General features: G+C 41.1%; 112 protein-coding genes, 2 tRNA genes and 2 other annotated features (1 of these 116 running past the window's edge). Of the genes, 19 read left to right on the forward strand and 95 right to left on the reverse strand.

The features are described 5' to 3' along the window. Positions 1 to 227: 227 nt before the first annotated feature. Positions 228 to 318: transfer RNA gene (locus CLNEO_RS09765), tRNA-Ser, on the reverse strand. Positions 319 to 360: 42 nt separating this feature from the next. Beyond that, positions 361 to 446: transfer RNA gene (locus CLNEO_RS09770), tRNA-Ser, on the reverse strand. A 420-nt stretch (positions 447 to 866) separates the two neighbouring features. Between CLNEO_RS09770 and pepT the strand changes: the two genes are divergently transcribed. From pepT to CLNEO_RS16430, 4 genes are all read left to right on the forward strand, one after another. Next, positions 867 to 2096 (forward strand): peptidase T, encoded by a 1230-nt coding sequence (pepT, locus tag CLNEO_RS09775; RefSeq protein ID WP_066088075.1) that lies wholly within the window; start codon positions 867 to 869, stop codon positions 2094 to 2096. Positions 2097 to 2116: 20 nt separating this feature from the next. Continuing rightward, positions 2117 to 2338 (forward strand) — a binding site (T-box leader). A gap of 78 nt (positions 2339 to 2416) precedes the next feature. After that, positions 2417 to 3646 (forward strand): tyrosine--tRNA ligase, encoded by a 1230-nt coding sequence (gene tyrS / locus CLNEO_RS09780; RefSeq protein WP_066088080.1) that lies wholly within the window; start codon positions 2417 to 2419, stop codon positions 3644 to 3646. 464 nt (positions 3647 to 4110) lie between these two features. Continuing rightward, complete coding sequence (locus tag CLNEO_RS09785) at positions 4111 to 4689, forward strand: DJ-1/PfpI family protein (protein ID WP_066088082.1); 579 nt, start codon at positions 4111 to 4113, stop codon at positions 4687 to 4689. Between the two features lie 40 nt (positions 4690 to 4729). Further along, positions 4730 to 4864 carry a hypothetical protein gene (locus CLNEO_RS16430; RefSeq protein ID WP_278276626.1) on the forward strand — a complete coding sequence of 45 codons (135 nt, stop codon included), beginning with the start codon at positions 4730 to 4732 and terminating at the stop codon, positions 4862 to 4864. Positions 4865 to 5052: 188 nt separating this feature from the next. Here CLNEO_RS16430 and xerD read toward each other — a convergent pair whose 3' ends face one another. The 7 genes from xerD to spoIVB form a co-directional block, all read right to left on the reverse strand. Then, positions 5053 to 5937, reverse strand: coding sequence for a site-specific tyrosine recombinase XerD (gene xerD, locus CLNEO_RS09790; RefSeq protein WP_066088083.1), 885 nt, complete (start codon positions 5935 to 5937; stop codon positions 5053 to 5055). Between the two features lie 156 nt (positions 5938 to 6093). After that, positions 6094 to 6669 carry a stage II sporulation protein M gene (locus tag CLNEO_RS09795; RefSeq protein ID WP_066088085.1) on the reverse strand — a complete coding sequence of 192 codons (576 nt, stop codon included), beginning with the start codon at positions 6667 to 6669 and terminating at the stop codon, positions 6094 to 6096. Positions 6670 to 6722: 53 nt separating this feature from the next. Next, entirely contained in the window at positions 6723 to 7253 is a 531-nt protein-coding gene (locus CLNEO_RS09800; RefSeq protein WP_083531969.1) for an NUDIX hydrolase, read from the reverse strand. A 57-nt stretch (positions 7254 to 7310) separates the two neighbouring features. Further along, a complete protein-coding gene (locus CLNEO_RS09805) occupies positions 7311 to 8507 on the reverse strand; it encodes a pyridoxal phosphate-dependent aminotransferase (RefSeq protein WP_066088089.1) in 1197 nt (398 codons plus the stop codon). Positions 8508 to 9043: 536 nt separating this feature from the next. Beyond that, a complete protein-coding gene (locus tag CLNEO_RS09810) occupies positions 9044 to 9976 on the reverse strand; it encodes a dipeptidase (RefSeq protein ID WP_066088090.1) in 933 nt (310 codons plus the stop codon). Positions 9977 to 10160: 184 nt separating this feature from the next. Continuing rightward, positions 10161 to 10973 (reverse strand): sporulation transcription factor Spo0A, encoded by an 813-nt coding sequence (gene spo0A / locus CLNEO_RS09815; RefSeq protein ID WP_066088092.1) that lies wholly within the window; start codon positions 10971 to 10973, stop codon positions 10161 to 10163. Positions 10974 to 11404: 431 nt separating this feature from the next. Continuing rightward, positions 11405 to 12667, reverse strand: a complete 1263-nt coding sequence (gene spoIVB, locus CLNEO_RS09820) for a SpoIVB peptidase (RefSeq protein ID WP_066088093.1) — start codon at positions 12665 to 12667, stop codon at positions 11405 to 11407. Positions 12668 to 12944: 277 nt separating this feature from the next. On the opposite strand from spoIVB, the gene CLNEO_RS09825 reads away from it, so the two are divergent. Next, positions 12945 to 13664, forward strand: coding sequence for a GntR family transcriptional regulator (locus CLNEO_RS09825; RefSeq protein ID WP_066088095.1), 720 nt, complete (start codon positions 12945 to 12947; stop codon positions 13662 to 13664). A 356-nt stretch (positions 13665 to 14020) separates the two neighbouring features. On the opposite strand, the gene eno is transcribed toward CLNEO_RS09825, so the two are convergent. The 12 genes from eno to CLNEO_RS09885 all read right to left on the reverse strand — a co-directional run bounded on the left by eno (position 14021) and on the right by CLNEO_RS09885 (position 27130). Then, on the reverse strand, positions 14021 to 15334 hold the full coding sequence (gene eno, locus CLNEO_RS09830) for a phosphopyruvate hydratase (protein WP_066088097.1): 1314 nt from the start codon (positions 15332 to 15334) through the stop codon (positions 14021 to 14023). Positions 15335 to 15616: 282 nt separating this feature from the next. After that, entirely contained in the window at positions 15617 to 17164 is a 1548-nt protein-coding gene (gene gpmI, locus CLNEO_RS09835) for a 2,3-bisphosphoglycerate-independent phosphoglycerate mutase (RefSeq protein ID WP_066088100.1), read from the reverse strand. Positions 17165 to 17191: 27 nt separating this feature from the next. Further along, positions 17192 to 17941, reverse strand: coding sequence for a triose-phosphate isomerase (gene tpiA / locus CLNEO_RS09840; RefSeq protein ID WP_066088103.1), 750 nt, complete (start codon positions 17939 to 17941; stop codon positions 17192 to 17194). Further along, positions 17938 to 18861 carry a polysaccharide deacetylase family protein gene (locus CLNEO_RS09845; RefSeq protein ID WP_083531956.1) on the reverse strand — a complete coding sequence of 308 codons (924 nt, stop codon included), beginning with the start codon at positions 18859 to 18861 and terminating at the stop codon, positions 17938 to 17940. The genes tpiA and CLNEO_RS09845 overlap by 4 nt, the downstream gene beginning before the upstream one ends. An 8-nt stretch (positions 18862 to 18869) precedes the next feature. Continuing rightward, a complete protein-coding gene (locus CLNEO_RS09850) occupies positions 18870 to 20063 on the reverse strand; it encodes a phosphoglycerate kinase (RefSeq protein ID WP_066088109.1) in 1194 nt (397 codons plus the stop codon). Between the two features lie 142 nt (positions 20064 to 20205). Then, a complete protein-coding gene (locus tag CLNEO_RS09855; RefSeq protein WP_066088543.1) occupies positions 20206 to 21234 on the reverse strand; it encodes a sugar-binding transcriptional regulator in 1029 nt (342 codons plus the stop codon). A gap of 125 nt (positions 21235 to 21359) precedes the next feature. After that, positions 21360 to 21656 (reverse strand): hypothetical protein, encoded by a 297-nt coding sequence (locus CLNEO_RS09860; protein WP_066088112.1) that lies wholly within the window; start codon positions 21654 to 21656, stop codon positions 21360 to 21362. 14 nt (positions 21657 to 21670) lie between these two features. Continuing rightward, a complete protein-coding gene (locus tag CLNEO_RS09865; RefSeq protein ID WP_066088117.1) occupies positions 21671 to 22135 on the reverse strand; it encodes an NUDIX hydrolase in 465 nt (154 codons plus the stop codon). Positions 22136 to 22240: 105 nt separating this feature from the next. After that, on the reverse strand, positions 22241 to 22897 hold the full coding sequence (locus CLNEO_RS09870; RefSeq protein ID WP_083531958.1) for a PrsW family glutamic-type intramembrane protease: 657 nt from the start codon (positions 22895 to 22897) through the stop codon (positions 22241 to 22243). 140 nt (positions 22898 to 23037) lie between these two features. Next, entirely contained in the window at positions 23038 to 24369 is a 1332-nt protein-coding gene (locus CLNEO_RS09875) for an ABC transporter permease (RefSeq protein ID WP_066088120.1), read from the reverse strand. After that, complete coding sequence (locus CLNEO_RS09880) at positions 24366 to 26468, reverse strand: COG1361 S-layer family protein (RefSeq protein WP_066088123.1); 2103 nt, start codon at positions 26466 to 26468, stop codon at positions 24366 to 24368. The genes CLNEO_RS09875 and CLNEO_RS09880 overlap by 4 nt, the downstream gene beginning before the upstream one ends. Next, complete coding sequence (locus CLNEO_RS09885) at positions 26465 to 27130, reverse strand: ABC transporter ATP-binding protein (protein WP_066088549.1); 666 nt, start codon at positions 27128 to 27130, stop codon at positions 26465 to 26467. Before CLNEO_RS09885 ends, CLNEO_RS09880 begins: the two co-directional genes overlap by 4 nt. Before the next feature lie 245 nt (positions 27131 to 27375). On the opposite strand from CLNEO_RS09885, the gene CLNEO_RS09890 reads away from it, so the two are divergent. Then, positions 27376 to 27624 carry a hypothetical protein gene (locus CLNEO_RS09890; RefSeq protein WP_066088126.1) on the forward strand — a complete coding sequence of 83 codons (249 nt, stop codon included), beginning with the start codon at positions 27376 to 27378 and terminating at the stop codon, positions 27622 to 27624. Between the two features lie 70 nt (positions 27625 to 27694). Here CLNEO_RS09890 and hflX read toward each other — a convergent pair whose 3' ends face one another. The 30 genes from hflX to CLNEO_RS10045 all read right to left on the reverse strand — a co-directional run bounded on the left by hflX (position 27695) and on the right by CLNEO_RS10045 (position 56709). Beyond that, on the reverse strand, positions 27695 to 28972 hold the full coding sequence (gene hflX / locus CLNEO_RS09895) for a GTPase HflX (RefSeq protein WP_066088129.1): 1278 nt from the start codon (positions 28970 to 28972) through the stop codon (positions 27695 to 27697). A 31-nt stretch (positions 28973 to 29003) separates the two neighbouring features. Then, positions 29004 to 29843 carry a diaminopimelate epimerase gene (gene dapF, locus CLNEO_RS09900; RefSeq protein WP_066088132.1) on the reverse strand — a complete coding sequence of 280 codons (840 nt, stop codon included), beginning with the start codon at positions 29841 to 29843 and terminating at the stop codon, positions 29004 to 29006. A 48-nt stretch (positions 29844 to 29891) separates the two neighbouring features. Next, positions 29892 to 30119, reverse strand: a complete 228-nt coding sequence (locus tag CLNEO_RS09905) for a DUF378 domain-containing protein (RefSeq protein WP_066088136.1) — start codon at positions 30117 to 30119, stop codon at positions 29892 to 29894. A 63-nt stretch (positions 30120 to 30182) separates the two neighbouring features. Next, positions 30183 to 31451 (reverse strand): M16 family metallopeptidase, encoded by a 1269-nt coding sequence (locus CLNEO_RS09910; protein WP_066088139.1) that lies wholly within the window; start codon positions 31449 to 31451, stop codon positions 30183 to 30185. Between the two features lie 131 nt (positions 31452 to 31582). Further along, the gene (locus CLNEO_RS09915) at positions 31583 to 33730 is read right to left on the reverse strand and encodes a polyribonucleotide nucleotidyltransferase (RefSeq protein WP_066088141.1); all 2148 of its coding nucleotides are present in this window, start codon (positions 33728 to 33730) and stop codon (positions 31583 to 31585) included. A 411-nt stretch (positions 33731 to 34141) separates the two neighbouring features. Beyond that, positions 34142 to 34405, reverse strand: a complete 264-nt coding sequence (gene rpsO / locus CLNEO_RS09925; RefSeq protein WP_066088147.1) for a 30S ribosomal protein S15 — start codon at positions 34403 to 34405, stop codon at positions 34142 to 34144. Between the two features lie 137 nt (positions 34406 to 34542). After that, positions 34543 to 35442, reverse strand: coding sequence for a DMT family transporter (locus CLNEO_RS09930; RefSeq protein ID WP_066088150.1), 900 nt, complete (start codon positions 35440 to 35442; stop codon positions 34543 to 34545). 18 nt (positions 35443 to 35460) lie between these two features. Continuing rightward, entirely contained in the window at positions 35461 to 36417 is a 957-nt protein-coding gene (locus tag CLNEO_RS09935; protein ID WP_066088153.1) for a bifunctional riboflavin kinase/FAD synthetase, read from the reverse strand. 11 nt (positions 36418 to 36428) lie between these two features. Next, positions 36429 to 37331, reverse strand: coding sequence for a tRNA pseudouridine(55) synthase TruB (gene truB / locus CLNEO_RS09940; RefSeq protein ID WP_066088155.1), 903 nt, complete (start codon positions 37329 to 37331; stop codon positions 36429 to 36431). Between the two features lie 12 nt (positions 37332 to 37343). Next, a complete protein-coding gene (locus tag CLNEO_RS09945) occupies positions 37344 to 38306 on the reverse strand; it encodes a DHH family phosphoesterase (protein ID WP_066088157.1) in 963 nt (320 codons plus the stop codon). Further along, positions 38290 to 38673, reverse strand: a complete 384-nt coding sequence (rbfA, locus tag CLNEO_RS15580) for a 30S ribosome-binding factor RbfA (protein ID WP_066088159.1) — start codon at positions 38671 to 38673, stop codon at positions 38290 to 38292. The genes CLNEO_RS09945 and rbfA overlap by 17 nt, the downstream gene beginning before the upstream one ends. Before the next feature lie 12 nt (positions 38674 to 38685). Then, complete coding sequence (gene infB, locus CLNEO_RS09955; protein ID WP_066088164.1) at positions 38686 to 40986, reverse strand: translation initiation factor IF-2; 2301 nt, start codon at positions 40984 to 40986, stop codon at positions 38686 to 38688. Positions 40987 to 41042: 56 nt separating this feature from the next. Continuing rightward, positions 41043 to 41345, reverse strand: coding sequence for a L7Ae/L30e/S12e/Gadd45 family ribosomal protein (locus CLNEO_RS09960; RefSeq protein WP_066088167.1), 303 nt, complete (start codon positions 41343 to 41345; stop codon positions 41043 to 41045). Further along, entirely contained in the window at positions 41338 to 41613 is a 276-nt protein-coding gene (rnpM, locus tag CLNEO_RS09965) for an RNase P modulator RnpM (RefSeq protein WP_066088169.1), read from the reverse strand. Before rnpM ends, CLNEO_RS09960 begins: the two co-directional genes overlap by 8 nt. 18 nt (positions 41614 to 41631) lie before the next feature. After that, a complete protein-coding gene (gene nusA / locus CLNEO_RS09970; protein ID WP_066088172.1) occupies positions 41632 to 42744 on the reverse strand; it encodes a transcription termination factor NusA in 1113 nt (370 codons plus the stop codon). A 23-nt stretch (positions 42745 to 42767) separates the two neighbouring features. Then, entirely contained in the window at positions 42768 to 43235 is a 468-nt protein-coding gene (locus tag CLNEO_RS09975; protein WP_066088175.1) for a ribosome maturation factor RimP, read from the reverse strand. 272 nt (positions 43236 to 43507) lie between these two features. Beyond that, positions 43508 to 44200 carry a DUF554 domain-containing protein gene (locus CLNEO_RS09980; protein WP_066088552.1) on the reverse strand — a complete coding sequence of 231 codons (693 nt, stop codon included), beginning with the start codon at positions 44198 to 44200 and terminating at the stop codon, positions 43508 to 43510. A gap of 223 nt (positions 44201 to 44423) precedes the next feature. After that, positions 44424 to 45236: a transporter substrate-binding domain-containing protein gene (locus CLNEO_RS09985; RefSeq protein WP_066088178.1), complete on the reverse strand. Its 813-nt coding sequence runs from the start codon at positions 45234 to 45236 to the stop codon at positions 44424 to 44426. A gap of 61 nt (positions 45237 to 45297) precedes the next feature. Continuing rightward, positions 45298 to 45945 (reverse strand): deoxyribose-phosphate aldolase, encoded by a 648-nt coding sequence (gene deoC, locus CLNEO_RS09990; protein ID WP_066088179.1) that lies wholly within the window; start codon positions 45943 to 45945, stop codon positions 45298 to 45300. Positions 45946 to 46426: 481 nt separating this feature from the next. Beyond that, positions 46427 to 48412: a bifunctional 4-hydroxy-3-methylbut-2-enyl diphosphate reductase/30S ribosomal protein S1 gene (locus tag CLNEO_RS09995; RefSeq protein WP_066088181.1), complete on the reverse strand. Its 1986-nt coding sequence runs from the start codon at positions 48410 to 48412 to the stop codon at positions 46427 to 46429. Beyond that, complete coding sequence (locus tag CLNEO_RS10000; protein WP_066088184.1) at positions 48409 to 48999, reverse strand: lysophospholipid acyltransferase family protein; 591 nt, start codon at positions 48997 to 48999, stop codon at positions 48409 to 48411. Before CLNEO_RS10000 ends, CLNEO_RS09995 begins: the two co-directional genes overlap by 4 nt. Before the next feature lie 2 nt (positions 49000 to 49001). Next, a complete protein-coding gene (gene cmk, locus CLNEO_RS10005; protein ID WP_066088187.1) occupies positions 49002 to 49679 on the reverse strand; it encodes a (d)CMP kinase in 678 nt (225 codons plus the stop codon). Between the two features lie 14 nt (positions 49680 to 49693). Further along, a complete protein-coding gene (locus CLNEO_RS10010; RefSeq protein WP_066088192.1) occupies positions 49694 to 50929 on the reverse strand; it encodes a BaiN/RdsA family NAD(P)/FAD-dependent oxidoreductase in 1236 nt (411 codons plus the stop codon). A gap of 4 nt (positions 50930 to 50933) precedes the next feature. Next, complete coding sequence (locus tag CLNEO_RS10015) at positions 50934 to 51578, reverse strand: histidine phosphatase family protein (RefSeq protein WP_066088194.1); 645 nt, start codon at positions 51576 to 51578, stop codon at positions 50934 to 50936. Positions 51579 to 52229: 651 nt separating this feature from the next. After that, positions 52230 to 52946, reverse strand: a complete 717-nt coding sequence (locus CLNEO_RS10020) for a pseudouridine synthase (RefSeq protein WP_066088197.1) — start codon at positions 52944 to 52946, stop codon at positions 52230 to 52232. Positions 52947 to 53187: 241 nt separating this feature from the next. Then, positions 53188 to 54342 carry a D-alanyl-D-alanine carboxypeptidase family protein gene (locus CLNEO_RS10025; protein WP_066088200.1) on the reverse strand — a complete coding sequence of 385 codons (1155 nt, stop codon included), beginning with the start codon at positions 54340 to 54342 and terminating at the stop codon, positions 53188 to 53190. A 97-nt stretch (positions 54343 to 54439) separates the two neighbouring features. After that, positions 54440 to 54796: a hypothetical protein gene (locus tag CLNEO_RS10030; protein WP_066088202.1), complete on the reverse strand. Its 357-nt coding sequence runs from the start codon at positions 54794 to 54796 to the stop codon at positions 54440 to 54442. Beyond that, positions 54771 to 55325 carry an SMC-Scp complex subunit ScpB gene (gene scpB, locus CLNEO_RS10035; protein WP_066088203.1) on the reverse strand — a complete coding sequence of 185 codons (555 nt, stop codon included), beginning with the start codon at positions 55323 to 55325 and terminating at the stop codon, positions 54771 to 54773. The genes CLNEO_RS10030 and scpB overlap by 26 nt, the downstream gene beginning before the upstream one ends. Next, on the reverse strand, positions 55322 to 56083 hold the full coding sequence (locus CLNEO_RS10040) for a segregation and condensation protein A (RefSeq protein ID WP_157723545.1): 762 nt from the start codon (positions 56081 to 56083) through the stop codon (positions 55322 to 55324). Before CLNEO_RS10040 ends, scpB begins: the two co-directional genes overlap by 4 nt. Positions 56084 to 56100: 17 nt before the next feature. Further along, positions 56101 to 56709 carry a site-2 protease family protein gene (locus CLNEO_RS10045; protein WP_066088205.1) on the reverse strand — a complete coding sequence of 203 codons (609 nt, stop codon included), beginning with the start codon at positions 56707 to 56709 and terminating at the stop codon, positions 56101 to 56103. A gap of 191 nt (positions 56710 to 56900) precedes the next feature. Here CLNEO_RS10045 and CLNEO_RS10050 point away from each other — a divergent pair, with 191 nt between their 5' ends. After that, positions 56901 to 57107, forward strand: coding sequence for a helix-turn-helix transcriptional regulator (locus tag CLNEO_RS10050; RefSeq protein WP_066088208.1), 207 nt, complete (start codon positions 56901 to 56903; stop codon positions 57105 to 57107). Then, positions 57104 to 57535: a hypothetical protein gene (locus tag CLNEO_RS10055; RefSeq protein ID WP_066088212.1), complete on the forward strand. Its 432-nt coding sequence runs from the start codon at positions 57104 to 57106 to the stop codon at positions 57533 to 57535. Before CLNEO_RS10050 ends, CLNEO_RS10055 begins: the two co-directional genes overlap by 4 nt. Before the next feature lie 210 nt (positions 57536 to 57745). On the opposite strand, the gene CLNEO_RS10065 is transcribed toward CLNEO_RS10055, so the two are convergent. From CLNEO_RS10065 to CLNEO_RS10100, 8 genes are all read right to left on the reverse strand, one after another. Further along, a complete protein-coding gene (locus CLNEO_RS10065; protein ID WP_066088218.1) occupies positions 57746 to 58663 on the reverse strand; it encodes a ketopantoate reductase family protein in 918 nt (305 codons plus the stop codon). 24 nt (positions 58664 to 58687) lie between these two features. Next, positions 58688 to 59626, reverse strand: a complete 939-nt coding sequence (locus tag CLNEO_RS10070) for a DUF2971 domain-containing protein (RefSeq protein ID WP_408605475.1) — start codon at positions 59624 to 59626, stop codon at positions 58688 to 58690. A 21-nt stretch (positions 59627 to 59647) separates the two neighbouring features. After that, on the reverse strand, positions 59648 to 60895 hold the full coding sequence (locus CLNEO_RS10075) for a glutamate-5-semialdehyde dehydrogenase (protein WP_066088226.1): 1248 nt from the start codon (positions 60893 to 60895) through the stop codon (positions 59648 to 59650). Next, positions 60879 to 61460 carry a 5-formyltetrahydrofolate cyclo-ligase gene (locus tag CLNEO_RS10080; RefSeq protein WP_066088230.1) on the reverse strand — a complete coding sequence of 194 codons (582 nt, stop codon included), beginning with the start codon at positions 61458 to 61460 and terminating at the stop codon, positions 60879 to 60881. Before CLNEO_RS10080 ends, CLNEO_RS10075 begins: the two co-directional genes overlap by 17 nt. Next, positions 61457 to 62122 (reverse strand): DUF2085 domain-containing protein, encoded by a 666-nt coding sequence (locus CLNEO_RS10085; RefSeq protein WP_162266472.1) that lies wholly within the window; start codon positions 62120 to 62122, stop codon positions 61457 to 61459. The genes CLNEO_RS10080 and CLNEO_RS10085 overlap by 4 nt, the downstream gene beginning before the upstream one ends. Next, positions 62082 to 62561 carry a hypothetical protein gene (locus CLNEO_RS10090; protein WP_066088236.1) on the reverse strand — a complete coding sequence of 160 codons (480 nt, stop codon included), beginning with the start codon at positions 62559 to 62561 and terminating at the stop codon, positions 62082 to 62084. Before CLNEO_RS10090 ends, CLNEO_RS10085 begins: the two co-directional genes overlap by 41 nt. A 23-nt stretch (positions 62562 to 62584) precedes the next feature. Then, positions 62585 to 63379: a glutamate 5-kinase gene (gene proB / locus CLNEO_RS10095; protein ID WP_083531960.1), complete on the reverse strand. Its 795-nt coding sequence runs from the start codon at positions 63377 to 63379 to the stop codon at positions 62585 to 62587. A 286-nt stretch (positions 63380 to 63665) separates the two neighbouring features. Then, positions 63666 to 65345, reverse strand: a complete 1680-nt coding sequence (locus CLNEO_RS10100) for a glutamine--tRNA ligase/YqeY domain fusion protein (protein ID WP_330382588.1) — start codon at positions 65343 to 65345, stop codon at positions 63666 to 63668. A gap of 524 nt (positions 65346 to 65869) precedes the next feature. On the opposite strand from CLNEO_RS10100, the gene CLNEO_RS10110 reads away from it, so the two are divergent. From CLNEO_RS10110 to CLNEO_RS10125, 4 genes are all read left to right on the forward strand, one after another. Further along, complete coding sequence (locus CLNEO_RS10110) at positions 65870 to 66325, forward strand: DUF5721 family protein (protein ID WP_066088241.1); 456 nt, start codon at positions 65870 to 65872, stop codon at positions 66323 to 66325. A gap of 126 nt (positions 66326 to 66451) precedes the next feature. Continuing rightward, the gene (htpG, locus tag CLNEO_RS10115; protein ID WP_066088245.1) at positions 66452 to 68470 is read left to right on the forward strand and encodes a molecular chaperone HtpG; all 2019 of its coding nucleotides are present in this window, start codon (positions 66452 to 66454) and stop codon (positions 68468 to 68470) included. Between the two features lie 433 nt (positions 68471 to 68903). Further along, positions 68904 to 69404 carry a hypothetical protein gene (locus tag CLNEO_RS10120; RefSeq protein ID WP_066088247.1) on the forward strand — a complete coding sequence of 167 codons (501 nt, stop codon included), beginning with the start codon at positions 68904 to 68906 and terminating at the stop codon, positions 69402 to 69404. Positions 69405 to 69452: 48 nt separating this feature from the next. After that, complete coding sequence (locus CLNEO_RS10125) at positions 69453 to 71135, forward strand: carbon starvation CstA family protein (protein WP_066088249.1); 1683 nt, start codon at positions 69453 to 69455, stop codon at positions 71133 to 71135. Positions 71136 to 71437: 302 nt separating this feature from the next. Here CLNEO_RS10125 and CLNEO_RS10130 read toward each other — a convergent pair whose 3' ends face one another. Beyond that, positions 71438 to 72193, reverse strand: coding sequence for an exodeoxyribonuclease III (locus tag CLNEO_RS10130; RefSeq protein ID WP_066088254.1), 756 nt, complete (start codon positions 72191 to 72193; stop codon positions 71438 to 71440). A gap of 299 nt (positions 72194 to 72492) precedes the next feature. Here CLNEO_RS10130 and CLNEO_RS10135 point away from each other — a divergent pair, with 299 nt between their 5' ends. Genes CLNEO_RS10135 through CLNEO_RS10145 form a run of 3 tightly spaced genes read left to right on the forward strand, consistent with a single transcriptional unit; the run spans position 72493 to position 74133 of the window. Further along, on the forward strand, positions 72493 to 72837 hold the full coding sequence (locus tag CLNEO_RS10135) for an arsenate reductase family protein (RefSeq protein ID WP_334292153.1): 345 nt from the start codon (positions 72493 to 72495) through the stop codon (positions 72835 to 72837). Positions 72838 to 72853: 16 nt separating this feature from the next. After that, on the forward strand, positions 72854 to 73663 hold the full coding sequence (locus CLNEO_RS10140) for a nitrilase-related carbon-nitrogen hydrolase (protein ID WP_066088260.1): 810 nt from the start codon (positions 72854 to 72856) through the stop codon (positions 73661 to 73663). After that, positions 73660 to 74133, forward strand: a complete 474-nt coding sequence (locus CLNEO_RS10145; RefSeq protein ID WP_066088263.1) for a low molecular weight protein-tyrosine-phosphatase — start codon at positions 73660 to 73662, stop codon at positions 74131 to 74133. Before CLNEO_RS10140 ends, CLNEO_RS10145 begins: the two co-directional genes overlap by 4 nt. Before the next feature lie 121 nt (positions 74134 to 74254). Here the strand turns inward: CLNEO_RS10145 and trpA are convergent, their stop codons facing one another. From trpA to CLNEO_RS10185, 8 genes are all read right to left on the reverse strand, one after another. Continuing rightward, positions 74255 to 75049 carry a tryptophan synthase subunit alpha gene (trpA, locus tag CLNEO_RS10150; RefSeq protein ID WP_066088266.1) on the reverse strand — a complete coding sequence of 265 codons (795 nt, stop codon included), beginning with the start codon at positions 75047 to 75049 and terminating at the stop codon, positions 74255 to 74257. Further along, positions 75042 to 76232: a tryptophan synthase subunit beta gene (trpB, locus tag CLNEO_RS10155; protein WP_066088270.1), complete on the reverse strand. Its 1191-nt coding sequence runs from the start codon at positions 76230 to 76232 to the stop codon at positions 75042 to 75044. The genes trpA and trpB overlap by 8 nt, the downstream gene beginning before the upstream one ends. Before the next feature lie 17 nt (positions 76233 to 76249). Further along, a complete protein-coding gene (locus CLNEO_RS10160) occupies positions 76250 to 76861 on the reverse strand; it encodes a phosphoribosylanthranilate isomerase (protein WP_066088273.1) in 612 nt (203 codons plus the stop codon). After that, a complete protein-coding gene (trpC, locus tag CLNEO_RS10165; protein ID WP_066088276.1) occupies positions 76858 to 77640 on the reverse strand; it encodes an indole-3-glycerol phosphate synthase TrpC in 783 nt (260 codons plus the stop codon). Before trpC ends, CLNEO_RS10160 begins: the two co-directional genes overlap by 4 nt. Positions 77641 to 77657: 17 nt before the next feature. Then, positions 77658 to 78668 carry an anthranilate phosphoribosyltransferase gene (trpD, locus tag CLNEO_RS10170; protein WP_066088279.1) on the reverse strand — a complete coding sequence of 337 codons (1011 nt, stop codon included), beginning with the start codon at positions 78666 to 78668 and terminating at the stop codon, positions 77658 to 77660. A 14-nt stretch (positions 78669 to 78682) separates the two neighbouring features. Continuing rightward, a complete protein-coding gene (locus tag CLNEO_RS10175; RefSeq protein ID WP_066088281.1) occupies positions 78683 to 79246 on the reverse strand; it encodes an anthranilate synthase component II in 564 nt (187 codons plus the stop codon). After that, on the reverse strand, positions 79243 to 80706 hold the full coding sequence (trpE, locus tag CLNEO_RS10180; RefSeq protein WP_066088565.1) for an anthranilate synthase component I: 1464 nt from the start codon (positions 80704 to 80706) through the stop codon (positions 79243 to 79245). The genes CLNEO_RS10175 and trpE overlap by 4 nt, the downstream gene beginning before the upstream one ends. Positions 80707 to 80756: 50 nt before the next feature. Beyond that, positions 80757 to 81014 (reverse strand) — a binding site (T-box leader). A gap of 78 nt (positions 81015 to 81092) precedes the next feature. Beyond that, a complete protein-coding gene (locus CLNEO_RS10185) occupies positions 81093 to 81872 on the reverse strand; it encodes a PhzF family phenazine biosynthesis protein (RefSeq protein WP_066088284.1) in 780 nt (259 codons plus the stop codon). 117 nt (positions 81873 to 81989) lie between these two features. On the opposite strand from CLNEO_RS10185, the gene CLNEO_RS10190 reads away from it, so the two are divergent. Continuing rightward, complete coding sequence (locus CLNEO_RS10190; RefSeq protein ID WP_066088287.1) at positions 81990 to 83402, forward strand: aminotransferase-like domain-containing protein; 1413 nt, start codon at positions 81990 to 81992, stop codon at positions 83400 to 83402. Between the two features lie 42 nt (positions 83403 to 83444). Here CLNEO_RS10190 and CLNEO_RS10195 read toward each other — a convergent pair whose 3' ends face one another. The 6 genes from CLNEO_RS10195 to hemW form a co-directional block, all read right to left on the reverse strand. Then, the gene (locus CLNEO_RS10195) at positions 83445 to 84317 is read right to left on the reverse strand and encodes a cation diffusion facilitator family transporter (RefSeq protein WP_066088568.1); all 873 of its coding nucleotides are present in this window, start codon (positions 84315 to 84317) and stop codon (positions 83445 to 83447) included. A gap of 410 nt (positions 84318 to 84727) precedes the next feature. Continuing rightward, the gene (gene dnaJ / locus CLNEO_RS10200; protein ID WP_066088289.1) at positions 84728 to 85888 is read right to left on the reverse strand and encodes a molecular chaperone DnaJ; all 1161 of its coding nucleotides are present in this window, start codon (positions 85886 to 85888) and stop codon (positions 84728 to 84730) included. Positions 85889 to 85976: 88 nt separating this feature from the next. Next, positions 85977 to 87809, reverse strand: a complete 1833-nt coding sequence (dnaK, locus tag CLNEO_RS10205; RefSeq protein ID WP_066088292.1) for a molecular chaperone DnaK — start codon at positions 87807 to 87809, stop codon at positions 85977 to 85979. A gap of 37 nt (positions 87810 to 87846) precedes the next feature. Continuing rightward, positions 87847 to 88428 (reverse strand): nucleotide exchange factor GrpE, encoded by a 582-nt coding sequence (gene grpE, locus CLNEO_RS10210; RefSeq protein ID WP_066088295.1) that lies wholly within the window; start codon positions 88426 to 88428, stop codon positions 87847 to 87849. A 17-nt stretch (positions 88429 to 88445) separates the two neighbouring features. Continuing rightward, positions 88446 to 89492 (reverse strand): heat-inducible transcriptional repressor HrcA, encoded by a 1047-nt coding sequence (gene hrcA, locus CLNEO_RS10215; RefSeq protein ID WP_066088298.1) that lies wholly within the window; start codon positions 89490 to 89492, stop codon positions 88446 to 88448. Between the two features lie 146 nt (positions 89493 to 89638). Then, on the reverse strand, positions 89639 to 90784 hold the full coding sequence (gene hemW / locus CLNEO_RS10220) for a radical SAM family heme chaperone HemW (protein WP_066088301.1): 1146 nt from the start codon (positions 90782 to 90784) through the stop codon (positions 89639 to 89641). A 130-nt stretch (positions 90785 to 90914) separates the two neighbouring features. Between hemW and CLNEO_RS10225 the strand changes: the two genes are divergently transcribed. Further along, a complete protein-coding gene (locus CLNEO_RS10225) occupies positions 90915 to 92789 on the forward strand; it encodes an LTA synthase family protein (protein WP_066088304.1) in 1875 nt (624 codons plus the stop codon). 308 nt (positions 92790 to 93097) lie between these two features. Here the strand turns inward: CLNEO_RS10225 and dpaL are convergent, their stop codons facing one another. Continuing rightward, positions 93098 to 94297, reverse strand: coding sequence for a diaminopropionate ammonia-lyase (dpaL, locus tag CLNEO_RS10230; RefSeq protein ID WP_066088306.1), 1200 nt, complete (start codon positions 94295 to 94297; stop codon positions 93098 to 93100). A gap of 150 nt (positions 94298 to 94447) precedes the next feature. Further along, on the reverse strand, positions 94448 to 95740 hold the full coding sequence (locus CLNEO_RS10235) for a hypothetical protein (protein WP_066088309.1): 1293 nt from the start codon (positions 95738 to 95740) through the stop codon (positions 94448 to 94450). Positions 95741 to 96086: 346 nt separating this feature from the next. Here CLNEO_RS10235 and CLNEO_RS10240 point away from each other — a divergent pair, with 346 nt between their 5' ends. Together CLNEO_RS10240 and CLNEO_RS10245 are read left to right on the forward strand one after the other, a co-directional pair. After that, positions 96087 to 96308 carry a helix-turn-helix transcriptional regulator gene (locus CLNEO_RS10240; protein ID WP_066088312.1) on the forward strand — a complete coding sequence of 74 codons (222 nt, stop codon included), beginning with the start codon at positions 96087 to 96089 and terminating at the stop codon, positions 96306 to 96308. After that, positions 96289 to 96750 (forward strand): DUF6773 family protein, encoded by a 462-nt coding sequence (locus tag CLNEO_RS10245; protein ID WP_066088315.1) that lies wholly within the window; start codon positions 96289 to 96291, stop codon positions 96748 to 96750. The genes CLNEO_RS10240 and CLNEO_RS10245 overlap by 20 nt, the downstream gene beginning before the upstream one ends. Positions 96751 to 97275: 525 nt before the next feature. Here the strand turns inward: CLNEO_RS10245 and CLNEO_RS10250 are convergent. From CLNEO_RS10250 to rpoC, 19 genes are all read right to left on the reverse strand, one after another. After that, positions 97276 to 97596 (reverse strand): putative heavy metal-binding protein, encoded by a 321-nt coding sequence (locus tag CLNEO_RS10250; RefSeq protein WP_066088318.1) that lies wholly within the window; start codon positions 97594 to 97596, stop codon positions 97276 to 97278. Between the two features lie 26 nt (positions 97597 to 97622). Next, positions 97623 to 97997 carry a YccF domain-containing protein gene (locus CLNEO_RS10255; protein WP_066088321.1) on the reverse strand — a complete coding sequence of 125 codons (375 nt, stop codon included), beginning with the start codon at positions 97995 to 97997 and terminating at the stop codon, positions 97623 to 97625. Beyond that, complete coding sequence (locus tag CLNEO_RS10260) at positions 97994 to 98710, reverse strand: DUF2161 domain-containing phosphodiesterase (RefSeq protein WP_066088324.1); 717 nt, start codon at positions 98708 to 98710, stop codon at positions 97994 to 97996. Before CLNEO_RS10260 ends, CLNEO_RS10255 begins: the two co-directional genes overlap by 4 nt. Then, positions 98707 to 99957, reverse strand: coding sequence for an aminopeptidase P family protein (locus tag CLNEO_RS10265; RefSeq protein WP_066088571.1), 1251 nt, complete (start codon positions 99955 to 99957; stop codon positions 98707 to 98709). The genes CLNEO_RS10260 and CLNEO_RS10265 overlap by 4 nt, the downstream gene beginning before the upstream one ends. Next, positions 99929 to 100063, reverse strand: a complete 135-nt coding sequence (locus tag CLNEO_RS16435) for a hypothetical protein (protein ID WP_278276627.1) — start codon at positions 100061 to 100063, stop codon at positions 99929 to 99931. The genes CLNEO_RS10265 and CLNEO_RS16435 overlap by 29 nt, the downstream gene beginning before the upstream one ends. A gap of 87 nt (positions 100064 to 100150) precedes the next feature. Next, complete coding sequence (locus CLNEO_RS10270; RefSeq protein WP_066088573.1) at positions 100151 to 101320, reverse strand: alanyl-tRNA editing protein; 1170 nt, start codon at positions 101318 to 101320, stop codon at positions 100151 to 100153. A 153-nt stretch (positions 101321 to 101473) separates the two neighbouring features. After that, positions 101474 to 102313: a DegV family protein gene (locus tag CLNEO_RS10275; protein WP_066088327.1), complete on the reverse strand. Its 840-nt coding sequence runs from the start codon at positions 102311 to 102313 to the stop codon at positions 101474 to 101476. Between the two features lie 231 nt (positions 102314 to 102544). Continuing rightward, entirely contained in the window at positions 102545 to 103072 is a 528-nt protein-coding gene (locus CLNEO_RS10280; RefSeq protein ID WP_066088330.1) for a hypothetical protein, read from the reverse strand. Positions 103073 to 103218: 146 nt separating this feature from the next. Continuing rightward, complete coding sequence (gene yihA, locus CLNEO_RS10285; RefSeq protein ID WP_066088332.1) at positions 103219 to 103803, reverse strand: ribosome biogenesis GTP-binding protein YihA/YsxC; 585 nt, start codon at positions 103801 to 103803, stop codon at positions 103219 to 103221. Further along, the gene (lon, locus tag CLNEO_RS10290) at positions 103794 to 106136 is read right to left on the reverse strand and encodes an endopeptidase La (RefSeq protein WP_066088335.1); all 2343 of its coding nucleotides are present in this window, start codon (positions 106134 to 106136) and stop codon (positions 103794 to 103796) included. The genes yihA and lon overlap by 10 nt, the downstream gene beginning before the upstream one ends. A gap of 296 nt (positions 106137 to 106432) precedes the next feature. Beyond that, positions 106433 to 108097 (reverse strand): ATP-dependent protease LonB, encoded by a 1665-nt coding sequence (gene lonB / locus CLNEO_RS10295; RefSeq protein ID WP_066088338.1) that lies wholly within the window; start codon positions 108095 to 108097, stop codon positions 106433 to 106435. Between the two features lie 175 nt (positions 108098 to 108272). After that, the gene (gene tuf, locus CLNEO_RS10300) at positions 108273 to 109466 is read right to left on the reverse strand and encodes an elongation factor Tu (protein ID WP_066088341.1); all 1194 of its coding nucleotides are present in this window, start codon (positions 109464 to 109466) and stop codon (positions 108273 to 108275) included. Between the two features lie 177 nt (positions 109467 to 109643). Then, positions 109644 to 111728: an elongation factor G gene (fusA, locus tag CLNEO_RS10305; RefSeq protein ID WP_066088345.1), complete on the reverse strand. Its 2085-nt coding sequence runs from the start codon at positions 111726 to 111728 to the stop codon at positions 109644 to 109646. Between the two features lie 120 nt (positions 111729 to 111848). Further along, the gene (gene rpsG / locus CLNEO_RS10310) at positions 111849 to 112319 is read right to left on the reverse strand and encodes a 30S ribosomal protein S7 (protein WP_066088347.1); all 471 of its coding nucleotides are present in this window, start codon (positions 112317 to 112319) and stop codon (positions 111849 to 111851) included. Between the two features lie 148 nt (positions 112320 to 112467). Next, positions 112468 to 112896, reverse strand: coding sequence for a 30S ribosomal protein S12 (gene rpsL, locus CLNEO_RS10315; RefSeq protein ID WP_066088350.1), 429 nt, complete (start codon positions 112894 to 112896; stop codon positions 112468 to 112470). 292 nt (positions 112897 to 113188) lie between these two features. Next, on the reverse strand, positions 113189 to 113575 hold the full coding sequence (locus CLNEO_RS10320) for a hypothetical protein (protein WP_066088353.1): 387 nt from the start codon (positions 113573 to 113575) through the stop codon (positions 113189 to 113191). Positions 113576 to 114238: 663 nt separating this feature from the next. After that, positions 114239 to 114541: a hypothetical protein gene (locus tag CLNEO_RS10330; RefSeq protein WP_066088359.1), complete on the reverse strand. Its 303-nt coding sequence runs from the start codon at positions 114539 to 114541 to the stop codon at positions 114239 to 114241. 14 nt (positions 114542 to 114555) lie between these two features. Next, on the reverse strand, positions 114556 to 114873 hold the full coding sequence (locus CLNEO_RS10335; protein ID WP_066088362.1) for a hypothetical protein: 318 nt from the start codon (positions 114871 to 114873) through the stop codon (positions 114556 to 114558). 251 nt (positions 114874 to 115124) lie between these two features. Continuing rightward, positions 115125 to 115343: the 3' end of a DNA-directed RNA polymerase subunit beta' gene (gene rpoC, locus CLNEO_RS10340; RefSeq protein WP_066088365.1), read on the reverse strand. It continues 3423 nt past the right edge of the window; the window shows 219 of its 3642 coding nt (coding positions 3424-3642); the start codon falls outside the window, past its right edge; it ends in the stop codon at positions 115125 to 115127.

Raw genomic sequence — 115343 nt, forward strand, 5'->3', positions numbered from 1 at the left:
AGATAATCTGGCTACTTTCCGATTTTTTCGAAATCGGCAAACTCTTTTGTCTTTTCGCACCTTGCGGTGCTTTGAATTGACTATGGGTTGTGTGTTTGTATTCTACTGTTTAGTTTTCAAGGATCAATCCACTTTTTTCAGCGGCGAAGATTATCTTACCAAATTCTCTTCGTATTGTCAAGCACTTTTTTAACTTTTTTTCGAAATATTTTTTCTTAGAGTTAAAATGGCGGAGAAGGAGGGATTTGAACCCTCGCGCCGCGTTAACGACCTATCCGCTTTCCAGGCGAACCCCTTCAACCACTTGGGTACTTCTCCATAATGATCTCTAGTCAAAAAATGCTTATTCAGTTGTAACAACGGAGAGAGTGGGATTCGAACCCACGGCCCCTTTCGGAGTCACTGGTTTTCAAGACCAGCTCCTTAAACCACTCGGACATCTCTCCATATGGGTTTTCTATCGCTTTTCTTGAGCAGCGAAACCTTTAATATTATATCCAAGCAACCACCATATTGTCAAGGACTTTTTTCACTCTTTTTTTACTTTTTCGCCTTCTTTTCTCACGCAAGAGGCGCAGGAATTAATATAACTCAATTTCGTCTTTCTGTCAACCATTTTTTTATGTTTTTTTGTTTTTACGACTTTTTTCACTATATTTTATCTTTTTAAGAATTATTTGCCGACTTACATAAATTTTAGGTTGGCTTTTATATTTTAGGGTGGCTTTTATAATAAATGAATGCTACAATAGTTAAAGTCTACTTATAAATAATTTGGATATAATAGTTTAAACCAATTTCGCTTATATTAATCATAAAAATATTTAACTCAGCTTTAAGTATTTCTGCAAAGGAGAATAAAATCCATGAAAACAGTTACCGAACGCTTTCTTACCTATGTAAAGCACAATACAACTTCCGATTATAATTCCTATACCTTCCCCAGCACACGCACACAGCTTCATTTTGCCGATTATCTTGCAAAGGAATGCAGAGAGATCGGCCTTCTTGATGTTAGTGTAGATCAAAACGGCTATGTAACGGCAACCTTACCAGCAACCGTCGAAAAAGCGCCGGTCATTGGCTTTATTGCCCATATGGATACCAGCCCTGATGCAAAAGGAGAGAATATCATGCCAAATATTGTTGAACAGTATGATGGCGGAAATATCCCTTTAAATAATGTAAGCATTTCCCCCGATGAATTCCCAGTTTTGCAAAACTACATTGGAGATACTTTAATCACTTCCGACGGAACCACCCTTTTGGGTGCTGATGACAAAGCGGGGATTGCAGAAATTCTTGCCGCTATGGATTATCTTAAAAACCATCCCGAAATTCCTCACGGCAAAATTCGAATTGCATTTACTCCCGATGAAGAAATCGGTCACGGCGTTGATCACTTTAATGTAGAAAGCTTTGGCGCAGATTTTGCGTATACAGTAGACGGAGGCGAATTGGGTGAGCTACAGTATGAAAATTTTAATGCTGCCCGCGCTGTCATCCATATTAAAGGAAGAAACGTTCACCCTGGCACTGCAAAAAATGTCATGGTAAATGCTGCTCTTTTAGGAACAGAAATTGTCACCTTGCTTCCTGAAAAAGAAATTCCTTCAAAAACAGAGGGCTACGAAGGCTTTTTTCATCTTTGCTCTTTTGAAGGCACAGTTTCTTCCGCAAACCTTACCTATATAATAAGAGATTTTGACAGCAGTGCATTTGAGCACCGCAAAAATATGCTGCAAATGATTGTTGACCGAAAGAAAAATCAATATCCAAATGCAATTTCTTTGGATATTCATGACGAATATTATAATATGTTTTCTTGCATATCAAAGCATACATCCATTATTGATTTGGCAAAGCAAGCGATGGAAGCCAGCGCAGTCATCCCCATTACCAGACCAATTCGCGGCGGCACGGATGGCGCAAGGCTGTCCTATATGTCCCTGCCATGCCCCAATTTATTTACAGGGGGACATAACTTCCACGGCCCCTATGAATTTATTCCCGTTTCCTCCATGAATAAAGCCGTAAAAACAATTGTTAAAATTGCGGAGCTTGGACGAACTCTTGACTTTAAAAAAAAGATGTGATAGAATATCGCCATATTTAAATATTAGCGTTGAATGAGTTATATGGGCAAAGCTGGTTACAGCCGCAGAGAGCAGTTTGTTTGGTGAAAAAACTGCAGTACAGTGTTTGTAAATTACGCCTCATGAGCTTTGTGCAGGAAATGGCACAGCGGTTGCTCACCGTTATTTGAGCCGAAAGATGTTTGTCTTTTTGTATGATAAACATAAATTAAGGTGGTACCACGGGTTCTCTCGTCCTTTTGACGATAGAACCCTTTTGTTTTGTCTATAATAATTTAACCAATACGAGAAAAAATGAAAAAAGGACAAGGAGAATGAAAATGAATGCTTATGAAGTTTTAAAAGAGCGCGGTTTTATTGAGCAATTGACTCATGAAGATGAAATTAAAGCCCTTTTTGAAAAAGGTGGTGTTACATTCTATATCGGCATTGATCCTACCGCAGACAGCCTCCATGTAGGGCATTTCCTAACCGTAATGGCAATGGCACATATGCAGCAATGCGGCAATCGCCCCATCTGCTTAATGGGCGGCGGCACAGGGATGATTGGAGATCCTTCGGGGAAAGCTGATATGCGAAAAATGATGACTGTGGAAACCATTGACCAAAATGTAGCTTGTATTAAAAACCAGCTCTCTCGTTTTATTAATTTTGACGATGGCAGCGCAATCATTGTGAATAATGCTGACTGGCTGAGAAATTTGAATTACATCGAATTCCTTCGTGATGTCGGCGTTCATTTTACTGTAAATCGTATGCTGGCAGCAGATTGCTTCAAAACCCGTATGGATAAGGAAGCAGGTCTTTCATTTTTAGAATTTAACTATATGATTATGCAGGGCTATGATTTCTTAGAGCTATACAACCGTCATAATTGCATCATGCAGCTAGGCGGCAGCGATCAATGGTCCAATATTCTTGCAGGTGTTAGACTAATTCGTAGCAAATTAGGTAAATCCGCATACGGTATGACCTTCAAGCTTCTCACAAACAGCGATGGCGTGAAAATGGGCAAAACCGTTGGCGGTGCCGTTTGGTTAGATCCCAAAAAAACAACTCCCTACGATTTTTACCAATACTGGAGAAATGTAGGCGATAAAGATGTTGAGAAATGCTTGGCTTTACTCACCTTCCTCCCCATGGATGAAGTACGCCGTTTGGGCGCATTACAAGATAGTGAAATCAATCAGGCAAAGGAAGTTCTGGCATTTGAATTAACAAAAATCGTTCACGGTGAAGTCGAAGCAACAAAGGCGCAGGAAGCTGCACGGGCTCTTTTTGGAAAAGGAGCAATTGCCGGCTCCGTACCCACAACTGAATTGCCAGCCGCAGATCTTGCCGATGGTATGGATATTCTAACCCTTCTTACCACAATCGGCGTTGTCCCTTCTCGTTCTGAAGGAAGACGGGCTGTACAGCAAGGCGGTGTAAAAATAGGGGAACAGCCCGTAAGTGACGCTGAATTTAAAATCACTGCGAATCTGTTTACCGATGGCAAGCTTTTAGTGCAGAAGGGTAAAAAAACCTTCCATAATGTTGTTTTAAAATAATTATCACATTTGTCGTTTTCAGCATTGCACATTATTATCAATATTTGCAATGCGTCAGAACCAACACGCAGACTAAAAATTTTATTAACCTTCCATGTATTGTCTAAACAATATTTAAGGAGTTGTCTTCGGCAACTCCTTTTTCTCTCCTCAACCGTTCCTCTTTATTAAATAAGCTTCAAAGCTTAATCCACCATATCAATTTAGCCAATGAGTTTTTAAAAATTACTTACTCAATATTACTCCCATAAGAAACACTTCTTTTCCTTCTTGGATTTTTTTAGAAAACCCCTATGCCGGACGTAAATTGTCCCACTATTTTCAGTAATTTGTCACAAAAAAACTATGGAATTATCTTGATTTTCCCAACAAATGGCATTATACTTTTAAGTATACATTATAATTTTTCCCAAAGGTAAGTACAGCGATTATGCTGTTCAAATAAAACAAAGGAGGAATTTATTATGGCAAAAAAAGTATTAATGTTAGTAGGCGACTTTACTGAGGATTATGAAACCATGGTACCCTTTCAGACCTTGCAGGTTTTAGGCTATCAGGTCGATGCTGTATGCCCCGAAAAAAAAGCAGGTGATATCATTCGCACAGCAGTCCATGATTTTGAAGGCGATCAAACTTATTCTGAAAAAAGAGGTCATAACTTCGCAATAAATGCAGATTTTGACGCAGTAGATACATCCGATTATGCAGGGTTATTTATCACAGGCGGTCGTTCTCCCGAATACTTGAGATTATATCCTCGCGTAATTGAAATTGTTCAGGAATTTTTTGCAGCAAATAAACCCGTAGCAGCAATTTGCCATGGTCCTCAACTGTTGACAACAGCCAATGTGTTAAAAGGCAAAAAAGCCACTGCATATCCCGCTGTTGGCCCAGATATTAATTTAGCAGGTGGCGAATACATCGCAGTTGATGTTGATAAAGCCGTTGTTGATGGCAATCTGGTAACCTCCCCCGCTTGGCCTGGGGATACAGCAATTTTAATTGAATTTGCTAAACTGTTGGGCGCAAAAATAGAAATTTAATCTTTCCTTGCAAAAAATTACCCTCCATGGTTCTTAAGCCATGGGGGGATTTTTTTCTCAAGGAGAAGCTAAAACAAAAAACCGCCTTTTGGCGGCCTCAGACTGTCGAAAAACCTTGGGTGATGACCTCTCACTGCCCAAGATCGGGCAGACAGCGAAGCTGGCTTTTGCGTAGCAAAAGTGATGACCCAAACCCACTTGCTTTTTGAAAAAAGCAAGTCCAAAAGCTTCTATGGAACCCACATTTTACGCGGGCTCAGGTGGGTCAAGGGTGAAACCCTTGTGGGTGTTTGAGGGCAAAGCCCTCAAGGTTTTGCCTTTGTCTACGTTCTGAAACCGCCTTTCGGCGGCCTATCATTCTTCTTAAGCTCTGGGATGAGCCTTTGCATATACATTTTTTAATTTTTGATTTGTCAGTTTAATATAAATTTGAGTTGTAGAAATATCCGAATGCCCCAGCATCTCCTGCACCGACTTCAAATCAGCACCGTTTTCAATCAGATGCGCAGCAAAAGAATGCCTAAGCATATGGGGCGTAATGTCTTCATTGATTCCCGCTTTTTTTGCGTAACATTTTATGATTTTCCAAAGCCCCTGTCTGGTCATAGGTCTTCCGTTGCAATTGACAAAAAGCATTTGCTCATCCTCTGCCAAAATCAAGTCATTACGGCCCTTCTCAATATATTTTTTCACCGCTGTTTTCGCTTGGCTTCCAATGGGAATAATCCGATTCTTCCGCTCTGATCCACAATGAATATATTCCAATGTCAGGTTTACATCGGAAACCTTTAAAGAGATCAATTCAGAAACTCGAATCCCCGTGGCATACAATAATTCCAGCATCGCCCTATCTCTTATTCCTTTTGGATCCATAGTTTGCGGTTGTTCCAGCAAACGTTCCACCTTGTCCAAAGAAAGAATCCCCGGCATTTTCTTCTCAATCTTTGGTGATTCCAAATTTAAAGCCGGATTTTCCAAAACTGCTCCCTCTTTCATGAGGAAATTATAGAAAGCCCGTATTGAGGCAATATTCCTGGATACTGTTGCCCCTGCTTTCTTTTGATTTTGCAACTCATAAATATATGCCACAATGTTAGTATAATTGACTTTCACTGCATCACTTACACCACAAGTCTGTAAATATCGGTTAAATCCTTTTAAATCTCTCATATAAGAAAGCACCGTATTTTCAGATGAATGTTTATCATTTCGAAGGTAGCTTACAAATTCATTAACCGCTCTTTCCATACCAAAGACCCCTTTTTTTCATGTATATTTAATTATACTTAGTTTCCCAAGGGTTGTCACTATTTTTTGTAAAAAAAACCAATTATCGTCATTTTGAATGCCTGTAATTCAATTTAACCCCTAAAAAACAAGAAAAATAGTAATTTCGCCGAATCTTTATAATGGGTATAAAGCCACCTCAATCCCCGCCCCAATTGCAACAAAAACAATGGAAGCCAGAAATATAATGCAGTATTCCGTTTGTTTCCGCCTGCGTTCTCGCTTTAGCCCTCGTTTTCCATTCCCATCATTCCAAGTCAAAAGATAATAAATTGCCGCACACATTATAAATATATACGCAGGAATCAAAATAATGTTTTGTGGTAAAATTCCGAACATAGCACCCCATACACCCTTAACACCATAAGTAACCATCATCATAGCTGAAGCGAATCCCAAAGAGATGCTTCTAAGTAGAAACGCCATGCCGGAAAGAAATAACCCAAGCTGTAGCCAACCTCCCAGCCAAATTATAATATCATACTTCAGATATTTCCAAAAAATCGCTGTAAAGCTGCCTGACTGCTGTGCTTGTGCGCCGCTCTTCATCCATAAAATCAATTCCGATTTGGCATTTGGTCCCATCAAATTCGCCGCAATCGCGCCCCCCATCACACCGACCAAAAAAGAAAGACAAACGATAATAATTATCTTTTGTCCTCTTTTATCCAACCATTTATTCCGTTTTACCATAATAGCCATCCCCCTTTCGCAATCCTCTGCTAACAGGATATGGCTCGTCTTGCTTAAATATGCTTGCTTTTATACGCAAACAACGCAGCAATTGTCTTTCCGTCTTTAATTTCACCCTTAGAAATCATTTCCAATGCCTCATCCAAGGTATAGCTTTCCAGTTCAATAAATTCATCTGCATCAAGCTTTTGACAGCCTTCAGATAATTCAAAAGCAAAATAAATCGAAATCTTTTCTGTGCAAAAACCAACGGAAGGATACATCTCACAAAGAAATTCCAGCCGCCCGGCTTTTTTGCCCGTTTCTTCTTCTAATTCTCTTTTCACGCATGCCTCGCATAACTCTGCATTATCTAAAACGCCCGCAGGAATTTCCAATAACATTTCACCAAAAGCATGGCGATACTGACGAACAAAAAGTATCTTCCCGTCGTCCAAAACCGGCAATACAGCAGCTGCATCTTTTTCTCTGATTACAGTTTCACGGAATGCAACCTTGCCATCTGGCATCTCTATCTGATCAACCGTAGCTCGCACAATTTTACCCTTATACGTTTCCTTGCTTTCCAACACCCTATAGCTCACAAAAATCACCTCTTTGTGCAAAAAGAGGCCGATGAAAACCGCCTCCTTCGCAAAATCTTATACCAATTCGTTCACCATTTCCTCAATGCGATCCATACCCTTTTTAATCAGCTCCATGCTCGTTGCATAGGAAAGTCTGATATAATCAGACATTCCAAAGTCCGCACAAGGAACAGCCGCAACAAATTTTTTCTCTAACAAAATTGTTGCAAAATCAGCAGCAGACTGAATCTCTACGCCGTCATGCTTCTTTCCATAGATTCCCGAAACATCTACAAATAGGTAAAACGCACCTTCGGGCTTAAGGGCATGAATGAAAGGAATTGCTTCTTCTCTCTCAAAAATATAATCTCTTCTTTTCTTAAATTCCACGCACATTTCATCAACGCAAGCCTGAGAACCATTAAGTGCCGTTAATGCTGCCATCTGCGCAATCGTATTTGGATTTGATGCCATATGAGATTGTAAGGATGCCATCAATTTGGCAATTTCCAAGGGAGCAGCAGCAAAACCAATTCGCCATCCGGTCATAGCATAGCTTTTGGAAACACCGTTTATTACAATGGTTCTTTTGTATATTTCCTCACCCAAAGCGGCAATGCTGATATGTTTTTTGTCATCCTCATAAATCAGCTTTTCATAAATTTCATCCGAAATTACAAAAATATCTTTTTCCACCGCAAAATCAGCAATCATTTTCAAGTCCTCATAGGAGGTTACCATACCCGTAGGGTTAGAAGGGCTGGTTAAGACTACCGCCTTCGTTTTTTCAGAATACGCCTGCTCCAATTCCTCTTGAGTCAGCATAAACTGATTCACTTTTTTTGTTTTAACAACAACAGGAACACCACCGGCAATCTTCACCATTTCTGAATAGCTTAGCCAGTAAGGCGCAGGAATAATGACTTCATCGCCTTCATTTAAAATAGCCATAAATGCATTCATCAAGGAATGCTTTGCACCATTACTAATAATTACCTGTGCTGTTTCGTAATCCAACCCATTATCTCTTTTTAGTTTATCACAAACCGCCTGCCGTAAAGATAAAATCCCTGCTGCAGCAGTATATCTTGTTTCACCGTTTTCAATGGCTGCCATTCCTGCCTTGCGAATGTGCTCCGGTGTATCAAAATCAGGCTCGCCCACACCAAATGTTACAATATCCTTTCCTTGCGCCTTTAACTGCGCAGCTTTGGAGGAAATCGCCATCGTGCTGGAAGGCTTAATTTGCAATGCTCTTTTTGATAGTTCCATAAATTCCACACCTCTTAATGTATTTTATTAAATAGGAAAGCCTACTTTTTTCAATAAGTAAAATAACAAATTTCCAAAATATATTAGTTTCTCTACTTAAACATATTAACAAAAAGCATTAGCAAACGCAAGCAATATCATCCTTTTGTATTTCAAATATGGCTTAAAAATATTTTATATTCCATCTAAATATTTTTATTCCTGCTGTATCGCTTTGGCTTACAATGCTGCTTTTCCATCCGAAACAATAACAAGTAAAATCCTTAGGTCATAAACGCCTAACTATATCCCAAGCTTTTAGAAATACCTAAGGAAACGCTGATTAATTCCGTGTGCATAGCTAATCGGTAAATTTTTAACTTGGACAGTCTCAAAAAACCTTGAAATAGCGCCCTATTGCTGTGTTTTTTTTCTTGCTAATTGAAAAATTTCCCAGACTATCTTCACACCCTCCATTAAATCACCGCTTACCTAACAAACATTACTTTTTCAACTCTTCAATTAATTGTTAGGTTTGTCATTTTTTAAAATCTTTTTTAGAGAACTTGATTTATAACCCGTAATAAATTCTCCGAAGCAAATTTTTGTGCCACTCGTATACCAAATTCCTTTTCCACTCTCTCAAAAATTCGCTTCACATCCAGCACATTGCTAATTCCTATTGGAAGGTGGTCAGTCCCGTCTAAATCGCTTCCCATAGCAATCCCATCCTCTCCCACAATAGAAATTATGTGATAAATATGCCGCAATATATCCTCTATATCAGCCTCCCTGTCGGCTGCTAAAAAGGGGGCATATAAGTTTATTCCAACAACCCCACCATTTTGGGCTATGGCGCGCAGCTGCTCATCACTAAGGTTTCTGGGGACATCGCAAATTGTCTTTGCATTGGAATGACTGGCAATAAAAGGCTTAACTGCAATTTCAGCAACGTCCCAAAATCCGGTTTCAGATAGGTGGGAAACATCAACAATCATACCCAACCTCTCCATTTCCCGAATCACTTGCCGTCCAAAATTTGTAAGGCCTCCTCTGCCCCCTGTTTCCGCCACTCCATCCGCCAATTGATTTCTGTGATTCCATGTAAGTGTGATTAACCTAACCCCTAAGCGATGATAGATATGAAGGGCAGATATTTCTCCCTCAAGGGCTTCTCCTCCCTCAAGGGCCAGTAACGCACTAATTTTTTTTTCTCGTCTGTTTTGTAATATGTCCGCAAAACTATTTACATGACCAATGAACTCAGAATTCCCCTCAATCTCACTATAATAAAACTTAATATACTTCATTGTTTGGCGCATTGCGCTGGAATAGTATTTGGGATCCAGCCAAATTGCAAAAACCTGCACCGGCGCAGCATATGTTTGCATTTTTTCAATATCAAGTTGTTCATCATTACGAAAAAGCCTTTTTTTTTCCTCTAACAGCTTCACTATGGTATCACAATGCCCATCCGCATATCCCCACATTTTTTCACCTCATTCTTTTTTTATATGGTTATGAGAAAACCAATACAAAATGACCACGAATTTCCAACCAGAATTTTTATCACTAAAAAAGCATTTATTTAGACAAATTTTTATCCAAATAAAAAACCCTCCTTGCATTTTGCAAAAAGGGTTATTGTTTATTTTAAGGACCAATTCAAAATCGTCAGCTGATTTTTTTTGAGATCTCATTTTGGCGAATTCGGAAATATTCTGTTAAAGCAGCGACAAATTGTCCATTTGTAGGCTTGTCCGGTGTTAAATACCCAACCACTTCAAAATATACCTGCTGTCCATTCTTCTTCCAAGCGCTCTCTATTGCATGACGAATTGCTCTTTCTACTTTACTTGCCGAGGTTTTAAAAATTTTACCGATATCAGGGTACAATCCTTTTGTAATACCAATCAATACCTCTTCATTATCAACGGCCATCAAAATTGCTCTTCGAATAAAATGATAACCCTTGATACTGGCTGATATCCCCATTCTGCTTAATGTTGCTGAAATATCTGCCTCCAAATTTTGATATCCTTCCTCTGCTGTAAAATTCAAAGTCTCTTCCTTTGTAATTTTCAAAGGCTGATGAATCTCATCACTTTCACCATCGACCAACTGGTGAATACGTTCCAATAAAAGTTCTCCTTGAATGGGCTTTGCCATATAATAATCGGCACCCAATCCAATTGCTCTACGCACCAGCTTGTCACTGTCAATTGCTGAAATCATAATACAAATACATTTGTTGTCCAACTTTTTGAGGCTTTCTAAAACCCAAAAACCATCGCGATCTCCTAAAAGAATATCCAAAAGTACAACATCCGCATTAAGTTTTCGAATCATCTCAAGCACTGCTGGTCCATTGTCGGTCATTCCAACGACAGTCATGTCACCCTTTCGTTCCAAGCAACGTTTTAGCTTTTGTAAATAAAAACCATCCCTGTCTGCCAGAACAACCTTTAATTTTTCAGAATTGTTCAATTTCGACTCCCCCATTCTTAACTTTATTTTTGGGAGAAAAGGCTTCCCTTCCTTTCCCCACAAAAACTATTATAGCATGCAAATAACTTTTCGTCAGTATTCGAGAACATCTCGCAAATTTTTTTCCTTTCTTTGTTTTTCCCTTAACTTATATTCCAAACACTCCCTATAAATTACAAATCAGCACACTTTAATAAATTTATTTTGTATAATAAAAAAAATTATTAATTTTTTTTTCAAATTCTTTCAAGTTTTCTATTTATTTATTTATTTTGACGAATATATTATTTTTTTTTTTATTTTTTTGTTGATTTTTCGTTTTGCTGTACTAAATACCTCCTAAATAATTATTGCATTTCACACAATTAAAGGGGATATTTCTTCCTTAAAGAAATATCCCCTTTCATTTTTAACCTTTACTTATTTTTGAATTATTTGCGCATTTCATGCAGCATAGTTTCAATAAATGTTCCATAGCCTCGTTCAGGGTCATTTACTAGCACGTGGGTCACCGCACCAATCAGCTGCCCATTTTGAATAATGGGGCTTCCGCTCATCCCTTGAACAATCCCACCTGTTTTCTCCAATAGTCGCTTGTCTGTAACATGAATCATCATATCTTTTCCGTTGCCTTTGCCTAAGCTTTCTATTTCAATTTCATATTTTTTTACCTCTTGGCCTTCAATGTTTGATAAAATTTCCGCCTTACCAATTTTAACTTCTTGTTTTAAACCAATGGGCAACGGGTCACCAAAAAAATCATTTGATTGATTTAAAGTTCCGTAGATACCGACGTCCGTATTCTTTTTTACCTCGCCCAAAATATTTTCTCGTTGAATCGTCCCTGTTAATTCGCCCGGTTCGCCTTTTTTACCCTTCACAATATCTGTTAGCTGAGAAACATTTAACGAACCATTTTTTATTATCATTAGTTCTCCGGTATCCACATCATAAACTCCATGCCCTAACGCGCCAAATTGATTGGAACTTGGGTCATAATAGGTTATTGTTCCGATGCCTTGAATACTGTCTCTTACCCATATACCTAATTTATACGCCTGCTCTACATTGCTGAAAACCGGTGTCAATATAACATGCTTTTGCTCTCCCTTTCTCTCCAGCAGTATATCAATCTTTTTTCCATTACATTGCGTAACCACATCAATCAACGTTTCTTTATTGATTAATTTTTTTCCGTCTGCCTCCAATAAAAGATCACCTGTTTTCAAAACGCCTTTGCTTGGTTCTGCAGTATCATTTTCCTCCATATACACTTGGCCCGTTCCTAAAACCAAAAGCCCCTTTGTATCCAAGCTTACACCCACTGTTTTTCCTACGGGCACTAAGGTTGTTTTAGGAATCACCGTAGCATCTATGGTTTTAATTGGCACTGCATTACATAAATAAAAAGTGATTTTTGTTGTTCCTGCCTGAATAGGATTTGCCAAAATAGAAGACCCTAATTCCAAATGAAAAGCATCTGCCAATGGTTTTGTGGTAACACCCAAAACACCAACGCTTTCCTCTGTTTTTGCTGAAATAGGAAGCTGCGTTGCAATCTCCGTTTTTTCGCCTTCTACCAATGTCAAATCATTCGGTAGAAGCCAGCTTACACTGCACCAGAGCAGTGTTGGGATTAGAACCGCCGAAATGGCTGCAACAAAACGGCGTTTTTTTTCCTGATTTAACCACATATGCCCCACTCCCCACTGCTGCCTATTTTGAAACAAAAAAAATTTTGTTTCACATTTAATGTGACCAAACAAAAACCAAGCTATACAACCTATAAAATACAAAAAAATATAAAGCTTGATTTCTAAGTATTTTCAGCATTCTGCCACATTTTTCGCTAACATGATTGACCAGGGTTTACAATGTTAATTTCAGGCATTATAATAAAAAAGAATCGTTTTGAATTTTATTTTTTAGTTTTTAAATTAAAAAATGAGAAAAAAGAAAGAGGTACACTATATGGAACAAGAAGAATCTCTGTTAGACTATGCATTCCGCGAAATTCGAACACGCATACAAAACGGCACCTATCCACCAGGGTCAAAATTATCAACCCAAGAAATCTCCGATTCTTTAGGAATCAGCAGAACCCCAGTTGTTTCTGCGATTAACCGTCTTGTGGCCCAAGGTCTGGCAATTGCCTTGCCTCGACGGGGCGTCATTGTTGCGGATTTTTCACCGCAGCAGCTAAAGGAAATTATTGAAGTACGTGAAATGTTTGAGCTTTACGCCGTAAAAGGAGCTATTAAAAATGCGGACTTTTCGCAAGAAATTTTAGATGAAATGGAGCAGGTAGCTGCTGAGCTCGCCAGTATCGACAGTCAAAACTATAACCTCGCTACGGAGCTGGAAATTCGTTTCCATACATTATTTGTTTCCCTTGCCGGAAATTCTCAATTAACAAAATTGTATATTAATAATTGGAATATTGGCTCAATGTTTCAAATCTTTATGCTCTCTAAAATGCCTCTCTCTAGGCATCAACCATCCTTTGATCAGCATATTGAAATGCTTCAGCTGTTAAAAGATAAAAACGAAACAGCCCTTTTAGCGTTTATTCCCTATCATTTAACACCGGTTTATGGTGCAATTGAATGGATTATGCGAAACGGCAACATGGATATGCAAGACCTGTTTAAAATAATGGCTGCAAAAGCAGAAGAAAAGAAAATTCATTGAATCATAAATAGAATCTTCCAATTTATCTCATTCGATAATAATAGGCATCTTTGATTTTAACAAAGATGCCTATTATTTCTAAAAGCCAATATATTTTATAAATTACCCATAATTTACGTGCCCATTTTTACAAAGAAATACGCAAGGATTTTCTTCGACTACTGACGGTCACGCCCTATCTAAGGGTGATTCCTGCAATCCAATGAAATATCTCCTGCCTCGATTGAGAAAGACGGCACCAATATGGGAGGCTATCCTCCTTATCAAATATAAATTAAATCTAAATTCCCACTTTCTCTTTAAAAAAATAAGGCTTTTCATGCATATTAAACACAAAAAGCCTTAAGCACTAAATTTTATTTAATATTAAAGAACGCATCCATTCCCAAATATTCCGCTGCATCGTCCAATTCTTCTTCAATTCTAAGAAGCTGATTGTATTTTGCAACACGGTCTGTTCTTGCAGGAGCGCCGGTCTTAATTTGCCCTGCATTTGCCGCTACTACAATATCCGCAATGATTGTATCCTCTGTTTCGCCACTTCTGTGGGAAACAACAGCGGTCATTTTGTTTCTGTTGGCCATCTGGATGGCGTTAAATGTTTCTGTCAAGGTACCAATCTGGTTCACTTTAATTAAAATAGAATTACATGCTTTCATTTCTATGCCTTTTTGTAAGCGTTCTGTGTTCGTAACAAAAAGGTCATCGCCAACCAACTGAATCTTCTCGCCCAATTCCTTCGTCAATAACTGCCAACCAGCCCAATCTTCCTCTGCCAAGCCGTCCTCAAGGGAAACGATAGGATATTTTGCAATAAGAACCTTCCAAAATTCCACCATCTCCTCGGAGGTTCTAACGATTTCCTTGCCGGCCATTTTGCTTTCACCAGGGAAATGATATTTTCCGTCCTTTTCGTCGAACAACTCTGTCATAGCAGGGTCTAAAGCAATTTTAATATCCTCGCCCCATTTGTAGCCTGTCGCATCAACAGCTTCTTTAATCAGATCAATCACAGCATCTGCTGTAGGCAGGTCAGGTGCAAAGCCGCCTTCGTCACCAACTGCTGTGGAAAGGCCTTTGTTTTTCAATACCTTTTTCAACATATGATAAATTTCTGCACACATACGAAGTGCTTCTTTAAAGGAAGGCGCACCAACAGGCATAATCATGAATTCCTGAATGTCTACGGTGTTGTCCGCATGCTTGCCACCATTCATAATGTTCATCATAGGAACAGGCACTGTTTTTGCATTAAAACCACCTAAATACTGATACAATGGCATATCCACTGCCTCAGCAGCCGCCTTTGCAACCGCCATGGAAACACCAAGAATTGCATTTGCCCCCAATTTCCCTTTGTTGGGTGTTCCGTCCAAAGCGATCATTGCTTTATCCACGGAAACCTGATCCAAAGCGTTCATTCCTATAATCTCTTCCGCAATAATATCGTTTACATTATCTACAGCATTCTGTACACCTGCGCCGTTATATCTATCGCCACCATCGCGCATTTCCACCGCCTCAAAAGCACCCGTGGATGCGCCACTTGGAACAGCCGCACGGCCTAAAATGCTGTCATCTACTATAACTTCAACCTCAATTGTAGGGTTTCCTCTGGAATCCAAAACCTCTCTTGCATAAACGTCTGTAATTTCAAAAAATCCTTTCATTTGTAATATCCTCCTTTTATTTATTCATTCGCCATATAAAAAACAAGTTCTCGGGACTCCCTCAAGCCCTGAAAAGTGGTCATCACTTTTGCTCCGCAAAACCTGCAAGTTTGCAGCCGCCCTATCTTGGGGGTGCAGTTTTGTAAAGGTTTAAGCGAAACATTATTAACAACATTAATTCAATCATTTACAACTCAAATACTACTTTTTAATGCAATATTTATCTCCGCCACTTCCAATTTTGTAAAAACTAATGAAGTAAACCATTTCGTCTTCACTGATTTACTTGCCTGTCAACAAGCTTTTTCCCGTCATTTCTTCGGGAATAGATAAGCCCATCATTTCCAAAAGGGTGGGTGCAATATCCGCAAGCCTTCCGCCTTCCCTTAAGCCAACACCATCGGTATAGTTAATCAACACAAACGGTACAGGGTTTGTAGTATGGGCAGTAAAGGGTTCATGTGTTACATAATCTTCCATCTGGTCACTATTTCCATGGTCTGCACATAAGAACATATTTGCACCTGTTTCCAATAATGCCTCCATTACCTTGCCGACACATGTATCCACTGCCTCCACGGCCTGAATAGCTGCCTCCATGATACCTGAATGTCCTACCATATCGGAATTTGCGTAATTGATAATAATCAGGTCATACTCTTTGGAGCGAATTGCCTTAACCAAGCCCTCCGTTACCTTATATGCGCTCATTTCTGGCTGCAAGTCGTAAGTTGCAACCTTTGGCGACGGCACCAGCCAGCGATCCTCATTGGGATTTGGCTCCTCCACGCCACCGTTAAAAAAGAAGGTAACATGGGCATATTTTTCTGTTTCTGCTGTTCTTAATTGCTTCAAACCTAAAGAAGAGATATAACTGCCTAATGTATTCGTCAATTTCTGGGGTTTAAAGGCTACCTCTTTGTTGGGAATGGTAACGTCATATTCCGTAAAACAAACAAACTTCAAATCCTGTAATACCTTTTCCCTGTTGAACCCGTCAAAAGCGGAATCGCAGATTGCCCTAGTAATCTCCCTTGCACGATCAGGGCGGAAATTAAAGAAAACAACTGCATCGCCATCAGAAATTTTCCCCTTTGCCATCCCTTTTTCATCCACAATTACAGTAGGCGGTACAAACTCGTCGGTCTTGCCTTTTTCATAGGCCTGCCTAATTCCGTCGTTTGCATCCGCTGCAGTTACGCCCTTGCCTAAAACCATGGCATCATAGGCTTCTTGCACCCTCTCCCATCGTTTGTCACGATCCATGGCATAATAGCGTCCCATTACCGTAGCAAACTGGCCAATTTCCATTTCACGCATTTTTTCCGCCAATTCTGCCACAAAACCTTTTCCGGAGGAAGGCGGTGTATCTCTGCCATCCAAAAAGGCATGGATATAAACCTTTTCCAACTCATGCTTTTTTGCCAACCTCAACAGCGCATACAAATGGGTGTTATGGCTATGCACGCCACCATTGGAAACCAAGCCGAATAAATGCAAAGCGGAAGATTTCTTTTTGCAGTGCTCCACTGCGTGAAGCAACTCCGAATTCTCGTAAAAATCTCCATCCTCAATCGCCTTTGTAATACGGGTTAATTCCTGATATACAATGCGCCCTGCGCCAATATTTAAGTGCCCTACCTCGGAATTACCCATCTGGCCTTCGGGCAAACCTACATCACGCCCGCTGGCATACCCCTTCACAAAGGGATACTTTTTAAAAATACTGTCCAAAACAGGTGTCTTCGCCTGTTGAATTGCATTGCCTTCGGCCTTTTCATTTATCCCAAAGCCATCCAGTATCATTAAAACCGTTGTTTTCTTTCCCATAGTTTCACCTTGCTTTCAATAACTGCCTTATTTTTGATAGTGAACAATTTGCTGAAATTCCTCTTTCAAGCTGGCTCCGCCAACCAATCCACCATCAATATCCTCCATAGCAAACAATTCCGCTGCATTTTTTCCACTTACACTGCCGCCATATTGAATTCTAACCTTCTCGGCAACAGCATCGCCGTAAACCTGACCAACCACCTGACGAATTGCCCTGCAAACCTCCTGCGCTTGTTCTGAAGTTGCCGTCCTTCCCGTACCTATTGCCCAAATAGGCTCGTAGGCAATTACCACCTTTTCAACCTCGTCGCCTGTCAATCCAAGCAATCCGCATTTAATTTGAATGCGAATCCATTCAATTGTAATGCCGGCCTCTCTTTGCTCCAAGGTTTCTCCGCAGCACATAATGGGTGTAATACCCACATCCAAAGCTTTTTTCACTTTTTTATTCACCATTTCATCGGTTTCGTTAAAGTACTGGCGACGTTCAGAATGTCCTAAAACAACATAAGTAACACCCATTTCCTTTAGCATCAAGGGAGAAATTTCCCCTGTATAGGCACCGCTGTCCTCAAAATGCATATTTTCAGCACCAACACCGATATCTGTTCCTTTCAGTTGCTCCAGCACAGGAAATAAGTCCACAAAAGGTACACAAAAAACAACGTCAACCTGGGTAGAAGAAACTTTGTCCTTCATCATTTTACAAAATTCCGCCGCTTCCTTTGGCGTTTTGTTCATTTTCCAGTTACCCGCAATAATTTTCCTTCTCATAAATTCCCGCTCCTCCCTTTCGATAAAAAGCTTTTTCTGGCAACCCTCTCTATGTTTTGCACTAAATCCTGACCGTTCCAGCCCGATTCAACATTAATTCTTGGAATTTCATAAGGAGATGTTTCCCTTGTAATGACCTCCTGTTCCACTGTAAACAGCAAGTCAAAGCCCATTTCCTTAAGTTCTTCCCGAATATTTTCTGTAAACCGTCCGTTTGGAAATGCCAACGCCCTGCAGCCATCCTGATTCAATTTTTTTTGCAATGCAAGCTGGGCTTTTTCTACTTGGGTCAGAAATTCATCTTCTGTTTCCAAATCCACCGACACATGGTTCGCCGTATGGTTATAAATTTTTACCAATCGGCTGTTAACCATTTTCTGCCCTTGTCCCCATGTGAATTTTTTTAACCCCGTTTGTTCGGTTATACTATCCGTCACGGCAAAGACAGATGCAGGGACACGATATTTTTGAAAGATCGGGAAAGCCAATTCATAATTACTAAAATATCCATCATCCATGGTGATGCAAATATATTTTTTGTCTAGTCCAAGGCTCAGCTCGTCTTTCCCCTTTTTTCTATATTGAACCTTCTCTTTTTCCACCCTCTGAAGAATTTGATTCAAGGTTTCTAGGGAAATAAACTCATACCCCGCCTCCTTCAAATAACGAATCTGCTCCTCCAGTTCGGCTTGGGTGGTAACAACATCGTTTCCCTGCCCCATATCTCGTATGGCAAAATGATGATACAACAAAACCGGAATATAATCTGTCGGCGGAATGATTGTTAATTCCACCGGTTTTATCAACTCTTGTTCTTCAATGTTATCCATAGCAACAACCGTTTTCCCCCAAGCAATTTGTTGAAAAAGCAAGCTCCCCAGCAAAGCCATTGCTATGAATACTTTTCCCCTTCGTTTCATGCCAAACCTTATTTATCTTGCACTGCTACAACGCCCGGCAAGTCCTTTCCTTCCAAAAATTCCAAAGATGCGCCGCCGCCCGTAGAAATATGGGTCATCTTATCTCCAAAGCCTAGCTGATTTACCGCTGCCGCTGAGTCACCGCCGCCAATAATTGTTGTTGCGTCAATATCAGCCATTGCCTGTGCCACAGCTTTTGTACCACCTGCAAAGTTTTCAAACTCAAATACGCCCATAGGGCCATTCCAAATGACGGTCTTTGCCTCTTTGATTGCAGAAGCAAACAGCTCTCTGGATTTTTCGCCAATATCTAAGCCCATCCATCCGTCTGGAATTTCCAAAGCGGAAACAGTTTTAAATTCCGTATCGTTTTTAAATTCCTTTGTGATAATAGTATCCGCAGGAAGCAGTAGCTTAACACCCTTTTTCTCTGCCTTTTCCATCATTTCCTTGGCATAATCCACCTTGTCTGCTTCCAACAAAGATTCTCCAACCTTGCCGCCCTTGGCAACTGCAAAAGTATATGCCATACCGCCGCCAATAATCAGTGTATCCACCTTTTCCAATAAATTGTTAATTACATTGATTTTATCGGAAACCTTGGAGCCGCCTAAAATTGCCACAAATGGATGCTCAGGATTATTGACTGCATTGCCTAAAAATTCAATTTCTTTTTCCATCAAATACCCAACAGCGGATTCCTTTACAAAATCTGTTACTCCTACGGTAGAGCAATGGGCTCTGTGACTACTGCCAAAGGCATCGTTAACAAACACCTCTGCCAGAGAAGCCAATTCCTTACTAAAAGCTTCCTCATTTTTTGTTTCTTCTTTGCGATAGCGTGTATTTTCCAACAAAACAACGTCGCCGTCATTCATACCCTCAACAGCCCTTTTTGCATTTTCTCCAACCACCGTATCATCTTTTGCAAAAACGATCTCTTTTTTCAACAATTCAGAAAGCCTTTTTGCAACTGGAGCCAAGGAAAGCTCCGGCTTTGGCTCACCCTTAGGCTTTCCCATATGGGAGCAAAGAATAACTTTCCCTCCATTCTCCACAAGCTTTTTAATTGTGGGGAGCGCTGCAGTAATTCTGTTTTCGTCGGTAATTTCCCCATCCTTCAAAGGAACATTAAAATCACATCTGACCAACACCCTTTTTCCCTTTACCTGTAAATCGTCAACTGATTTTTTGTTCAGCATTCTCAATTCTCCTTTCTGCTTGACGTGATAAGCACGGCTTTCATTTTGCAATAATCCTACTTTTCCCAATATTATCTCTTTTATTTGAATCCACAAAATTAATTCTTATTGTAGAAAAGAAATGCCTTAACACCTTCCAATTTTATGCTTGCAGCAATTGCAGCATTTTTAAGGCTGCGCCTTCATCCGTAACAAATACGCCGCCCGAAATGCTTCGGCTTACAGCCAAAATGCTTTCTGCTTTTTTCTGACCGCCGGCAACAACAATAACCTCATTCATTTTTTCTATTTCATTAAAATCGATGGCAATAGAGCGTGTTCGATATAGCACCTCTCCACTTCGGTTAAAATAGTACCCGCAAGCCTCTGCAACGGCATTTTGTTGGGCTAAGTATGTTCTTACTTCTTCATCCAGTCTGCGCTTTTCCGCCATATCCAACGCATTGCCTACACCCAATAACAAAACATTTGCCTTGTCCATTTCCTGTATTGTTTCTAAAATTTCCGGCTGCTTTTTCATCTCTTCCAAAGCAGTTTCGCTTAGATTATCCGGCAAATGTAATAAGCGATATTCCGCCTGCAACTTTTCAGCCAGCTGCACCGCCAAAGTATCAGCCTGCAATTCCATTTTTCTGCCGATACTGCCTCTTGCAGGCACAATGGTTTTGGCCATTGGCTTTGGCATCTCTGGTGCAGCAAATACCAAATCCTGCATAGCTGTACCGCCGGTAATTGCAATACAGCTTTCTTCGTTTATCTTCTCCAAAAGGTGGCGCATTGCCAGTTGTCCCATTTCCTTACGGCTGCGTTCACTATGATCCGCATCACCTTGGGCAATGAGCACTCTTTTTACACCTAAAAGCATGGCCAGCTTTTCTTCCAAATCAGACAATCCAGTCATTACAGAGAAAATTTTATCAAGCCCCTCCAAAACCTCAATGCCTTCTTCCGTAACGGTCATTCCCGTTTTAGAAACCTGTACCAATTTTTGCACGCTAAAGCGTTCAATCTCACTGCGAACAGTTCTTTCCGTCATGCCCAAGGCAAGCACAACCATTCTTCTCCCGCAGGGCTGCAAAAGACGAACTGTTTTTAAAACACGGTACCTTTTAATCATTTCCTCAGTTAAATCAGGTGCAATTTTACGAATTAATAGCAGTTTATCCTCCATGTTCCACCTTCCTTTGGTCTTTTTATGTCCTGTTTGTTTTTTTTTGTCCCAACCAAAAGAAAAAAAGGGAGGTGGCGCGCAGTCAGTAGTGAAAACCACACCGGCCACCTGCCGCCCCATCTTCTTTAAATCTGTTCAACCTTTACGGAAGCATCCACATCTTTATCAGTGCAGCAGCAATCACTTTCATTGGAAAACTCATCTTCTAAATCGTCCCAGTCATAATCCCAATCTTCATCATATTCGTCGTCCATTTTTGTTTTCAGCAAATAAACAACACCCAAAGCAACCACTGCCAAAACAGCAGCAATCACAGCCAATACAATCAACAAAGTTTTCTTTTCATCATCTTCTTTGTGTAAAACTACGATTCGATCTTTAAAATCTTCAAAACTAGGCTTAAGCTCAAAATACTTTCTCATATCACATAACCCCTTTATAGTTTTTTTTCGGAAAATTTCCGCTTCAGAAACTCCTTATTCTTACGCATTTCACTATACTCGTAATATGCTTTTTTCAAAATTTGGCGTTCATCATTAAACTTCAACAGATGATAGGCTTCATGGAATTTATAAAAACCGGCATCGGCGAAGTATTCTTCGCTCTGAGGCTTGCAAAAAAAGGAATTGGCGCTCATCAAATACCAATGCACCGTTTTGCTTACGGTATCCTCGCTGCCTTTAAAGGTATATTGGGTTTTTCCCACATATTTAATAATCTCACCCGACGCGCCGGATTCTTCCTTTACCTCACGCAAAGCGGTCTGCCGATAGGTTTCGCCTTCTTCCACAGTGCCCTTGGGCAATACCCAGCCCATATATCTGCCATTTTGGTTTTTATATAAGAGAAGAATCTTCCACTTATAAATCACAACGCCTCCACAGCTCACCGCTTCTACCACTGCTTGACCTCCATAATAATTCTATTTTCTGCCAGGTATTCTATTTTTATTAGTATAACGCTTTTTCGTGTCTATTTCAAGAGCAACAATAAAAACGAGTCTATTTTATTCTCGAAAAGGTGAAATTCGGACCAATTCCTTAATATGTCTAAGGGCTGACCACCACAGCCAGGCCTCCAATATCCAAAACGGGATCCAGTAAAACGAGAACTTCTCTAGTAGAAAATAATTATATAAGGCATGCGCCAAATACGGTATGAATAAAGCAAGAACCAAATTCTTTTTGCTGCCGAAAAATTTTGCTAGTCCTAAATAATATCCCATTTGCACGCCAAATAATCCATGTCCCGGCACAGAAAGCACCGCTCTTGACAAAGCCGTACCATAGCCGCCCATAATAGGGTGTGTTACATATATAATATTTTCGATCCAAGCAAACCCCAGCGAAACAAAAACGCCATATACAATTCCATCCAACGGTTCGTTAAAATTACCGTTTTTCCATATCAAAAGCACAAGAAAGACATACTTAATCACCTCCTCAACTCCTGCGGAACTGATAAATGCCGTATACAGGGGAATCTCTTGATGAGGGAATAGTTTTTCCAGTGCCAGCCCAACCGCATAAATAACAGCAGTCGTGTAAATTCCATATAACAATCCCAAAAAAAGCATTTTCCATGGTTCCTTTTCATATTTGTCCCTTACATAAATATAAAAAAGGCCTAAAAATACTGGTGCAGCAGCAAGTTGGATTAGCATGAAAATCAATCCTTCTTTGATTAGACATTCCTTCCTTGGTAGTCTTACCAAAAATGTAATAGATATGATTTTTTATAGTAAAAAACACACTATTTTTAATTAATCCATTAAAAATAATGTGTTTTTCTTGTTCGCTTTAACTACTCCGTTTTAATTGCTGATAAAGCACTTAGCTTCATGGCGCGCTTTGCAGGCAAATACCCAGAAAGAATGCCAATTACCGTCGCAAAACCAATCGATCCCAAATACAGCCACAAAGGTATCGAGGAATTCATATCACTGCCTTGCCTCATGGCTACAAAATTAACCAAATTAGAAGTGGCAAAGCTTACGCCAACACCCACAATACCACCTGCAAAGCCGATAAAAGCCGCCTCCGTTAAAAAAAGAAGCTTAATATCCCTTAACGAAGCACCAATTACCTTCATAATACCAATCTCTCTGGTTCTTTCATAGATTGCCATAACCATAGTATTAGTAATACCGATTGCAGCAACCACCAAAGAAATTGCACCAATGGCACCCAGAACCATACGCAGCATTTTCGTGGTCTCCTTCATCGCATCCAGTTCATCCGATAAGCTTGAGGCACGATAGCCCATGTCTTTAATCTGCTGCTGCACAGCTTGAACATTTTTAATATCATTCACCTTAACCAAAACCTGTTCATATTCATTGGTCTGTCCTTGGCTGCTCCCACTAAAGGAGCCATAACGATCTTTTTGCCACTTTTTTTGTTCTTTGTCAATTTTCTCAACTTCCTTCAGTGGCATAATTACGCTCCAACTGTTACTTCCATCGGCAGGCATTGTCCCCACCACTTCAAACTTGTTTGCCTTCACCGATTTATCGGCATATTTGGTTCCATAGTTCCAGTCGTAGGTAACCTCCACCTTTTCACCAATTAAATCCAACTGGGGCGGTTCCGAATTTCTTCGCATCTCCCAGTTTAGCTTGGGATCATAAAATTCAACGCCACCACCAACAACAATTGCCTTTACATCCTCTTCGCCCAGCGCACGTCCATTATCAATTTTATAGCCCATAGCCTCCATCGTTTCCGGCTCCAGTCCTATAATGCTAGCATCCGCTACGTATTTTCCGCATCCTAACATTAAATATATCTCTTTCATAGGGGAAGCGGCCTCAACATAGGCCAACTGTCGGAAACCCTCCACTGCCGCCGCGTCAAGTTTCACCTGTTTGGCTTGACTTGACTTAGTGCTTTGGGATTCATCCTCCATCCCATAATAATTGCCTCTGTCACCATTGGGCGAATAAACATTAATCACCTGTAAGCTTCCCCAGTCCTCCAACTGACGGGCAAAGCTTTCATTCATGCCAATCCCAATGGATACCATTACAACGATAGATGCCGTGCCAATTACCACGCCAAGAACGGTTAAAAAAGTTCTGAGTTTTCGCTTCAACAAGTTGCGAAGAGCCATATTTAATAAGTCTCTTGTACTCATAAAGACATATCCTCTCTGTCATCATCATCGTCGTCGTCATTTATGTCATCTGTGTTTTCAGCAAAGCTATGATTCGGCTCTTGCTTCTGGCGTTTAATGAAAACAAATAATCCCATGGCAAAAAGAGCCAAAATTGCAACGGAAATTATTATTTTTTTCATATCCAAGGGCTGTGCATCATTTTCCATATCATCCATATCTTCGGGCATCATGGGCTCCATAACATTTAATATAAAATCTCTGGTTTCCTCCATAACTTCTCCACTTGTATCTTCATAGGAAATCACAATGCTTACCGGTACCTCACCACTTGAAATAGGTGTAAAAGAGGTTTCAAAATATTCACCTGCTCCCGATTCCATGTTTCCAATATATGTATTTTTGTTTTGACACTCCACATCACCCTCAACTTTGACCATTACATTATTCAGCGTTACCTTTCCCGTATTGTAATAACCAAAGGAAACCGTTATAGGGGAATACATTTCAACCATATCGGGTATTGCAAAATCATCTACTTGCAATGCTGTAACCTGCTTTACGTTAATCCCCAGCAGCTCTTTTGCAGTAAATTCCTTTCCCGAAGCATCTTCATACTCAAAGTTTACCGTTAAGGTATACGTTTTAGGCTGTGCATCGGGAACAACGTATAAACGCAATTGCTTTTCCACCGATCCCTTGGGGCCAATTTGATCAAAGTAAAACGTATTACTGCTATTTACAGGTGTAAATACATTACCCGATTTTTGGCTATCAGAAGATGTTTCTTCAGCCAAGGTTAAATACATTTTAATATTCTTAACGCCCTTTTCGGCATGGGTGTTTAAAATCTCCGTATTTAGATTAAATTCTTGCCCCGCCATAACAATCAGAGGGTCACACTCATATCTGCTCACAATCAGCTTGGGTTTGCTTTCATTGTCATCATCTGAATCAGGATTATTCACATTTACCCCTGCAAACTGCTTAAAGGAAGAAACCGCCGTTCCCCCTGAAGTATATTCCGTGGTAAATTGTATTGCATAGTTTTGAGATTTTGAAGCCGCAGTCCCCGCAAAGGTAAAGGAAACGGTAGTTGTAGCCCCTGGAGCCAGCTCGGAAATTGTTTTTACACTTGCGGATTTTGGTACCACTGCCGAAGTATCCAGTGCTTCTGCCGTTACTGTAATACTTTTTGCAGCAACCTTTCCGCTGTTGTATAAATCAAAGGCGATTGTAAAATTCTGGTTTACCCCATAAACCCCACTAGGCTCCTTCATATTTCGGATTTCCAGTTGGGATTTCTGCCCGGCAACACCACCCACATTTACATAATAGGGCAATTCCTTTTCAACACTTTTGCCAAATTCATCTTTAAACTTTAATTTTATATTTACAGGATAATTGCCTGCCGCCATATCCGCACTGGCAACCAGGGAAAAAGCAAAATCTATGCTGCCGCCTTTTGGAATACTGGAATAGTGCTTGCTGCTAAAGCCGCCGCTCAAACTGATTTTTTCTGTTTCTAAGTTGCTCAAACTAACATCCACATCCAGCATATCTCTCTCGCCATCATTCAAAATTTTACCAGTTAAATTGGCACTGCTGCCAGGCGACATGCTCTCAGGGCTAAGCTTCATGCTGTCTAATTTATAGCTGGGGTCTTTGTCAAACCCTTTCATTTTTAGATAAACAGTATCCGAGCTTGAAAAAGACGAATCATTTATATTTGTATATGTAAAATTCAATGTAACAGGATAGCTAGCCTCTTTTACTTCTCCCGTGATATTAACAATCAACGTAATCGACTTATAGCCGTTTGCACCCATGCTTCCAATGCTTCCGCCTCCCTGCACCGAAACACTAAATGGATCAGACCCGCTTTTTTGAGGGCTGACATAAACAGTTTGTGCTGTTGCGCCACCCTTGTTTTTCACCTGGAGTGTAATACGGTTTTCCTGCCCTGCCACAATCTCTGTGACTGTATCTCCACTAACTACGATTCTGGGAGAACCGCTATCGCTAATATCATCAGCCAATACCATTGCTGTTTGCCCCAGTATTAACGAAAGTATCATCCCTACTGCAAGCACCTTCTGAAACAACCTTTTTGCCATCATTCTTTCTCTCCTTCAATCTTTGTTTTTTCTTCAATTTGTTCCACCTGTCCATCCGACAGCATTACAATACGATCTGCATAATCAGACAACTCAAGGTCATGTGTTACAATTACCAGCGTCTGATTATTTTTTTTTGCTAAACCTGTAATCAAATCCATCATTTCAAAGGTTGTACGGGTATCCAAATTTCCCGTAGGTTCATCCGCAAATACTACCTGAGGGCTATTGATAAACGCTCTTGCAATACTCACTCTTTGCTGCTGACCGCCGCTCATTTCTTGCGGCTTATGGTTTGCTCTCTCCTCCAAGCCAACTGCCTTCAGCATTTCCATCGCTCGCTCGTTTCTCTCCCTAAGGGGAACGTTTTTAAAAATCAGCGGCAACGTTACATTCTCCATGGCAGTAAGCGTAGGCAGAAGGTTATAAGATTGAAATACAAAACCAACATATTTTTGCCTAAAATCCGCCAATTGATCCTCGTTCATTCGCTCAATATGTTTTTTGTTGAATATAATTTCACCGGAGGATGGTTTTTCCAACCCTGCAATCAAATTTAACAAAGTCGATTTGCCTGAACCCGATTTTCCAAGCAAACAACAAACCTCCCCCTGGCGTATATTTAAATTAATGCCATTTACCGCTTGAATTTGTTCCTTGCCCATTTGATAGATCTTTTTTACATCCTTTATTCGAATCACACTTCGTCCCAAGCTTCACACTCCCCTCAAAAATCCTTTCTAAGCCAATTTTAATTATATTTTTAATTTATACTAACATATAGTTGTTACAAAAATTATCCAGAAAACTTAAATATTTCTTAACAATGACATTTTCCCCTCCGCATTTTTGCGTTTGCGTTGTATTGCCTCGTCCTCTGTGCTATTCTACAAAAAAAGGGGGCGGTTTTTTGATTACAATATTTAACCGTAAAGAGCTTATAATTACTTATTCTATGGAAAAACAATCAAAGATACGAAATTTGCTTGCCGAACATAACATTGACTATTCCATTTCAACCCTTGGTAATATGATGCAATCCCATGACAGCAACTTTAGCAGCTTTGGCATTAGGGTGAACCCACCGACAGAATACCGAATTTATGTAAAAAAACAAGATTATGAAAAAGCCGTTCATCTTCTAAACGATATTCGATAAATAAAGTTCCACTTTTTGTAAAAAAACTCTTGGAATTTATACTTTTTTGTATAATCTCCAAGAGCTTCGTTTATTGCTTATATTTATTTAGCCGATTGGCGGATTCTGCGTCCACATATACTTCCAATAAAACGCCCTCTGGCGTATGCTCCTCACGAATGATCTCACATCGCCCATGAACCCAGCCCATCAAACCGCCCTCTGTGTAGGGAACCAATGCAACCAAAGAACTTCGAAAGCTTTTTAGCAGATTTTCCACCGTTTTCAACATTCCCTCTAAACCATCTCCGGTAAAGGCCGAAATTTGAGCAATCTCCCGTGCCTGTGTATCCAAAGGCAAAGGTAATTCTACGTCCCTGTCCATTTTGTTGAATATGGTTATCACCGGGGTATCTGCGCACCCCAAATCATCCAGGGTTTTATATACCACCTGCATCTGCTCCTGCCGGTTGGGATTTGACGCATCCACCACATGGAGCAAAATATCCGCATATTTTAATTCTTCCAAGGTTGCTCGAAAGGCCTGTACCAAATGATGGGGCAGCTTTTGAATAAATCCAACGGTATCTGTCAATAAAATTTCAGAACCATTGGGCAGCGCAACCTTTCTTGTGGTTGTGTCCAAAGTTGCAAACAGCTTATCCTCTGCCAAAACCCCTGCATCCGTTAATTTATTGATTAAAGTAGACTTCCCTGCATTTGTATACCCCACCAAGGATACCACAGGCGTCCCTTTTTTCCCTCTTTGGCTGCGCAATAATTGGCGATGTGTCTGAATTTCCTTTGCAGCACTATTTAATTCTGCAATACGGTCTTTTATATACCGTCTGTCCGTTTCCAGCTTTTTTTCACCAGGGCCTCTTGTACCAATACCGCCGCCAAGTCTGGACATAGATGCGCCCATGCCCGTCAAGCGAGATAACCGGTATTTCAGCTGTGCCAATTCCACCTGAATTTTCCCTTCACCGGAAATCGCCCTGCCTGCAAAGATATCCAATATTACAATGGTTCTGTCCATCACCTTGGTTTCCAACATTTTTCCCAAATTTTTCAGCTGTGCAGGAGAAAGCTCGTCATCGCAAACAACACCCGAAGCATCATATGCTTCCAGCATCATTTTTAATTCCTCAATTTTCCCCTTACCAAAGTAATGCCCTGGATGCACCCGCTCCCGTTTTTGTACACATCTAGCCACCGCCACCGCTCCTGCCGTACGCACCAGCTCCTCCAGTTCGTCCAAGCAGGCGTCTGTTTCCATGGCGGAACGGCTGTTGCGTTCCTCCGGCTCTACGGCAAACAGAATGACTCTTTCCTCTAAATCTGCCGTATCATGTAAATCTCTCGCCATATATTTCCTCCTTTTTTGCCCCAAAAAAGCCTTAAACCCCTCTTAACCAAACACCGTCAAAAGAAAACGCCGCAGGACCTGTCATATATACATGGTTATCTTCTTCGCTCCAATAAATTGTCAATTCACCGCCCAGCAAAGATACCTGAATCTCTCTATCGCAAAAACCGTTTAAAATAGCCGCAACCGCCGATGCACAGGCACCTGTACCACAAGCAAGTGTCTCGCCACTCCCTCTTTCCCAAACACGCATTTTAATATGATTTTTGTCAAAAACCTGCACAAATTCAACGTTTGTCTTGTTTGGAAAGAAGGCATTCATCTCCACCAACGTTCCATATTCCTCCACAGGCAAGGCTTGCGCATCCTCCACAAAGGTTACTGCATGGGGATTTCCCATGGATACACAAGTAAACGCTAATTCCTTCTCGTTGACTGTAATTTTTTTCCCAATCACAGGACTGCTTTCGTGAAGGACAGGGATATTGTCCGCCTCTAAAATCGGCTCTCCCATATCCACCCCCACGGTTTTTACAATTTCATTTTCAACGTTTAATGACAAATAACGAATTCCGCCGGCAGTTTCCAAAGAAATTTCCTTGTTCTGCGTCATTCCCCGCTCAAAAACGTATTTTCCAATGCATCGAACAGCATTTCCGCACATTTCCCCCTCCGAACCATCCAAGTTAAACATGCGCATGCGAAAATCCGCCTTTTTTGAGGGCATAATTAAAACCAAGCCATCTGCGCCAATGCCAAAATGCCGCTCACTCATAGCAATTGCTAGTTTTTCAGGCTGATTTACAGCTTCTTCAAAACAGTTAATATAAATATAGTCATTTCCACAGCCTTCCATTTTTGTAAAACGCATTTTCCTCCCCCTTTTATGTAAAGCAGCGGTTTCCCGCTGCAATTTTCATTAATGTCTTGCGATACGAACCGTCGGGTTTTCTTGCGTAACAAAGTTGTATAATGACAAAGACCATAGCCCTGCCAGACCAACAAGACCGAAGATTACTCTGGAAATCCAGAACATGCTTCCACCGAAGATGCTGGTCACAACATCATAGCCAAAAAAGCCAATCAGTCCCCAGTTTAAAGCACCGATAATAACAAGTGTTAAAGCGATACAATTTACAACCTTCATAATAGACCTCCTATAATAAAATTACGGAATAATACCGCTAACCTTATTATCCCTAAGATTCTACTATTTATGAAAAACTTTTTTTCCGATTTTGTCAATATCTAATCCCTTAATATTTCCCACAGCACACCAGCTGACTCTCTCCATATCAAAAACCATATTCGTCACCTGCAAAATATCCTCTGCCGTAACCTTGCTCAGCTTACCAATAACTTCCTCCGTATCTTGTATCTTTCCCCTTAAAAGCAAAGCTGCCCCCGCGGAGGTCATACGGTTTAAGGTGCTTTCCGTTCCAATAATAAAGTTACTGATGAGCTGTTCCTTGGTCACATCAATCAATTTTGTGGGTAATTCTGTTTTCTTTACCTCCATTATTTCTTGGGCAATCAAATCATAAACTTTCTCCAGCTGATTGGGATTCATCCCGCCGCTAATGGAAAATATTCCTGTATCCGAAAAAGCCGTTGTATAGCTGTAAATAGAATAGGTTAAGCCGTTTTCCTCCCGCACCTTTTGGAATAATTTTGAACTCATTCCTCCACCAAAAATTGTATTAAACACGCCAAGGGCATATTTCATAGAATGATCCCGCTCGAGCCCCGGAAAAGCAACACAGGCATGCACCTGCTCCACATCCTTTTCTTTAGAAACATGAGCAACCTGATACGCTGCCTTTGCATTATATTGCGCAAAGGCTTGTTTCCCTTTCCAGCCGCCAAAGGCTTGATTCAGCTGCTCCATGATTTCGTCAGTTTTAAAATTCCCCGCAATGGACAGCACAATGTTCTCCGGCTGATAGTTTCTCTCATAATAATTTCTGATGCTTTCTGCGGTAAAGGTTGCAATTGTTTTCGTCGTACCCAAAATGGGCATGCCCAAAGGTGTGTTTCTCCAAATGGTATCCTGCAAAGCATCATGCACCAATTCCTCCGGTGCATCCTCATACATATTAATTTCCTCCGTGATTACATTACGTTCCTTTTCCACATCCTTTTGTTGAAACAAAGACCGCAAAATCATATCACTCATTACATCTAAGGCTCTGCTAAAGTGCTCATCCAAAACACGGGTGTGATAGCAGGTATACTCCTTTGTGGTATAAGCATTAATCTGTCCGCCCAAAGCATCCATTTCCTCGGCAATCTGCCTTGCGCTTCTGTTTTCCGTTCCTTTAAACATCATATGCTCAATAAAATGAGATACGCCGTTTTCTTCTGGCTGCTCATTTCTCGAACCGTTTTTCACCCAAATACCAAAGGAAATACTTCTAACATAGGTGATTTCCTCTAATGCAACAGAAATTCCATTTTGTAATTTTTTTATAATAACCATATGATCTCTCCCATACAAACACTAATTTTCTTTATCATGTTCCAAATTATGTTTTTTATGCTTGAATAAAAAAGAGGCTGTGCAGGAAAACCTTCCTTCCCACAGCCTCCTAGCTTGTTTAGAGATTATGCTTAATGATTATGCTTTTCATCCTTTGCCTTTTCTTCCTGGGGCAAAGCATCCTTAATTGAGAAATTTAATCTGCCTTGTTTATCAATTTCAACCAACTTTGCAGTTACTATATCACCAACGGCCAATACATCCTCAACCTTTTCCACGCGCTTGTTGGAAATTTTAGAGATATGAATCAAGCCTTCCTTGCCAGGAGCAAGTTCAAAGAACGCACCAAAGGTCATCAATCTTGTAATGGCTCCGGTATAAACCGTTCCCGGAATAGGGTCCTTAACAATGGCATTAATCATATCAATGGCACGCTGAATATCCGCAGCATTCATACCCTTGATGAAAATAGTACCGTCATCCTCAGTGTCAATTGCGCAATTTGTTTCTTCAATAATCTTTTTAATTACCTTACCTCTTGCCCCGATAACCTCTGCAATTTTTTCAATGTCAATCTGCATAGAAGCAATCTTTGGTGCATAAGCGGAAAGCTCTTTTCTAGGCTCAGCAATGGCCTTTAACATTACTTCGTTTAAAATATACTCTCTTGCTCTGCCTGTCTGCACGAAAGCCTGCTCAATCATGGCAAAGGTCAAACCTTTGATCTTCATATCCATCTGAATAGCGGTAATTCCTTCACTGGTACCGGCTACTTTAAAGTCCATATCGCCAAAGAAGTCCTCAACACCCTGAATATCTGTAATTTCAACGAAATCATCGTCAGAATCTCCCGTTACCAAACCAACGGAAATACCTGCAACAGGACGCTTAATAGGCACACCCGCTGCCATCAAGGACAACGTTGAACCGCAAATGCTTGCCTGAGAGGTGGAGCCGTTGGAGCTTAAAATATCAGAAACCATACGAATTGCATAGGGAAATTCTGCCTCGCTGGGAATAACGGGCAATAAAGCTCTTTCGCCCAAAGCACCATGGCCGATTTCACGTCTGCCTGCGCCTCTAGAGGTCTTTGCTTCACCAACGGAATAGCCAGGGAAGTTATAGTGGTGGATATAACGCTTTCCAGTTTCGTTGGTATCCAATCCATCCAAACGCTGTCCTTCGCTGATCATACCCAATGTGGTTACTGTTAAGCACTGTGTCTGTCCTCTGGAGAACAATGCAGAGCCGTGAACGCGGGGCAATACATCAATCTCTGCGGAAAGCGTTCTAATTTCTTCAAGACCACGGCCGTCAGGACGCTTGTGATCTCTTAAAATCATACGTCTAACCGTCATCTTTTCAAACTTGTAAATGATTTCCCCCAGCAATTCGTCAAGGTTTGCATCTTCGCCATAAATGCCAGCTAATTTTTCGCCTAAGGCTTCCATTGCTTCCTCTGTAATCACCCGAAGCTTTGCGTCTCTGTCCTGCTTCAGTTCAGCAAACACCGCATCTTCCATTTTCGCATCGGTAATATAGCCTGTCACCAAGTCATAAGCTTCCTGGTTAATGACATGCTCCTCGTAAACTGCTTTTTCCTTGCCTTCTTTTGCAACGATTTCTTTGATAAACTTTACAACCTCAAGATTGGTATCAAAAGCCAAGTGAATTGCTTCCATCATCAAAGCATCGGGAATTTCATCAGCCCCTGCTTCAATCATCATAACCTTGTCCTCTTTTGAAGAAACAGTCAAGGATAATTTGGATGTTTCTCTTTGTTCAGCCGTAGGGTTTACAATCAGCTGTCCATCGCAATAGCCAATGCTTACGGAAGAGAGGGGGTCGGTAAAAGGAATATCAGAAATATTCAACGCTAAGGATGCACCAATCATGGCAATTACCTCAGGTGCACAATCCTGATCTACGGACATAACTGTTGCAACAATGGCAACATCGTTTCTGTAATCCTTGGGAAACAAGGGTCTTAAAGGTCTGTCGATGCATCTAGAGGTTAAAACCGCCTTTTCAGAGGGTCTGCCTTCTCTTTTGATGAAGCCGCCGGGAATTTTACCAACGGAATAAAGTCTTTCTTCATAATCAACGCTCAGAGGGAAAAAGTCAATTCCCGGTCTGGGCTTTTCCGATGCTGTAGCGGTTACTAAAACAGTGGTTTCACCGTAACGTAATACTACCGCACCATTGGCCTGTTCCGCAACTCTGCCAATTTCAGCTGTTAGCGTTCTTCCTGCTAAATCCATGGAATAAGTTCTAAACATAATGAATTCTCCTTTTGTTTTTTTCTTCTTTGCACCATAGATCTTCAGCTTCGTCTACACTCCTTAGTCTATAAACAAAGCTGGAAATCTATAGTGCCACACACTTTTTTGTTTTTAAATCAATAGAAGAAAAGAGAGGAATTCCCCCCTCTCCAAACTGTAAACAAAGTCATTTCTATACAACGGAAGGGTTTGGGAAACAAAAAGTTTCCCTCATGGAATCCGCAGGATGAGCTTTGCCCATCCGAGGAAAATAGGGGGTTTTGAAACCATTTGGTCTCAGAAACTCATCTGTTTTTCCGCTGTTGATTTGAAAAAAGCTTGAAGGTACTGAGCTTTTTTCAAAAGGTGGCGACTCTGTCGACGCCCTGAAAAGAGGCATTTCCCTCTCTCTTCCCTATATGGCAATTCTTACTTTCTCAAACCAAGTTCTGCAAGGATCGTACGATATCTTTCAATATCTAAATCCTTCAGGTAGTTTAAAAGACCTCTTCTTTGACCTACCATCTTCAAAAGACCTCTTCTGGAATGGTGATCCTTCTTATGCTCCTTCAAGTGCTCTGTAAGCATTGTAATTCTTGCTGTCAAAAGAGCAATCTGTACTTCAGGAGAACCTGTATCATTAGGGGTTCTGCCATATTTTGCGATAATTTCCTGCTTGTTAATTGTTGTCATTTTGTTTTCCTCCTTGGAAATAGTATTATTGCGCATCCCCAAAGACTAAGTAATGGTCGGAGTTTCCAAAAACCGAGTCCCGGTTTTACAGCATTTTTATTTTAGCATACTCCATCAATCTTTGCAAGAAGAATACGCTAAATCTCTAGGTTTTTCCTCGTATTTTCCTTGTTCTCTTTTATAAAATCCAGTTGAGAAAGAATCACTGCCGCAAAAACCACAGCAAAGCCTATGGCGATTCTCTGTGTGATTTGCTCTTTATATAATATAACTGAGAAAATTACACCAAAACCCGATTCAAGGCTCAATAAAATTGTACCTACTGTTGCATCTATATATTTTAACCCAATACTTTGAAAACTTAAACATAAAGCCGTTGAAAATATTGCCAAATACAGCACATTTCCTGCTGCTGCCCAGCTAATCGTATGTGGTAAGGTTCCCGTTACAACAACAGAAAGCCATCCCCAAACCGCCGCTACACAAATTTGGAGCATTGTCAAAAGCATAGGATCTCTTCCTCTGCAAAAATACGCAATAGAAATGATGTTTGCTGCAAATGCAATACTGCAAATAAGGGTAATGCCATCGCCAAAAGAAATTCCCAAATTCCCCTCCAAGGAAATCAGTCCAATTCCAATCAAGCAAATGGCAGCAGAAATAACATGATTTTTCTTTGGTCTTTCCTTCATAAACGCCCAGCCTAAAAAAGGAACAATAACACAGTAGGCGGCCGTTAAAAAAGCACTCTTTCCCGGTGTTGTGCCAAAGGTCATAGCAAAGGTCTGTAATCCCGTTCCTAATGCCATGGTTGTTCCGGAAACAATTCCCCCCACCAAATAGCCCTTGTCAATCCGATGCCATTTTTTCACCGTTGCAATGGCTGTCAATACTCCTGCAATGGTAAAACGCGCCGCAACAATAAACGAGGCGGAAACCTCATCTACAGCAAATTTTTGAAACACAAAGGCACTGCCCCAAATAGCGGCCGTTAAAATCAATAATACGGTTGCCCATATTTTTTTATTTTGACCCATATATTTTCACCCCAATTTTTACTCTTGGGCGCTTTTCCAATTTTCCAGATAATCTTGTGATGCAAAATATTCTTTTGCCTGTTCTGCATTTATTTGAATTTGCTGACGTAATTCCTCAACACCGGGGAATTTACGCTCACAACGTAAAAATTTATAAAAAAATGTCTGTAGCGTTTCTCCGTAAACATCCTGATTAAAATCCAGCAAATAGGTTTCCACAATCTTTTGGGTACCGTTTACCGTAGGGTTAATTCCAATATTGGTCACACCATAATAAAACCTTCCGTGATACAAGGTTTTCGTTGCATATACTCCGTTTGGAGGAAATAGCTTTAATGGGTGGGCAATAATATTCACCGTAGGAAATCCAATGGTTCTGCCCAATTTTTTTCCTTCCGAAACTGTACCTAAAATAAAATACGGTTCTGTTAACATGCAGTTTGCATCCTCTAAATCCTTTTGAATCAAGCACTTTCTGATTCTGGAAGAGCTTACCCTTTCTCCCTCAAACAAAACAGAAGGTACTGCAATCACCTTTACGCCTCTTTCTTCTCCCAATCTTTGCAGCATTGCATAATCTCCGGAGCGGTTCGCACCAAAGTGATAATTTTCCCCTACAATCAAAACACGGCATTGCAACTTTTCAAAAATCAGCTTAATAGCGAAATCCTCAGCACTCATAGCTGCAAATTCCTGGTCAAAAGGATACTCAATATAAGCATCCACCCCCATACGCTCCATTGTGAATTTTTTTTCCGAAGGAGCCATAATCAGCGCAAAATTTTCTTTTTTCCCGAACACCAGCATAGGATGGGGAGAAAAGGTAAAAACAACACTTTTCAAACCCTCGTCCTGGGCAAATTGCTTTGTCAATTGAATCAACGCACGATGTCCCAGATGCAGACCGTCGAAATTGCCCAGCGTTACCGCTGTCGGTTGATTCTGTTCAATGTGTGTACCCGCGATATGTTCCATTTTTCTACTCCTTAAATCAACATCTTAAACGGTTTGATAAAAAAGTCTTCCCCTTCTTGCATAACTGAATATATGCCGACTAAATTCTTTTCATGGTCAAAAACCGTAACCACTTGACCTTTCTCAAGTTCTTTTTCTGCCCGAAAAAAATGGCCGCGAATTTTTCCGCCATTATATAACAGCTTCGTTGCTTTTTCCAAAACAAAAACCTTTTCATACTCCCCCAGAGCATCCTCCAACTTTAAAAGAGCCGTTTCTATCTGTCCCGATTCTTCCAACGCCTTTAATTCACCAAGGGAAATGGCATTTTCCAACAAAAAGCCTCCTGTTGCCGTGCGCAAAAGGCTAGCCATGTGTCCGCCGCAGCCCAAAGCCTTTCCAATATCAGCGCATAAGGTTCGGATATAAGTACCCTTAGAACAGTCCACATCTATCTCAACCTGGAAGGGAGGAAGAAAACGGCGGATTCTTATATCAAACACCGTGATTTTCCTAGCTTTTCGCTCAATTTCCTTTCCTTCTCTTGCCAATTCGTACAGCTTTTTGCCGTTGATTTTTATAGCAGAATACATAGGCGGTACTTGTTCTATTTCACCAATAAAAGCTTTTACAGCCTCTCTTATCTTTTCCTCATCAAAAGCTACTGGTTTTTCCTCCAGCACCTCCCCAGAAGCATCCTCCGTTGTTGTGGTAATTCCCAAATGAAGTATGGCTCGATAGCTTTTTCGTCCATCCATAATAATTTCCGCAAGCTTCGTTCCTTTGCCAACACATATGGGCAATACCCCTTGGGCATCAGGGTCCAGAGTGCCTGTATGCCCAACCTTTTTCATATGCAGCGTTTTACGCACCACTGCAACAACATCATGGGAGGTAAACCCCTTTTCTTTATAAATATTTAGGATCCCGTCCAAAAGGTCTCCCCCTTATAACATTTTTTCTATCTCAGCAAAAACCATTTCCTTTGCCTTTGCAATGGGTGCCGCAATGGTACACCCTGCTGCTTTTATGTGTCCGCCTCCGCCAAATTTCTGCGCCAAGGCACAAACGTCATAGCCGTCATTTCCACGAAAGCTGGCTTTTACATCCATTTCATTCTTTTCATAGAAAAAACAAGCAATTTTAGTGTCATTTACGCCCTTCAGATAATTAATAATTGCATCAAGCTCTTTATTTGTACCGTTACATTCCCCAATATCCTGCATGGTAATGGAGCTGCAAATTAATTTCCCGTCAAAATGAATTTCCGCCTTGTCAAAAGCCCTTCCCATAATCTTCATTTCAGAAAAATTTCGGCTGTCGAATAATGCATTATAAATTTTGGTGAAGGGAATATGGTAAGCCATCAACTGCCCCACTGCCTCCATGGTGGTGGGTGTTGTGGAAGAATGGCGAAAACCGCCGGTATCATAAATAATCCCAGCATACAACGCAGATGCAATATCACCATCTATGGGAAAATGTCCTTTTATCAGCTGATATACAATTTCGCAGGTGGAGGATGCATTCTCCTCCACATAGTTGTATTGCCCAAAGAAGGAATTGCTGGCATGGTGATCAATATTTATCGTGGAATTTGCCCTTTGAAAAACCTCCGCGGCTCCTTGCAGCCGTCCCATATCTCCGCAATCTAAGGCTATGAAAAGCTCCGCTTTGCTCACATTTTCTTTTTCCGTGATCAAATCGCCATTGGGAATAACGGCATACTTTTTGCTAAAGGGCTCTAAAAGCACTTGAACATTCTTCCCCATTATACGTAGGGATGCCGCCAAGGCAAGGTTTGCTCCAATGGCATCTCCATCCGGGTTTGTGTGTCCGCCAAGCACAATCGTTTCATTCGCCAAAATGATTTCTCTGATTTTTTCTAAAGAATCATTCCTCTCCTTCATTGGCTTCCTTCTCCTTTAAATCCTTGGAAATTTTACGAAGCAACTGTTCCATGTGGATTGCATATTCCGCGGATTCATCCAATTTGAACGTAAATTCCGGCGTAATGCGCAAATTAACCCTCTGGGCAACCAAACGGCGAATAAATCCAGTAGCATTCTTCAACCCTTGCATCACGCTGTTTTTTTCTTCATCATTGCCCAAAACAGACACATACACCTTGCAGTATTTCAAATCAGGAGTCGTTTCAGCCCGTACCACACTGGTCATAGAGCCAATGCGAGGATCCTTTAATTCCCCTCGTATAATCTGAGAGAGTTCTTTCAAAATTTCATCATTAATTCGAGAAATTCTTGGATTGTTTTTCATCTTGTCACCTAATTATCTGGGCACCTCTACCATTGTGAAGGCCTCTACCCAGTCACCTTCCTTTAAATCATTAAACTTCTTAAACACCAAGCCACATTCATAGCCTGCCGCAACTTCCTTTACATCATCCTTGAAACGCTTTAAGCTTTCCAAATCGCCTTCAAAAATCACAATATTGTCACGCAAAATACGAACCTGACAGTTACGAACAAACTTGCCATCCTTCACATAGCTGCCTGCAATTGTTCCAACGCCGGAAGCCTTAAATAACTGACGAATCTCCGCATGTCCCAGTACCTTTTCTTCAAATACGGGGTCAAGCATTCCCTTCATTGCCGCTGTGACATCCTCAATGGCATTATAAATGACACGATATAGGCGCACGTCAACCTTTTCTTCGTCAGCAAAAGCCTTTGCCGCAGGCTCGGGGCGCACGTTAAACCCAATGATAATTGCATTTGATGCAGATGCCAGCATAACATCGCTCTCCGTAATGGCACCCACGCCACCATGGATAATGCGCACCCGCACTTCCTCGTTGGTCAAACGCTCCAAGCTCTGACGAACAGCCTCAACAGAGCCTTGCACATCCGCCTTTACTACGATATTCAATTCCTTCATATTGCCGCTTTGAATCTGAGAGAATAAATCATCTAAGGAAACCTTCTGAGGTGTATCCTTAATCAGGTTTTCTCTGTTCCTTGCGATAATACTTTCTGCAACCTGTCTAGCCTGCTTGTCGCTTTCAGCTACATAAAAACCGTCGCCAGCAGTAGGTACCTCAGAAAGCCCCAAAATTTCAACAGGTGTGGAGGGGCCAGCTTTTTTCACACGTCTGCCCTTATCGTCAGTCATAGCTCTGATTTTACCGTAAGCAGAGCCTGCCACAATGGGGTCACCCACCTGCAAAGTGCCACTTTGAACCAAAACAGTTGCAACGGGGCCTCTACCCTTATCCAACTGTGCTTCAATAATAACGCCCCTTGCATTTTTATTGGGATTTGCCCTTAATTCCTTCATCTCCGCAACCAAAGTAATCATTTCCAGCAGGGTATCAATACCTTCTTGGGAAATAGCAGAAACAGGAACGCAAATAGTTTCACCGCCCCAGTCCTCAGCTAACAACTGGAATTCTGTCAATTCCTGCTTTACACGGTCAGGATTTGCCGAAGGCTTATCCATTTTATTAATAGCAACAATAATTTCAACGCCTGCCGCCTTGGCATGATTAATCGCCTCAACCGTCTGCGGCATAACGCCATCGTCTGCGGCAACCACCAAAATTGCGATATCCGTAATTTGTGCACCACGCATACGCATTGCCGTAAATGCTTCGTGGCCAGGTGTGTCCAAAAATGTGATGGGCTTGCCACCAATCTGAACCGTATACGCACCAATATGCTGTGTAATACCGCCGGCCTCACCTTTGGTTACGCTGCTGTGGCGAATTGCATCCAGTAAAGAAGTTTTGCCATGGTCAACATGCCCCATAACTACAACGACAGGAGGACGTTCCTCTAAAACGCTGTCATCTTCCACTTCTTCCGCAAAAACGGTTTCCATAATGTCTTTTTCTTCTTCTTTTTCCAAAATAACATTATATTCTTGTGCAATGGTAGCCGCAGTATCAAAATCAAGGAGTGCATTGATCGTCAACATTTTACCTTTTTTCATTAAATTCATCACGAGGTCCGAGCCCTTTTTCCCAATCACCTCTGCCAAATCCTTCACTGTAATTGTTTCAGGAATGGTTTTCATCACGGGATTAGGATTTGCCGCTCTTTCAGCTGCTTCCAATGCTTCCAGTTCCGCCATAAGAGCCGCTTCCTCTTCTCTTTCCCGGCGTCTGCGTTCCATGGGGTTTTCCCTTACTTTTTGGTCCTTTTTATTACCCTTTTTATTTTTATCATCCTTTTTGTTTCCGCCACTCTTGGGCTTAGGCGCGCCGCTTTTCTTTTCCACGTTCGTTTTTACTGCTTCATTTTTGTTTGGTTCTTTTTTATTTGGTTCATTTTTGTTTTCTTCCTTCTTGATTACTTCTTTTTTACTCTCATCCTTTTTATGAAAAGGCTTATCACTTTTTTCATGCTTTGCTTGTGTGTTTTTACTGTCTACGTTTCCCTTTTTCACTATTTCCTTTTCAACCGCTTCAACCTTAGGCCTATATAGCCCTTTTACCTTTTCCACGATATTCGCATCTAAAACGCCCATATGGCTGGATACTTCCACACCCATACCCTGTAATTTTCCCATTAAATCCTTGTTTGAAACACCAAGTTCCTTTGCTAATTCATATATACGAGTCTTTGACATTCGCTACACCTCTACTTTCTAAGCGACAAATCGCTTTTCCCTATGTCGTCCACGGCCTATTCCTCTTGTGCCAGCTCCATCAGTCTTTTTGCAAATCCTGCATCCGTCACGGCAAATATCGCCCGCATTTCTTCCCCAACCGCTCTGCCTAAGTCTGTTTTGTCCCCCACTTCAACCAATGGGATTTTATAGTAGGCAGCTGAATTATTGAATTTCTTTTTGGTGTTCGCCGATGCATCTTTGGCAAGAATAAGCAGCTGTGCTGTTTTCTTACGAATTGCATTTTCTACCGCAACCTCACCGCCTGCTAACTTTCCCGCCTTTTTACATAACCCCAAAAGAGAGTACAATTCACTCATTTTCTTCACCACTCAGCTCCGTTAAAAGTTGTTCATATACCTCTTTGGGAACAGCCGCCTTAAAGGAACGTTCCAATCCCTTTGACTTTTGTGCCTTCATCAAGCACTCACTGTTTGGGCAGATATAAGCACCCCGTCCCGGCTTTTTGCCTGTTGTGTCTAACGAAAATTCACCTTCATCGTTGCGAACAATTCGAATCAGCTCTTTTTTGCTTTTCATTTCCTGACATCCGGTACATTTTCTAAGAGGAATTTTTCTTTGTTTCATGCTTCCATCCTCCTTTTCTTATTCCTGTTCTTGTGTCAGTTCCTCATCTTCGCCCTCAACTTCATCCACAGTGCCACTTGCCAAGAAGTTTGTTTCCCTTGCCTGTGTTTCACTCTTTATATCAATTCTCCACCCTGTCAGCTTTGCAGACAGCCTTGCATTTTGCCCTTCTTTTCCAATGGCAAGAGAAAGCTGATGATCAGGCACCACAATTTTTGCGCTTTGCTCATCCTCATTTAACGCCACTTCCAGCACTTTTGATGGGCTTAATGCCGCCGCAATAAATACCTTGGGGTCATCGCTCCAATGAATGACGTCAATCTTTTCGCCTCCAAGCTCGCCCACAATTACGTTTACACGGTAACCGTTTTGCCCAACACAAGCACCCAGGGCATCCACATTTTTATCTTTGGAATAAACGGCAATTTTTGTACGGCTGCCGGCTTCTCTTGCAATACTTTTGATTTCAACCGTACCATCAAATACTTCAGGCACTTCCTGTTCAAATAGACGTTTCACTAACTCAGGATGGGTTCTTGATACAAAAATCTGAGGCCCTTTTGTTGTTTGCTTTACCTCCAAAACATATACCTTTAAGCGGTCCATAAAGCCGTACTTCTCGCCGGGGATCTGCTCGTTAGCTGCTAAAACGGCATCGATTTTTCCCATCTGAATAATAATGTTGCGTCTATCTCTTCTTTGAACGATACCTGTTACTACCTCGCGTTCCTTTGTAATGTACTGGTTATATAAAATTTCTCTTTCCGCCTCACGGAATTTTTGAACCACAACCTGCTTTGCTGTCTGCGCGGAGATACGGCCAAAATCCCTGGGAGTCACCTCTAAGTCAACCACATCCCCCACTGAATAGTTGGGATTTAATACCCTTGCTGCCGGCAGCAAAATTTCGTTTTGTTCATCCTGGATTTCTTCCACCACTGCTTTTTGTGCATAGCAGGCCACATTTCCCGTCTCTCTGTCAATTACAACCTTAATATTTTGACCACTGCCGAAGTTCTTTTTGCAGGCCGAAACCAAAGATGCCTCAATTGCTTCAAAAATAATTTCTTTATCAATGCCCTTTTCTTTTTCAACCAAATTCAAAGCATCCATAAACTCCGCTCTATCCATTTTTTCTATTCCTCCTCTTAGCCCTAAAAAATCACTGCCAATCGAACTGCGGCAACTTCTTTCTGTTCAAACGTAATAACCAGGTTTCCCTCGTACTCAATGGAAATAGCTCCATTTTCCAGCCCCAATAATTTTCCTTGGTACTGCTTTTGACCATCCCTTGCCTTATACAGCTTAATATCAATTATTTCCCCACGATATTTTTCGAAATCCGCTTCCTTCTTCAATGGGCGGTCAATCCCGGGAGAACTCACTTCTAAAATGTAGGCCTGTTCAATAGGGTCACCGGCATCCAACCCTGCCTCCAGCGCACGGCTTACGCCCTCACAATCATCAATATCCACGCCGCCCTCTTTATCGATATAAACTCGTAAATACCAATTTGCACCCTCTTTTACAAATTCCAAATCAACCAATTCCAAGTTTTTCTCCGCAATAATGGGTTCCAAAAAAGGCATTATCTTTTTTTCCGTATTGCTTATTTTCGCCATTCTCACACCTCAATTTTTATAAATTAGCCTATGCAATAACAAAGAGTGGGTATTTACCCACTCTTTTGTCCGCATACTATAAGTTTCTTGCTCCAGTATAACACCGTCCAATGTAAAATGCAAGACCTTTCCTATTTTTTTCCGCCTTGTATTTCGCCCTAAAAAACCTTTCCTTATTGGATATGTCCACACTTTCTTGTGCAAATAATTCTTAACTGTTTATCTACATTATAAATTAATTATCCACACAAATTTCCCTTCTATTCATATATTCAGAGAATACTTGCCAATAACGGAGTAAGTAAAATAGGCAAAAACATGGCAGGAAGATAGTTTAACACCTTTAATTTGGTAATTCCAACAATATTTAAGCCCAACGCAAAAATCAAAACTGACCCAACGCAAGTCATTTCTGCCACAACCGCATCCGTTAAAAATGGAGCAACAACCTGGGCAAGCAAAACAATACCACCTTGAAAAACCAAAACAAATACAGCTGAGAGCATTACGCCAATGCCAAGGGATGATGCAAAAATCATTGCAGAAATAAAATCAAGTACAGATTTGGTAAAAAGCATTTCATAATTTGCGGATAATCCCGCCTGCATAGAACCCACAACCGTCATTGCCCCAACACAAAATAATAAGGATGCCGCAACAAATCCCTCTGCAATAGAAACCCTACCCGTATCGCCCTTGAATTTTTCCTCAAGCTTCTTAGCAAACCCATTCAGTTTTGCATCTAAATTCAGACCTTCGCCAATCACAATGCCAATGGCCATTGAAATAATTAAAACCAAGGTATTGCTCCCCTTTAGCGCACCGGACCAACCAATATATAAAGTACAAAGCCCCAGACCCTTCATCATCGCCTCTGAAATTCTGTCCGGAATTCCTTTTTTCACCACCATACCAATACTGCTGCCAATGATAATGGCAATTACATTTACAAAAACCCCTAGCATGTTTATCCCCCTATCTTTTTTATAAGCATTGCAAGTATACCATTTTTTGTAATGTTTGTCCATAAATACAAAACCCTTATCCATGCAAAAATCCCCCGCATTTTACGGGGGATACGCAGCTTATACCATATACTTTGGTTCAAATGCCTTGCTTAAACCTTCTGTAATTGCAGTTGAAAACGATTTTTTTAGATATTGCTTCGTATCAAGCCTTTTTTAAAAATTAATCATGTATGTATGTTTGCAGAATTTCCTCATATTTTCCACTCTTTTTCAGGTTTTTAAGACCCTCGTTGAACATTTCCAAAAGCTCCGGATTTTGCCCTTTCGGGACAATAAAACCATAGGGACTTTTTCGCTCTATATCAGAAATTATTTTAAACTGCAGCCCCTGAGAAATGATATAACCTAATACAGGATAATCTTCAAAAAAGGCTTGGCTGTTTCCCTCCAAAACATCCGTATATACATCCTTGAACTCTTGAAAGATTACAATTTCAAAGCCGTACCGTTCCTGAATGGATTCCGCAAATGCTTCTGCCTCCGTACCAGCAGCAACTGCAACAGCAACTGTTTTCCCTGCTAAATCTTCATAGCTATTAATATCTCGTCTAGATGCATCCGTACCCAAAACGATGCCGCCTTCGAAATAGGGTTTAGAGTAATCAAAAAACTCTTTTCTTTCTTCTGTAATGCTAATTCCCGCCAAAGCACCATCCACCTGGCCTTCTGCCACTGACTGCAAAACTTCATTAAATGTCATATGGCGTAATTCGTAGGTAAACCCCTGATCCTGCGCAACTGCCTCTAGTAAATCTATATCAATCCCTACATACTCTCCCGCATCATTTTGAAACTCAAAGGGTGCAAAAAATACATTGGTGGCAATCACATATTTTTTTGTTTCTGCTGGCATCTCCTGTCCAGTGGTGTTATCTACACTAATTGTAACCTTATGGGTGCGGGTGCAAGCGGTCAACCCCATTCCCATAGCAATTGCCATTATTAACAAATTTATTCTTTTGAATAAAATCATTTTCGAAGCCCCCCATCTTTATATGATTATTATGTTAATTGCTTTTACACCCATTTTTAGATTATTTACAAAGCATATTCAACAAGGAACTGCTGCCTAGTCTGTCTGCACCCGCTTGCAAAAAATCCTCTGCATCTTGAATACTTTTTATTCCACCTGCGGCCTTGATTTTGGTATCTCCAAAAACATGTTTCGCAAATAATTGAATATCAGCTAAGGTTGCTCCGCCTGTGCTAAAGCCCGTACTTGTTTTAATATAATCCGCCTTGGAATGGCTTACAATTTCGCACATGCGAATTTTTTCTTCCTCCGTAAGCAAACAGGTTTCAACAATTACCTTTAGTATCCTGTCACCGCAAACATATTTTATAGCATTAATTTCTTGAAAGATTTTTTGATAAAGCCCTTCTTTTAACCATCCCAAATGGATGACCATATCTATTTCATCTGCCCCATTGTTAATCGCCTCGCTGGTTTCAAAAACCTTTGTTGCCGTAGTCTGATAGCCATTGGGAAACCCAACTACCGTACAAATAGCCACTTTGCCCTGCACAAAAGCTGATGCCTGGGAAACAAAGGATGGGGGAATACAAATCGATGCGGTTTTTTGTTCCATTCCCTCTTTGCATATTTCCATAATCTGTTCCCACTTCGCCTCCTGCTTTAATAAAGTATGATCAATGTGGCTAATTATGAGCCGTTTATCCATATAACACCCTCCAAAATTCATTCATAATCAATTTATCTGCAATACAATACGTCTGTAATGTCATTTTTAAATATTTGCTTATTTCATAACCTATTCTGCACTGCCACTAAAATATCCCATTTTTTCGCAGAAAATTCATTTTTGAAAACAAATACAGATTTATCTATATTTATCCCCAGTTTTTATGCATGAAGCATGTGCATATTTAAAAAGCGTTGCTTTCCAGCAACGCTCAGAGTGTCCATAAAGTCAAAATCTTGATGTTTTTGGTCTTGCTTTTTACAAAAAACAAGCAGGTTTAGACGGTTCCCAAGGTTTTCCCCCAGAAATCATAAATGGGCTTTCTTCCTCTGCCCAAAAAAGCTCTCTATCAACAAAACACCTTGCTTTATGTTCTCTGCTTTACTCGAGAAAATACGCCTTAAACAAAGCGTGTCGACTTTGCCGACACGCTTCATGTTGCTTTTTTGCAACGTTTTTATTATTCTTCTGTTACAGCTGCTTCTTCCGCAGGAGCCTCTGCTACAACTTCTTCTTCCACAGGAGCTTCTGCCTGTCTTTTGGAAAGGCTGATCTTTTTCTGCTCTGTGTTTACTTCCAAAACCTTAACACTAATTATTTCGCCAACCTTGAGTTCATCTTCAGGTTTTACTACATGCTTGTTTGCGATCTGAGAAATATGTACCAGACCATCTACACCCGGTTCCAATTCTACAAATGCGCCAAAAGGTACCATACGAACAACCTTACCCTCTACAACTGTACCAACCAGGTATTTTTCAGCCACAAAGTTCCAAGGATTCATATCTCTATCCTTCAAGGAAAGGCTGATTTTGCCTTTTTCCTTGTCAACATCCAAAATATATACTTCAACAGTTTGGCCTTCTTTTAATAATTCCTTAGGGTTTGTAATTCTGCCCCAGCTCATTTCGGAAATATGAATTAAGCCGTCAACGCCGCCCAAATCAACAAAAGCACCAAAATCAGTCAATCTGCTTACTGTACCAGTCGCCTTAGCACCAGCTTCAATGGAAGAAAATAATGCAGCTTTCTTTACGCTGATTTCCTTTTCAACCAAAGCTTTTCTGCCACCGATAATACGACGCTTTACTCTGTCCATTTCGATAATATTAAAATCCAATTCCTTGCCTTTGAAAACACTCAAATCTTCGATAAATCTATTTGAAACCTGAGAAGAAGGAATAAATACTCTTACGCCGTTTACAACTGCGATTAAGCCACCCTTTACAACCTCTGTAACAGTGCCTGTAACAACTGTTTTTTCATTGTAAGCCGCTTCCACATCTTCGATGCCCTTTTGCGCTTCTACGCGCTTTTTGGACAGAAGAACGTTACCGTCGCCGTCATTTACACGAACTACGAATACTTCAATTTCATCTCCAGGCTGAACTTCTTTGCTAGGGATCACTGATGGATCATTGCTAAACTCTCCTCTGGGAATAACGCCGTCGGATTTGTAGCCAAGATTTACAGAAACCTCTTCGTTAACAATCTGAATTACAGCGCCCTTCACAACATCGCCTGTATGCAGGGTAACGAGAGAGTCTTCTAACATTTGTTCAAATGTAATTTCCTCACTTCCTTCTAAATTTTGTACTGCATTATCAAATGCTTCGCTCATAGTAACAACTACCTCCTTAATTATTGCAGGCGGTGTAGACGCACCCGCAGTTATACCTATTCTATCATTCTTTGAAAAATTATTCAACACCAAATCGCAAATTGTTTCAATGTGAACAGTATTCTCGCAATTTTTTCCGCAAATCTCCACCAGCTTTTGGGTATTAGAGCTTTTTTTGTCGCCTATCACAATCATTTTGTCAACATTTTGGGATAAACTAACGGCTTCCGTCTGCCTTTTTTCCGTGGCGGAGCAAATGGTGTTGAAAACCTCCAACCGAATATTTTTCTTTTTTAATTCCTCCACAATTTCATCAAAACGACTCTGGCGAAAGGTTGTCTGAACCACAACAATATATTCTGCCCCCTGTTCCAATTCTAATGCAGAAGCTTCCCCAGGTGTTTCAATCATTTTTGCTTCATTTTCGCACCAGCCGTTAATCCCAATCACTTCAGGATGGTGGCTGTTGCCAGCAATAATGATACCCTTGTTTAAATCATGATGCTCCTTCACAATATTATGAATTTTCTTCACATAAGGGCAAGTTCCATCCACAATTTGAAGTCCCTTTTCTTCCACTGCATCATACAATGCTTTCCCCACGCCATGGGAACGAACCAAAACCGTCCCCTCGTCAATGTCGTCAAGGCTTTCAATAATAGCAATCCCTTTTTTTTCCAAATCCCCCGTCACCTCTTTATTATGGATCAACGGGCCGTAGGAATACGTTTTTTCGTTATTCTCTATTTGCTTGTATGCCATTTCAATGGCTCTTTTTACACCAAAACAAAACCCTGCCGATTGGGCTAAAATTACCTCACTCATAGTTTAACCTTCATTTCCTGAACCTTACCCATTATTTTTTCAGTAATTTCTTCCATAACAGCAGTGGTAATTCGTCCACCGCGGTATTCCTCTAAGGTGATAGGCTGACCAAATTCAATTGTAATCTCAGAACGAAACTTATAAGTCCCTGAAATTGCCACAGGAATTATGGGTGCATCGCCTTTTAAGGCAAACATGGCGACTCCGGCCTTTGCCGCCTTTTCCTCGCCTTCCTTCACACGGGTTCCCTCGGCAAAAATCCCCAGCAAATCGCCGCCCTTAAGCACACTGATTGCCGTTTTAAATGCCTTCATATCCATAACCGCCTCACGGTCAACGGGAAATGCTTTCAGATTTCGCAGCAATGCCCCTAAAAATTTGTTGTCAAACAGCTCTTTTTTTGCAATATAACAAGGAAGTCTGTCCAGAAAAACAGCCATCGTAAGGGGATCATAATTACTGATATGATTACAGCAAAGCACCCCATTGCCATCCTTTGGAACATTTTCTTTCCCCACGATTGTCGCTTTAAACATGATTTTATAAAATAGCTTTACAAATACCTTTACAACAGGATATACCGTCATAATCACACCTCGCCTATTTTTCCTTCTGTAATCCTTATGATTGCTTCCACAGCCTCATCAATTCCCATGCCAGTGGTATCCAAATATACCGCATCCTCCGCTTGACGTAAAGGGTTATACAAACGGTTCATATCATTTTCATCCCGCCGAATAATTTCCTCACAAATCACCTCAAAAACAGGCTTTTCCCCTTTTGCCTCCAGCTCTCCCATGCGGCGTCTTGCCCTTACCTCAACACTCGCATCCATATATATTTTCACTTCCGCCTGAGGAAGCACAAAAGTACCGATATCCCTTCCATCCATAATTACAGAATTATTTTTTGCCATCTCTCTTTGCATATCTCCCAATTTCTGGCGCACAGCTTGAAGGGTTGCAACCTGGGAAGCCCCCAGCCCAATTTCTTGCGTTCTGATTTTTGAAGTAATGTCCTCTCTATCTAAAAAAATGCGCTGTCCATCCCTTCCTGGCTGAATCTCCATTTTTATATTATTTAGCAAAGATAAAACGCCTGCTTCATCCAAAGGGCTGACGCCTTGTTGTATGCAAAAATAGGCTACTCCCCGATACATCGCACCTGTATCCACATAAATAATACCTAGGTGCTTTGCAACAGCCTTAGCAACCGTGCTTTTTCCAGACCCCGCTGGGCCGTCCACCGCAATGGCAAACCTTTTCATCCTGATTCCTCCAGTCATTGTGACAATACGCCTTCTCCCGCCGTAAAACCACTGGAAAAAGCAATTTGTAAATTATAGCCGCCCGTATAGGCATCTACGTCCAAAACCTCGCCTGCAAAATGAAGATTTTTCACAAACTTGCTTTCCATCGTTGAGGGATCGATTTCATCCACATAAATTCCACCGCAGGTGATCACCGCTTCGTTAAAACCTGCCGTTCCCGTAATGGTTAAGGGCAGTCCTTTTAATAAAGAAAGCAGACGTTTTCTTTCTTCCTTTGTAACATTGTTCACCTTTTTATCCGCCGCAATCCCGGAAAGTGCAACAATGACAGGAATCAGCTTTTTCGGCAGTAAATCCTCCAAAGCGTTGCAAAAATCCCGGTTTGTATATTTTTCAAAATCTCTGAGCAGCCGCAGATCCAGCTTCTTTTCGTCCATGGCCGGCTTTAAATCGATGAAAAGCTTATACCCCTCATCCATGGAAAGAATCAGATGTCTGCTAGCACTTAAAATCACAGGACCGGAAACACCATAATGGGTAAACAGCATTTCGCCGAATTCCTCAAATACCGTTTTCCCTTTTTTGTTTTTTATGTGAATGGAAATATTACGCAAACTTAACCCCATCAAGCTTTTGCACCATTCCTCCCCCGCTTTCAAGCCAACCAAGGAAGGGTAGAGTTTCGTCACCTGATGCCCTGCATTTTTTGCAAAACGGTATCCGTCTCCCGTAGAACCCGTTGCCGGGTAAGATAAACCGCCCGTAGCCACAATAACGGCATCCGCCTCAACGACTGTTCCTTTTTTCAACCGCACCCCAACAGCCCTTCCGTCACGAATCAAAAGCTCTTCCACAGGGCTGTCCAAGTGCTGCTTCACTTTATTTTCCCGTAAATACTCCTCCAACGCAAACACAACATCTAAGGCTTTATCGGAAACAGGAAAAACACGCCTTCCCCGCTCCACCTTGGTTTCCAGTCCCAGCCTATGAAACAACGCTTGGGTTTCCTTGCTGTCTAAATGATAAAAAGCGCTGTACATAAAGTAAGGATTACCGGGGATATTTTCCAGAAGGGTTTCCACATCGCAATCATTCGTAAGGTTGCATCGACCTTTCCCTGTAATCAAAAGCTTTTTCCCCAATCGGTTGTTTTTTTCGAATAAATGCACCTCATGGCCACGGCTTCCGGCTCTTCCTGCGGCAATCATTCCGGCTGCACCGCCGCCCACAACAATAATTTTTCCCATTTTTTCACCCGTTTTTCAATAATTCCGCCATTTCCAAATGCGCCTTATCATTTAATGTCATTAAAAACTTGTTGTCGTCAAGCGTAATGTCAATCATGGAAACGGAGGTATTTGTTAACCACATTCTACGGTACATATTTAAATCCAAGCCCAATAATTTAATCATAAAAACACGCAAAAGCCCACCATGGGAAACAATGGCAACCCGTTCCCCTCTGTGCTTTTTTAAAATTTCTTCAAATCCTGCCATAGACCGCTCTGCCACCTTGTGGAACGAGCCTTCTCCCGGCATAGTGTGGTCAAAGGGATTGTCAAAAAAATCTGTGTACGGCTTTCCGTATTTTTCCGTTAATTCCTCCACCGTATGCCCTTCCCACTCACCAAAATTAATTTCTTTAAAATGCTCGTCCAAAATAAGAGGAAGTCCCTTTTCCTTTGCAATGGGCTCAGCCGTAGCAATTGCCCGCTTCAAGGGAGATACATAAATGGCATCCAAAGGCATATAGCTAAAACGCTTGGCCAAAAGCTCCGCTTGCCATTTTCCCTCTTCGGATAGCTCAATATCCGTCCATCCTTGATAACGTCCGCCTCTATTCCATTCCGTTTCGCCATGACGGATTAAGTACAATCTTGTTTTTTCCTGTTTCATATGAAATCATTCCTTTTTCTACAATATCTTAAGGTAAAACCGCATAATTCTGTGCATCCAGGTGCAAGTAAATGGGCGCACAAGGCGTCAGCCGCATATTGTGCTGTGTTACCTTAACTATATATTATACGTCATAGGTCTTGTCCTTTCAAGAAAAAAAGCCCCAAAAGGCGCATCCATGTAAAATCCAACGCAAAAAATCCAAATAATGTATTCTTTTTGCGCCCAAAAATACAATAAGAAGCCTTGGAACTCTCCCTTAAAAAAACCATTTCCCCTGTCGGATTATGCTGCAACCTAAAGAAAGAAGCGTAGACTTTTGGGAAGGTACACAGATAGCCGAGAAAACATTTACACTGGTAAGGAAAAACCGCAGTAATAGTACACAATTGCCAAACCTTTTGACAATGACAAAGAAAAAAATTACCGACTAGATGTGCCCCACAGAATAACTCTACGTTTCCCTAACAAATCCCCCAAAAACAAACGAAATGAAGCCCCTTATTCTAGGTTCTTCAACAAAAAGAAGGAATTTCTCAAGTCTCCCTTTGAAACCCCTTCATCCAACGGACATTTACCATTTTACAAAATTCTTCACGCCCTCTTTTCCCCCTTGATTTCTTAAGTTTCCCCCAAAAAGCAAGGCTTCATTTAAAGGCTTTTCAAGTATTTTACTTCCTTTGGCGTAAGGTGGCGGTATTTCCCCTTGGGCAGATCCCCCAGCTTTAACTCCCCTGTAGCAACCCTTTTTAACTGCGCCACGGGATGCTTGATGGCTTCGCACATTTTACGAACCTGTCTATTTCTGCCCTCATGAATCACAATTTCCACTGTAGATTGACGCTCACCCCTTTCCAAAATCTGCATTTTCGCAGGCTTCGTTTGTCTTCCGTCAATAAATACGCCCCGCCGAAATTTTTGCAAATCCATATCATCGGGTGTTCCGTAAAGCTTTGCAATGTATGTTTTGTCCACATCATGCTTGGGATGGGTCAGCTTATAGGTCAACTCCCCATCATTTGTCAATAGCAGCAGTCCCGAGGTATCATAGTCCAATCTGCCTACCGGAAAAATTCTCGCCTCAATTTGGCTCACTAAATCCATAACCCCAGGACGGCCGAATTGCTCCTTCGCCGTTGTCACATAGCCCTCCGGCTTGTGAAGCATAATATATACCAAATCCACTTCCTTTTTGCTTACTTCTTTATCCAAGTACAAAACCTCATCCTTTTTTGGATCAACCTTCGTACCCAATTCCGTAACCACTTTGCCATTTACCTTTATTTTTCCCGCAGCAATCAGCTCTTCAGCCTTTCGACGGGATGCAACACCTGCTTCCGCAAGAAATTTTTGCAATCTTTCTTCCATACTGTTCCTCCATTTTTCATCTCAATGGAATCAGTATACCTTACAAAAAAAAGAAAGTCAAAAAAACTATAAGTTAATACCGCATAGTTCTGTACAGCCAACTGCATAGTTCGTTTTTTGTCAGAAAAAACAAAAGCGCAATGAATACCGGAGGTCATGCAAGGGTTTTTGTACAGACTGACGGAAAAGATACAAGCAACTGGACGTACAAAGCGTCAACCACGAATTGTGCGGCGTTGCCTTAAAACCAGGTAATCCAATTTTGGGATAAGTAAAGATACCAATCCCTTAAGGTATATGCCGGTGCAGAACAATCGGCTAAAATAGGTATCTCTGCCAACACCTCATTTTTCAGCTTAAGCTGTGCATTTCCCAGCTTTTGCCCTGCTTGAATAGGCGCCTCTATGCTCTCAGGAAGGGAAACATAGAGCTTTATAGCATCCTGCTCCTCCTTGGAAAATAAACCTTCATAACCTTCCTGCAAAATCCCCTCAACAGACCCAACCTTAGAGTGCAATATGGAAACGTTGCCACAGCTCTGCCCCTGCTGTGCCGCCACATAGGGAAAAAACGTAGCAAACCCGTAATTCATGATTGCCTTCGTGTCCGTCCACTTTTTTTCTTTCCCGGTATTCCCCCAGCCGCTGCCCAATACGGCACTGACCAGCCGAACGCCGTTTTGCTCTGCCGCCCCAACAAAGCAATGCCCCGCTTTATTGGTATAGCCTGTTTTCACACCCATTGCTCCTTGATATTCTTGCAAAAATCGGTCAGCGTTGGTAACATTGCACTGTCTTTTGCCTGTCACCTCATAAATAGTCACCCCAGACAGTGCAATAATTCGGCAAAACTCCTCATTTTTTAAGGCATACGCAGCAATCAATGCCATATCCTTCGCCGTAGAATGATGCTTTGCAAAGGGAATCTGACTGTCTAGGCCATTGGGCGAGCCAAAAACCGTGTCCGCCGCCCCAATTTCCGCCGCCTTTTTCGTCATGAGTTCACAAAACGCCTCTACACTGCCTGAAACATGCTCCGCCAAAGCAACCGCAGTGTCATTGTAGGAGCGCAGCATCATCACAGAAAGTAAATCTCCCACCCGCCACTGTTCACCGGTCTTTAAATCCATATGTACCTCCGGTTGATTGGCGGCATTTTTGCTCACCGTAACCACATCATCAAGCTTTGCATTTTCCAAAATAATCATTGCCGTCATAATTTTTGTTGTGCTTGCCATGGCCAAAGGTTCTTCCTCATTTTTTCCCCATAGCAAACGACCTGTGTTTCCATCCACTAAAGCCGCTCCCTGTGCGCCTACGGAAGGCTCCGCTCCATAAGCAATGGAACAGCATAAAAAAAGCAGGAGAATAAAGATTCCCGCACGCCTCATGTGCATCACCCCTCTCCTGCTATATTTATTCAGCTTTTCCAAAATTCATACAAAAAAATATTGTTTAAAACAGCTCTCACCTTTCTTATGCGATTGTCTAATATCAATCCCTGCAAATATCCACCTTGCTTACTCGATTTTCCTGAATCTCCAGCACCAACCATTCACTGTCAATCCTGATTAATCCTCGTTCAGGCCCCAAGTAATAAACCATATTGTTTTCCGTCTTAAAATATGCATTTTCCGTAGGTTGACCCAATAACAAAAAAACCTCTTGCTTTGTCATACCCAATAACTCATTCTTTTCCAATAAATCATCCACCATATCCACTCTGTTTTCAGGATATTTTTCCCATTTTTCAGTGGAAAACGTATGTATTATGATATTACGACTAAAGAAAAAAAGAATAGCGAAACCAATTACTGTCAGCTTTTTATGTTTCCAAACAAACTCCTTCATCCTTCACCTGCCCCTCCTCTGCCTCCGGCAGGGGCGGCAGCTCCGTTACATTTTTAAATCCAAAATACCGCAAAAACTCGTTGGTTGTTCCAAACATAATAGGCTTTCCTGGGCTATCCATACGTCCCACCTCACAAACCAGATTTTTTTCCACCAGCTTGCTTACGGCGTGTTCCGCGCTAACGCCTCGAATTTCCTCAATCTGCGCACGGGTAATCGGCTGTTTGTAGGCTATAATGGCCAGAGTTTCCAATAATGCCTGGGTTAATCCCTGTCGGTTCGGGCTTTTATACATATTCCTTATGTATTCAAAACACTCCGCCGCCGTACACATCTGATAGGCGCCGTTAATCTCAACAATACGAATTCCCCGCTTTTCATTCTCATATTTATCCGCCAAGGTATGAATAATTGCCTTAGCTGTAGCCTTGTCCATCTCAATGGTTTGGGCAATTGCCGTTAAAGGCACTGCCTCTCCGGAAATAAACAGCAAGGACTCCACCACTGCTTCCAATTCAGATAATCTCATGCGCTATCCCTTCCATCAAATCTTGATATGGTAATTTCTCCAAAAGTCATCTTTTGAAAAATCTGTACTTCTTTTCGCTTAATCAGCTCCAACAACGCCAAAAAGGTTACTACCTTTTCCATCCTACCCGCTTTTTTCCGAAAGATAGAAAAAAAGGTTGTTTTCGGCTGCAAAATCAGCATATCCCGAATGTATTCCATCTTTTCTTGCACCGTAAATAAGTCCTTCGGCACCGTTTTAAAAGAACTTCTGATATGATCCACCTTTGTTTCCTTCCGCGCCATTACCTGGCGGAAAGCCAAGTATAAATCCTCCATGGCAACTCCCTGGAGATAGTCCTCCAAAGATTGGGGCTCCTTTTCTTTCAGTTGCCTCACCGCCTTATCCGCCTCTTTATAAAGGGTGAGTGCAGCATCTTCTTCATACTGCCGCCACTCAGTGGTAACGTCCTTAATTTTTTTGTACTCTAATAATCGCTGTACCAATTCCTCTCTTGGATCCATGCCTTCTTCTTCCTCATTCTTTGGTCTGGGTAAAAGAAGCTTGCTCTTAATCTCCAAAAGTGTTGCAGCCATAACCAAAAACTCGCTCATGCCGTCCATATCCCTATCTTCTGCGGCATCCAAATATTCTAAATACTGATCCGTCAAACGGGCAATGGGAATATCGTAAATATCAATTTCACTTTTCTCAATCAGGTGATACAACAGATCTAATGGCCCCTCAAAAGCATCTAACCGCACCGTAATTTCTATCAATGGAAACACCCTCTGCCTTATAGGATAACGAAAATTAAACCCAGAAAATTAATTACAAAATGAATGATATAACTAAAAACCCCGGTAATAAGCCCAAAAAACAGCAAAAACAAAAAGAGCATCTGCACCATCTTTTCATATTGCAAATACTGAAAATATTTGTTTGCAGGCAATGTTACCGAAAGCACCTTCACGCAATCCATGGGGGAAACAGGCAAAATATTATAAATCGCCAGGCCTACGTTGTAGTAGCATAAATAGTTGAAAATCATGTATAAATAAGTATTCCCCAAAGCCGCCTTACTATATATCCCTAAAAAGATTATTCCAAAAAACATGTTTACCACGGAGGGTAAAACTGCAACCAGCAAAGTATCTCTTTTCCTGTTTTTATAATACAATGCGCTGGTTTCCACCGGCCTTCCCCAACCAAAGCCGCCGCTATAAAACATGATCAAAAAGCCAATGGGTTCAAAGTGCTTCATTGGATTCAATGTCAAGCGCCCCTTGTTTTGGGGTAAAGTATCGCCCAAAGCCGTAGAAACCGCAGCTCTTGTAAATTCATGTATGGTAGTTGCAAAAATAATACCCGGTATGCTCACTAAAAAAATCCAAAAATAATTCATTCTTTCTTATTCCTTTCCAAAGAAAATTCTTTCTTAACCACATAATGATACCAGAAATTCTACCATCAGTCAATTTAACGCTTTATTTTGAAAATGTCATCTTTCGCCCATTTTTTCGCAAAGTTCGCTTGACATATACTGCAAAGCAAGCTATACTAAAGCAAAGTTTGCTTTGCAAAAAGGAGGCACAAATGGAAACTCGAATTACCGAACTCAGACGAAAGCAAAAGCTGTCCCAAGAAGAACTGGCAAAAGCCGTGGGCGTTACCCGCCAAACCATTACTTCCCTTGAAGTAGGCAAATACACTGCTTCTTTGATACTTGCCTATAAAATTGCTAGTTATTTTCACTTAGCCATTGAAGATGTTTTTTTATTTGATGAGGAGGAAAACCAATGAAACCAATAAGCTACGAAAAACGCTTAGCTATACGCCTTCGTGTAAATGTAGGCTTTATGATTTTATCTATTGTTCTTTTTGCAATTGTCCTAGGAAACAAAAACTTTACGTTTCTTCAACCTATGTATTTTGGCTCCCTTATTGGTCTTTTTGTTGCATCACTGTGCCTGTTTTTACGCAACAAAAAACTAAAAAAGAACCCCGAAAGCATGAATAAAATGAAGCTCTTAGAAGCAGATGAGCGAAATGTTCTTATCCTTCGCGTAAGCTATACCATTTTCACTTATGTTTCCATTGGTATTCTTTATGTTTCTATGCTGATTTCAGGTTTTTTCTCCCAAACCATTTTCTATACCCTGGAAACCCTGCTTTGTGTTAACTTAGTGATCATTTTTTTCATCCGTAAGCTGGTTGAGAAAATGTATTAAATATTGATTTCAAAAACCCAAAGGGACAGACCTTGGGCGCCGCCCAAACCTGCTTGCTTTTTGAAAAAAGCAAGACCAAAAACTTTTACTAAAAACCGCATATTTATGCGGTTTTTAAAAGGGTCAAGGGTAAAACCCTTGTAGGTGTTTGAGGGCAAAGCCCTCAAGGTCTTGTATTTGCCATTGCCCTTGTTTTTGATCTTGACCTTGTCATTGTTTTTTGCTTTTCGCCTCATACACCTTCTGCATAAAGGGTATGGAAACATTCAATCTCTTTGCTAATTCACAGGAACTGCCCACCAACCACTCAAATTCCGTTTCCTCTTTTCCTTCACGCATATCTCTGTATAAAGACGTAATTGTATGAGGGGGAAGGGTTAAAAAATGCTTAAAATATTTCTCAGGCATATCCTCCATCCCCATAACACCAGTGGCCTTTGCCAAACGGAGAATGTCCTCATAAATCCCACGCAAAAACGCCATTTTTTCACTGTCCTTTTGAATTTCACCTGCTTCGCAATCAAAATAAATAAAGACACAGCTGTTGCCGCACATCATGGCATACTTCTCCCAAAGGGCCTTCATGATATCCTGTCCATAGATAGAAGGCAATCCCCCTTCTTTTAAAATCTCAACAAACCGCTGGGCCTTTTCGTTGTCTTTTCCGTCGGCAAAGCCAATACCAATGCGTAACAAATTCCCGCCATTGAATACATGCCCCGTTTCAACAATATTTGAAAAACAATAGATATAGCTATCGGTTACAACTCCTTTACCACCTAACCACGCCGAAACTGCCTTGGAGGCTGTAACGCCGTTTTGTAAGGGAACCACCAAGGTATCTTCTCCAACAATGTCCTTGTATTTCTTACACGCCGTCTCCAATCCGTAGCTTTTGCTGCAAAGAATCAGCACATCCACAATCCCAATTTCCTTGGGATCATCTGAAACCAAACCGGGCTTTATCACGCCATCCCCCAGCAGCTCTGACTCCAGATAAATGCCTTTTTCCTGCAGAACCATTTTTGTTTCTCCGCGGGCAATAAAAATCAAATCATTTTCATGTTTTTTTAATCCTCCGGCTACGGTTGCTCCAACGGCACCTAACCCCATTATTGCAATTTTCATTGTCTGCTCCTCGCTTTCAACTAATTAATATCTCAGCGGTATGTCCGAAAGCTTCACAGGAATACTCAGCCCCTGTCCCATCAGAAAAGACCGCACACCACGCACCGCAATATCACTGTTGTTTTTTGCCCCCACCGTCACTGATTCCAAGGGAATAGGGATGTCCGCTCCATCAAATTCCACCATAATATAAGGCAAAAACATCTGATCCAAAATTCTGAATCTCGGTCGACCGCCTCGTTCATCTATCAAAGGGGAAAATACAAAACGATATTCCTCCTCCCCCTTAAAAAATTCGCCTTTAAAAAACATGGCATATACAGAGCAAATCATGGCCATATCCTTGCTGATACCCGTTAAAGCTTCCTCACCTATTTGGGTGGCTTCGTCAAAAAAACCCTCTACCTCCGTAAAACCCTGCTCCACTGCTGTCCGAATACAAGACAAAAGTGCTTCCAATAAGCAAGTAACCTGAGCTTCCTCATCATAAATCACCGTACCATGAAGAAATGATCTGCCGGAAAACCCTCTCACCAGTTTTTCATAGTCAAACCCCAGGCAATAGCCCTTAAAATCCGTAAACTCCGCCCAAAGAAGGGCACTGTTTTCCTGCTTGGAAAAGGCAACCACATAAAAACTCACATGTTCCTTTTCCGGCACACAAAATGTTTCACATGATGGGGTTATAATTGCAAGCTCATCCATCTCATCTTTTATGCTTCGGTATAGCCGTCGCCCAAATTCTTTGTCCACAATATAGGTATCAATTAATTTATTTAAAACCTCAAGTGAATATACAAATTCCAGCTTATCATTAAGGAAGTCACTTTTTGTGGCAATGAATTGCTTGTTCTCAACAATCCCTTGTACCCCCTCTGCCGTAGTATAGTGGAACAACTTTTCACCGATATTGCAAAGGGGCACATGAATCCATTCATCCAAATATCTTGTTTTTCTCGTCATTCCCACCAGGAAATCCTCCCGTCACTGTCTAATTTGACCATTTCCATAAATAATGTACTTCGTTGTTGTCAATTCTTTCAGCCCCATTGGCCCTCTTGCGTGAAGTTTTTGCGTGCTGATGCCAATTTCCGCGCCAAAACCAAACTGTGCGCCATCGGTAAAACGGGTGGAGGCGTTTACATACACTGCCGCCGCATCCACCTCGTTTAGAAACCGCTGGGCATTGGTATAGTTTTCCGTAAGAATTGCTTCCGAATGACCCGTTGCATATTTCCGAATATGGCTGATCGCTTCGTCCAAATTTTGCACCACGCGAGTAGAAATAATATAATCCGCATACTCCGTTGCCCAATCTTCCTCCGTTGCAGAAACAGCAGCCGAAATCAAGGCACAAGTCGCCTCATCCCCACGAATTTCCACTGATTTGCTTTGCAAAGCCCCACCCACCATGGGAAGGAATTTCTCTGCAATTTTTTCATGCACCAAAAGGCTTTCGCAGGCATTGCAAACACCGGGCCTTTGGGTTTTGGCATTCATAACAATTGCCACTGCCTTCTCCAAATCGGCAGTTTCATCCACAAAAATGTGGCAGTTGCCAACGCCCGTTTCAATCACAGGCACGGTACTGTTTTGCACCACACTTTGAATTAAACCTGCGCCGCCACGGGGAATTAAAACATCAAGGTATCCGTTTAAGCGCATCATTTCATTTGCGCTTTCTCTGGAGGTATCGGGCACCACCTGAACAATATCGGCAGGTAAACCAAGCTTTTCCATGGCCTGACGAAACACCAAAACAACGGCTTGATTGGTACGAAACGCCTCTTTGCCGCCTCTAAGTATTACCGCACTCCCTGCCTTTAGGCATAGACCAAAGGCATCGGCGGTTACGTTGGGTCTTGCCTCAAAAATAATCCCAATGACACCCATTGGCACTCGCTTTTGCCCAATCATCAGCCCGTTATCCATGGTTTTCATGGAAAGCACTTCGCCCACCGGGTCATCCAACGCAGCCACTTGACGAAGCCCCTCCGCCATTTCCTCAAGTCTTGCCTGGGTCAAGGTTAAACGGTCGATAAAAGCTCCCTTGATTCCTGATGCCAAAGCTGCCGCAACGTCCTCTTGGTTCGCCGCAAGAATTTCTTTCTCTGCCGCCAAAAGGGCTTCTGCCGCAGCGCAAAGGCCCTCATTTTTCTTGGGCGTAGGCAGAACCGCCAATACAACGGCCGCTTCCTTTGCTTTTTGCCCCATTTCAGTCAAAATACTCATCATTAGAACCCCCTATCACGCCTTTTTCCGTAACAATACAATCAACAGGTATATCAAATGTTTCCACCTGCAAATCAAACTCCATAACCTGAAAAGAAAATGCCGCGGCAATTTTATATATGTTTAGATATTGCTGAAAATACCGATCATAATATCCGCCACCATAGCCGTACCGATTCCCTTTTTGATCAAACACGCTCCCCGGCACAAGGAAAAAATCCGTCTTTTGGGGAAGTATTTCCTGATTTTTGCTCTTTGGCGGCTCCATCACACCAAAACGGCTTTTTTTCAGCTCCAAAAAAGAGGATATAGGTACAAAATACATTTCACCTTTTATTTTAGCAATGGGTACAGCCACCTTTTTCCCGTCTTTCCAAGCCCGTTCTATCAAGGGATATGTATTTACCTCCGCCTCCATGCCAATATAGGTAAATACCACATCCGCCTTTTGGTAGCTTTCACTGTTGCAAAGAGTATCAATGATTTTATTACTTTTCCTTTCCCGTTCTTCCACTGTCATTTCTTTTCTTTTTTGCAGTATTTTTTGGCGTAGCATATTTTTCATTGCCGCAGCACTCCTATTATAAATATAATGATAAAACTCCCGCAAAAGGATAGCAGCCAAAAAGGCAGCATTTTTTTTCCGGCGAAATTTTTCAAAATCAAATATATTAAATTAGCCCAAAAGCAAATAATCCCCAGGACAATCATACCCGAAGCCATAAAATAGCTTCCTAAGTTCCACCAAAGCAAAATTCCCCACAAAAGCGTACAGCCTATCACAAAAAGCTGTTCCTTTATGGATTGAAAAATGGGCTGTTTATTATCTCCAACCACATTAAAATTTGCGCCTAAGAGTAAAAACCCTACGAAAGACGCACCTGCCAAGGCGCCCGTTACAACACGCAAAAATTGGTTGCTTTCCCAAAGCCCCAAATAGCTGAAAAAACCATCCATGCAAATAGGAAGAAAGGCCAGGGCACCAATTATCATCCCCCATTTAGAATAGGGTTTATTCCCCTTAAGCCTTCCAAAAATCCAAAAAAATACCATAGAAAAGAAAATTCCCGAATAAATTCCCGTGCAGCGGGCGCAAACGGGAAGCTGCTTTCCCTCAAGTATAAAACTACGCTCCGCCATCTGATGACAGACAGCAGAGCCAATAAAATCAAACACATTCATAGCTTTAATAGGAGATACCGTACATAACATTGCCCACCAGGCCAAAAAAGCCCCCAACAATGCAGCACAAAAACCAGATTCCCAGCATAATGCAGCTCACGGTAATCAAGGTTTTGCCAAATCCACGGTAATCATCAATAGGACTTTTTAACAATACAATACCGGCGATTAACCCTGCAATCTGACCAACGCCGCCTACAACAAGAATTAAAATAATAATAGTAACTTTTAATATTGTGGGGATCACTTGCTCCTGAACAGGTTTGGGCTCCGTTGATTGATAGCTTTCCCAGCTTCTTGCTTCACTTGCTCCTTGGAATTTCTGAGAAGTTCCGTTTTCGTCCTCCACAGTAAACTCTTTTATTACCTCCGTGTCCTCCCCAGCATTCCCTTTGAAATTTACAGAATTATCCTTTAAATTGCAAATTGGGCAACCCAAGTTTTCATCTAAAATCTGTCTCCCACATTTTGGGCAATAACTCATACAAATCGCTCCTTATACTTAATTTATTCTTTTCTGCTATGAAAGAACGTCCCCACATCCTCGCCGGAAATCACCCGATGAATAATGGTAGGGTCATCCCCCAAAACAATAGCCATCCTCACTCCACCATCCTGGCAAATTTCTGCCGCCTGTAATTTGGTGAGCATCCCGCCTACACTAAACTTCGAGCCCTTGCCCCCCGCCATTTTTTTCACATCCTCCGTCACCCAATCCACACAGGAAATTCTCTTTGCATTAGGATTTGTTTTCGGATCTTGATCATACAATGCATCAATGTCTGTCATCAAAATTAACAGGTCAGCACAAATTATTTCAGCCACCATAGCAGAAAGTCTGTCATTATCGGAAATTTCAATTTCGTAGGTAGAAATACTGTCGTTTGCATTTACTATAGGAATTACACCTAGCTCCATCAAGGTTTCCATGGTATTTTTGGTGTTTTCATAACGCTGGTCACTGCCAACCTCTTCCTTTGTCAGCAAAACCTGGGCAACCGTTTGATTGTACCGATCAAAAAAATTATGATAAATCTGCATAATCATGGCCTGACCAACTGCAGCCGCAGCCTGTTTTTCGCGAATAACCGTGGGTCTTTCCTTCATGCCCATGCGAACCGCCCCAACACCAATGGCACCGCTTGTAACCAATACAACATCTTTTCCGCTGTTTCTAAGGTCAGTCAAAACCCAAGCCAATTCCTCCATGCGTTTTAGGTTTAAAAGGCCATTTGAATATGTAATGGTAGATGTACCAACCTTCACCACAACCCGCTTGCAATCCTTCAATAATTCCCTCACACTAATCCTCTCCAATTCCAATATATAGACAAAGTATACTATATTTTTTCTTTGTAAAAAAGGGCTTTCACGAATCCAAAGAAAATATTAAACCTTTCTTTAATAATTCCATAAAAACTAACTATCGATTTCAAATCTTTTCCGCCCTGTCCGCCCGGGGTATAAAAGCCAAAGGACCTTTTAAATGCAACTGCCTTAAATTAAGGAAAGCTCTTCCTTCCTATATATAAAAAATATATAAAAAAAGACCAACGGATATAGGCTTCCCCCTACCCGTCGGTCAAAATTATTTGGGTAACTTAAAAGAGCTTTTTAAGGAAACAATGCGGTTGAATACCAGTTTCTCCTCTGAAGTATCTTTGGTATCCACAATATAGTATCCATTACGCATAAACTGGAAGCGTTCTCCTTTTTGAGCCTCACTAATGACAGGCTCAATGAAACATTCCCTAACCTCCAAGGAATTGGGGTTCATAATCATATCCCCATTCGGATCCTCGGGGTTATCCAGCATCATATAATCATACAGTCTTGCTGTAGCCTGAATATTTTCCGTCGCACTTACCCAGTGAAGCGTTCCCTTTACTTTTCTGCCTTCAAAGCCGCTGCCGCTTTTTGTTTCGGGGTCATAGGTACAGCGAATTTCAACTACGTTTCCTGCTTCATCCTTCACAAAATCCGTACAGGTAACAAAGTACGCACCCTTTAAGCGTACCTCCTTGCCGGGAGCCAAACGGAAGAACTTTTTCACAGGTTCTTCCATGAAGTCCTCTCTTTCAATATACAGCTCCCTTGTAAAAGGTGCCATTCTTGAACCAAGCTGAGGCGCTTCCGGGTTATTTTCCAATTCAACCATTTCCACCTGGCCCTCGGGATAGTTTGTAATCACAAGCTTCACAGGATCCAAAACAGCCATAACGACCTTCGTCTTCGTCTTTAAGTCATCCCGGATACAATAATCCAGCAATCCACTGTCAACAATACTGTTGGCCTTAGCCACACCAATACGTTCGCAGAAATCACGAATTGCTTCGGGTGTATAGCCTCTGCGGCGCAATCCGCTTATGGTCGGCATGCGAGGGTCGTCCCAGCCATCAACCAAACCATCTTCCACCAAAGCACGCAGCTTTCTTTTGCTCATAACCGTATTTGTCATACCCAAACGGGCAAATTCAATCTGTCTTGGAGGATTTTCTGTATATCCTGCCTCCTTGACCACCCAGTCATATAAAGGACGGTGATCCTCAAACTCCATAGTGCAGATGGAATGGGTAATGCCTTCAATGGCATCCTCCAAGGGATGGGCAAAATCATACATAGGGTAAATACACCATGCATCTCCTGTTTCATGATGGGTTGCGTGGGCAATTCTGTATATAACAGGATCTCTCATATTAATATTGGGAGAAGACATGTCAATTTTTGCGCGAAGGGTACGAGAACCATCAGGAAACTCACCGTTTTTCATACGCTCGAACAGCTCCAAATTTTCTTCAACGCTTCTGTTGCGATAGGGGCTTTCCTTGCCCGGTGCGCTTAAAGTCCCTCGATATTGGCGCATCTCCTCCGCCGACAAATCACAAACAAAGGCCTTGCCTTCCTTAATGAGCTTTACAGCAACCTCATAATACCGCCCAAAATAGCTGGAGGCATAATATAATCTATCTTCCCAATCGAAGCCCAGCCACTTTACATCCTCACGAATAGAATCCACATACTCCACATCTTCCTTCGTGGGATTTGTGTCATCAAAACGCAAATTGCATTTGCCGCCATAAAGGTTTGCCAAACCAAAGTTTAGGCAGATGGATTTTGCATGTCCAATATGCAAATAGCCATTAGGCTCAGGTGGAAATCTGGTATGAATTTTTTTTAATTCACCCTTCAAATCCTCCTGAATATAACTATGTATGAAGTTTCCAGTCGCACCTAATCCGCCATTTTCCATAATTTTTTCTTCTGCCATATTGCTATCCTCCCAAGTTTGTGGTTGTCTTGCTTGTATTATTGCACAAAAAGGTATTCTCACATAAAACCAAACCCAATGCCATTTGATAAAAGGATTCCCGTTTTTCCGCATTTCAAACGTAGTCCTACAAATTAAATATCGTTTACAGAGAGAGCATAAGCCAAACACGCTTCTCCTGCATTTTATTCATAGAATGTTCCCCTTTTGCAACGCTCATTTTTCCAGCCGGCAATGATAACGAGTCCCTTCCGACCTTCATAATTATAATATTATAATATAGCCCGACTTTAAACGCAATTAATTTCCAAACAAAATTTGCCTTTTCTTTTCCCTTATCCTTGAATAATATTTGTTTTTTTATGTTATTCATAGTAAAATTAAATTTAAAGCAAAATTTTAATAATTAATCTGGGCAAAAATTATCATCTAATTTATGCCTTACAATACATCATGATCATTGACAGATGCAATGTATCACCTAAAAATTTTAATTTAATATGAAGCTATTAGGAGGAACAATAATGCTGGCTTTTACCGTTTATGATACAAAAAAAATCATGGCATATTTATTAAAAGGAGATATTTTTGATCACTTTGCCTTTCGTCAAGCCGAAATTTATTCCTTTGCTTCCTTCTCCATAAATGGTACAAAGGATGAAACCCTTCTCACCGAAGAGGACAAGGAGCCATATTGCCTTTGGTCGGAAATAAAGCCCATTGTTTTTGAAACAGTGAAGGGAAAACGACTTCCCAAAAGTATGAAATTGGTTTTTTCCCTCACAAAAGAAAAAACCAATCGATACCCCAATGCAAAAGCGGTTTTTTTGAACCTTTTATTCCGGGAAGGAACCCTTTTGTGTACCACCTCCGTGGCAGAAGAAACCTTTTCTTTAGAACAAAAGGCAAACAAACAGTGGGATGAAGATATTTTAGCTTTTTTTAAAAAACATGAAGTTACAATTCAAATCGAAACGTAACGTACTTTGTTAGCACTCAATCAAATTGAGTGCTAATTTTTTATTGACTTTTTCCCAAATAGTGACTAAAATTAGAAATATATTATACAAGCTACAAACAATCTTTGTTTTAGGAGGTCATGTAACATGAACGAAAAAGGAAATCTATCCATAAACAGCGAAAATTTCCTGCCGATTATAAAAAAATGGTTGTATACCGACAAGGATATTTTCGTTCGAGAATTGGTATCCAATGCTTGTGATGCCGTTACAAAGCTGCAAAAATTAGTCCTCATGGGCCAGGCGGAAGTTGCCGAGAATGACAAATTTGAAATTCGCGTTGTTTTAAATCAAGATCTTCAAACGCTTCAAATTATCGACAATGGTATCGGTATGACCGCCGATGAAATCAAAAAATACATTAACCAAATTGCCTTCTCCGGCGCAACGGATTTTCTTGCAAAATTTCAAGAAAAGGCGGAACAGGAAAATGAAATTATCGGTCATTTTGGTTTGGGCTTTTATTCCGCCTTTATGGTCGCAGATCAAGTTGAAATTGATACCCTTTCCTATCAAACAGGGGCCGAAGGCGCAAAATGGATTTGTCAAGGCGGCATTGATTATGAAATGGATGGCGGAACAAGGGAAACACGAGGTACTACCATTACCCTTCATTTAGGAGAGGACGGAAAAGAATTTTTAGAGGAATCCACCCTATATGCAGCCCTTCAGAAATATTGTTCCTTTATGCCGGTTCCTATTTTTGTTGAAATTATCAAAGAACCAACTGAGGAAGAAAAAGCAGCTGCAAAAAAAGAATCCAATACGCTCCATGTGTCTGCCGAAGAAGCACAAACCTTAACAAAGGAGGATGCTTTAGAAAAGCTGGAAGCAAAAAATGCCGAAGAGTCACAGGAGCCTAAGCCGCTCAATGACACCACCCCCCTGTGGCAAAAGCAACCGAAGGATTGTACCGATGAAGAATATAAAGCTTTCTATCATAAAGTGTTTTTTGACATGAATGATCCTCTGTTTTGGATTCATTTGAATATGGATTACCCCTTCCGTCTAAAAGGAATTTTGTTCTTCCCTAAACTGGTTGAGCATATGGACGTTGTGGCGGGGGAAATTAAGCTCTATTCCAATCAAGTATACATTGCAGACAACATTAAAGAAGTCGTTCCCGAATTTTTGCTTTTGCTAAAAGGCGTTTTGGATTGCCCTGACATGCCCTTAAACGTATCCCGCAGCGCTTTGCAAAATGATGGCTATGTTGAAAAAATGAATACCTACATTACAAAAAAAGTTGCGGATAAGCTGACGCAGCTCTTCAAAAATGAACGCACCACATATGAAAGCTTCTGGGATGATATTGGTATTTTCATCAAATATGGCTGTATGCGGGAAGAAAAATTCTACGATAAGGTAAAGGATGCGCTATTGCTCAAAACCACCGATAATGCATACGAAACCCTTGGGGAATATTTGGAGAAGAATAAAGAAAAGCATGAAAACAAGCTGTTTTTTGTTTCCGATGAAAACTTGCAGGCGCAATATATCCGCCTGTTTAAGGAGCAAGGTCTGGAAGCCGTAATTCTCTCTACTTCCATAGACAAACCCTTTGTTTCATTTTTGGAATACAAAAACTCCGGCGTGAAGCTGCAGCGTATAGACGCTGACATCACAGATACCTTGCAGAAAAAAGAAGATACTGAAAAATCGGAGGCTAAAAAACAGGCGGACGAATTTACAAATACACGAATGGAAACATTATTCCGCAGCCTTTTGCATAACGATTCCTTAAAGGTTACTGTGGAAGCATTAAAAGCAGTAAACATTTCTGCCATGCTTCTTTTAAGCGAAAGCTCTCGACGCATGATGGAAATGATGGAGGCATACGGGAATGCGAAAGATTTAAAAGCAATGTTTTCTGAAGTTAAGCCCGAAGAAACTTTAGTCCTCAATCGTTCCAACGGCCTGGTGAAACACCTGATAGATATGAGCGAAAAGGAAGAAAAGCAACAGGATGTTGAAACATTATGCCATCATATCTATGACCTGGCCCTTATGAGCCATCGTTCCCTCACAGCTGAGGAAATGACAAATTTTATTGACCGTAGTAACACGCTGTTGGAAAAACTAGCATTCTTTGAAGCAAATAAATAATATACAAATAATTTTGTATTATATGAATAAAACTTTTCTAATCAAAAAAACGAAGTATAAAAGCAGGACAAAATTGTCCCGCTTTTATACTTCGTTTGCAAATTACTCTCCCCTAGGCGAAGCTATTTTTTTTTTGCAGTTTTTTCGGCATTTTTTTTAAATTTTGAAGATAGAACGCCATTACTTATTACAATTTTTTTAGCGATTTATCAATTTATCCAATGATATATTTTAAATAGAAAATATCATAGGAATATTGCATATTAATTATTTAAAATATTAGATTTTTTTGTAAAAATTACCATTAAAATTTTATTTTAGCAGTTTAAAGTAATTAAGTTGACGAAAAGATTAAAAAAAATTTTTCGAAGTTGTAATACCACTTGTAAACAGTGTATAATTACTAATAACAAGTTGTAACAGGAGGTGAAATATGACAAAAGAAACATTCCTAGAAAAACTATTGCCGTCATATCAAACATATTTTGACATACAATACAATGTCAATATTGACACAAGACAATATCCCGCCATTGCACAATTTCACTCCCGCCAGGAAAAATACGTCTTGGTTCATTCCGCTAAAATTTGGGCAACAGAAATGAACGAATATGCATATTTTGCTTTTGCAGATGTTCCAACCATTGATGATTTTTTATCCCTGAAAAAGGATGTCCTTCAATTGGGTTTAGCACAAATTAAGCCCCACAGCGAGCATATGTATTCTTATGTTACGTTAATTATCGTGGCAGATTTACTGCCAGAAGAAATAATCAAGGAAATAGAAAAAGCTAAGTACCATAAAACCTATTTGTTTTCCATCTATGGATGGATGCATCTGAGGATTGCTGCGGTAGACCTCAGCAACGGAAAAGTCTACTCAAATAAAAGGGGAAAAGAGCTCCTGCCGTTGCTGCAAAATATTTTATCTTAATCATCTATATTTTGTTTTCTTGAATAACCTTGGGAAGGAGGATATTTTATGAATTCACTGGTATTATTACTTATCTCCATTGTCGTACTTTTTGTTGGATACATTACATACGGCAGCTGGCTGGCAAAAGAATGGGGGGTTGATCCCTCAAAAGAAACACCTTCACACACAGAGCAGGACGGTGTAGATTATGTCCCTGCAAAAGCTCCTGTATTAATGGGACACCATTTTGCATCCATCGCAGGTGCTGGCCCAATCAACGGCCCTATCCAGGCTGCTATCTTCGGCTGGGTACCTGTATTGCTTTGGATCCTCATCGGTGGTATTTTCTTTGGTGCCGTACAAGACTTTTCATCAATTTTTGCATCTATCCGCCACAAAGGAAAATCCATTGGTCATGTTATTGAGCAAAATGTGGGCGCAAAAGCAAAAAAACTGTTTCTAATTTTTGCTTATTTGACACTGCTTCTGGTAGTTGCTGCATTTGCAAGTATCGTTGTAGGAACCTTCAACGGCTTTACCCCTGAGGGAGAACTCGTTCCCGCAAATGGTTCCACTGCAACAATCTCGGTATTATTTATTTTAATAGCAATTATTTTCGGTGCTTTGGTTTATCGTAAAAACGCACCTCTTAGTGTGGCAACCGTTGTTGGTGTCATTGCTATTATTGCTTGTATTGCCATTGGTTTGAATTTCCCCATTTATTTATCCGGAACAGCATGGTTAGTTATTATTTTAATTTACATCTTCATCGCTTCTGTAACGCCGGTTTGGATATTGCTGCAGCCAAGAGATTATTTAAATTCATTTTTACTCTATGGCATGATGATTGCAGCTATCATCGGTGTAGTTGGCAGTCACCCTACAATCAACCTGCCTGCATTCACAGGCTTTGCGGGTATTAACGGCAATAGTCAATTGTTCCCTATGTTGTTTATCACTGTTGCCTGCGGTGCAATTTCCGGTTTCCATAGCTTAGTTGGTTCAGGTACAACTTCCAAACAGCTTGACTCCGAAAAGGATGCTAAGGTTATTGGTTACGGAGGTATGTTAATCGAATGTGGTTTGGCAGTTATCGCCTTGATTACAGTAGGTATTCTTTTTGCTGATGGTGCTATGCCTAAAGGCACACCCACACAAATTTTTGCAACAGGCATTGCAACTATGATCGCTTCCATTGGTTTGGAATCCGCTTATAACGTAGCATACGCAATCATTATTTTAGCTGTATCCGCTTTCTGTTTGACATCCCTGGACACAGCAACAAGACTTGCAAGATACATGTTCCAGGAATTCTTTATTCCAGAAGGCACCGACCCTCATACATTAACTGGTTTCAAAAAAGTATGTGCTAACCCTTACTTTGCAACCCTGGTTACCGTTATTATCGGCGGTCTTATGGCTGTTGGCGGCTATGCAAAGATTTGGCCTTTGTTCGGTTCTGCAAACCAGCTGCTTGCAGCTTTGGCTCTGTTGGCTGCTGCTGCTTGGTTGGGTAACATTGGTAAGAACAACAAAATGTTCATAATCCCAATGGTATTCATGCTGGTTGCAACAATCAGTGCATTAGTTATCACACTGATCAAGAACGTAAAAGCCTTTTCAGCGGGAACCGCAACCATGTCCGCAGAGGGTCTGCAGATTATATTCATTGTTTTATTAATTGCATTGGCAATTGATCTGGCAGTGGAAGGTTGTCGGGTAATTTTTGGTAACAAAAAAACTGCATAAAATTCATTAAAAACAAAAATATAGATGATGGAAAACGGATGTCCCAAACTGTAAGTTAAAAAACTTATCAGCAGGGGCATCCTTTTCTTTTCCCTCAAACTCTTTTCGTGATTTAAACGCTTCAAAACTTCGTGGGAATTCATTTCTGCTATCTCTACCTATCTTTTTTCCCTTTGCTTTTATATCCCTTCGCTACCATGAACAAAAAAGGCAAAATAATCTTTGTTACATTGTCGAAAAAAAAGAGGCTACCCTAAAGCCATTCATGACTTTTGATCACCCTCTTTCTTTTATCATTTAAATCAAAGCTGAATTTCCAATTCCACAGGGCAATGGTCAGACCCCATAATATTGCTGTGAATCTTTGCGTCAATCAGCTTTTCCTTAAGCCTTTTAGAAACCACATAATAATCAATCCGCCACCCCGCATTATTCTTTCTTGCATTAAAACGATAGCTCCACCAAGAATACGCTCCGGTTGCATCAGGGTATAAAAAACGAAATGTATCAATAAAGCCCGCACCCAAAAGCTCTGAAAATTTCCCTCGCTCCTCATCGGTAAATCCGGCATTGTGCCGATTGGTAGATGGATTTTTCAAGTCTATCTCATTATGGGCAACATTCAAATCTCCACAAATAATAACAGGTTTTTCCTTGTCTAAATTCAAAACATACACCCGAAAAGCATCTTCCCATTCCATGCGGTAATCAAGTCTTGCGTTTTCCTGTTGAGAATTGGGTGTATACACCGTTATATGATAGAATTCTTCAAATTCCAATGTAATTACTCTTCCTTCCATATCATGGGCAGCAATCCCAATTCCATAGGAAACCGCCAAAGGTTCCTTCTTAGTAAAAACAGCTACTCCCGAATAGCCCTTTTTCTGGGCGTAATTCCAATATTGAAAATATCCCTGGGTTTCCAGTTCAATCTGGCCCTCTTGAAGCTTCGTTTCCTGCAACGAAAAAATATCTGCATCTACATCCTCAAAATAATCCCGAAAGCCTTTGCCCACTGCGGCACGTAAGCCATTCACATTCCATGAAATCATCTTCAACTGAAACACCATCCTCTCTTTTCATTTTATCAAAACCGTATTCCAGATAAAATATCCTTATGGTTAAACGATATTACAATTCTATCATAATAAGCAGTTTTTTCAACTACTTTACATATAAAAATCAATCATCACCTTTTTAAGTGAGCACCGCCAAATAATTTACCGAAAATTTTTCCTTTCCAATGTATTTTCTGCTTTATATTCTTTTATCAACAAAATCAAAGAATCATTCTTTCCCTGTTCTTGGACTTGTTTCTTACTGTAATTTAGTCTAAAATTAAATAAGACCGAAAGGAGTGAGCATTTTGAATATACAAATCTATGGCTCCAAAAAAAATTTCGACACAAAAAAGGCTGAGCGTTATTTTAAAGAGCGAAAAATATCCTATCAATATATTGATATTCATGAATATGGTATCAGTAAAAGCATTTTTGAGGCCGCAAAACGCTGCCTTCCTGTTGAAACCATGATAGACCGAAAGGCAAAGGCCTATCAAGCCTTGTATATGGATTATATCGACGAAAGTAAGCGGGAAGACACCTTGTTTGAAAATCCCAGTCTTTTCATGACCCCCATTGTAAGAAACGGAAAAGCCTTTACTTTGGGCTACTGCCCTGATATTTGGCAAGAATGGAACTAGACAAGGAGGTGATCCTATGCGCATAGGACTAGGACAATTGGATGTAGGCTTTGAAAATAAAGAATATGCCAAAAAACTTTGTGAGGAAATGATTTTTTCTGCTGCAAAGGCGCAGGTAGATTTTTTGGTTTTCCCCGAAATGACCTTAACCGGCTTTACCATAAAAACAAAGGAATTGGCCGAAGATTTCAGCAACAGTGAAACCCTACAATTTTTTAAAAAAAATGCAATGCTGCATAAAATGGCAATTTGCTTTGGCTTGCCGCTTTTGAGCTTGGAAAAAGCAGAAAACCATTGTGTTATTTTCTCTGAAACAGGGGATCTTCTTGCTGACTACGCAAAAATCCACCCTTTTTCCTTTGGTACTGAGGCCAAGTTTTATCAAGGTGGAACAAGTCTTGCTTCCTGCATGATAAAAGAATTTATTACAACTCCTTTTGTGTGCTACGACTTGCGGTTTCCCGAAATTTTTCAGATTGCATCCCAAACAAGCACCTTGTTGGTGGTGATTGCCAATTGGCCCATTTCCCGCAGGGAGGATTGGGCTGTGCTGTTAAAGGCACGGGCTATGGAAAATCAAGCCTTTGTCGTTGGTGTTAACCGCACAGGCAACGGAGGGGGCCTTGAATATTTTGGCGATAGTATGGTAATCTCCCCTCGCGGAATAATTCTTGCCCAAGCAAAAGAAGAAACCGGTCTTACCACTGTAGATATTTTCCCCGAGGAAGCCTTGACTTGTCGAAAAAAATTTCCATTAAAGGCCGATCGAAAACCCGACCTATATTGCAAACTTTTGCAACCCAAAAATGAAAGGGGTTTTTTATGATTCGTGTGCTTTTTATTTGCCATGGAAATATTTGTCGTTCCCCCATGGCTGAATTTCTGTTCCGAGATTTACTCATAAAAAAAGGATTACATCGTGATTTTTTTGTTGCCTCTGCCGCTACCAGCCGTGAAGAAATTGGTAATGGCGTGTATCCCCCGGCAAAGAAAAAGCTTTCCTCCTTGGGCATTGATTGCAGCGACAAAACCGCAAGACAAGTAACAAAGCAGGATTATGAGGCCTTTGATTATTTGCTGGTCATGGATGAGTATAATAATAAAAATCTAATGCGTATTTTGAGTGACGATCCCCAAAAGAAAGTGTACCGCCTCTTGGATTTTTCCTCTCGCCCCAGAGATATTGCCGATCCTTGGTATACAGGCAATTTTGATATTACCCAGGGGGATATTATGGAGGGTTTGGAGGCTTTTCTTGCTTTCGTTATAAGCCACCACTTGCAGCAAAATACATAGACACACCTCAAAATGGGTTCGTCAAAGCAAACCGCTTAGTATGAAAAAAGGGAAAGCCCAGTTGCTCTTTTCCATAAAATCAGCTTGGAAACTTTCGCAATTTGGGCTTTTTAATATGAAATCACTGCTTTGCCATTGCGTCCTTCAATTCTCTCACAAAATTACAAACAGGCTCAATACAGTCCCTGCCATGGACACCGATAATTTTCACTATTGCACTGCCCACAATAACACCGTCTGAAACCCTGCTCATTTTTGCGGCAGTTTCCGGACTTGAAATGCCAAAGCCAATGGCACACGGAAGGGCATTCACTTCCTTAACGCCTTCAACCATCGCTGCAATATCCGTTGTAATTTCCGTTCTTGTACCTGTAACGCCCAAGGAAGAAACACAGTAAACAAAGCCCTCTGCCCCCGCCGCAATTTTGCTGATTCTATCCTTTGATGTAGGCGCAATCAGTGAAATCATTTTCACGCCATATTCCTGAAATTTATCCAGCATTTCTCCCTTTTCTTCAAAGGGAATATCCGGAAGAATCACACAGCAAATTCCATTTTCCTTACATCTCGAAAGAAATTTGTCAAGTCCATAGGTAAAAACAGGGTTTGCATAGGTCATAAATGCAAGTGGTACAAAAGAATTTTCTCTGATTTTTTGCACCATTTCAAAAATTTTATCCGTTGTTACCCCATTCTTTAACGCACGCTCGCTTGCTTCTTGAATCACCGGCCCTTCGGCAACAGGGTCAGAAAAAGGAATGCCCAATTCAATCAAATCTGCTCCTGCTTTTTCCATGGCATATACCAATTTTTCCGTGGTTTCAAGATCGGGATCACCGCAGGTAATAAACGGAATAAACGCTTTTCCCTGAGAAAAAGCATTATCTATATAATTTTGTGCAGTAGTATTATTCATAAATTTCAACCCCCTTGTATCTTGCGATTGCCGCAACGTCTTTGTCCCCTCGCCCGGAAACATTCACTACAATAATTTGGTCTGCCTTCATTGTGGGCGCAAGCTTCATCGCATAGGAAATTGCATGAGCGCTTTCAATTGCAGGAATAATCCCCTCAATTCTTGAAAGATATTCAAAGGCTTCCACCGCTTCATCATCGGTTACAGGCACATATTCCGCTCTGCCTGTATCCCTTAAATACGCATGTTCCGGCCCTATCCCGGGATAGTCCAACCCAGCAGAAATAGAATATACAGGCGCAATCTGCCCATATTCGTCTTGGCAAAAATAGGACTTCATTCCATGGAAAATGCCAACGCTTCCCGTTGCCATGGTTGCGGCAGTATCCTTTGTATCAACACCAAGCCCCGCCGCCTCACATCCAATCAACCTCACAGCTTTATCCTCAATAAAGTTGTAAAACGCACCCATGGCGTTGCTTCCGCCGCCCACGCAAGCAATGACTGCATCGGGCAGCTTGCCTTCCTTCTCCAGCATCTGCGCCTTAATTTCCTTGCTGATGACCGCTTGAAAATCCCGCACAATCAATGGAAAAGGATGGGGCCCCATAACCGAACCCAAAACATAATGGGTATCATCAATTCTTTTTGTCCATTCCCGAAAAGTTTCATTTACGGCATCTTTCAGTGTCATAGTTCCGCTGGTTACAGAGTGAACCTTCGCCCCCAACAGCTCCATACGGTAAACATTGAGCGCCTGTCGGTCTGTATCATGCTTTCCCATATAAACTTCACATTCCAACCCCATGAGTGCCGCTGCCGTAGCCGTTGCAACACCATGCTGCCCTGCGCCTGTTTCTGCAATAATTCTTGTTTTTCCCATTTTCTTTGCAAGCAGCACCTGCCCCAACACGTTATTTATCTTGTGGGAACCGGTATGGTTCAAATCCTCACGCTTCAAATAAATCTTTGCACCGCCAAGATTTTGTGTCATATGCTTGGCATAATAAAGATTTGACGGACGCCCCGCAAAGTTGTTGAATAAATCCGCAAGCTCCGCCACAAATTCAGGGTCATCCTTGTATTTATTATAAGCCTCCTCCAGCTCAATCACAGCGTTCATCAAGGTTTCGGGAATAAATTGCCCACCGAACGCTCCAAATCTTCCGTTTATTTCAGTCATAAAATCAATCCTTCCTTTTATAATAGTTTTGCAAGGGCCACCACGCCCATAAATTTCATCTCATCCTTATACCCCTGGGTTTCACAACCGCTGCTTACATCAAATGCAAAGGGATTGCAGGTTCTTCCCGCCTTGCCAATGTTACTCGCATTTAACCCCCCTGCAAGAAAATAAGGCTTTTTGATTGGCGGAATGATTCTATGGTCAAAGGTTTCTCCGCTTCCGCCATAATTGCGCTCGTGGAAGGTATCTAATAAAAGATACTCACACGGAAGTGCTTCCGCCGCAAGAATTTCCTCCGCATTTTTTACTCTGACCGCCTTGATAATGGGCTTTTGAATAACCTCCTTTAACCGTATCATGTACTCCTCATCCTCATCCCCATGAAGTTGAACCATATCTATAATTCCTTGAGAACACAGACTTTCAATCAAAGAGATCTCCCCATTTACAAATACCCCTACGGCTTTTATGCCTGAATGAAGCAATTTTTTCAATTCTGCCGCTTTTTGGGGGGTAACATATCTGCGGCTGGGAGGATAAAACACAAACCCAATAAAATGAGGCTTGTATAAATTTGCCATTGTAATATCTTCTTCGCGGCTTAAGCCGCAGATTTTAATTTTCATAGCGCTCCTTTCAGAGCATCAAGCTCTTTCTTCTTATTTTTCGCCCGCATTAAGGTTTCGCCAATCAAAACAGCATCGATACCTGCATTTCTTATTTCAGCAATATCCTGGGCAGTTTTGATGCCGCTTTCCGCAACATAAATTACATCATTTGGAATATGTTTTTTCAGCCTGATGCAGTTATGAATATCCACAGTAAAGTCCTTCAAATTTCGATTGTTTACACCAATTACCCTTGCCCCCGCCTTCACCGCCGAGGCAATCTCTTTTTCATCATGGGCCTCCACAAGGGCACTCAGCCCAAGGCTGTCACAAATTTCAAGATACATTCTCAATTTCTCCGTATCTAATAAAGCACAAATCAGTAGTATTGCCGAAGCCCCCAAGGCCTTTCCTTGATAAATCATATATTCATCCACCGTAAAATCCTTGCGCAAAAGGGGAATTTGAACCTGTTTACTGATTTCCCATAAATATTCGTCCCGACCTAGAAATTTCGTTGGCTCCGTAAGCACGGAAATACAATCCCCGCCCGCCTGGGCATATTCCTTCGCAATTTCTAAATAAGGAAAATCCTTGGCAATTACGCTTTTTGAAGGACTTGCTTTTTTCACCTCGCAAATAAAGGCAAGGCTGTCTTTACGCAGCGCTTTTTCAAAGGCAAAGGGTGCTGTTGCTTTCACGTTTTTCCCAAGGTCTTTCATTTCCTCCAAAGAGATCACTTTTTTCTGTTCTTCCACACGCTTTAACGTGCTAAGAGCAAGATCATCCAGAATCATTGTTTGCCTCCTTCCAATCAGCCGTTGGTTGCCATTATAAAGGCCTCAAGCTTCGCCATAGCCTTGCCACTATCTAACATTGCGTTTGCAAGGGCAATGCCGGCCTGAATACTGTCACATTTTTCCGCAATATAGAGAGAAACCGCCGAATTCAAGAGCACCACATCCCGCTTTGCCCCCCGTTCTTTCCCCGAAAGAATATCCAAGGCAATGATCTTGTTTTCCTCTGGATTCCCCCCCACAAGGGCTGATGGCTCACAGTATTGAAAGCCGTAATCCTCAGGGTCAATCACACGGTTTTTCAGCTTTCCGTTGCGTATTTCACAAGCTGTTGTTGTAGTTGTCATGGTGATTTCATCCAGCCCATCATCCCCGCATACTACCATACCCGATTTCACTCCAAGATTTAACATAACCTGAGCAAGGGGACGTACCAGCTCCTTGTCATAAACCCCCATCAGCTCCATGTTTGCCCCTGCAGGATTTGCAAGGGGCCCAAGGATATTGAAAATGGTTCTGACACCCAAGCTTTTTCTCACAGGTGCAACAAAGCGCATGGACGGATGGTATTTCTGGGCAAACATAAAGCAAATGTTGTTTTCCTCAAGGCACTTTGTCATCACCTGGGTTTCCGCTGTAATGTTTACCCCTAAGCCCTCCAGAATGTCCGCTGCGCCGCATTTGCTGGAAACGCTTCTGTTTCCGTGCTTTGCAACAGGTACGCCTGCCGCAGAGATTATAAAGGCTGAAATGGTTGAAATATTAAATGTAAACGCTTCATCGCCGCCTGTACCCACAATTTCAAGCACATCCTTTTCATGGAGCAATCTTGTACAAGCCTTGCGCATTCCCTTTGCACTTGCAGTAATCTCATCAATGGTTTCCCCCTTCATGCGAAGGGCTGTCAAATACGCCGCCATTTCAGTTTCGGATGCGTTTCCCGTCATAATTTCGTTCATGACCTCTTCCGCCATTTCGGGAGAAATGTTTTTCCCCTCTATTGCCAGCTTGATCGCTTCTTTTATCATATAAATCCTCCTTATCATAAATCCAAAAAATTCTTCATAATCCTTGCGCCGTGCTCTGAAAGAATGGACTCAGGGTGAAACTGCAAGCCGTAAATTTGCTTCCCCTTGACCTTTACTGCCATAACCTCGCTGTCCACCTCGCCAAGAATCTCAAGGCGATCGGGTATTGTATTTCTCTCCGCCACAAGGGAATGATACCTTGCCGCTTTCATTTTTTGGGGCAGTCCTTTAAAAATTTCCGCCAAATTATTAATGTTTATTTCACTTTGTTTTCCATGCATTAATTTTTTTGCATGAATTATTTTTCCACCGTAAACCTCACAGATTGCCTGATGCCCCAAGCATACCCCTAAAATTTTGTACTTATCTCCAAGCTCCCGAATCACGTCCTCACTGATTCCTGCCTCATGGGGGTAGCAAGGGCCGGGGGAAATGATGATGCTGTCGGGATGCAGTGCATCAATTTCTTGCGGTGTAATGCTGTCATTTCTGAAAACTCTGATATCCTCGTCAAATTGATAGGCAAGCTGAACCAAATTGTATGTAAAGCTGTCGAAATTATCTATTACAACGATCATAAATCGTTCGCCTCCTTTGCGTTCACTATGGCATTGATTACAGCCTTTGCCTTGTTTTCGCTCTCCAAAAATTCCGTTTCACCCACGCTGTCGGCAACAATTCCAGCCCCTGCTTGAACGTAAACCCTATTGTTTTTCTTGACCGCCATTCTTATGCCAATGCAAGTATCCAAATTCCCCGTAAAATCAATGTATCCCAATGCTCCGCCGTAAACGCCTCTAGGGCACCTTTCTGTTTCTTCAATGATTTCACAAGCTCTCACCTTTGGCGCACCGGAAAGAGTTCCCGCCGGAAGAATTGCGCTGATTGCATCATAGGCATCCAAATCTTCTTTTAGCTCTCCGTTTACCTCGGAGCAAATATGCATTATTTTCGAATATCTAATGACCTTCATATATTCCGACACATAAACCGATAATGGCTTTGCAATTTTTCCAATATCATTTCTTGCCAAATCCACCAGCATATTGTGCTCAGAAAGTTCCTTTTCGTCGGCTATCAGTTCCCTCTCAAGGATCATATCCTCCTCCTCATTCAAGCCTCTTGGCCTTGAGCCTGCAATAGGAAAAGTGGAAAGCTTCCCATTTCTAAGCTTCACCAGCGTTTCGGGGGAAGCGGAAATAATCTGGCTATCATCACATTGCATAAACACCATATAGGGCGAAGGATTGGTCGTTCTGAGCACTCTGTAAGCGTTTAGCAAACTGTCGTGATATTCCGTTTCAAATCGTCTTGAAATCACCGCTTGAAAAATGTCTCCATCGTAAATATATTCCCGCACCGTATCCACCGCCTTGCAAAACTCCTCTTGGGTAAAATTGCTTGTAAAGTGGGGCACGCTTTTGGCATATACCTTTTGGGTAGGCATAGAGTCGGTGATAAAAGCGGAAAGGTTTTCAATATCCGACACCGCCTTACCGTAATTTTCAAGCACATTGTCCGTTTTCATGTTGACAATAATCAGAATTTTTTGCTTTAGATGGTCATAGGCAATCACCTTATCAAAAAGCATGAAATCATAATCATCCATTTCACTTTCAGAAAGCTTCAGTGTTGGCTCGCAATAGCCAATCATGGAGTAAGCAAAATATCCAACCAAACCTCCTGCAAAGGGCGGCATATCAAGAAGCCTCGGCGCTTGATACTCATGCATCAGCCCTCTAAGTGCGGCAAAAGGCTCCTCATCTATTTGACTTTGCTCTCCGTCCCTTTCCAGGGTAACCGTACCGTTTTTGCAGGTGATTCTCATAATCGGGTCAAAGCCCAGAAAGGAATATCTGCCCCACTTTTCGCCCCCTTCAATGCTTTCCAGAAGAAAAAAGCGTTGATAGCCATTGGAAATTCTTCTTAAAAGCGAAATTGGTGTGATGACATCGGCATAAATCTCTTTTGAAATTGGGATAATGTCATAGCTTTCTGCCAGCTTGCTGATTGTTTCTGCGTTTGGTTTGATACTCATATCGGTTCTCCCTCCCATTTTTGGTAATAAAAAAAGCCTTTGTCCCCTATACAAGGGACAAAAGCTTATAGCTTCTGCGATACCACCCAAATTACCTGTATTCAAAAAATACAGATCACTCCTTTTGCGTACAAACATACACACCCCACTGATAACGGACAGGGTTCCCGTCGGACATTACTCTCGCCATAGCGATTTCTTTCCGCCCTCACAAGTCCATTCGGAATAACAACACTGTCGCTTCACACCAGCCAGCGACTCTCTGAAAGTGATTTGTTATGCCTACTCTTCTTGCTCATCGGTTTCAATATTTTGCTTATTGTAACACTTGATTTTTCATCTGTCAAGTAAATGAATCAAAACGAATTGTAATTTTTTTGTAAAATTTACACAAATAACTCGCCTTTTAAATACAGCACCGCACCACCGCTAATGAGCACCCGCTCGCCCCCATCCTTACAATGCAATACCCCGCTTCTTTGGGAAACCTGCCCTGCCACCATGCTTTCCTTTCCAAGTCGCTTTGCCCAAAAAGGAATCAAGCTGCTGTGGGCAGAACCAGTCACAGGATCCTCATTTACTCCCAATTTAGGAAAGAAGCAACGAGAAACAAAGTCGTATTCCCTTCCCTTTGCTGTTACCACCACACCCAGACCTTCTGTAAGCGCCAGCACCTTTAGAAAGTCAGGCTCAAGCTGTGCCACTGCTTTTTCATCCTCCAATAGCAGGATCAAATCTCTGGAGAGATATGCCGCCAATGGCTTTCTTCCAATGGCTTTTTCCATTTCTTCCGTCACCGGGATTTCCTTGGGCATGCGGCTGGGAAAATCCATTTCGAACAATCCCCCCCTTTTTGCAACGGTTAAAATTCCGCTTAATGTGGAAAATTCCATCTCTTTCACATGGATATCAACAAAATTGGCTATAACAAAAGCTGTCCCCAGGGTTGCATGGCCGCAAAGATCAATTTCCGCCTTTGGCGTAAACCATTTCAAATCATATTTTCCAAGCTCTTTTTTGTAAACAAAGGCAGTTTCCGATAAATTGTTTTCTGCGGCAATCCTTTGCATTATTTCAGCAGAAATAGGTTCCTCAAGCACACAAACGCCGGCTGGGTTTCCCCCAAATACAGTTTCCGCAAAAGCATCCACAACAAAATATTTCATTAAAAATCCCCTCTTTCCTTGTCAGCAAAATATATTTCCTTTATAATGCAATTATATTTCACAAATTGTATGGCTTCAATCATTAAATTGTCTGCCATACAAAAAGGAGGTGCTGGAATGCCTGTCAATTCCTTTACGGACTATCCCATGTCTTGGAAGCCGGAAAAATCAAAATTATGTCAACCTCTATATCTTTCCTTGGTAAAACTATTGGAGCAGGATATCAAAAACGGCACTTTGGCACCCCACACGAAGCTGCCGCCCCAAAGGGAGCTTGCCGACTATTTGGATATCAATTTAAGCACAGTTACAAAAGCCTTCAAGCAGTGTCAACTCAACGGCTTTCTTTATGCCGTAGTCGGCAGAGGTACCTTTGTTGCACCAAATGCAGGCGTTTCCATCTCCATACAGGATACGAAAATAAGCCCCTCCCTCATTGAAATGGGCATAATTAAACCCATTGACGCATTCAATCACTATACAGAGGATGCATTAAAAAAGGTACTGCGCAAAAAATCCGCGGACTCTTTGCTGGATTATAGCGCTCCCTTTGGCTCTCCCTTTCAAAAAAGTGCTGCGGAAAAATGGTTGTCAAAATTCGGATTGCATCCACACCCCGAGGACATTTTCTTTACCACAGGGGGACAAAATGCTTTTGCCGTTGTTCTCATTACCCTTTTTCACCATGGAGATAAAATCGCTACGGATCGATTCACCTATTCCAACTTTATTGAGCTTGCAAACATGCTAAATATTAAGCTTGTTCCCATTCAGGCCGATGAAAGGGGAATGCTCCCCGAGGATTTAGAAATGCAATGCCGTCTGCAAGGGCTGCAAGGCGTATATCTTGTGCCCACCTACAGTAACCCAACGGGGACTATCATGGATACCGCCCGTAAGGAGGCCTTGGCAAAAATTATTAGAACCCATCATCTTACCTTGCTGGAGGATGATATTTATGCATTTCTCTCCCCCAAGGATTATACACCAATTTCGGCCTTTTGCCCTCAAGAGGGCTGTTATATCGCAAGTCTTTCCAAGGCAATTTGTCCCGGGCTGCGGGTGGCAATTTTATCCGTCCCCCATGGTTTTGCTTCTTTGCTTGCCCGCGGAATTTTTAATATTAATGTCAAAACATCCTCCATTAACATAGAAACTGCCGCTTATATGATACAGAATGAAATTGCTACTGAAATTATTGAAAAAAAGCGGAAGGAAGCCCTAAATCGAAACTTAACTTATGAGAAATTTTTTCCAGGTATAACGCCAACGCCTTTATCCTTTTCCCGCTGGCTTCCCCTTTCTGTTGGCCTTTACAATTTCCCTATGGAGCGTCTAGCATTAGAAAAAGGACTGCACCTTTTCCACTCAAACCGCTTTTTAGTAGGTACACCCCCAAAAGAGAAATACCTACGCATCGCCGTCACCTCGGCGAATACGACGGAAGAATTGGAATATGGGCTGAAAATACTAAAAAATTTCCTTGTTGAAGAAGAAGGAAAAACAGCTGATTTCCCCATCATTATATAATCACCAAAGGACTATCTCTGAATGAGAAATAGTCCTTTATTTTTAGCATAATTTTTCAAAATCATTGGTCTTGGGGTTAACATGCACCATACAATGTTTTACGTCCTCAAAATTCTTTTCGATTGCTTCATGTACCTGCTCCGCAATCGTATGTGCTTCATTTAACGTCATATCGCCCTTTGCCACAATTTCTACATCCACATATATTCTTGCACCAAACAAACGGGTCTGCATCTGATCAATTCCCATTACACCGTCCTGGGTAAGAATAACATCCTTCATTTTTTCGGTAATTTCCTTATCGCAGGCCGTATCAAGCATTTTATCAATTGCATCCTTAAAAATATCATAAGCGGCTTTTACAATAAATATACAGATAATCACGCTGGCTAGCGGATCGCAGATTGCATAGCCCATTCTTGCACCAATGATACCCACCATACTTCCCACAGAGGACATAGCATCGGAACGATGATGCCATGCATCTGCCATTAGTGCACCAGAATTCACTTTTTTTGCGGCCCCTCTGGTATACCAATACATCCCTTCCTTCACTGCAATCGATGCAATGGCCGCCACCAATGCCAATATCCCGGGGATTGCCAAATTTAACGTATCCGAATGAATTATTTTTTGAAGACCTTCATAACCAATTACGATACCCGTTGCGCATAAAATACCCGCAAGCAGCAATGCCGCTACACACTCGATACGCTCATGGCCATACTGGTGCTTTTCATCCGACTCCCTTGTCGACAATTTGTATCCAATCATCACAACAAGGGTGCTAAACACATCTGATGCTGAGTGAATACCATCCGAAACCATGGCACCGGAACCGGCAATTATACCGGCAAGCACCTTTCCAATGGATAGCGCCACATTCACAGCCAAACTATTTATTGATACCTTCATCACAATTTTTTCATTTTCTAAAGCTCTACTTTTTCCCTTCTCCAAATAAAAACCTCCAATTTTCCCTTTCTATTATTCTATCACAAAACAAGCAAGAAAATTTATATTAAAAAAAATAACGCCCTTCAGGACAAAAATGTCCACAGGCGCTTACTGCTGCTGCTTGGCCGGCTACATGGTAAATTCGCCATTGCCTGATCATTATTTTGTATTATAATCCATCATGCCTTTTTTTTCAAGGCTTTCAAAAAAAGAGTGCCGACAAAATCAACACTCTTGAAAAAATGCATTTAAGCCTATTTCTGTAAATAAAACACAAAAAACTATTTATTGAAAAGACGAATCCGTCTATAAATAATCTCAGAACAAAGGCAAACCCCTCAAAGTTTTACTTTATCTACAATGGAGGATTATTCTTTAAATAATCCCTTCATTTTTTCCGAAAAAGACTTTTTTTCATCGCTTACATTCTTATTGTCTTGACTTACTGGTGCCTCACTTTGATAAAACTGGCGCAGCAAATCCTTCTGTTTTTCGCTCAATTCTGTAGGAATTTTTACTTTCAGTGTTACAATCTGGTTGCCGCGAACCTTTGGGTTTCTCAGGTTTGGAATTCCCACACCCCGCAGGGTTACCACTGTTTCCGGCTGTGTGCCTGGTTTCACTGTGTATTTTTGCTCACCGTCAATGGTTCTGATTGTAATTTCTCCGCCCAAGGCTGCCTGCACAAAAGAAATAGGAACATCACAATATACATCAAAGCCCTTTCTGACAAATACACGGTCAGGCTGAATATAAACCGTTACCAATAAATCCCCATAGCCGCCGCCATTTTCACCAATTTCACCTTTATTTGACAAGCGAATGGTCTGACCGTTATCAATGCCCTTCGGAATATTGACCTCATATTTTTTGGTCTTTTTCACCTTCCCTGTGCCATGACAAGTGGTACAAGGCTCCTTAATAATCTTACCTGTTCCATGACACTGACCGCAAGTACGCACAGACGTAACCGAGCCAAACATAGACTGCTGTACAAACCGCTCCTGACCCGTACCATTACACCTAGGACAGCTTTCCGCATGGGTTCCAGCCTTTGCACCACTACCATGACAGGTTTCACATTCATCATATATGGCAACAGAAATTTCTTTTGTACAGCCAAACGCAGCTTCTTCAAAAGAAAGTTGAATATTTACATTGATATCACTGCCCCGTCTTGGCCCACTTTTACGGCTGCTGCTGCCTCCGAAGCCGCCAAAACCAAACATACTGCCAAAAATATCTCCCAAATCCCCCATATCAAAGCCCTGACCATAGAAGCCTCCACCAGCGCCACCTTGTTCAAAGGCAGCATGCCCAAACTGGTCATACTGTGCTTTTTTTTGAGGATCACTTAAAACTTCATAAGCCTCATTGACTTCCTTAAATTTTTCTTCCGCTTGTTTATTATCGGGGTTTTGGTCAGGATGATACTTTACCGCCATCTTACGATAAGCCTTTTTCAGCTCTGCATCAGATGCATCCTTGCTGACCCCCAAAATTTCATAATAATCTCTTTTCTCTGCCAACTTCCTCACCACCTTTATTTCTTCAGGTCTTGTTTACAGCAAAAGCAGGGGCGGAAAATCCGCCCTTGCCACGCATAACCATTATATTTTACAGTTCTTTTCCTTCGCCGTCAACAACATTCGGATCTCCGCCGTTAGGTTCTGCGCCCTGGGCAGCCTGTGCCTGCTGATACAGCTTTTCTGAAATTTTATAGAATTCCTGTGTCAATGCTTCTGTTGCAGCTTTTAAATTCTCAACGTCAGCCTCAGTCATTGTTTCAGGGTTCATATCCTTTGCTGTATCCTTCAATTTGTTGAGTTCCGCATCAACAGCACTCTTTTCGTCATCACTCAGCTTGCCTTCCAGCTCGCCCAGTGTTTTTTCTGTCTGGAAAATCAAAGAATCTGCTTCGTTCTTGGCGTCAATTGCTTCTTTTCTCTTTCTATCCGCTTCGGCGAACTGCTCTGCTTCTTTAACAGCCTTTTCAATTTCATCATCGCTGAGGTTAGAACCTGCAGTAATTGTGATTTTCTGCTCCTTGCCTGTGCCCAAATCCTTGGCGGATACATTTACAATACCGTTGGCATCGATGTCAAAGGTTACTTCAACTTGAGGAATACCACGTCTTGCAGGCGCAATACCGTCTAATTTAAAGCGTCCCAAGGTCTTGTTGTCCTTTGCCAAAGGTCTTTCACCCTGTACAACATGAATATCAACAGCTGTCTGATTATCCTCTGCTGTGGAGAAAACCTGTTTTTTATTTGTAGGAATTGTAGTATTTCTGTCGATAAGCTTTGTTGCAACACCGCCCAATGTTTCAATACCCAAGGACAGAGGTGTTACGTCCAAAAGCAGTACGCTGCCTGCACCTTCATCTCCTGCTAATTTGCCACCCTGAATTGCCGCACCAACAGCAACACATTCATCGGGGTTAATGCCCTTGAAAGGATCTTTGCCTGTATATTTTTTCACAGCATCCTGTACCGCGGGAATTCTTGTGGAACCACCAACCAGCAATACCTTGTCAACATCCCCTGCATTCAGTCCAGCATCAGCCAAAGCCTGACGAACAGGACCCATTGTGCCGTCTACCAAGTCTGCTGTCAATTCGTCGAATTTCGCTCTGGTCAGTGTAATATCTAAGTGCTTGGGGCCATCCTGATTCATGGTAATGAAAGGCAGGTTAATGTTGGTTGATGTCACTGTGGAAAGCTCTTTTTTCGCCTTTTCCCCAGCTTCCTTCAATCTTTGCATAGCCATTTTATCCTTGCTCAAATCCATGGCTTCTGCCTTCTTAAATTCATCCACTAAGTAATCAATCACTCTCTGGTCAAAGTCATCGCCACCCAGACGGGTATTACCATTCGTGGAAAGAACCTCAATTACACCGTCACCAATTTCAATAATGGAAACGTCAAAGGTACCGCCACCCAAGTCATAAACCATAATTTTCTGCTCATGCTCATTATCCAAACCATATGCCAAAGCAGCAGATGTAGGCTCATTGATAATACGCTTTACTTCTAAACCTGCAATACGCCCTGCATCCTTTGTTGCCTGTCTTTGGGCATCATTAAAATATGCAGGAACGGTAATTACTGCTTCAGAAACAGTTTCCCCTAAATAGCTTTCCGCATCTGCCTTCAGCTTCTGCAAAACCATAGCAGAAATTTCCTGAGGGGAATAGCTTTTGCCTTCAACATCTACTTTATAATTCTCGCCCATTCTTCTTTTAATGGAGCTGATTGTATTATCAGGGTTTGTAATGGCCTGGCGCTTTGCTGTTTCGCCCACCAGTCTTTCACCGTTTTTTGCAAAACCAACAACAGAGGGTGTTGTTCTTGCACCATCACTGTTTACGATAACAACAGGCTGGCCGCCTTCCATCACTGCCACACAAGAGTTGGTTGTTCCCAAGTCAATACCAATAATTTTTCCCATAATTTTATCCTCCTATTATAATATGATTATTTTTTTCTTAATTAGCAACCTTCACCATACTATGGCGAATCACCTTGTCTTTATATTTATAGCCCTTTAACATTTCCAGAATAATTTCATTCTCCCCGTAGTTTTCATCATCCTCATGGGCAACCGCCGCATGAAGATTAGGGTCGAATTGTTCGCCCATAGCTTTAATTTCTTCCACACCCAAGCCATGTAAAACCTCCTGAAATTGCTTTAGAGTCATTTGCACGCCCTTAAAGAAGCTGTCGTTTTCTTCCGCCTTGCCTTCTTGCGCTGCAACAGCTCTTTCCAGATTATCAACCACCATCAAAAGTTTTTCCAGAGTATCTCTCACTCCATCATCGTACAAGGAAGCTTTTTCCCTTGTCGTGCGCTTGCGAAAGTTGTCAAATTCCGCCATACACCTTTGGTATTTATCAAAATTCTCCGCTGCTTGCTGCTCCAGCCTTGCAATTTTTTCGGCAGCCTCATCAACCACCTCTCCTTCCAACGCTTCTTCTGCCTGCGCTGTTTCCTCTATTCCTTCAGCTTGTTCTTGCTTTTTAACATTTTCTTCTGACAACACTTCTTCAAGATCTTTATTCTCTTCCACTTATTTCCCTCTTTTCTCTATCCGTCTTTATTATTATCCGACAAGCTTCGCAACACCTTCTCAATATTTTGAACCATCCCATTCAACACTGAAATAACTTGGGAATAATCCATTCTTGTAGGCCCTACAATTCCAATGGTACCTCTTGTGTCATCGCTAAGCTTATAGGTTGCCGTAATCACACTGCAATCCTTCATACTTTGTACTGTATTCTCACTGCCGATTAAAACATGCAAATCATTGCTTTTGCATTCCTCCAGCAAAGTAACCAAAACATCCTTTTCTTCCAGCGTTTGAAATAAGGATTTGGCCTTGCTGATGTCAGAAAATTCAGGAAAGGCCAAAATATTTTTTGCCCCACTCATGTGCACCTGAACTCTTTCTGCGGCTTGCATTGTAATTTGCAATGCCTTTAAAATAGGCTTAAGCAAACCTTTGTATTCCCCCAGCTCAAATTGCAGCTCTCGAATTACCGTTTGATCAATCTGCTGTAATGCACAGCCTTGAAAAGCACGGTTTAAATACATACCGATTTCAAAAATTCTTTCCTCATCAGGAATACTGTTCAACTTCATTACATGATTCTTCATAAAATTATCTTCTGTTACAATAACCAAAAGCACTGAAGTCATATCCAACGGCAGCAAACGAATTTGCTTGATTCTCGCCCGTTGGCCCACAGGCTCGGAGATAAAGGTTGTGTAGTTTGTTAAGGCAGAAAGAGCCTTTGCCGTTTCCTCCATAAGATAATCAATTTGACTAATATCTCTGGAAATTATTCCCTGCAAATATCTTTGTTCTTCAAAGCTAAGCTCACGCTTTTTCATAAGGTGATCCACATAAAGCCTGTAGCCCATGTCAGAGGGAATACGCCCCGAAGATGCATGAGGCTGCATAATAAACCCCATCTCCTCCAAATCACTCATTTCATTACGGATTGTGGCAGAGCTGATACCAAGGTTATATTTCTTTGCAATGGTTCTGGAGCCGACTGGTTCAGCCGTTTCAATGTAGTCATTGATAATTGCTTGCAGTATTTGAATCTTCCTGTCATTCAACGACATCTACGCCGCCTCCTCTCCATTTGTTAGCACTCACTTAGTTCGAGTGCTAATTTATATACATAAGATAGCACTTGACACCATAGATGTCAAGCGCAATTTGCAAATTTTCTCTTAATTTTTACAGAAAAAAATCCATATACTTCATTTTATTCGTCTAATAAAAACGCCGTAAAAACCCGATTGCTTAGGTCGATTCCTTTTCGTGTCAATGCAATCGCCGCATCTGTCTGCGCCAACAATCCACTTTCCGTGAAATCAGAAATAACCTTCCCGTAAACCTCTGTCATTTTCATCCCAAAACGTTCAAAAAACTGATCAAAGGAAACGCCGTCCCTTCTGCGCAGTCCTAAAAACATAAACTCTTCCATAGCATCATTTTGGGAAACAGCCACCTTTTCCTCTTCCAATATATCTATTCCCCCATGGGCCAGAATATATTTCTCCAAATCATAGGTATTATGAAAACGATTTCCATTATAATAGGAATGCGCGCCCAAGCCCAGCCCCAAATACGGCTCTGTCTGCCAGTAAATTTGATTGTGTCGGCTTTCCCTTCCAATTTTCGCAAAATTTGAAATTTCGTATTGCTGGTAACCCTTTTCAGCCAAAAAAGTTACAGCATAGTGATACATTTTTCGGTCTAGTTCTTCGTCTATTTCCAATAACTCTCCCTTTTGAAATGCCTCATAAAAAGGTGTCCCCTCCTCAATAATTAAACTATATGCAGAGATATGCTCAAGGTGCAGCGCCGTAATTTTTTCCAAGGTTTCCTGCCAATCCTCAAAGGTTTGGGTAGGCAAAGCAAACATTAAATCCACATTGATATTTTCAAATCCGGCCTTTCTTGCAATCTCAAAATTATTCTGAAACTCCTCTATGGTATGAATACGCCCCAGGGTGGATAACAGGCGGTTTTGCCAGGCCTGCACCCCCATGCTTAGCCGGTTAAACCCCATTTTCACCAAGGCTTCCGCCTTTTGGCTATCCATCGTTCCCGGGTTTGCCTCAATGGTGATCTCTGCATTCTTTGCAACCAAAAAACAGTTTTTAATCTTTGTCATCAGCCGCTCCAGCAATTCCTTTGAAAGTACCGTTGGTGTCCCTCCGCCAAAAAATACGGAACTTACCTGCCAATTTCCGCACACAAGCCCTCTCCCCTCAATTTCTTGTTCCAAGGCATAAACATATGCTTCATATTTATCTTCCATATTCCCAAAGGAAGGAAAATCACAATACAAGCATTTTCTCTTACAAAAGGGAATGTGGACGTAAAGTCCCATAGTTTTCATCATAGCTCATCCTTTCTTTTTCCTCATCATAGCACAGGCTGTCCTTGAAAAAAAGGAATATTTATGCTATAATTTTTCTTTGTGGAAATGTAATTATTCTACAAAAATCTTGAAAATGCGAGGTCTTTTCCAAATGAATGCTTTTCATGAAATGAAACAAGAAATCTCTGATTTTTTTAATCGTAATCTTGCTCTTAAAAGTATAAAATGGATATTTGTAATTTTATTTCCTTTTTATCTTACCTTGGCAGCAAATTACCTTGCCTTTGGCAATGGAGATCAATTGCAAGCACTTTTGGCAGCAAACACAGGCGCTTTTGTTTTTGGCCTTGTGTTGGTTTGGCTTGCTTTTTTGTGTTTTGCTTTTGTCATGCCAAATCTATCCGCTGCGGCGTTACTGACAGCACTCATATTTATTATTTTATCCCTGGTTGATTATTTTAAATTTACAATTTTAGAGGTTCATTTTTTACCTTGGGATATTTATTTGGCACAAAATGCCTCCAGCTTTACTGAATTTCTAAGTGCCCTGGTGATTCCCCAGGCTGTTTGGGAAATTCTATTCAGCACCTTAATTTATTGCATTTTTCTTTACTTTTTAGCCCCAAAAATTCCAATCAAATGGAGATCTCGGGCTTTACTCTCTCCATTTTTTTTCATTGCTTTTTGTTTGTTTGGGTTAAACAATTCCGTCCATCAAGCACTTGCCCCCATTTTGGGCATTGCCCTGGATGAATCTGCCGATCAAACGGAGCTATATGCAGAACATGGTTTTTTAACCGCCTTTTTCCTAAACTTTAACGACCTAAATACAAATGAACCTGAAAATTACAGCAAGGGCTATATTCAGCACGCTTTTGAGAAATACCTGCCCGATGAAAACAGCGGCGATACCTTTCAAAATCCAGATATTGTAGTGGTGCTTTCCGAGGCCTTTTGGGATCCAACGATATTAAACGGTGTCACCTTCTCCCCAGACCCTCTGGAAAATTTCAGAGAAATCGCCAAAATGAATCCCAGTGGAAAAATGATTTCTCCAACCTTTGGTGGCGGTACTGTTCGCCCAGAATTTGAAATATTAACAGGGATGACCACCAGTGCATTGCCGACGGGAAACATCCCCTATCAGCAATATGTAAAGAGCAATATTTTTTCCTTTCCCAGAACCTACAAGAACCTGGGCTATGCTGCAATCGGTCTGCATACCTACCAAAAAACATTTTATGACCGTAACAAAGCATACCCCCTTATGGGCTTTGATGATTTTCTTGGGGAGTATGACCTCCACGCAGAACAGCATTGGAACAGCGGTCCCTACATTACCGATGAAACCATTGCCGAAGAAGTCATTTATCAATTGGAGCAGTCACACGACGTAGGTGTATTTGTCATGGCAATCACCATGGAAAACCACAGTATGTATTACGACAAATACGACGAAACAGATCGGATTATCAAAGTAAGCGGTGACAGCCTATCCCCCCAGCAGCTTGTCACCTTGGAAAACTACGCCACTGGTGTTCATAATTCCGATCGTGCCTTAAAAACAATTTACGACTTTGTTATGAGCCGCAAAAAGCCTACGATTGTCCTTTGGTATGGTGATCATCTGCCCACTTTGGGGGACAACTTTCAGCCGTATAGTACAACCAACACCATTACCTCCACCACCGCTGCCCAATGGACAGAGGAAGAAAAATACACGATGTTTTCCACACCTTATTTGATTTTTACAAATTATGATACAGGGCGGGAATATCTAGCAGATCAGGAATCTATTTCTCCCTATCTTCTGCCTGCCTTGATGGCAGATTATATTGATGCGCCCCAGTGTATACAAACCAATTTCCTTTTGGATTTGTACCACACCTCCCCCATTATCAGTAAGTATTATAATTTTTATTCCCCCAATACCGATAAAACCAAGCGGGAAGAAATGGAGGAGCTTCACGAACTGATGACCTACGATATGCTTATTGGTAAAGATTATATTTCGGAAATAAAGTAACCCTTTTTATCAGACAAAAAACCTATGTTTTCCAGCACAAAGTCATTCGGCAAGAAATATAGGTTTTTTCATAGAAAGACTATATTTAAATTCAGAAGTATTTTTTCCGCCGTATCCTTTTCTCTGAAAAAAGAGGGCTATCTAAAGCCCTCCTCCCAATTCATTGCTAAATTTATCGCTGACAATATTGCAAAACCTTTCTAAGTAGTCTGTAATGCAAGCTTTAAAGCTTAACAAAAAAACATTCCAACAGTATTCACTACTAAAATCATCCGAAAATTAAAGTTAAGTTAAACCTGCGTTTTAATTTAATCCCCACAAAACGCTCCATCCCACACAATTGCCTGATACCCTGCCCGATCTGTATCTCCCTCGGTGCTAAAGCATAAAACCCTTGACTCTTCATCAAGCTTCAGCTTTTCCTTCCACTCTCCCAAAGCCGGATTTCTCATAATTTCCGAAACACAACCAAAAGCAGCGGCACCGCTTTCACCGGAAATAATTCGTTCATCCCCCTTCCTAGGATTCCCCAAAATACGCATCCCCTGTGCCGCCACATAGTCGGGGCAGGAAATAAAGTTATCCCCAAATTCTTTCAAAATCTCCCAACCAATACTGCACGGCTCACCGCAAGCTAACCCTGCCATAATGGTGTCCATTGCGCCCGAAACATAGTGCAGTCTTCCATCCCTCGCCTTGGCCGTACGAAAAATGCAATCCGCCTTGTTTGGCTCAACAATGGTAATGATAGGGCAATCATCTTTGTATAGCCCAGCAAAAAAAGCTGTAACCGCCCCCGCCATGGAACCAACCCCCGCCTGTAAAAAAATATGCGTGGGTTTTTCCGTTAGCTGCGTATAAGCCTCATAGGCCATAGTTCCATAGCCTTGCATAATCCATAAAGGAATGTCCTCATAACCCTCCCAAGCGGTATCCTGTACCATAATCCAGCCTTTTTCTTCCGCCTGTCTATGGGCAAAGCGCACGGCATCATCATAATTCAGCTCTGTAATGGTTGCCTCCGCCCCCTCCGCCAAAATATTTTCCAGGCGCTCCTTAGCGCTGCCCTTTGGCATGTATACCACAGCATTTTGTTTGAGCATCCTTGCAGTCCAAGCGACCCCTCTGCCGTGATTCCCATCTGTTGCTGTCACAAAGGTCATTTCGCCCAAGCGCTGCCTTGTTTCTTGGGAAGTTAACGCGTTGTATGTAAAATCTTCTATGCTTTGCTTCATTTTTTTTGCAAGGTAATTTCCTATGGCAAAACTGCCCCCTAAAACCTTAAAGGCATTCAATCCAAAGCGAAACGACTCGTCCTTAATATAAATATTCCCCAGTCCCATATCTCTGGCCGTATTTTTTAAAGAAACCAAAGGTGTTTTTTGGTATGCAGAAAAACTGCTGTGAAAAGCCTGAACCTTTCTTGCATTCTCCATGCTAAAATTGGATAAATCCGCCTTTTGCCTACCCTCTCTATCATATTGCACAAGCTTGAATTTCTCTTTCATCCTAACCTCTCCTTGAACAAATTTGTATTTTCCTTTCAGTATACTAACGCCTTCTTTTTTTCGCAAGATGCCATGCTATAATACACAAAACGGCACAGCCTTTAAAAAGCCGTGCCATTTTGTGATGCCAATTATTTCTTGAAAATTTTTTTAAATCAATATATTCTCAACCACTGCTTGAATTAGCAAAGTACTAGCGTTTCGGTTTAAAGGAAATACCCTCCCATAGTAGATATAAAAAATCAGCATGCACCAATAGACCTCATATCCACCCTTGTCATACTCTTCTTCCGTAGGGAAATACCCGCCGCAGCTATTGGTATATCCCCCAAAATAAAAATATTGGTTCCCCGTCAACTCCTGCGCCCGCAAAGCAAATTCGCACATAATTTCATTTGCCACACCGCATAAACAGCCGTTTCCCATAGAAAAATACTGCATTTCTGCGGTGTCCCTTTGGGTTTTTATACCCTCTGTTTGCAACCGACGAACCTCCGCCAGCCACAAAGTCCCGTCAATTCCCGCATATTGCTTTGCCTCCTGGACAATTTCCACTGCCCGTTTATAGTCTAAAATATCCGCATATAAATCAATATGGGCGGAATACATTTTCAACCTTCTTAAATCAATAGGCTGTATGGAATCAATCACCTTTTCAACCTGCCCCAAAACCTCTTCAGCCATAAGACTTAATGCATTTTCAGCGCGTACGAACCGTGCATCACTTGCATCCGGCGGTGTCAACACAGAAGAAAAAAACTTCGGCGCCACATTACCCGATGCACCTTGCGTCACCATAACAGGGCAGTCAAACCGTTTCTGCAAAGCATCTCGAACGGCACCAACATAATCCGACGAAATCAAATAATTATCCGCCTTCAAAACATTCGCATGGGCGGTTAATCGCAAAAGCAATAGCTTCAGCGCGCCACTTTCGGGGTCAACCGCTTTAAAAATACCAATTCTTCGATCCAGCGCCTTACTCTCCGCCCTGCGATTCAATCCAATATCGCCGTAAGCATTCCCCCAAGCCCCTTTGATGGGAATCCAGTGCTTTTGTGCCAAAATAACGGCCTTTTTAATTTCCTCGTCCACAAATTCTGCATATTCCTTCTCTAAGGAATCATTGGGTGCGGCATGGGTATGAGAGAAACAAAGCATTACTTTTTCCATCCCAACGCCTAATAAATCCCCAATGGCACTACGCAAGGCTGCCCCATGGGACTTGGAAAAACCAATATGATCAATGGTAACCAGGCAGCAAATTTCTTCTTGGTATTTCCATAAAGAAATTTGGGCAAAAAGCCGATGCAAAACCCCTTTTGACTCCTCATCCCCACGACCAAAGCCAATGGTATGCACTGCTTTTTTCGGTGTAATATCCACTTCATGATATGCCAAAAAAACTGCATCAAATTTTTCACTAAAACCTTGATATTTCATTCTACTTTACTCCTTTTATTTTATAAAGATACCATGCCTGTCAGATTTATCCGCATGACAAAGTAACGATTTCGGTTTTCATAAAATATAAAAGCGCAAAGTCATTTCGAAATATATCTACTCCATGCAAACATAATCTAAAATAACTTTGCATGGAGAAAAAACAATGGTAAGCCTCATATTATCCCTCATTTCTACGTTGTTCTTCTCTTTGTTTTTCTTTTATTTTAACATATTTACCCAAAATTTGGAATGTTTTAGTTTTTTCAAAATTCACTTTAGTTTTTGTCGTATATACTTGACATATGGTAATTTTTATTATAATATTTGTCACAGAGGTGATGACATGGGAAGAAATATTTCAATAAAGGTTGCCCGCGCCCAGCTGGATATAACGCAAAAGCAGCTTGCGGAAAAGGTAGGTATCTCTAGGCAGACAATGAATGCCATTGAACAGGGGGAATATAACCCCACTATAAAATTATGCCGCGCAATTTGTAAAATTCTTGGGAAATCTTTGGATGAGCTCTTTGGGGAGGATGATAGTAATGAAGCTACCAAAAAATAATTTGGACGAAATGCAGGAACATAAGTTATTAAAAATCGAACATAACGGATGTTGGTTCGCAATATGGAGCCTTCTTGCCGCAATATTTATTCAACTAAGTTTATTTGATGAATACGCTATACGTTCCATAGCAGCAGAATGGATTATCCTGATGTGTCTTTGCATATACCTAAGCGTTAGCTGCATCAAAAATGGAATTTGGGACAGAAGACTAAAACCAACCGCAAAAACCAATCTTATCATCAGTTTAGTTTCAAGTCTCGTTTCTGGCTTGATTGTTTCCGTTTCTTCCTACTTGAAATATCATTTTCTTATTGGTTCAGCCATAACAGGGGGGATTATGTTTCTCATGGTATTTGTACTAACCATCTTCGCCTTAACCCTGTCCATGAAGTTTTATTACAAAAAAATCAGTACAATAGAAACAGATTGCGAAGAATGATTTCGGGATGCAGTGCCTTGAAACCCAAACAGCATTTCCATAAATTTTCAGTTCAAAGGCAAAACCATGAGGGCTTTTCCTTCAAATACCCACAAGCATTTTCCCTCAGCACTTTGCTCCCCCAAACTGCCCTTGGGACAGATGTGGCTTCTTTGCCATTGCACCCTTAGACCACCCGAAACCCGCTTATAATGCGGGTTTCGCTAAATTTTTCGGTCTTCATTTTAACAAAAATCAAGTGGTTTGGACAATGCCCAAGTTTTACCTACGCTCTAAAATGAATTCCTTAGATTTTAGTTGCGCATATAAAATTTTCAACACATTTCCCTTAGGAAACGCTGATTGAATAAAAGGTGCGTAAATAATCAAAAGAATTTTTCTATTCCTAAGGTAAAACGCCAGCATAACAACACCATCGACATGCTTTTTGAAACAAACAATTGGAAACGTTACCCATTTTATAAGCACACGCAATGAATTAGCCTTTCCCCAATAAAATTTATTTTTCAAGCAAAATTGAACAAATTAATTGCAAATTACTGCCGTTCCAGAAACACTAACCATCAGCATTCCGTTATCGGCTCCCAAAACTTCATAATCCACATCCACGCCTACAATGGCATTTGCTCCCATGGCATTGGCTCTTTTTACCATTTCCGCAATGGCCTGTTCTCTTGCGTTTATCAACTCTTCTTCATATGTTCCGGATCTTCCACCAAAAAAATTACTTAAGCCTGCCATCATATCCTTTACAAAGTTAACCCCGGCAATTACCTCGCCAAAAACAATTCCCTTATAGGATACGATTTCTTTTCCCTCAATACTGTTTGTCGTTGTTACAATCATCCTGATTCCCTCTTTTCTTCTTTTTATTAATAAATCACTCTACGAAATTGTGCGCCAAAGGGCATTAGCGCAAGCCCTGCAAATTTAAAATGCTGAATTCCAAAGGGTATCCCAATAATGGTCAAACAGCATGCAACGCCCATGACTAAAGAGCCCATTGCCAATTCAATACCACACAATAAAATCCAAATTACATTTAAAATAATAGATCCCGAACCTAAATTACCATAATAAATTTGCGTTCCAAACGGCCAAAACGCCATTTGGGCAAACTTAAAGCATTGCAAGCCAATGGGTATACCTATAATTGTAATACAGCAAATAATTCCCGCCAAAAACCAGCCGATTGCCGTAAAAAGTCCCCCGAATATCAGCCAAAGAATATTCCCTAAAACACTCATTTTTCCCGTTCCTTTCTATATTTCTTTCGATAAAAGCAAACCGCTTTTTCAAAATCCAAATCCACCAGCGCCTCTCGCCCTGCCTTGGCAAGGCAGTATGCGCCCTTATCAACCCTCTCAAACCATTGATATACATTCCTTTGTAGTATTCCAGCATACTTGGCGTCCTTCCCTAATTCCCGTAGCTCCTGCAACGAAATTTGCCCAAGCTCCTCTAAAATACAACAAAGCTCAATGGCTCTTTCTCGATATGCCGTCATAACCTTTCGTCGTGTCATACCGCCCACATTCTCTGACATCTGTCGATTCTCAATTTCTGACAGCAATAGCTCCTGTTTTTTTCGATTTTTTCGTATCATGCTGTCAGACGGCTCTAAAATCACATCCACCATTTGCAACGGACTATCCAAAGCAACGGTAATCAATCCCAGCTCCAACCGCTTTAAAAGCTTAAGCATATCCTTCCATGCACGTTCTCTCTGCCCCCTTTTGGGGCGAGGAATAGCAACAAAAACTTGATCCGTCAAGCTTTGCCGCTCCAACGCCTGATACACCAGCTTTAAGCAAAAATTCTTTTTCAATTCTACGATAAGGGTTTGACCGTCCTTTACCGCCGCAATATCGCAATGCCTAACCTCTGCCTGCACCCGAAAGCCTTGGTTTTCCAAAAAATTTCGAATTGGCTCATATAAATCCGTTTCCTTTAAGCTCATGCCTTTCTTCCTTTAGCCATAAATTCCTCAATTTCTGTGACGGTACGAATTAGATTTTTGGTCATTACTTCGCATCCATCCTCCGTTACCAATACGTCATCCTCAATGCGAATCCCAATTTCCCATTCTTCGATATACAATCCCGGCTCCACCGTCAAAACCATGCCTGCCTGTAGCTTCCGATCCATATACCGCCCAATATCGTGGGTTTCTGCCCCCAAATAGTGGCTAACCCCATGGTAATAATATTTTGCAACCTCCTCCATGGTGTCCACCAAACCAATTTTTTTCAATTCCTGGAAATAATGCTCTTTCAAAACCTGATTTAAACGAGAAAAAGGCACGTCGGGCCGAATGGCTTCCATCACCTTTTGGTGTCCCGCCAAAACCATATTGTAAACCATTTTTTGCCGCTGGGTAAACTTTCCGCTCACTGGGAACGTTCGCGTGATATCGCCGTTGTACCAATCCACCTGCGCCCCTGCATCCACCAAAATCAAATCGCCATCCTTGGCAGCTTGATTATTTTCTACATAATGTAGAATTGTACCTCTTTTCCCGGCCGCGGCAATGGTTTGAAATGCCTTTTGGCGAACCCCTCTTTTGGTCAGGACAAAATCGAAGTATGCCTCAATTTCGTATTCCATCATGCCCCCACGGGCGTTCTCCATCATTGCAAGAAAACCCTCCTCTGTAATTTGCATTGCTTTGCGCATCCGCTCCAATTCCCAATCCTCTTTGATCAGACGCAAATCGCTGAAAATGGGATATAAATCCTCCATACAAACGGCAGGATACTGCTCCCTTATCTCCTTGGCAAAGGATAAAGCGGCAGAAGGCAGAGCATTCCAATCTCTGTTTTCCAAATCCAGATAAATAGTTTTAATGTTATGTTTGAAAATAAATTCAGCAAAATCCTTTCGAAAGCTATCAATAAATTCTACAGCTTCCATTCCCGATTTTTGCCTTGCTTCCTCCACTGTAATATTTGCCCCCACCCATTTTGCCAAAATCCCATTATCCCTAGGAATATATAAGGTCGTCGTAACTTCCAAGGCTGTCTTTGCCATAAAAAAAATACAATTTTCCCCCTCGATCCCCGTAACATAATAAAAATTTCGGTCTGGAGAAAAGGGATACTGCTCGTCACCCCGTTTATAAGGCGCCTGCCCCGCAAAAACTACGGCAACACTGTTCTCAGCCAACCGTGCTTGTAATTTATCTCTGTTCTTTTGAAAATTTTCCATTAGAAATACCAAACCTTTCTCTTATAGTATCATGAATCTTTTTTTCTAGTTCTAAGAATCCCAAATAAAATTTTAAAGATTTTATTAATTTTTTAGAAGCTCTCAAAAGCACCTCCATCAAACAAATCGGGCAGCGCTCCATACCTTCAATAATTAATTTCGCCTTACAAATTCAAAAAATCTGAGTCAACTACTATTTTGCTACAACAAAGCCCTTTTCTTCAAAAAAATGTATGATTTCCATTTTGTCACCGTTTAGTTTGCCCTGTATCGATCCCTCTTTTCCCCCACCCTTACAGTCAAAGGATTTTTTCAACGCCTCCGCCAGCGCCTTTGCATCCTTTTTCCGGCTGACCAAAACAAATTGAATTCCTGTTTCCAAAGGCGTTCCTACCATTGCACGACCGTCGGTTTTCTCTGCCGCCAAATCTGCCAGTGCTGTCAAATCCTTGCCATTTAAACCTTCCTCTATAATCAACACGTTTTCCGTATCCTTGGGCAGCTTATCGATGCGATACAAAAATGCTTCCCATTTCCATTTTTTCAATTCCTGCATATAGTGATCCCTTTCATCTAAAAGCTTCTGTACCCCCCTGTCGATCTTCTCCTCTTGTACAGAAAGGGCTTTGCCCACCGCTTTTGCCCCAGAATGAATCTTTTGGAAATACGCAAAGGCTCTTTTTCCGCAAAGTAACTCCAAACGCGTGCCTCCCTTATAATTCTGCGCACCAACCACCTTAATCATCCCAATTTCTCCGGCAAGCCTTACATGGGTTCCGCAGCAGGCACAGCAATCGTATTCCCCAGCCTTAACAATACGTACTTCCCCCGTCAGCTCTTTTTTACTGCGATATTCCAATTCCTCTAATTCCTCTTTTTCAGGAAAAAAAATCTCAATAGGTATGTTTTCCCAAATAGCTACATTTGCCTCTTCCTCCAGCCAAGACAAGTCTTCCTCCGGAATTTGTGTATTAAAGTCAATGGTAATGCTTTCTCGTCCCATATGAAAGCCTACGTTATCACAACCATATTTTTTGCAAATAATTCCCGAAATAATATGTTCCCCTGAATGATTTTGCATCAAATCAAAACGATGCGCCCAGTCAATTTCTCCGGCCATTTCAACACCCACCGCCAAAGGCCCATGCGTATAATGAATAATTTCTCCGTTTTTCTCATGGACATCAAACACCGCTGCCCCGCCTAAAATACCCTTATCACCGGGCTGTCCACCTCCCTCGGGATAGAATAGGGTTTTATCCAAAATAATATGATACTCGTCATCCTTGCCTTTTTCGCAAGAAAGTACAGTTGCTCTAAATTTCGTTTTATATGCATTTTTATAGTATAATTTTTCCGTCATTTTTTCGCCTCCCATTGTACTTTCTCCCAGTATATCACTCTTTACTTTCTAAGAAAAGCTTGTGCTTTACGCGGCTCAGCTTCCTTGGGATTATCTCTCCAAATTAAAACAGGCACTGTCCCATGAAACAATGCCTGCATATAAAAACTCAATTTATTTTTTTATAATAAAACCAATGGCAACAATACCTGGCCCTGAATATGTTCCTACCACTGGCCCAACCGTTCCTGTAAAACCATTAGAAATATCGTAATCTTCGGCAAAACACTCTCTCGCCAATTCTAAATTTTCCTCCGCCGCGCCATGACAAAACATAAAGGGATAGCTTTCATCCACACCATCTGCTTTTGCAAGATCTTTGAGAATAGAGATCATTTTTTTCTTGCCCTTGGCTTTTGCTGTATTTAGCACTAACCCATCCTGCACTGTCACAATGGGATGTAGGTTGAGCATGGTTCCCACAATTGCTGCAGTTCCTGATAAACGACCACCTTTTCTAAGATATTTTAAGGTTTCAATCGCAGCATATATCTTTGCCCTGCTAGACAATTCCGTAATTTCATGGTACAGCTCTTTGGCTGTTGCCCCTTCTTTGACCCTTTTCGCGGCAATTTCCACCAGCAATCCCAAAGAAGTGCAAACTTGATTTGTATCAACAATCCAAATTTTATCACTACCCAGGGCATCCTTGGCGATATGAGCAGATTGAACTGTACCGCTTAATTTCCCGCTAATTAATATGCACACAACTTCATCTCCCTTGTCTAAGGCTGTTTGAAAAGCCTCCTGAAAAGAATGGGGTGTAGGCTGTGCTGTTGTTGGAATTTCTGAATCTGTCCTTAGATATTCATAAAACTCTTTGGCCGTAAGGTTTTCACCATCTATGAAAGTCTTTTCTCCAAAGTGCACCGTTAAAGGTACGCATACAACGCCAATGTCCTCTAACCTTTGGTGAGAAATGTCACAAGTGCTGTCCGTAATAATTTGTACCATTTATCTTCCTCCTTTTAAAAAACGGTAAAATTCAAAAAAATAATCTTACTCTTATTATAATAGTTTCAAATACTACGTCAACTGTTTTTTATAAGTACTAATATTATATTAAAAAATGTTTCATCTGCTTATTTGTTTTATTATACCATTTTATAAAAGCATGCACAAACTAATATAAAAAAGGCCTTGATGTTATCATTTCAAGACCTAAAAAAAGTATTCCTTTTTTGATTATTCTGTTATTTCTTTTTCCTTTGGCAAATTGCCTTTCAAAATTTGTACTCCGGCAAAAATAACCGCTACAGCTACAATAACTCTTGGAGCGTTACGGTTCAAACGCCATACAAAACTCCAGTATAAGCTGTTAAAAAACGGATCTAATAGATTCATGATAATTTGAGAAACCATACAAATTCCAAGAAGTATTAAAATGGCTGCTATGATTTTTCTGTTTTTTGTGAAGAATTCATCTGCATTTGAAAAATCTGTTCCCTGAAAAAACAAGTATCGATCCTCCTGTCGCAAAAATTCTTCTTCTGACATGTTTCGTAAATTGTGGGTGTGAAAAAAGCTAAAAAACCAAATCACAGGTGCAATTGCCAAAAGCACCTCCAACCCTGACCAAGCGGCAAAGGCTCCAATGCCAAAAAACAGTAACATTAGACTAATTCCCTGCTTATAAAGCCCTAGGTACATTTCCCCTGCCCCCGGAACAAGTGAGCAGCAAAATGTTAAAAACCCCGATTTTTTATTTTTCATTATAATACCTCCAATAAATCTTCTATGATTTCTTCTTGTTTGTATATAGTATAGCGAATTATTATTTGGTTTTTTTTCACTCTTTTTTAAGATTTTATAAATATTAAAAAAGCACCTGCAAATGGTGATATGCAAGTGCTTCAATTTTAAACAAGCAACTTTTCAATGACTGCCCAAAGCTCGTCCACGCCAATTTTTTTCTCTCCCGAAAAAGGGATCAAAACCTCCTCAGGGCCTAGCCCAAAGGTTTTACGAATCACAGATAAATGCTTAGGAACTTGGCTTCTATTTAACTTGTCAGACTTTGTAGCAACGATAATGATGTCATAGCCATAATGCTTTAACCACTCATACATCATAACGTCATTTTTCCCAGGCTCATGACGAATATCAATTAAGAGAATAATTGCCCTTAGCTCTTGCCTTTTCTCCAAATATTCTTCTATCATTTTACCCCATTTTTCAATTTCCGTTTTTGGTGCCTTGGCATAGCCGTAACCAGGTAAGTCCACAACATACATTTGACCGTTTACATCGTAAAAATTAATGGTTCTTGTCTTACCAGGATTAGAGCTGGTTCTGGCCAACGCCTTACGCCCTATCATTGCGTTAATCAACGTTGATTTTCCCACGTTCGACTTGCCTACAAAGGCAACTTCTGCCCTTCCATCCACGGGATAATGCGAAAAATTCGTTCCAATTGCCGCTAATGAAGTTTCCCTTACTTCCATAGATCCACACCCTTCACCATTGCTGTCTTAAGTACATCCTGCATGGTTTTCGCTAATATAAATTTCATTCCCTCTTTTATTTCCTCGCTGATTTCCGCTAAATCCTTCTCGTTCTCCCAAGGCAAAATTACAGTTTTGATACCAACTTTTTTAGCCGCAAGAACCTTTTCTTGTAATCCCCCAATGGGGAGCACTCTTCCCCGAATGGTAACCTCTCCTGTCATGGCAACATCATTATACACTTCTCGGCCTGTTAAAGCTGAAAGCATGGCAGTTGCCATGGTAATTCCCGCAGAAGGACCATCCTTGGGTGTTGCCCCTTCCGGAATATGTATATGAATATCCTTTTGTTTATAATAATCGGCAGGAAGTCCAAATTCCTTTGCTTGAGAACGGATGTAGCTGATCGCCGTTTCCGCCGATTCCGTCATTACCTTTCCAATATTTCCTGTAAGTTTAAATTTACCATCTCCATCTAAAATATTCACCTCTATGGAAAGCGTGGTTCCTCCTGCCGCTGTCCAAGCCAGGCCACGAACAATCCCCACCTGTGGTTCTTTATAAATGGCATCTTTAAAATATTTTCTTTTTCCCAGTATGCTTTCCAAATTATTCACAGAAACAGTTGCAGTTTTTTTCTCACCGCTTAAAATTGACTTTGCCGTTTTTCTGCAAACCTGGCCGATAACTCGTTCCAGCTGTCTAACGCCGGCCTCTCTTGTGTAGCCATCAATAATCGCCTCAACGGCATCGTCACGAAACTTAATTTCAGCTGCAGTCAACCCATTTTGCTGCCGCTGCTTGCCAATCAAATGCTCCTTGGCAATATGCAGCTTTTCCTGGGCTGTATAGCTGCCAAGTTGAATTATCTCCATTCTGTCTAATAGGGGCTTGGGAATGGTATCTAAACTATTGGCAGTGCACATAAAAAGAACCTTGGAAAGATCATATGGAATTTCAATAAAATGATCTCGAAAGGTACTGTTCTGCTCCCCGTCCAAAACCTCCAGCAATGCCGCCGATGGATCCCCGTTATAGGAAACACCCAGCTTATCAATCTCATCTAAAAGCATCAACGGATTTATGGTTGCTGCCTGCTTCATGGCATTAATAATGCGCCCGGGCATTGCGCCAATGTAGGTTTTTCTATGCCCTCTGATTTCCGCTTCGTCCTTGATCCCTCCCAAAGACATTCTGATGTACTTGCGGTCCAAAGCCTTGGCAACAGAATGCGCAATAGAAGTTTTGCCAACCCCGGGGGGGCCAACTAAGCAAAGAATGGTGGGCCTTTCCTCGGGAACCATTTTGCGTACCGCCAAATATTCCAAAATACGATCCTTCACCTTTTCCAGCCCGTAATGCTCCTCGTTTAATATTCGCTCCGCCTTTGCCAAGTCAAAGCCATCTTCTGTCATCTCGCACCAAGGCAAACTCAATAATGTTTCAATATAACTTCTGGAAACATTTGATTCAGGAGAAGTCACAGGAATTCTCAACATACGTGCAATTTCTTTTTCCACAGCCTGCTGCACCGCTTCCGGAGGATTTTTTTCCTCCAGCTGCTTACGATACTTCGCCGCATCCGCACCAATTCCGTCTTTATCCCCCAGCTCCTCTTGAATTACCTTCATTTCCTCTCTAAGATAATACTCTCTTTGATTTTGCTCGATACGAGCTTTTGTTTTGCTTTCGATTTCCTTTTTTATGCTTAAAATCTGCTTTTCACTTTGCATCACTTCAAATACTGCTTCCAAACGCTCAAGGGGATTCAGTATTTCAAGAATCTTCTGTTTTCTGTTAAAAGAAATCTCAAGTCCCGCAGCAATAATATCGGCTAATTTTCCGGGCTTTGCAGCAGCTGTTACGCTGCTTAAAAGATCAGCAGCAGTGCTATTGGGTATATATTTAGTATATTCCTCATAGCTTTCCATAACCACCCGCATATATGCCTTCAAATAATCATCGGGCTCATCAGCGAAATCCTGCTCTAAAAATGTAATCTCCGCAAAGTCAGTTGAAGACTTCATCCAAATATCTTCCAGCTTTCCCCTTTGTTCTCCCTCAACAATAACGTGAGTAACATTTCCGGGAAGCTTTAATACTTGCTTAATTGTGCATAAAGTACCAATTTCATATAAATCCTTCTGCTCAGGATCAGGCGTTCCCGGGTTAATCTGCGCCACCAAAAAAACTTTCCCTCCATTGCCTTCTGCCGCGGACACAGCCTCTAACGACCGCTGTCTGTTTACAGGAAAGCTAACTGCCATATTCGGGAAAACCGTTAATCCCCTAAGCGCGATCATAGGTACTTTGACCGTCTGCTTTTTCTCCATTCTTCCACCTCTATTTTCAAATATTATTCAAGGGTATCCTATTTCAACAATACGCGGAGCACTGTGAAAGGAATAGGAATCATCATTCAGCTTGTTCCTTATTCTCATCCAGCGCTTCCTTGCACATTTTATGTTTACTTAAATCATCTAATCTTAGCAAAAGCCTTTCATGAAAGTATCTTTCTTGCAAAATAAAAGAAAGCCAACGTAATTCCAGGTTCTCCGCTAAAACTTTACATATTATACCCTAAAATACGCTTTCGGTCAAATAACCAAATAAAATTCCCACTTTTCCACTATAAATTCCCTTCCATGGCTGTTAAAACATTGCCATCCTCTACCACTACGCTATTTTCCTCCTTTCTAAAAACATGCTCCAAAAGCTCATCCACATTTTTTAATGGCACTACCGAAATACCTAAATTCAAATACGACTCTCGCCAATTTTCCTTAGGGATAAATGCTCTCTTTACCCCTGCATCAACTGCTGCCCCTAGCTTGTCTGGAACGCCGCCAACAGGCAAAACCTGCCCAAGTAACCCAATCTCTCCCGTTAGTGCAATTTCGCCATCTACCGCTACACCTGTAAAAGCGGAATATACGGCCAAAAACATTGCAATCCCCGCCGACGGCCCATCCACAGGAGTTCCTCCCGGAAAATTAATGTGTACCTGATATGCATCCTTTGCAAACCCATATTTCTCTAAAACTGTCAAGACATTTTCCACAGAGCTGCGGGCATTGCTTTTACGCCGGCTAGAACGCTGCTTGCCCCGAATTTCCTCTTCTTCCACAATTCCCGTTACCGTTAAAAATCCCTTATCTGATTTTTGAACGGTTGCCTCAATTGCAAGTAGCGTGCCGCTGCCTCCTCCTTGTACAGCCATACCGTTGACCACGCCAATTTGAGCCTTTTTGCTTACTTTTCTGCGCAAAATCGGTTGATACCTCCCTGTTTCAGCCACCCAATCCAAATCAGCAAACATAATCTTTCGATTCCCCTCCATTACTGCTAATGCCGACAGAGATTGAATAATATTCACCGTATCCCTTCCCCCCTGGGCATAGCAGGCAATTTTTTGACAAAGACCTTCTTCATAGGGCAATCCACAGCGATCCAGACTGTTTCTCGCTATTTGCTCTACTGCTTTTTCGTCCAAGCTTTCAAAAAATATTTCTGTGCAGCGAGATCTGAGGGCAGGAGGAATATCAGAAGGATTTCTTGTTGTTGCTCCGATCAAACGAAAATCAGCGGGCATGCCTTTTTGAAAAATCTCATGAATATAAGATGGTATATTTTTGTTCTGCCTGCTATAATAGCTGCTTTGAAAACGAGCAATTCTGTCCTCCAACACCTTCAAAAGCTTGTTCATTTGCACTGGGTGCAGCTCTCCAATTTCATCTATAAATAAAACACCACCATGGGCCTCGCAAATTGCGCCGGGGCGTGGCTGAGGTATTCCCATTTGGCCAAAAGCTCCAGCCCCTTGATAAATGGGATCATGCACAGACCCCATAAGGGGGTCTGCAATATTCCTTTCATCAAATTGAAGCGTGGTGGCATCTATTTCAACGAATTTTGCAGTTTCCCAAAAAGGACACGCCTGTGTTTTCTTTGCCTCCTCTAAAATCAAACGGGCTGCCGCAGTTTTTCCAACCCCAGGTGGCCCGTATATTAAAATATGCTGTGGGTTTGGCCCGCATAAAGCCGTCCTTAATGCCTTAATTGCCTTTTCCTGCCCAACTATTTCAGCTAAACTCCTAGGTCGGGTTTGCTCTGACAAGGGTTCCGTCAGCTTACGATGTCGCATCTCCTCCAATTCCTCCAATTGCTTGAAGTTTTCATCTGAGGAAATACCACCTCCCAAGGGTTTTTTTCTACTTTTCGCAAAAAAATAATACGCACCCATTCCAAAAAATAGTAATTGTACTATGGTTAATACACTCCATCCGTTCACCATATCTCCTCCCATTTCTTTTGCTGGTAATAGTATCTCGTGAAAAATGGAATTTATCCGCCACAAACAAAAACTATCTATTTTTAGTAAAATTTACACAAAAAAAATCAACATAAAAATACACCCCCGATAAAAAACATCGGGGGTGTATGAAAAATCACTGTAATGAATTAAAATCTTACTCTACGATTTCAATTACGGAACCAGCGCCTACTGTTCTGCCGCCTTCACGAATAGCAAAACGAAGACCCTGAGCCATAGCAACAGGTGTAATCAATTCGATACCCATTTCAACGTTGTCGCCAGGCATACACATTTCTGTGCCTTCAGGTAAGGAGATAACGCCTGTAACGTCAGTTGTTCTGAAGTAGAACTGAGGTCTGTAGTTGTTGAAGAAAGGAGTATGACGGCCACCTTCTTCTTTGCTCAATACATAAACCTGAGCTTGGAATTTTGTATGAGGTGTAATGGAGCCGGGTTTCGCCAAAACCTGTCCTCTTTCGATTTCAGTTCTCTGAACACCACGGAGAAGTACACCAATGTTGTCACCAGCTTCAGCCTGATCCAAAAGTTTACGGAACATTTCAACGCCAGTTACAACAACTTTTCTGGTTTCTTCTGCCAAGCCAACGATTTCAACTTCTTCCTGAACCTTAACAACACCGCTTTCAACTCTACCAGTTGCAACAGTACCACGGCCTGTGATGGAGAATACATCTTCTACAGGCATCAAGAAAGGCTTGTCAACGTCACGCTTAGGATTGGGAATATAAGCTTCAATTTCGTTGAACAAATCAACGATCTTGTCGCCCCAAGGGCCGCTAGGATCCTGAAGAGCCTGCAATGCAGAACCTCTGATGATGGGGATATCATCGCCAGGGAATTCATACTCGGAAAGAAGGTCTCTGATTTCCATTTCAACTAAGTCAAGAAGTTCTTCGTCATCAACCATGTCGCACTTATTCATAAATACAACAATATAAGGAACGCCTACCTGACGGGAAAGCAAAATGTGCTCTCTTGTCTGAGCCATAGGACCATCTGTTGCAGCAACAACCAAAATAGCGCCGTCCATCTGAGCAGCACCTGTGATCATATTCTTTACATAGTCAGCATGTCCAGGGCAATCAACGTGAGCATAGTGTCTAACAGGTGTTTCATATTCAACGTGAGCTGTAGAGATTGTGATACCACGTTCTCTTTCTTCGGGAGCCTTGTCAATGTTATCGAAATCAACTGCTGCACCCAGCTGGTATCTTTCATACAGTGTCTTTGTGATCGCTGCTGTAAGAGTTGTTTTGCCGTGGTCAACGTGACCAATTGTACCAATATTAACATGAGGTTTGGTTCTTTCAAATTTTTGCTTTGCCATTTTAAATTATCCTCCTTTGAGTTTTTGAAAATCTGTTGAGTTTAGTGCATTTACTGGAATGCACCTATCGATTTCAATTATATTAGACTTCCTGTCTTTTTGCAATACCAAATATCCATTCCATGGGCATTTTGGTATTTTTTCTTAGTAAAAAAGTCTTCCTTCTATGCGGAATTTTTACTGTTTCTTGCCTTCTAAAACCTTATCCTGAACAGACTTAGGGCATGGCTCATAATGGTCAACTTCCATTACATAAGTACCGCGTCCCTGTGTTTTAGAACGAAGGTCTGTGGAGTAGCCAAACATTTCAGCCAAAGGTACAAAGGAATGAATTACCTGTACACCGCTTCTAGCTTCCATGCCTTCGATACGACCACGACGAGAGTTGATGTCACCAATAACGTCACCCATATAATCCTCGGGAACGGATACTGTAACCTTCATAATAGGCTCCAAAAGAACAGCATCGCCTTTTCTCATTGCTTCCTTGAAAGCCATGGAACCAGCAATTTGGTAAGCTGTTTCGGAGGAGTCAACTTCATGGTAAGAACCATCGTAAACTTCTGCCTTAACACCCAAAACGGGATAGCCACCTAAAATACCGCTCTGCATTGCCTGCTGAATACCTTTATCAATTGCGGGGATATATTCCTTAGGAATAGAACCACCAACTGTAGCATTTACAAATTCATAATTGTGTTCTGCATCTGTACCAATAGGGAAGAAGCGAACCTTACAATGACCATACTGTCCACGACCACCGGACTGACGTACGAATTTACCTTCAACATCAACAGCCTTACGGAAGGTTTCCTTATAGGATACCTGAGGTGCACCAACGTTTGCCTCTACCTTGAATTCTCTCAGCAGACGGTCAACAATGATTTCCAAGTGCAGCTCGCCCATACCAGCGATGATTGTCTGTCCTGTTTCAGCGTTTGTATATGTCTTGAAAGTAGGATCTTCTTCAGCCAATTTAGCCAATGCAATACCCATTTTATCTCTGCCTGCTTTTGTTTTAGGTTCAATTGCAACTTCGATAACGGGCTCAGGGAATACCATGGATTCCAGAATAACTTCATGATCCTCATCACAGATGGTATCGCCTGTTGTTGTCAGCTTAAATCCAACCGCCGCCGCAATATCACCGGAGTAAACCTTTTCGATTTCCTCTCTGTGGTTCGCGTGCATTTGGAGGATACGGCCAACACGTTCTTTTTTGCCCTTTGTAGAGTTATGAACATAAGTGCCGGAATCCAAGGTACCAGAGTACACACGGAAGAATGCCAGCTTTCCTACGAAAGGATCATTCATAATCTTAAATGCCAAAGCGGAGAAAGGCTCTTCATCAGAAGAATGTCTTTCAATCTCTTCCCCTGTATCGGGATCAGTACCCTTAATGGCAGGAATATCCACAGGCGCGGGCATATATTCAATAACACCGTCCAGTAATTTCTGAACGCCTTTGTTTCTGTATGCGGAACCGCAGAATACAGGAACTAAATCGCAGTTAATGCAAGCCTTACGCATTGCTGCCTTCAGCTGTTCTACGGTAGGTTCTTCCCCATCCAAATACATCATCATCAGTTCTTCATCGGTTTCAGCAACCGTTTCAACCAACATTTGTCTGTATTCTTCAGCCTTTTCTTTCATGTTTTCGGGAATTTCCTGTTCGTCAACTTCTTTCCCCAAATCGTCTTCATAGATGAAAGCATGCATATTTAATAAGTCAATAACACCTACAAATTCGCTTTCAGCGCCGATAGGCAGCTGCATTGCTACGGGTGTACAGCCCAATCTTTTTTTCATCATATCAAGAACATTGTAAAAATCAGCACCCATGATATCCATTTTGTTTACAAATGCCATTCTGGGTACATTATAGTTATCCGCCTGACGCCATACTGTTTCAGACTGAGGTTCAACGCCGCCCTTTGCGCAAAATACGCAAACAGCACCATCCAATACACGCAAAGAACGTTCAACTTCTACTGTAAAGTCAACGTGTCCGGGTGTATCAATGATATTGATTCTGTTATCATTCCAATGACAGGTCGTAGCAGCTGAAGTAATGGTGATACCTCTTTCCTGCTCCTGCTCCATCCAGTCCATCGTCGCTGTACCCTCATGAGTATCACCGATTTTGTAGTTACGGCCTGTATAAAACAAAATACGTTCTGTCAGAGTAGTCTTACCTGCGTCGATATGAGCCATAATACCGATGTTTCTGGTCTGCTCCAGCGGAAATGCTCTTTTTGCCACGCTTTACTCCTCCTTTGTTGTCCTTCATTATAAAACCAAACGAAAGGGTTTAGGCGCATTTTGTAAAAAATGCACCATGAAAATAGTCTTTCCCAAACCCCTTGTATCCATTCCTTTTTATTACCACTTGAAATGGGAGAAAGCCTTGTTTGCATCTGCCATTTTGTGTGTTTCGTCTTTCTTCTTGCAAGCACCACCGGCATTGCTTAATGCATCGACAAGTTCACCTGCCAAACGATCAACCATGGTTTTTTCGCCACGTTTTCTGGAATAAATGGTTAACCAGCGAAGACCCAGTGTCTGGCGTCTTTCGGGTCTAACTTCCATAGGAACCTGATAAGTTGCACCACCAACACGGCGTGCTTTTACTTCCAATACAGGCATGATATTGCCCAAAGCTTCTTCAAAAGCCTCCAAAGCTTCTTTACCTGTCTTTTCTGCTACTTTGTCGAATGCACCATAAACGATCTTTTCGGCAACACCTTTTTTACCATCCAGCATAATGCTGTTGATCAGCTTTGTTACAAGCTTACTATTGTAAACTGGGTCTGCTAAAACTTCTCTTTTCGCAACATGTCCTTTTCTTGGCACGATTCTTCCCTCCTTAATGAATAATGATATTCTCGGTACTTCACGAGTCTATACCTCGTGTTTTCATGCCTTACCACTCAACTTATATCTCGTCTAAGCAATCGCAGATTGTATTGATCTGTATAAGGCATTTCTTAATTTCAATATATTACTTCTTTGCTTTTGCAGCTTTAGGGCGTTTTGCGCCGTATTTGGATCTAGCCTGCATTCTCTTTGCAACGCCTGCTGTATCCAAAGTACCTCTAACGATGTGGTAACGCACACCGGGAAGATCCTTTACTCTACCGCCTCTGATCAAAACAACACTATGTTCCTGAAGGTTATGGCCTTCACCGGGAATATAAGCTGTTACTTCAATACCGTTGGAAAGACGAACTCTGGCGATCTTTCTGAGCGCGGAGTTAGGCTTCTTAGGTGTGGAAGTCTTAACTGCTGTACATACACCACGTTTCTGAGGAGAAGAAACATCTGTCGCTTTTTTGCGCAGAGAGTTTAAACCTTTCTGCAAAGCGGGTGCTGTTGATTTTTTCTCTACGGTCTGTCTACCTTTTCTTACTAACTGATTAAACGTAGGCATTAATTGCACCTCCTTATAAAAAATAATACGATCTGCTCTTGCAATAATTTTGCCTTTTTAATGTCCAATTAGGGGCACGCTTAGAAAAGCCCATAATTTTAGACACTAGAAAATTTTATCACCCGATTCACGAAAAGTCAAGGTTTTTTATAAAATAGCAAACTATTTTTACAATGATTACTTAATTTTTACAATTTGTAAACCTATAGTAATTTTTCTTATAAACAACAAATAAACAACAAAATTAAAAAGATGCCGATAACGTCCTCCAAGTTCGCCGTCTGCATCTTTTTTATCTTAACCATAGACTATTCGCTTTTATCTGTATTGCTTGAATTGCTTTTAGGGGATTTTTCTTTTGGCTGTCATCTTTCCATGCATCCTTCCATAATTCTCGAAACCATGGAACCAGCAGCATGGAAAATCTTATTAAGGAAATGCACATCGTAAATACAGCGAAAGCAAAAATGCACATGACGTATCCTAAACTACTATCTAACAACGAGAGCCCTAAACCCTCCACATAAACGGCATCAACTTTTTTATATGCAAGAAAACAAAATATGATAATTGCAATCTGAAGAGCTGTAATCAACAATTCATAAATAACAATATGTTTTTTCAGAATTGTTCCCCTATCTTCTTTTGACATTTCTCTAATATTACCATTTTTGCTCATAGCTTTTTCTCCTTGCATAAGTATAGGCTTTCGAAAAAAAAACAAATTTCAAAAAGCCATAGGGTAAAGTATTCTACATAGTATCATTCTCAAAAAATATGCCCTAAAGACCCCCTTACCATAACGGATGCATCAAATTATTCAGATAACAAGCATTTCATTTTTTAAATTTATAATACCACTAATCTTTTTTCTGTGTTTGCTCTAGATACATTATGTAAAAGCCATATAGGAAAGCACCCGAAAGACAGCCAATTGTCTGCATTTTACTAAATGATCCCTTTATACTTAAAAAAAGCAGAGCGATAAATGCACTCCTTAATACTCGTAAACTCCATTTTAAATCACTTCTATTTTTAAAATAAATTTCATAAATAATAATTTCCAGAAAATAAAGGAATATAAATACTTTTGCAAGTTGAGGATTAAGTATCGAATTATAATATAACAATAAATTCACTAGGATTAAAAAGAAAATTGCGTACCAAGTTTTTTTCATAACATTCTCCCCATTAAATAAGCAATATTGCGATTTGTATTTATTTTTTAAATATCTATAACTTACTTATAATTACATTATATGTTGTTATTTGTCAAACAACCTTAGAAAGGAAACCCCTGAAGTTCATCTTTGTCTTCAAAGGTTTCCTAAACCAAACTATTTCATCTGAAAATTACAGTGGCTCCATCATAATATTGGGCATACGGGTGAGATTTCCATAGTAAAACAATCTTTGCTATTGCAGTAGCATCTTCTGTTACGCAACAATAAGCTCCACCAGCGTCTACGATGTTATTATATATAATATTATCTTCTACATACATGTCAAAACCAAACATTACACCTAAAGTTGCATTAATCAACCCAACACCTATCACAGATAACCATTCTGTAAAACTCTGGCTTATAGGTTTTCTCGCAATAACCCTATTGTATTCATCTTGAGAAAGGTATGTATTTGTCATTTCAACCTTTGTTCCTAAGTAGTTTTTGTAGTAAATAACCCCACCATTTGAAAAATAAGCACTTTTTTTGTACTTGCTTTCATCAAACTATTAGTTGTCGGACTATTATTATACATATCATTAATCATTTGCTCATAAATCGAATAAAATTTTTCAGCATTTTGATCTTTTAATTGCTGATCAACTAAAGCCAACATCTCCTCTTTCTGTATTTGCTGATCTCCATTTCCTAATTTATTTGCATCTCCTATCTCGGCAAATGCTGTTCCCGAAGAACCTAGCACGATAGTACAACATATTAATGCACTTAAAAACTTTTTTAGATTTTTCATTTTTTGTAACCTACTTTAAAACTATACTCTAACTTGAATCATGTCAATTCTTTTATTCAATTCTTAAAAACATTGTGCACATTACTTTCGAAAGTAAGTATACCCCCTCCCCGGTTTACAAAGTCAACCACATTATGTCGACAAAAATTTACATGTAATTCCTTCTTCTATTGAAATTCAAGAAACCATTCATAATTTAATTCTCCATAAAAAAGCCCCCCACCGTCAAGGTGAGGGACCAAAAAAATCCGTTAAATCATTTCATCATCGTCCATATAAATTTCATCGTCCCTAGAAACATCCTCATCAATATCCGGTTCGATTTCTACACTGCGGTATCTGGTCATACCCGTACCGGCAGGAATCAGCTTACCGATGATAACATTTTCCTTCAGACCGATCAATGGATCAATCTTACCCTTGATTGCAGCTTCCGTCAGAACCCTTGTTGTTTCCTGGAAGGACGCCGC

Source organism: Anaerotignum neopropionicum (genome assembly GCF_001571775.1).
GTDB lineage: Bacteria > Bacillota > Clostridia > Lachnospirales > Anaerotignaceae > Chakrabartyella > Chakrabartyella neopropionicum.

What these genes read in the sequence shown, in the direction of transcription:
- pepT (WP_066088075.1), top strand. Translation starts at nt 867, where the DNA reads ATGAAAACAGTTACCGAACGCTTTCTTACCTATGTAAAGCACAATACA.
- tyrS (WP_066088080.1), top strand. Translation starts at nt 2,417, where the DNA reads ATGAATGCTTATGAAGTTTTAAAAGAGCGCGGTTTTATTGAGCAATTG.
- CLNEO_RS09785 (WP_066088082.1), top strand. Translation starts at nt 4,111, where the DNA reads ATGGCAAAAAAAGTATTAATGTTAGTAGGCGACTTTACTGAGGATTAT.
- CLNEO_RS16430 (WP_278276626.1), top strand. Translation starts at nt 4,730, where the DNA reads ATGGGGGGATTTTTTTCTCAAGGAGAAGCTAAAACAAAAAACCGCCTT.
- xerD (WP_066088083.1), bottom strand. Translation starts at nt 5,937, where the DNA reads ATGGAAAGAGCGGTTAATGAATTTGTAAGCTACCTTCGAAATGATAAA.
- CLNEO_RS09795 (WP_066088085.1), bottom strand. Translation starts at nt 6,669, where the DNA reads ATGGTAAAACGGAATAAATGGTTGGATAAAAGAGGACAAAAGATAATT.
- CLNEO_RS09805 (WP_066088089.1), bottom strand. Translation starts at nt 8,507, where the DNA reads ATGGAACTATCAAAAAGAGCATTGCAAATTAAGCCTTCCAGCACGATG.
- CLNEO_RS09810 (WP_066088090.1), bottom strand. Translation starts at nt 9,976, where the DNA reads ATGTGGGGATATGCGGATGGGCATTGTGATACCATAGTGAAGCTGTTA.
- spoIVB (WP_066088093.1), bottom strand. Translation starts at nt 12,667, where the DNA reads ATGTGGTTAAATCAGGAAAAAAAACGCCGTTTTGTTGCAGCCATTTCG.
- CLNEO_RS09825 (WP_066088095.1), top strand. Translation starts at nt 12,945, where the DNA reads ATGGAACAAGAAGAATCTCTGTTAGACTATGCATTCCGCGAAATTCGA.
- eno (WP_066088097.1), bottom strand. Translation starts at nt 15,334, where the DNA reads ATGAAAGGATTTTTTGAAATTACAGACGTTTATGCAAGAGAGGTTTTG.
- gpmI (WP_066088100.1), bottom strand. Translation starts at nt 17,164, where the DNA reads ATGGGAAAGAAAACAACGGTTTTAATGATACTGGATGGCTTTGGGATA.
- tpiA (WP_066088103.1), bottom strand. Translation starts at nt 17,941, where the DNA reads ATGAGAAGGAAAATTATTGCGGGTAACTGGAAAATGAACAAAACGCCA.
- CLNEO_RS09845 (WP_083531956.1), bottom strand. Translation starts at nt 18,861, where the DNA reads ATGAAACGAAGGGGAAAAGTATTCATAGCAATGGCTTTGCTGGGGAGC.
- CLNEO_RS09850 (WP_066088109.1), bottom strand. Translation starts at nt 20,063, where the DNA reads ATGCTGAACAAAAAATCAGTTGACGATTTACAGGTAAAGGGAAAAAGG.
- CLNEO_RS09855 (WP_066088543.1), bottom strand. Translation starts at nt 21,234, where the DNA reads ATGGAGGATAAACTGCTATTAATTCGTAAAATTGCACCTGATTTAACT.
- CLNEO_RS09860 (WP_066088112.1), bottom strand. Translation starts at nt 21,656, where the DNA reads ATGAGAAAGTATTTTGAGCTTAAGCCTAGTTTTGAAGATTTTAAAGAT.
- CLNEO_RS09870 (WP_083531958.1), bottom strand. Translation starts at nt 22,897, where the DNA reads ATGCTAATCCAACTTGCTGCTGCACCAGTATTTTTAGGCCTTTTTTAT.
- CLNEO_RS09875 (WP_066088120.1), bottom strand. Translation starts at nt 24,369, where the DNA reads ATGAGTACAAGAGACTTATTAAATATGGCTCTTCGCAACTTGTTGAAG.
- CLNEO_RS09880 (WP_066088123.1), bottom strand. Translation starts at nt 26,468, where the DNA reads ATGATGGCAAAAAGGTTGTTTCAGAAGGTGCTTGCAGTAGGGATGATA.
- CLNEO_RS09885 (WP_066088549.1), bottom strand. Translation starts at nt 27,130, where the DNA reads ATGGGCAAGGAACAAATTCAAGCGGTAAATGGCATTAATTTAAATATA.
- hflX (WP_066088129.1), bottom strand. Translation starts at nt 28,972, where the DNA reads ATGGCGAGAGATTTACATGATACGGCAGATTTAGAGGAAAGAGTCATT.
- dapF (WP_066088132.1), bottom strand. Translation starts at nt 29,843, where the DNA reads ATGCGTTTTACAAAAATGGAAGGCTGTGGAAATGACTATATTTATATT.
- CLNEO_RS09905 (WP_066088136.1), bottom strand. Translation starts at nt 30,119, where the DNA reads ATGAAGGTTGTAAATTGTATCGCTTTAACACTTGTTATTATCGGTGCT.
- CLNEO_RS09910 (WP_066088139.1), bottom strand. Translation starts at nt 31,451, where the DNA reads ATGGTTATTATAAAAAAATTACAAAATGGAATTTCTGTTGCATTAGAG.
- CLNEO_RS09915 (WP_066088141.1), bottom strand. Translation starts at nt 33,730, where the DNA reads ATGTTTAGAACTTATTCCATGGATTTAGCAGGAAGAACGCTAACAGCT.
- rpsO (WP_066088147.1), bottom strand. Translation starts at nt 34,405, where the DNA reads ATGACAACAATTAACAAGCAGGAAATTATCGCAAAATATGGCAGAACC.
- CLNEO_RS09930 (WP_066088150.1), bottom strand. Translation starts at nt 35,442, where the DNA reads ATGGGTCAAAATAAAAAAATATGGGCAACCGTATTATTGATTTTAACG.
- CLNEO_RS09935 (WP_066088153.1), bottom strand. Translation starts at nt 36,417, where the DNA reads ATGGAACATATCGCGGGTACACACATTGAACAGAATCAACCGACAGCG.
- CLNEO_RS09945 (WP_066088157.1), bottom strand. Translation starts at nt 38,306, where the DNA reads ATGAAGGAGAGGAATGATTCTTTAGAAAAAATCAGAGAAATCATTTTG.
- rbfA (WP_066088159.1), bottom strand. Translation starts at nt 38,673, where the DNA reads ATGAAAAACAATCCAAGAATTTCTCGAATTAATGATGAAATTTTGAAA.
- infB (WP_066088164.1), bottom strand. Translation starts at nt 40,986, where the DNA reads ATGTCAAAGACTCGTATATATGAATTAGCAAAGGAACTTGGTGTTTCA.
- CLNEO_RS09960 (WP_066088167.1), bottom strand. Translation starts at nt 41,345, where the DNA reads ATGAGTGAATTGTACTCTCTTTTGGGGTTATGTAAAAAGGCGGGAAAG.
- rnpM (WP_066088169.1), bottom strand. Translation starts at nt 41,613, where the DNA reads ATGAAACAAAGAAAAATTCCTCTTAGAAAATGTACCGGATGTCAGGAA.
- nusA (WP_066088172.1), bottom strand. Translation starts at nt 42,744, where the DNA reads ATGGATAGAGCGGAGTTTATGGATGCTTTGAATTTGGTTGAAAAAGAA.
- CLNEO_RS09975 (WP_066088175.1), bottom strand. Translation starts at nt 43,235, where the DNA reads ATGGCGAAAATAAGCAATACGGAAAAAAAGATAATGCCTTTTTTGGAA.
- CLNEO_RS09980 (WP_066088552.1), bottom strand. Translation starts at nt 44,200, where the DNA reads ATGCTAGGGGTTTTTGTAAATGTAATTGCCATTATCATTGGCAGCAGT.
- CLNEO_RS09985 (WP_066088178.1), bottom strand. Translation starts at nt 45,236, where the DNA reads ATGATTTTATTCAAAAGAATAAATTTGTTAATAATGGCAATTGCTATG.
- deoC (WP_066088179.1), bottom strand. Translation starts at nt 45,945, where the DNA reads ATGGATAAACGGCTCATAATTAGCCACATTGATCATACTTTATTAAAG.
- CLNEO_RS09995 (WP_066088181.1), bottom strand. Translation starts at nt 48,412, where the DNA reads ATGAGTGAGGTAATTTTAGCCCAATCGGCAGGGTTTTGTTTTGGTGTA.
- CLNEO_RS10000 (WP_066088184.1), bottom strand. Translation starts at nt 48,999, where the DNA reads ATGACGGTATATCCTGTTGTAAAGGTATTTGTAAAGCTATTTTATAAA.
- cmk (WP_066088187.1), bottom strand. Translation starts at nt 49,679, where the DNA reads ATGAAAAGGTTTGCCATTGCGGTGGACGGCCCAGCGGGGTCTGGAAAA.
- CLNEO_RS10010 (WP_066088192.1), bottom strand. Translation starts at nt 50,929, where the DNA reads ATGGGAAAAATTATTGTTGTGGGCGGCGGTGCAGCCGGAATGATTGCC.
- CLNEO_RS10015 (WP_066088194.1), bottom strand. Translation starts at nt 51,578, where the DNA reads ATGAAACAGGAAAAAACAAGATTGTACTTAATCCGTCATGGCGAAACG.
- CLNEO_RS10020 (WP_066088197.1), bottom strand. Translation starts at nt 52,946, where the DNA reads ATGGAAGAAAGATTGCAAAAATTTCTTGCGGAAGCAGGTGTTGCATCC.
- CLNEO_RS10025 (WP_066088200.1), bottom strand. Translation starts at nt 54,342, where the DNA reads ATGCACATGAGGCGTGCGGGAATCTTTATTCTCCTGCTTTTTTTATGC.
- CLNEO_RS10030 (WP_066088202.1), bottom strand. Translation starts at nt 54,796, where the DNA reads ATGAAGGAGTTTGTTTGGAAACATAAAAAGCTGACAGTAATTGGTTTC.
- scpB (WP_066088203.1), bottom strand. Translation starts at nt 55,325, where the DNA reads ATGAGATTATCTGAATTGGAAGCAGTGGTGGAGTCCTTGCTGTTTATT.
- CLNEO_RS10045 (WP_066088205.1), bottom strand. Translation starts at nt 56,709, where the DNA reads ATGAATTATTTTTGGATTTTTTTAGTGAGCATACCGGGTATTATTTTT.
- CLNEO_RS10050 (WP_066088208.1), top strand. Translation starts at nt 56,901, where the DNA reads ATGGAAACTCGAATTACCGAACTCAGACGAAAGCAAAAGCTGTCCCAA.
- CLNEO_RS10055 (WP_066088212.1), top strand. Translation starts at nt 57,104, where the DNA reads ATGAAACCAATAAGCTACGAAAAACGCTTAGCTATACGCCTTCGTGTA.
- CLNEO_RS10065 (WP_066088218.1), bottom strand. Translation starts at nt 58,663, where the DNA reads ATGAAAATTGCAATAATGGGGTTAGGTGCCGTTGGAGCAACCGTAGCC.
- CLNEO_RS10070 (WP_408605475.1), bottom strand. Translation starts at nt 59,626, where the DNA reads ATGACGAGAAAAACAAGATATTTGGATGAATGGATTCATGTGCCCCTT.
- CLNEO_RS10075 (WP_066088226.1), bottom strand. Translation starts at nt 60,895, where the DNA reads ATGAGTATTTTGACTGAAATGGGGCAAAAAGCAAAGGAAGCGGCCGTT.
- CLNEO_RS10080 (WP_066088230.1), bottom strand. Translation starts at nt 61,460, where the DNA reads ATGAAAAATATGCTACGCCAAAAAATACTGCAAAAAAGAAAAGAAATG.
- CLNEO_RS10090 (WP_066088236.1), bottom strand. Translation starts at nt 62,561, where the DNA reads ATGAGTTATTGCCCAAAATGTGGGAGACAGATTTTAGATGAAAACTTG.
- CLNEO_RS10100 (WP_330382588.1), bottom strand. Translation starts at nt 65,345, where the DNA reads ATGGCAGAAGAAAAAATTATGGAAAATGGCGGATTAGGTGCGACTGGA.
- CLNEO_RS10110 (WP_066088241.1), top strand. Translation starts at nt 65,870, where the DNA reads ATGCTGGCTTTTACCGTTTATGATACAAAAAAAATCATGGCATATTTA.
- htpG (WP_066088245.1), top strand. Translation starts at nt 66,452, where the DNA reads ATGAACGAAAAAGGAAATCTATCCATAAACAGCGAAAATTTCCTGCCG.
- CLNEO_RS10120 (WP_066088247.1), top strand. Translation starts at nt 68,904, where the DNA reads ATGACAAAAGAAACATTCCTAGAAAAACTATTGCCGTCATATCAAACA.
- CLNEO_RS10125 (WP_066088249.1), top strand. Translation starts at nt 69,453, where the DNA reads ATGAATTCACTGGTATTATTACTTATCTCCATTGTCGTACTTTTTGTT.
- CLNEO_RS10140 (WP_066088260.1), top strand. Translation starts at nt 72,854, where the DNA reads ATGCGCATAGGACTAGGACAATTGGATGTAGGCTTTGAAAATAAAGAA.
- CLNEO_RS10145 (WP_066088263.1), top strand. Translation starts at nt 73,660, where the DNA reads ATGATTCGTGTGCTTTTTATTTGCCATGGAAATATTTGTCGTTCCCCC.
- trpA (WP_066088266.1), bottom strand. Translation starts at nt 75,049, where the DNA reads ATGAATAATACTACTGCACAAAATTATATAGATAATGCTTTTTCTCAG.
- trpB (WP_066088270.1), bottom strand. Translation starts at nt 76,232, where the DNA reads ATGACTGAAATAAACGGAAGATTTGGAGCGTTCGGTGGGCAATTTATT.
- CLNEO_RS10160 (WP_066088273.1), bottom strand. Translation starts at nt 76,861, where the DNA reads ATGAAAATTAAAATCTGCGGCTTAAGCCGCGAAGAAGATATTACAATG.
- trpC (WP_066088276.1), bottom strand. Translation starts at nt 77,640, where the DNA reads ATGATTCTGGATGATCTTGCTCTTAGCACGTTAAAGCGTGTGGAAGAA.
- trpD (WP_066088279.1), bottom strand. Translation starts at nt 78,668, where the DNA reads ATGATAAAAGAAGCGATCAAGCTGGCAATAGAGGGGAAAAACATTTCT.
- CLNEO_RS10175 (WP_066088281.1), bottom strand. Translation starts at nt 79,246, where the DNA reads ATGATCGTTGTAATAGATAATTTCGACAGCTTTACATACAATTTGGTT.
- trpE (WP_066088565.1), bottom strand. Translation starts at nt 80,706, where the DNA reads ATGAGTATCAAACCAAACGCAGAAACAATCAGCAAGCTGGCAGAAAGC.
- CLNEO_RS10185 (WP_066088284.1), bottom strand. Translation starts at nt 81,872, where the DNA reads ATGAAATATTTTGTTGTGGATGCTTTTGCGGAAACTGTATTTGGGGGA.
- CLNEO_RS10190 (WP_066088287.1), top strand. Translation starts at nt 81,990, where the DNA reads ATGCCTGTCAATTCCTTTACGGACTATCCCATGTCTTGGAAGCCGGAA.
- CLNEO_RS10195 (WP_066088568.1), bottom strand. Translation starts at nt 84,317, where the DNA reads ATGAAGGTATCAATAAATAGTTTGGCTGTGAATGTGGCGCTATCCATT.
- dnaK (WP_066088292.1), bottom strand. Translation starts at nt 87,809, where the DNA reads ATGGGAAAAATTATTGGTATTGACTTGGGAACAACCAACTCTTGTGTG.
- hrcA (WP_066088298.1), bottom strand. Translation starts at nt 89,492, where the DNA reads ATGTCGTTGAATGACAGGAAGATTCAAATACTGCAAGCAATTATCAAT.
- hemW (WP_066088301.1), bottom strand. Translation starts at nt 90,784, where the DNA reads ATGATGAAAACTATGGGACTTTACGTCCACATTCCCTTTTGTAAGAGA.
- CLNEO_RS10225 (WP_066088304.1), top strand. Translation starts at nt 90,915, where the DNA reads ATGAATGCTTTTCATGAAATGAAACAAGAAATCTCTGATTTTTTTAAT.
- dpaL (WP_066088306.1), bottom strand. Translation starts at nt 94,297, where the DNA reads ATGAAAGAGAAATTCAAGCTTGTGCAATATGATAGAGAGGGTAGGCAA.
- CLNEO_RS10235 (WP_066088309.1), bottom strand. Translation starts at nt 95,740, where the DNA reads ATGAAATATCAAGGTTTTAGTGAAAAATTTGATGCAGTTTTTTTGGCA.
- CLNEO_RS10240 (WP_066088312.1), top strand. Translation starts at nt 96,087, where the DNA reads ATGGGAAGAAATATTTCAATAAAGGTTGCCCGCGCCCAGCTGGATATA.
- CLNEO_RS10245 (WP_066088315.1), top strand. Translation starts at nt 96,289, where the DNA reads ATGAAGCTACCAAAAAATAATTTGGACGAAATGCAGGAACATAAGTTA.
- CLNEO_RS10250 (WP_066088318.1), bottom strand. Translation starts at nt 97,596, where the DNA reads ATGATTGTAACAACGACAAACAGTATTGAGGGAAAAGAAATCGTATCC.
- CLNEO_RS10255 (WP_066088321.1), bottom strand. Translation starts at nt 97,997, where the DNA reads ATGAGTGTTTTAGGGAATATTCTTTGGCTGATATTCGGGGGACTTTTT.
- CLNEO_RS10260 (WP_066088324.1), bottom strand. Translation starts at nt 98,710, where the DNA reads ATGAGCTTAAAGGAAACGGATTTATATGAGCCAATTCGAAATTTTTTG.
- CLNEO_RS10265 (WP_066088571.1), bottom strand. Translation starts at nt 99,957, where the DNA reads ATGGAAAATTTTCAAAAGAACAGAGATAAATTACAAGCACGGTTGGCT.
- CLNEO_RS10270 (WP_066088573.1), bottom strand. Translation starts at nt 101,320, where the DNA reads ATGACGGAAAAATTATACTATAAAAATGCATATAAAACGAAATTTAGA.
- CLNEO_RS10275 (WP_066088327.1), bottom strand. Translation starts at nt 102,313, where the DNA reads ATGGTACAAATTATTACGGACAGCACTTGTGACATTTCTCACCAAAGG.
- CLNEO_RS10280 (WP_066088330.1), bottom strand. Translation starts at nt 103,072, where the DNA reads ATGAAAAATAAAAAATCGGGGTTTTTAACATTTTGCTGCTCACTTGTT.
- yihA (WP_066088332.1), bottom strand. Translation starts at nt 103,803, where the DNA reads ATGGAAGTAAGGGAAACTTCATTAGCGGCAATTGGAACGAATTTTTCG.
- lon (WP_066088335.1), bottom strand. Translation starts at nt 106,136, where the DNA reads ATGGAGAAAAAGCAGACGGTCAAAGTACCTATGATCGCGCTTAGGGGA.
- lonB (WP_066088338.1), bottom strand. Translation starts at nt 108,097, where the DNA reads ATGGTGAACGGATGGAGTGTATTAACCATAGTACAATTACTATTTTTT.
- tuf (WP_066088341.1), bottom strand. Translation starts at nt 109,466, where the DNA reads ATGGCAAAGCAAAAATTTGAAAGAACCAAACCTCATGTTAATATTGGT.
- rpsL (WP_066088350.1), bottom strand. Translation starts at nt 112,896, where the DNA reads ATGCCTACGTTTAATCAGTTAGTAAGAAAAGGTAGACAGACCGTAGAG.
- CLNEO_RS10320 (WP_066088353.1), bottom strand. Translation starts at nt 113,575, where the DNA reads ATGAGCAAAAATGGTAATATTAGAGAAATGTCAAAAGAAGATAGGGGA.
- CLNEO_RS10330 (WP_066088359.1), bottom strand. Translation starts at nt 114,541, where the DNA reads ATGACAAATACATACCTTTCTCAAGATGAATACAATAGGGTTATTGCG.
- CLNEO_RS10335 (WP_066088362.1), bottom strand. Translation starts at nt 114,873, where the DNA reads ATGAAAAATCTAAAAAAGTTTTTAAGTGCATTAATATGTTGTACTATC.